The 81073-nt window shown below is 54.6% G+C and carries 68 protein-coding genes, 4 tRNA genes and 1 pseudogene (1 of these 73 only partly in view); 47 read left to right on the forward strand and 26 right to left on the reverse strand.

Annotated elements, in window-relative coordinates; translation table 11 throughout:
• Positions 1–122, forward strand: the 3' portion of a protein-coding gene (locus PKC29_04465) for a hypothetical protein (GenBank protein ID HML94667.1). Its footprint begins 103 nt before the window's first position; only the last 122 of its 225 coding nucleotides appear in the window; its start codon lies off the left edge, out of view; its stop codon occupies positions 120–122.
• A 33-nt stretch (positions 123–155) separates the two neighbouring features.
• On the opposite strand, the gene PKC29_04470 is transcribed toward PKC29_04465, so the two are convergent.
• Positions 156–1028: a glutaminyl-peptide cyclotransferase gene (locus PKC29_04470; GenBank protein HML94668.1), complete on the reverse strand. Its 873-nt coding sequence runs from the start codon at positions 1026–1028 to the stop codon at positions 156–158.
• Positions 1029–1198: 170 nt separating this feature from the next.
• Here PKC29_04470 and PKC29_04475 point away from each other — a divergent pair, with 170 nt between their 5' ends.
• The 6 genes from PKC29_04475 (at position 1199) to PKC29_04500 (ending at position 6818) form a co-directional block, all read left to right on the forward strand.
• Positions 1199–2044, forward strand: coding sequence for a hypothetical protein (locus tag PKC29_04475; GenBank protein ID HML94669.1), 846 nt, complete (start codon positions 1199–1201; stop codon positions 2042–2044).
• Between the two features lie 81 nt (positions 2045–2125).
• A complete protein-coding gene (locus tag PKC29_04480) occupies positions 2126–2803 on the forward strand; it encodes a metal-dependent transcriptional regulator (protein ID HML94670.1) in 678 nt (225 codons plus the stop codon).
• A 1-nt stretch (position 2804) separates the two neighbouring features.
• Positions 2805–3764, forward strand: coding sequence for a zinc ABC transporter substrate-binding protein (locus tag PKC29_04485; GenBank protein HML94671.1), 960 nt, complete (start codon positions 2805–2807; stop codon positions 3762–3764).
• A 23-nt stretch (positions 3765–3787) separates the two neighbouring features.
• Positions 3788–4564, forward strand: a complete 777-nt coding sequence (locus PKC29_04490) for a metal ABC transporter ATP-binding protein (GenBank protein HML94672.1) — start codon at positions 3788–3790, stop codon at positions 4562–4564.
• Positions 4565–5710: a metal ABC transporter permease gene (locus PKC29_04495; protein HML94673.1), complete on the forward strand. Its 1146-nt coding sequence runs from the start codon at positions 4565–4567 to the stop codon at positions 5708–5710.
• On the forward strand, positions 5700–6818 hold the full coding sequence (locus tag PKC29_04500) for a metal ABC transporter permease (protein HML94674.1): 1119 nt from the start codon (positions 5700–5702) through the stop codon (positions 6816–6818). The genes PKC29_04495 and PKC29_04500 overlap by 11 nt, the downstream gene beginning before the upstream one ends.
• Before the next feature lie 7 nt (positions 6819–6825).
• Here PKC29_04500 and PKC29_04505 read toward each other — a convergent pair whose 3' ends face one another.
• Positions 6826–7683, reverse strand: coding sequence for a tetratricopeptide repeat protein (locus PKC29_04505; protein HML94675.1), 858 nt, complete (start codon positions 7681–7683; stop codon positions 6826–6828).
• Positions 7684–7979: 296 nt separating this feature from the next.
• Here PKC29_04505 and priA point away from each other — a divergent pair, with 296 nt between their 5' ends.
• Complete coding sequence (gene priA / locus PKC29_04510) at positions 7980–10397, forward strand: primosomal protein N' (GenBank protein ID HML94676.1); 2418 nt, start codon at positions 7980–7982, stop codon at positions 10395–10397.
• Here the strand turns inward: priA and PKC29_04515 are convergent.
• Positions 10394–13888, reverse strand: a complete 3495-nt coding sequence (locus PKC29_04515; GenBank protein HML94677.1) for a P-loop NTPase fold protein — start codon at positions 13886–13888, stop codon at positions 10394–10396. The two genes, priA and PKC29_04515, sit on opposite strands and share 4 nt — an antisense overlap.
• 179 nt (positions 13889–14067) lie before the next feature.
• On the opposite strand from PKC29_04515, the gene PKC29_04520 reads away from it, so the two are divergent.
• Genes PKC29_04520 through PKC29_04530 form a run of 3 tightly spaced genes read left to right on the forward strand, consistent with a single transcriptional unit; the run spans position 14068 to position 18624 of the window.
• The gene (locus tag PKC29_04520) at positions 14068–14391 is read left to right on the forward strand and encodes a hypothetical protein (protein HML94678.1); all 324 of its coding nucleotides are present in this window, start codon (positions 14068–14070) and stop codon (positions 14389–14391) included.
• On the forward strand, positions 14384–17209 hold the full coding sequence (gene glnE / locus PKC29_04525) for a bifunctional [glutamate--ammonia ligase]-adenylyl-L-tyrosine phosphorylase/[glutamate--ammonia-ligase] adenylyltransferase (GenBank protein HML94679.1): 2826 nt from the start codon (positions 14384–14386) through the stop codon (positions 17207–17209). Before PKC29_04520 ends, glnE begins: the two co-directional genes overlap by 8 nt.
• Complete coding sequence (locus tag PKC29_04530; protein ID HML94680.1) at positions 17206–18624, forward strand: alkaline phosphatase family protein; 1419 nt, start codon at positions 17206–17208, stop codon at positions 18622–18624. Before glnE ends, PKC29_04530 begins: the two co-directional genes overlap by 4 nt.
• Before the next feature lie 1711 nt (positions 18625–20335).
• Here PKC29_04530 and PKC29_04535 read toward each other — a convergent pair.
• The 3 genes from PKC29_04535 to PKC29_04545 are packed head-to-tail and all read right to left on the reverse strand — an operon-like array spanning position 20336 to position 23742.
• Complete coding sequence (locus PKC29_04535; protein ID HML94681.1) at positions 20336–22288, reverse strand: BatA domain-containing protein; 1953 nt, start codon at positions 22286–22288, stop codon at positions 20336–20338.
• A 15-nt stretch (positions 22289–22303) separates the two neighbouring features.
• Positions 22304–23188 (reverse strand): DUF58 domain-containing protein, encoded by an 885-nt coding sequence (locus PKC29_04540; GenBank protein ID HML94682.1) that lies wholly within the window; start codon positions 23186–23188, stop codon positions 22304–22306.
• Between the two features lie 59 nt (positions 23189–23247).
• Positions 23248–23742, reverse strand: a complete 495-nt coding sequence (locus tag PKC29_04545; GenBank protein ID HML94683.1) for a CarD family transcriptional regulator — start codon at positions 23740–23742, stop codon at positions 23248–23250.
• Positions 23743–23969: 227 nt separating this feature from the next.
• Here PKC29_04545 and pckA point away from each other — a divergent pair, with 227 nt between their 5' ends.
• A complete protein-coding gene (gene pckA / locus PKC29_04550) occupies positions 23970–25538 on the forward strand; it encodes a phosphoenolpyruvate carboxykinase (ATP) (protein ID HML94684.1) in 1569 nt (522 codons plus the stop codon).
• Positions 25539–25631: 93 nt separating this feature from the next.
• Here pckA and PKC29_04555 read toward each other — a convergent pair whose 3' ends face one another.
• Both PKC29_04555 and PKC29_04560 read right to left on the reverse strand, forming a co-directional pair.
• Positions 25632–25799 (reverse strand): hypothetical protein, encoded by a 168-nt coding sequence (locus PKC29_04555; protein HML94685.1) that lies wholly within the window; start codon positions 25797–25799, stop codon positions 25632–25634.
• 59 nt (positions 25800–25858) lie between these two features.
• Positions 25859–26275 carry a hypothetical protein gene (locus PKC29_04560; protein ID HML94686.1) on the reverse strand — a complete coding sequence of 139 codons (417 nt, stop codon included), beginning with the start codon at positions 26273–26275 and terminating at the stop codon, positions 25859–25861.
• A gap of 280 nt (positions 26276–26555) precedes the next feature.
• On the opposite strand from PKC29_04560, the gene PKC29_04565 reads away from it, so the two are divergent.
• Positions 26556–27110: an isochorismatase family protein gene (locus PKC29_04565; GenBank protein ID HML94687.1), complete on the forward strand. Its 555-nt coding sequence runs from the start codon at positions 26556–26558 to the stop codon at positions 27108–27110.
• 614 nt (positions 27111–27724) lie between these two features.
• Here the strand turns inward: PKC29_04565 and PKC29_04570 are convergent.
• From PKC29_04570 to PKC29_04585, 4 genes are all read right to left on the reverse strand, one after another.
• Positions 27725–27799: transfer RNA gene (locus PKC29_04570), tRNA-Glu, on the reverse strand.
• Between the two features lie 13 nt (positions 27800–27812).
• Positions 27813–27885 (reverse strand) — tRNA-Lys (locus PKC29_04575).
• Between the two features lie 107 nt (positions 27886–27992).
• Positions 27993–29234: a glycosyltransferase gene (locus PKC29_04580; protein ID HML94688.1), complete on the reverse strand. Its 1242-nt coding sequence runs from the start codon at positions 29232–29234 to the stop codon at positions 27993–27995.
• Positions 29235–29458: 224 nt separating this feature from the next.
• Positions 29459–30268 (reverse strand): sulfotransferase, encoded by an 810-nt coding sequence (locus PKC29_04585; protein HML94689.1) that lies wholly within the window; start codon positions 30266–30268, stop codon positions 29459–29461.
• Between the two features lie 187 nt (positions 30269–30455).
• On the opposite strand from PKC29_04585, the gene PKC29_04590 reads away from it, so the two are divergent.
• The 4 genes from PKC29_04590 to rsmG all read left to right on the forward strand — a co-directional run bounded on the left by PKC29_04590 (position 30456) and on the right by rsmG (position 34013).
• A complete protein-coding gene (locus tag PKC29_04590; GenBank protein ID HML94690.1) occupies positions 30456–31613 on the forward strand; it encodes an MFS transporter in 1158 nt (385 codons plus the stop codon).
• Positions 31614–31647: 34 nt separating this feature from the next.
• Entirely contained in the window at positions 31648–32490 is an 843-nt protein-coding gene (locus PKC29_04595; protein HML94691.1) for a tRNA (adenine-N1)-methyltransferase, read from the forward strand.
• Positions 32491–32553: 63 nt separating this feature from the next.
• Positions 32554–33363, forward strand: coding sequence for a thermonuclease family protein (locus PKC29_04600; GenBank protein ID HML94692.1), 810 nt, complete (start codon positions 32554–32556; stop codon positions 33361–33363).
• Entirely contained in the window at positions 33360–34013 is a 654-nt protein-coding gene (rsmG, locus tag PKC29_04605; protein HML94693.1) for a 16S rRNA (guanine(527)-N(7))-methyltransferase RsmG, read from the forward strand. The genes PKC29_04600 and rsmG overlap by 4 nt, the downstream gene beginning before the upstream one ends.
• 48 nt (positions 34014–34061) lie before the next feature.
• Here the strand turns inward: rsmG and chrA are convergent, their stop codons facing one another.
• Positions 34062–35459, reverse strand: a complete 1398-nt coding sequence (gene chrA / locus PKC29_04610; GenBank protein HML94694.1) for a chromate efflux transporter — start codon at positions 35457–35459, stop codon at positions 34062–34064.
• 137 nt (positions 35460–35596) lie between these two features.
• Here chrA and PKC29_04615 point away from each other — a divergent pair, with 137 nt between their 5' ends.
• The 4 genes from PKC29_04615 (at position 35597) to PKC29_04630 (ending at position 39266) form a co-directional block, all read left to right on the forward strand.
• Positions 35597–36559, forward strand: coding sequence for an ornithine cyclodeaminase family protein (locus PKC29_04615; protein HML94695.1), 963 nt, complete (start codon positions 35597–35599; stop codon positions 36557–36559).
• A gap of 71 nt (positions 36560–36630) precedes the next feature.
• Positions 36631–37488, forward strand: a complete 858-nt coding sequence (mtnP, locus tag PKC29_04620; protein ID HML94696.1) for an S-methyl-5'-thioadenosine phosphorylase — start codon at positions 36631–36633, stop codon at positions 37486–37488.
• Positions 37485–38387, forward strand: coding sequence for a PfkB family carbohydrate kinase (locus PKC29_04625; protein ID HML94697.1), 903 nt, complete (start codon positions 37485–37487; stop codon positions 38385–38387). Before mtnP ends, PKC29_04625 begins: the two co-directional genes overlap by 4 nt.
• Before the next feature lie 108 nt (positions 38388–38495).
• Positions 38496–39266 carry a tetratricopeptide repeat protein gene (locus PKC29_04630; protein ID HML94698.1) on the forward strand — a complete coding sequence of 257 codons (771 nt, stop codon included), beginning with the start codon at positions 38496–38498 and terminating at the stop codon, positions 39264–39266.
• 1036 nt (positions 39267–40302) lie between these two features.
• On the opposite strand, the gene rfaE2 is transcribed toward PKC29_04630, so the two are convergent.
• Entirely contained in the window at positions 40303–41778 is a 1476-nt protein-coding gene (rfaE2, locus tag PKC29_04635; GenBank protein ID HML94699.1) for a D-glycero-beta-D-manno-heptose 1-phosphate adenylyltransferase, read from the reverse strand.
• A 124-nt stretch (positions 41779–41902) separates the two neighbouring features.
• Here rfaE2 and PKC29_04640 point away from each other — a divergent pair, with 124 nt between their 5' ends.
• Positions 41903–42646: a hypothetical protein gene (locus PKC29_04640; GenBank protein ID HML94700.1), complete on the forward strand. Its 744-nt coding sequence runs from the start codon at positions 41903–41905 to the stop codon at positions 42644–42646.
• A 7-nt stretch (positions 42647–42653) separates the two neighbouring features.
• Here the strand turns inward: PKC29_04640 and PKC29_04645 are convergent, their stop codons facing one another.
• The 6 genes from PKC29_04645 to PKC29_04670 all read right to left on the reverse strand — a co-directional run bounded on the left by PKC29_04645 (position 42654) and on the right by PKC29_04670 (position 46783).
• Positions 42654–42944, reverse strand: coding sequence for a DUF1844 domain-containing protein (locus PKC29_04645; GenBank protein HML94701.1), 291 nt, complete (start codon positions 42942–42944; stop codon positions 42654–42656).
• A 59-nt stretch (positions 42945–43003) separates the two neighbouring features.
• On the reverse strand, positions 43004–44002 hold the full coding sequence (locus tag PKC29_04650) for a DnaJ C-terminal domain-containing protein (GenBank protein ID HML94702.1): 999 nt from the start codon (positions 44000–44002) through the stop codon (positions 43004–43006).
• Positions 44003–44064: 62 nt separating this feature from the next.
• Positions 44065–44514 carry an Hsp20/alpha crystallin family protein gene (locus PKC29_04655; GenBank protein ID HML94703.1) on the reverse strand — a complete coding sequence of 150 codons (450 nt, stop codon included), beginning with the start codon at positions 44512–44514 and terminating at the stop codon, positions 44065–44067.
• Positions 44515–44613: 99 nt separating this feature from the next.
• Positions 44614–45675: an Mrp/NBP35 family ATP-binding protein gene (locus PKC29_04660; protein HML94704.1), complete on the reverse strand. Its 1062-nt coding sequence runs from the start codon at positions 45673–45675 to the stop codon at positions 44614–44616.
• 41 nt (positions 45676–45716) lie between these two features.
• Positions 45717–46109, reverse strand: coding sequence for a metal-sulfur cluster assembly factor (locus tag PKC29_04665; protein ID HML94705.1), 393 nt, complete (start codon positions 46107–46109; stop codon positions 45717–45719).
• Between the two features lie 200 nt (positions 46110–46309).
• Complete coding sequence (locus PKC29_04670; protein ID HML94706.1) at positions 46310–46783, reverse strand: DNA starvation/stationary phase protection protein; 474 nt, start codon at positions 46781–46783, stop codon at positions 46310–46312.
• A gap of 166 nt (positions 46784–46949) precedes the next feature.
• On the opposite strand from PKC29_04670, the gene PKC29_04675 reads away from it, so the two are divergent.
• From PKC29_04675 to PKC29_04690, 4 genes are all read left to right on the forward strand, one after another.
• Positions 46950–47378 carry a Fur family transcriptional regulator gene (locus tag PKC29_04675; protein HML94707.1) on the forward strand — a complete coding sequence of 143 codons (429 nt, stop codon included), beginning with the start codon at positions 46950–46952 and terminating at the stop codon, positions 47376–47378.
• A 69-nt stretch (positions 47379–47447) separates the two neighbouring features.
• Positions 47448–49166: an Eco57I restriction-modification methylase domain-containing protein gene (locus PKC29_04680; protein HML94708.1), complete on the forward strand. Its 1719-nt coding sequence runs from the start codon at positions 47448–47450 to the stop codon at positions 49164–49166.
• Between the two features lie 16 nt (positions 49167–49182).
• Positions 49183–49926 (forward strand): PaeR7I family type II restriction endonuclease, encoded by a 744-nt coding sequence (locus PKC29_04685; protein ID HML94709.1) that lies wholly within the window; start codon positions 49183–49185, stop codon positions 49924–49926.
• A gap of 333 nt (positions 49927–50259) precedes the next feature.
• On the forward strand, positions 50260–50850 hold the full coding sequence (locus PKC29_04690; GenBank protein ID HML94710.1) for a GNAT family N-acetyltransferase: 591 nt from the start codon (positions 50260–50262) through the stop codon (positions 50848–50850).
• A 168-nt stretch (positions 50851–51018) separates the two neighbouring features.
• Here the strand turns inward: PKC29_04690 and PKC29_04695 are convergent, their stop codons facing one another.
• The gene (locus PKC29_04695; protein ID HML94711.1) at positions 51019–51558 is read right to left on the reverse strand and encodes an alpha/beta hydrolase; all 540 of its coding nucleotides are present in this window, start codon (positions 51556–51558) and stop codon (positions 51019–51021) included.
• A gap of 569 nt (positions 51559–52127) precedes the next feature.
• Between PKC29_04695 and PKC29_04700 the strand changes: the two genes are divergently transcribed.
• On the forward strand, positions 52128–53705 hold the full coding sequence (locus tag PKC29_04700; GenBank protein ID HML94712.1) for an NADH-quinone oxidoreductase subunit M: 1578 nt from the start codon (positions 52128–52130) through the stop codon (positions 53703–53705).
• On the opposite strand, the gene PKC29_04705 is transcribed toward PKC29_04700, so the two are convergent.
• The 3 genes from PKC29_04705 to PKC29_04715 are packed head-to-tail and all read right to left on the reverse strand — an operon-like array spanning position 53647 to position 59284.
• Positions 53647–54672 carry a MoxR family ATPase gene (locus PKC29_04705; protein HML94713.1) on the reverse strand — a complete coding sequence of 342 codons (1026 nt, stop codon included), beginning with the start codon at positions 54670–54672 and terminating at the stop codon, positions 53647–53649. The genes PKC29_04700 and PKC29_04705 overlap by 59 nt on opposite strands.
• Positions 54669–56282 carry a tetratricopeptide repeat protein gene (locus PKC29_04710; protein HML94714.1) on the reverse strand — a complete coding sequence of 538 codons (1614 nt, stop codon included), beginning with the start codon at positions 56280–56282 and terminating at the stop codon, positions 54669–54671. The genes PKC29_04705 and PKC29_04710 overlap by 4 nt, the downstream gene beginning before the upstream one ends.
• Positions 56279–59284: a DUF4175 family protein gene (locus tag PKC29_04715; GenBank protein ID HML94715.1), complete on the reverse strand. Its 3006-nt coding sequence runs from the start codon at positions 59282–59284 to the stop codon at positions 56279–56281. The genes PKC29_04710 and PKC29_04715 overlap by 4 nt, the downstream gene beginning before the upstream one ends.
• A gap of 101 nt (positions 59285–59385) precedes the next feature.
• Here PKC29_04715 and PKC29_04720 point away from each other — a divergent pair, with 101 nt between their 5' ends.
• The 6 genes from PKC29_04720 (at position 59386) to PKC29_04745 (ending at position 64010) form a co-directional block, all read left to right on the forward strand.
• Complete coding sequence (locus tag PKC29_04720; GenBank protein ID HML94716.1) at positions 59386–59814, forward strand: 6-carboxytetrahydropterin synthase; 429 nt, start codon at positions 59386–59388, stop codon at positions 59812–59814.
• Between the two features lie 8 nt (positions 59815–59822).
• Positions 59823–60242 (forward strand): 6-carboxytetrahydropterin synthase, encoded by a 420-nt coding sequence (locus tag PKC29_04725; protein HML94717.1) that lies wholly within the window; start codon positions 59823–59825, stop codon positions 60240–60242.
• The gene (folE, locus tag PKC29_04730) at positions 60232–60786 is read left to right on the forward strand and encodes a GTP cyclohydrolase I FolE (protein HML94718.1); all 555 of its coding nucleotides are present in this window, start codon (positions 60232–60234) and stop codon (positions 60784–60786) included. Before PKC29_04725 ends, folE begins: the two co-directional genes overlap by 11 nt.
• Before the next feature lie 74 nt (positions 60787–60860).
• Complete coding sequence (gene hemA / locus PKC29_04735; protein ID HML94719.1) at positions 60861–62186, forward strand: glutamyl-tRNA reductase; 1326 nt, start codon at positions 60861–60863, stop codon at positions 62184–62186.
• Entirely contained in the window at positions 62155–63084 is a 930-nt protein-coding gene (gene hemC, locus PKC29_04740) for a hydroxymethylbilane synthase (protein HML94720.1), read from the forward strand. Before hemA ends, hemC begins: the two co-directional genes overlap by 32 nt.
• 86 nt (positions 63085–63170) lie before the next feature.
• Entirely contained in the window at positions 63171–64010 is an 840-nt protein-coding gene (locus PKC29_04745; GenBank protein ID HML94721.1) for an exonuclease domain-containing protein, read from the forward strand.
• Between the two features lie 6 nt (positions 64011–64016).
• On the opposite strand, the gene PKC29_04750 is transcribed toward PKC29_04745, so the two are convergent.
• A complete protein-coding gene (locus PKC29_04750) occupies positions 64017–64445 on the reverse strand; it encodes a hypothetical protein (GenBank protein HML94722.1) in 429 nt (142 codons plus the stop codon).
• 154 nt (positions 64446–64599) lie between these two features.
• Here PKC29_04750 and PKC29_04755 point away from each other — a divergent pair.
• A tRNA-Met gene (locus PKC29_04755) sits at positions 64600–64676 on the forward strand.
• On the opposite strand, the gene PKC29_04760 is transcribed toward PKC29_04755, so the two are convergent.
• Positions 64671–65825 (reverse strand): site-specific integrase, encoded by a 1155-nt coding sequence (locus tag PKC29_04760; GenBank protein ID HML94723.1) that lies wholly within the window; start codon positions 65823–65825, stop codon positions 64671–64673. The genes PKC29_04755 and PKC29_04760 overlap by 6 nt on opposite strands.
• A gap of 482 nt (positions 65826–66307) precedes the next feature.
• Here PKC29_04760 and PKC29_04765 point away from each other — a divergent pair, with 482 nt between their 5' ends.
• The 13 genes and pseudogenes from PKC29_04765 to PKC29_04825 all read left to right on the forward strand — a co-directional run bounded on the left by PKC29_04765 (position 66308) and on the right by PKC29_04825 (position 80468).
• On the forward strand, positions 66308–67093 hold the full coding sequence (locus PKC29_04765; GenBank protein HML94724.1) for a DUF3800 domain-containing protein: 786 nt from the start codon (positions 66308–66310) through the stop codon (positions 67091–67093).
• A 175-nt stretch (positions 67094–67268) separates the two neighbouring features.
• Entirely contained in the window at positions 67269–67535 is a 267-nt protein-coding gene (locus PKC29_04770) for a hypothetical protein (protein HML94725.1), read from the forward strand.
• A gap of 165 nt (positions 67536–67700) precedes the next feature.
• Positions 67701–68213 carry a hypothetical protein gene (locus tag PKC29_04775; GenBank protein HML94726.1) on the forward strand — a complete coding sequence of 171 codons (513 nt, stop codon included), beginning with the start codon at positions 67701–67703 and terminating at the stop codon, positions 68211–68213.
• A 143-nt stretch (positions 68214–68356) separates the two neighbouring features.
• Positions 68357–68430: transfer RNA gene (locus tag PKC29_04780), tRNA-Ser, on the forward strand.
• 120 nt (positions 68431–68550) lie between these two features.
• Positions 68551–69457 (forward strand): annotated as a pseudogene (locus PKC29_04785) (IS1 family transposase).
• Positions 69444–70022 (forward strand): DUF559 domain-containing protein, encoded by a 579-nt coding sequence (locus PKC29_04790; GenBank protein HML94727.1) that lies wholly within the window; start codon positions 69444–69446, stop codon positions 70020–70022. Before PKC29_04785 ends, PKC29_04790 begins: the two are co-directional and overlap by 14 nt.
• 374 nt (positions 70023–70396) lie before the next feature.
• Positions 70397–71302, forward strand: a complete 906-nt coding sequence (locus PKC29_04795; protein HML94728.1) for an IS1595 family transposase — start codon at positions 70397–70399, stop codon at positions 71300–71302.
• The gene (locus tag PKC29_04800; protein ID HML94729.1) at positions 71287–72030 is read left to right on the forward strand and encodes a hypothetical protein; all 744 of its coding nucleotides are present in this window, start codon (positions 71287–71289) and stop codon (positions 72028–72030) included. The genes PKC29_04795 and PKC29_04800 overlap by 16 nt, the downstream gene beginning before the upstream one ends.
• A gap of 2 nt (positions 72031–72032) precedes the next feature.
• The gene (locus PKC29_04805; GenBank protein HML94730.1) at positions 72033–72545 is read left to right on the forward strand and encodes a type II toxin-antitoxin system VapC family toxin; all 513 of its coding nucleotides are present in this window, start codon (positions 72033–72035) and stop codon (positions 72543–72545) included.
• 89 nt (positions 72546–72634) lie between these two features.
• Complete coding sequence (locus PKC29_04810; protein ID HML94731.1) at positions 72635–74101, forward strand: DNA methyltransferase; 1467 nt, start codon at positions 72635–72637, stop codon at positions 74099–74101.
• 158 nt (positions 74102–74259) lie between these two features.
• A complete protein-coding gene (locus tag PKC29_04815; GenBank protein HML94732.1) occupies positions 74260–75801 on the forward strand; it encodes a class I SAM-dependent DNA methyltransferase in 1542 nt (513 codons plus the stop codon).
• Positions 75798–76940, forward strand: a complete 1143-nt coding sequence (locus tag PKC29_04820; protein ID HML94733.1) for a restriction endonuclease subunit S — start codon at positions 75798–75800, stop codon at positions 76938–76940. Before PKC29_04815 ends, PKC29_04820 begins: the two co-directional genes overlap by 4 nt.
• 138 nt (positions 76941–77078) lie before the next feature.
• Positions 77079–80468: a DEAD/DEAH box helicase family protein gene (locus PKC29_04825; protein HML94734.1), complete on the forward strand. Its 3390-nt coding sequence runs from the start codon at positions 77079–77081 to the stop codon at positions 80466–80468.
• Positions 80469–81073: the final 605 nt, after the last annotated feature.

Consider the following 81073-nt stretch of genomic DNA (forward strand, 5'->3'; position numbering starts at 1 on the left):
AGGACAGGGTCGAGCCGAAATCGATGGATAAAGAGTACAATCCAGAGGTCGAGGAAGAGATCGAGTCGGACATATCGCCCCTCGAAACGGAGATGCAGGAAGACCAGCCGCTGTTTAAATAGCGCGGGCGGTTCTGTAAGCGGTTTGCCGCGCGGCTATTCCGATTTGCCGGTTCCGGCCGGGACGATGCGTATCTCGTAGAGCTTCGGCCACAGCTTGCCTGTGACGAAGAGCCTTTTCCTGCCGGGGTCGTATGCTATGCCGTTGAGTACGTCCTCGCCTCCCTTTCTGTCCTTTTCGGGAAGTATGCCCGAGAGGTCTATCCACCCCTTCACGCGGCCGGTCCCGGGATCGACCCTCGCGATCCTGTCGCTCCCCCAGATGTTGGCGAATATCTCGCCTTCGACGAATTCGAGCTCGTTGAGGCTCTTCACCGGGCCGTTCTCGCCGTAGACCTCGAGCTTGCCGGTCTCCTTGAGCGTGGCCGGGTCGAGATACCTGAGCACGTCCGTGCCGTCGCTCATTATGAGGCTCCTCCCGTCGTACGTGAGCCCCCAGCCCTCGCCGGGGTAGGTGAAGGTTTCGAGGAGCTCGAACGTGTGCTTGTCGTAGACGAAGCCCTTCTGCGAGCGCCAGGTGAGCTGGATTATCTTGTCGCCCGCCATGGCCGCGCCTTCGCCGAAGTAAACGCCCGGGAGGTTTCGAATTCTGAGGACTTCGCCGGTTTCGAGGTCTACCTTTCTCAGCGAAGACTGCCCGCGCCGGCCCGTGCTTTCGTAGAGGACGCCGTCTTCGAGAAGGAGGCCCTGTGTGAAGGCCGAAGGGTCGTGGGGATAGGAGGCTACGACCTCGTAGCCGTAGGCGGGGACCCCCGGGGCCTCGCCCTTTGCCGGCGCGCCGGGCGCGGGGTGTCCCGCGAGAAGGACGAGGAGGGCAAGGAGGTGTACGGGTATGAGGATTTTCCCGGCCGGGCGCCGGTGAGCGCGGCGTGTATCTCTTTCGGAATATGCGGGACTCGTATATTGCACAGGCTAATATACTAGCCGGTTTTGCCGCGGATTTCCCGTGATTTCATTTTCTCCCTCTTGACATAATGCTCGCCTTATTATAATTTTAGACGAGTCTAAAAATAAAGTTGCTGTGTGAAGATAATATTTTGAGCTAGTTCTCGTTAGAAGCACGGCGGGGGAGAGAAAAAATGAATTGTAGTAAAAATAACAAGGGGGGCGGCAGGCCATGGCGCGTGCCGGGAGCGGGCGGCTCCCGGTGCGTTTCAGCCGGAAGGGCGCTTGCCGTTCCGGCGCTGCTGTTGATGCAGCTCCTGGGTTTTGCGCCCGAGGCGGAGGCCCTGGGCGGGGTATCTAATTCGAAGGTTACCGTCCTCAGCGCGGATACGGTTCCGAGGGGGGTCGTCGAGCTCGAGCCCTACTTCTCGGCGGAATTCGCGGACGACAGGGATAACACGAGAAAGTACGGCGGGGGGCTCAGGATAACCCCGGGCATTACGGATTTTCTGGAAGCGGGGGTCAGCATAAATTTTTTCAACGTGGAGGATTCGGACCTCATTCGGGCCGAGAACGATTTCGGGCACATAGATTCGGGTCTCAAGCTGAGGCTCATCGACGAGGGCGCGGGGAGCCCGTTTTCGCTCGCCTACGTCGCGGGCGTTACGTTCCCGGTGGATAAGGGGGCGGAATGGGTCGTCGAGCCCGCGGGGCTCGTCCTGACGAAGAACTTCACGGACAGATTTTCTCTCGACGCGGATCTCGTTGTCGGCCTCATCGAGGGGGGGTCGTGGAGCCTCGCCGCGAATACGGGGCTCGGCTATTACGTGACTCCCTGGCTCCAGGCGGTCGTTGAAGGGGCGTACGCCTTCGAGGGCGCGGACGGCGGGGGCGACGTTTCGATAATAAACGTTACGGGCGGTTTTACGGCCAACGCGGCCGAGTGGCTGACCGTGATCGTCGGCGTGACGCCGGATATTTACGTGAAGAACGACGACAGGCTGGTCGTCCTCACGGCGGCGTTTACGTTCGCCTTCTGACGGGTTTCGGGCTTGACAGTATGGGCTCGCGGCAATAAAATATTTTTAGATATACCTAAAAACTACTTTAGGAGCCGGTAAATGTATACGGAATCGATTGAAGATTACCTTAAGGCTATATACGAGATACAGAAGGAAAGGGGGAAGGTCTCGACGAATGCCCTGTCCGAGAAGCTCGGGGTCGCACCGGCGTCGGTGACGAGCATGATAAAGAAACTTTCCGAGAAAAAGCTGATTACGCACAAGCGTTACCAGGGTGTGATGCTCACGAGCGCGGGGCAGAAGATAGCACTCGAAGTGATAAGGCACCACAGGCTGGTGGAGCTCTACCTCGCCGAGGCGCTCGGGGTGCCGTGGGACAAGGTGCACGACGAGGCCGAAAAGTGGGAGCATATACTGTCGGAGGACCTGGAGGACAGGATGGACGCCGTGCTCGGATACCCGACGAGGGACCCGCACGGCTCGCCGATACCGAGCAGGGACGGGACTCTCGTCGAGCTCGATTCCATACCGCTCGCCGACCTCGGCCCGGGGCAGTCGGGCGTGGTGGCCGAGGTGAGCGACCACGATCCGAGCCTCCTGAGATACGTTGGCGGCATGGGGCTTTATCCTCACACGAGCGTCAAGGTCGTTTCGGTCGAGCCTTTCAGGGGGCCGATAACCGTGAAGGTCGGGGACGAGAAGCACGTACTCGGGGCGGAGGCGGCGCAGTATGTTTTCATCACGGACATAAAAGGAAAAAAGCAGGGGGATTCGTAAAATGGAATTCAGGTCGTTATTGACGATTTTCGCATTGACGCTGGGATTTGTTGCAACAGGACTTGCCGGATGCTCGTCGGATAAGGCGGGGAAAGAAAAGCGGACAGGGGTGATGGACGTAGTCGCTACGACGGGGATGATCGCCGACACCGCGAGGGTGGTCGGCGGGGATCACGTGAAGGTGACGGGGCTCATGGGCCCGGGGGTGGACCCGCACCTCTACAAGGCGAGCGCCGGGGACGTGGAGACTCTCTCCCGCGCGGACATCATCCTCTATAACGGGCTTCACCTGGAAGGGAAGATGTCGGAGGTGTTCGAGCAGATGGAAAAGCGCGGCATAAGGACCGTCGCCGTTACGGACAGTATAAACAGGGGAGCTCTCATCTCTCCGCCCGAATTCGGGGGGAATTACGACCCGCACGTATGGTTCGACGTTTCGCTCTGGATGAAGGCCGTCGAGGTCGTGAGGGACAGCCTCTCCGAGGCCGATCCCGAGAATGCGGACGCCTACGGGGCCAATGCCGCGGCCTATCTCGCAGAGCTCGGGGAGCTCGACGAATATGTGAAGACGAAGGCCGCACAGGTGCCCGAGAGCAAGAGGGTGCTGATCACGGCCCACGACGCGTTCAACTATTTCGGGCGGGCGTACGGGTTCGAGGTGAGGGGGCTTCAGGGCATAAGCACCGCGTCGGAGGCCGGGACGGCGGACGTGCAGGCCCTGGCCACGTTCATCGTCGAGAGGAAGATACCGGTGATATTCGTCGAGAGCTCCGTTCCTCCGAAGTACATAGAGGCCGTGCAGGCGGCCGCCGGGGCAAGGGGGTTTAACGTGAAGGTCGGCGGCTCCCTCTATTCGGACGCCCTCGGGAACCCGGGGTCGACCGCGGGCACGTACGCAGGCATGGTTCGCGAGAACATAGACACGATTACGGGCGCCCTTATGGACGGGGGGCAGTCCTGAGCGGGGGAAGGACGGACGAGACTATGCCTAACGCGATAGAAGTCGAGGACCTTACCGTTGCATACGGCGAGAAGCCGGTCCTGTGGGACGTCGATCTCACGGTGCCGAGGGGGGTTTTGATGGCCGTCGTCGGCCCGAACGGCGCGGGGAAGACGACGCTTATAAAGTCTATTCTGAACCTCGTCGGGAAGGCCGCCGGGCAGGTGCTGATTTACGGGAAACCGTATCCGGAGGTGCGGCGCCTCGTGGCGTACGTCCCGCAGAGGGGGAGCGTCGACTGGGACTTTCCCACGAGCGTCGAGGACGTCGTGATGATGGGGCGTTACGGCGCGCTCGGGTGGTTCAGGAGGCCGGGCGCGAGGGAGCGCGGGCTCGCCGCCGCGGCCCTCGAAAAGGTGGGCATGACCCGGTTCGCCGGGCGGCAGATAAGCCAGCTTTCGGGCGGGCAGCAGCAGAGGGTGTTCCTCGCGCGCGCTCTCGTACAGGACGCGGACGTCTATCTCATGGACGAGCCGTTTCAGGGGGTAGACGCGACGACCGAGAGGGCTATAGTGGCGCTTCTCCAGGATCTGCGCGCAGCGGGGAAGACGGTCGTCGTCGTGCATCACGACCTGCAGACGGTACCCGAGTATTTCGACTGGGCGACGCTGCTTAACGTCCGGCTCATAGCGAGCGGCCCGGTCGAGCGGGCCTTTACCGACGAGAACCTCCGGCTTACCTACGGCGGGCACGTATCTTTCATTCGCCGCCCGGCGGACGCCAACGGAGACACCGGAAAGACGGGGGAAAGGGGGCTTTAGGTGGATTTCCCCGGCATATTCTCGGACCTCCTTTTCGATTATACGCTGAGGACGGTCGCGCTCGGCTCCGCCGTGCTGGGCGTAGTCAGCGGCGCGCTCGGGACTTACGCCGTACTCAGAAAGCAGAGCCTTTTAGGGGACGCCATGTCCCACGCCGCGCTTCCGGGCATAGCGTTCGCGTTTCTCCTTACGGGGAGCAAGATACCGCTGGTCCTTATAGTCGGCGCGGCGCTCGCGGGATGGGCCGCCACCCTGTTTATAATGAGCATAGTCTCTACGACGCGGGTGAAGTATGACTCGGCCCTCGGCATGGTGCTGTCCGTATTCTTCGGCGCGGGCCTGGTGCTCCTTACCTTGATACAAAAGCGCCCGGACGCGACGCAGGCGGGGCTCGACAAATTCCTCTTCGGGCAGGCCGCCGCGCTCCTCGGGCGGGACGTCGTGACGATGGCGATACTGGGCGGGCTCTCGCTTCTGGCTGTCGGCGCATTCTGGAAGGAGTTCAAGCTCCTGTCTTTCGACCCGGAGTTCGCCTCCACACTAGGCTTTCCGATAAGGGCGCTGGACATACTGCTCACCACGCTGATAGTTTTAGCCATCGTCATTGGGCTTCAGACGGTGGGCGTCGTCCTCATGAGCGCGATGATCGTAGCACCGGGCGCGTCCGCGAGGCAGTGGACGGACAGGCTCGGCGTGATGATAGCGCTCTCGGCGCTCTTCGGAGCTATGGCCGGCGTTACGGGGGCCGTCATCAGCGCGAGCGTGCCGAGGCTGCCGACGGGGCCGACCATAGTCGTGTCCGTGAGCGTGATAGTGATAGTCTCCATTCTTTTCGCTCCCCGGCGCGGGATACTCTGGAGCAAGCTCAGTGACAGGCGGCGGAGGGGGCGGCTCAGGCTGGAAGCGATCCTGGAAGACCTTTACATACTCGCGAGGGAGCACGACGACCGGGGGCACGCGCATTCGGTGTCGGTGCTGAGGCTCATGAGCGCGGGGAAGGGCGGGGTCGAGAACAGCCTTCGAATACTCCGCGAGCGCGGGCTCGTCCGCCCCGCCGGAAAGGGCGAATGGGCGCTTACCCCGGCGGGCGTGACGGAGGCCCAGAGGATAGCGGAGACGAGGAGGGGGCATACGGATGAGCGCTGAGCAGATGGATATCCAGATAATCGCCGCGCTGACCGCGGCGGCGTGCGCGATACCCGGGGTCTTCCTGGTCCTAAGGCGCATGGCCATGATGAGCGACGCCATAAGCCACTCGATACTGCTCGGTATCGTGCTCGCGTTCTTCGCCGCGGGGAGCGTATCCTCGCCGCTTCTCATAGTCGGCGCGGCGCTCAGCGGGGTGCTGACGGTGAGCCTGGTCGAGGTCCTTGCAAAGACCGGGCTCGTCAAGGAGGACGCCGCCATAGGGCTCGTATTCCCGCTCCTTTTCAGCGTCGGCGTCATACTCATAGCGCGTTACACGTGGAGCATTCACCTGGACGTGGATGCGGTCCTGCTCGGCGAGCTGGCGTTCGCCCCTTTCAACAGGCTCATCGTCGGCGGGGTGGATATCGGGCCGAGGTCGATGTACGTCATGGGGACGATTCTCGCCCTGAACCTCGCGTTCATACTGCTGATGTATAAGGAGCTGAAGCTCGCGACGTTCGACGCGGGGCTTGCAGCGGCGCTGGGCTTCGCCCCGGGGCTGATACATTATCTACTCATGGGGCTCGTTTCCGTGACGGCCGTGGGGGCGTTCGACGCCGTGGGCTCCATACTCGTCGTGGCGCTCATGATAGCGCCCCCGGCCGCTGCGTATCTCCTTACCGACAGGCTATCGCGGATGCTCGGGCTGAGCGTCCTGATAGGCGTCGTTTCGGCGATTGCCGGATTCTGGTTCGCCATGCTGATCGACGCCAGCATAGCCGGGTCGATGGCGTCGGCCGCGGGGGCCCTTTTCCTGCTCGTTTTCCTCTTCGCCCCGGAGAGGGGGCTGATCGCGGTTTACTCGCGGAAGTCGTACCAGAAGCGGGACTTTGCGGGAAGGATGCTCGTCATACACCTCCTCAACCACGAAGGGACGCCCGAGGAGGAGCGCGAATCGGAAATCTCGCACCTCGAAGAGAGCCTCGGCTGGAAAGGGGATTTCGCCCGGAGCGCCGTCGTCTATTCGGTGAAAAAAGGACTCGTCACGGACAGCGGCGGAAGGCTTTCGCTTACCGAGAAGGGCAGGGAATTCGCGGGCAGGTCGCTTACGGAGTTTACAGCCTGAGACGGGGTTATTCGGAGAGCTCTTTTTTCTTCATGAGCTGGAGTATGAGGCTCATGAGGATTACGCCCTTGGCGCCGTCGTCGTCTTCCTTCAAGGACTGGATGTAGTCCATGTTGTCCTTTACGGATTCGTCGTCGGGCGAGATGCTGAGGGCCGCGCGGAGGACGTCGAGGGCCTCGTCGTACCACCCCTTTTCGGCGAGGGACAGCGCGAGGGCGTTGTAGGCGGGGATGAATTCGGGGGATATGGATATGACCTCCCTGAATTTGGCCGCCGACTCGTCTATCCATCCGAAATCGAAGTAGCAGTTGCCTATGGAAAGGTGCGCCCAGGTGTCTGACGGGCAGAACTCGACGTGTTTCCTGAATTCGGAAAGGGCCTCTTTCGTCCACCCCATGTCGAAGAAGCAGAGCCCCGTCTGGTAGTGGATTTCGTCGTTGATGTAGTCGACCTCGGTGCATGAGGCGGCGCATTCCTGGAAATACCTGAGCGCGTCCTCGTAGAGGCCGACGGAGCGGTACGTGAGCGCCATGTGCCACTTGGCTATGACGTAGTCCGGGTCGAGCTCGAGCGCCTCGTGGTACGACCTTATCGACTCGTCGTGCATGCCCATGCGGGCGAGCGTGATGCCGAGCTGGGTCCAGATATAAGGGTCTTCGGGGTTGAGCTCAAGGGCCTTCCTGAAATAGTAGACGGAAGCGTGGAACTCCTCCATCGCGTCGTATGTGAGCGCGAAGGAGAGATAAACATCGGGATCCTCGGGCGCGATCTTGATGGCTTTGGTGAGCTCTTTAAGCGCGTCCTCGAATCGTCCGGCTTCCTTGTAATCGTCGGCTTTATTTAAAAGCCTGTCCAACCTTCCCATTCAATGCACCGTTAGGTTCGCCTGAACCTTGATGGTAAAGCATATTAGCTACGGGGGGTGTTGTCAACCTCCGGGGCGGTTTATCGTTCAGATTCTATCGAAATGGGCCGGTGGCGCGGGGAAACCGGTATAAGATGTAATTAATAATAGAAATATGCTGTGTCCGCGGGGCGCTGTTCCGGCGATTCCGGGGGCCCGGACGGCGGCGGGCGGGAGGGGGGTGCAAGAGGTGAAAGCGCCCGGGGCCCGGGCTTATTGCGCCCGTCCGGGAAAACCATTAGACTCACGGGAATACGATGAAAGAAACTGTACAGGTCGCCGTCCCGATACCGAGGGACGAATATTACAGCTACAGCCTGCCGGCGGCCCTCGCGGAGGGGGCGGAGGTCGGAAAGCGCGTGCTCGTCCCGTTCCACAACCGGAGGACTATAGGGTTTATAGTCGGGTTCGGGGAGCCGCCGCCGGACATCAAGCTGAAGGACGTGATCGACATAATAGACGACGAGCCGCTTTTCGACGAGAGGAGGCTCGGGTTTCTCAGGTGGGCGGCGGATTATTACCTGGTCCCGCTCGGGATGATGCTGAAGGCGGCGCACCCGGGGGGGCTGGGCGTGCGCCTGAAAAGCACGCTGAGGCTGACACCGGCGGGCGAAAGGGCGGCGTCGGGCGAGGGGCGGCTCACGGCCCACGAGCTTACGGTCGTCAGGGCGATAATGGGCGCGGGGGAGATAACGTCGCGGAGGCTCCTGTCCGTCGTGGACAACACATCGGCAGAGCTGCTCAACTCGCTAAAACGCAGGGGGCTCGTCGAGTTCGGGTACGAGCTGGAATCGGACCCGAAGATAAAGACGGAGAAGGTGATATCGGCCGCGGAAGGGGTGAGCGCGGACGACCCGGCGCTCGCCCGGAAGCGCGCGAAGGCGGAGATACTCTCCTTTATCACCGCGCACGGGAGGGTGCCGCTAGACGAGCTGAAGGAGGTGTTCGGAAACCCGTCCGCGCACGTTTCGTGGCTCGCGGAGGAGGGGTACGTTACGGTCGATCACGAGGAGGTTTCGAGGGACCCGTTCGCGGGGCTCGAAATCAAGCGGGACGTCCCTCCCGAATTGACGGTCGACCAGGAGATCGCCTGCCGGAAGATATCGGAGGCCGTCGCCAAGGGGAAGTTCGCGCCGTTCCTCCTTCACGGGGTGACGGGGAGCGGAAAGACGGAGGTTTATCTCCGCGCGATCGCCGGGGTCCTCGAAAAGGGGAAGGGGGTTATCGTCCTCGTGCCGGAGATATCGCTTACGCCGCTGCTCGTGAAGAGGTTCAGGGCCAGGTTCGGGGACGCCGTTGCCGTCATACACAGCGCGCTTTCGGACGGGGAGAGGTTCGACGCGTGGCGGAGGGCGGCGAGGGGGGACGTCGGCATCGTCATAGGCGCGCGGTCGGCGATCTTCGCGCCGTTTCCGGACCTCGGGATGATAATCGTGGACGAGGAGCACGAGACGTCGTACAAGCAGGACGAGGCCCCGGCGTATAATGCGCGGGACCTCGCGCTCGTCCTCGGGCGGATGACCGACTCCGTGGTAGTGCTCGGCTCGGCGACGCCGTCGGTGGAGTCGTACTACAACGCGAAGAGGCACAGGTTTACGTACCTGCAACTGCCGCTGCGTGTGAGCGACCGCTCTCTCCCTGCCGTGACTATCGTGGACATGAAGGAGGAGGGCGGCGCGATACTTTCACGGAAGCTGCGGGAAGCCGTCGTCGATAATTTCTGGAAGGACAGGGAGACGATACTATTCCTGAACAGGCGCGGGTATTCGTCGATCCTGATATGCAAGGTGTGCGGGGAAATCTTGAAGTGTCCGAACTGCAGCGTGTCGCTCACGTACCACGCGCGGGGGGATGTGATAATGTGTCACCTGTGCGGGCTCGTCGAGGAGCCGCACGAGGCGTGCGCGGTATGCGGGGAGCCGATGAGGGGGCTCGGGATAGGGACGCAGAGGGTGGAGGACGAGCTTAGGGAGCTTATCCCGGAAGCGAAGATAGCGAGGATGGACAGGGACGCCGTCGCCGGGAAGACGCGGCTATTGGACCTTTACCGGAGGCTCGAACGGGGGGAGATAGACGTCCTCGTCGGGACGCAGATGGTCGCCAAGGGGCATGATCTTCCGGGGGTGACGCTCGTGGGGGTTATCTCGGCGGACATATCACTAGGCATACCGGACTTTCGCTCCGGTGAAAGGACCTTTCAGCTCGTGACGCAGGTGGCCGGCCGGGCCGGGAGGGGGGACGGCGAGGGGCGGGCCATAGTGCAGACGTATAACCCGGACCATCCGAGCATAACGTTCGCCGCGCGGCAGGACTCGAAGGGTTTCCTCGAACAGGAGCTGAAACTGCGTGAAGAGCTCGGATACCCGCCGTTCGCGAGGCTCGTGAACGTGAGGTTCACGGGGATGCGCGAGGACGAGGTTACAGACGTCGCGAGGAAGGCGGGCGAGGCGGCGAGGAGGCTGGCCGGGAAGCTCGCGCCGGGGGCCGTCGAGATACTGGGGCCGTCGCCGTGCCCACTGAGCCGCATAAAGAACCGTTATCGCCGGCAGATGCTGCTTAAGTCCGGGGACGTGAAGGCTCTCCGGGGGCTCGTGAAGCGGCTCGTGGCGGGGATGGGGAAGATCGCGGGGCAGGTGAGGGTGTCGGCGGACGTGGACCCGTATAATTTTAGCTAAGTATCCGATTCGTTTTCGGAATCCACTTCCTCGTTTTCTTCTTCTTCTTCTTCTTCTTCTTCTTCTTCTGATCCCTTCTCTTCGTCTGTTGAGTGTTGTATTTGAGCTATATCTACCCCAATATTTTCTGCAATTTGAATTAATTCCTCTCTGATACTATCTTCCACTGCAGAATCTTTTAATAAATCTTTTGTATTTTCCTTAAATCTAGTTTTAGATGCACTCTGTGCGTCTTCAAATAGTTTTTTATTAGTTGTCAGTGCTTTGTTAGCCCACTTGATCTCATTGATATCGTTACTTGATAAGCATCTGGTTAACAGGTGCCTACAAACATCATCAGCTTTTTCTCCGAGAAATCCTTTGGTAATCAATTCATCTCCCCAAAAACTTATATATGGTGCAATACTACTATCGGTCGTTGCCAGATGTAGTATTTTGTCTCTTAAATTACGCATAAAAGTTTCTTGCGATGCACTATCTAATGTCTCTAGTAGTTGGGAACTGCTTAATTTAAATTCATCACCACATAATATGTCTACGTTGTTAAGAAGAGCATTATAAAATCTATCGTTTAAATGTAGAGAAATGCCATCCTCTATTAGTGCTTGTAGTAAATCCCATCGATAGCTTGGATCTGATAATTCAGAATTCCAAGTTTGTGTGTCTATTGATCGAAGACCTGCAATTAAGAAATCCAGATATGTTCCTCGATTTTGCTCTTTTGTCTCTTGGTAAGAAACCAAATAGAGACCAGCTAGGTCTTTATCAAAATCTTCATCGGTTAATTTGGCAAGCAGATTTACTTTTGTAGTGGATACTTTTATCAGATTGGATAAGGCATCTTCGCTTAATCGTGTGTCTAATGTGTCAAAATTATCAATAATCATATCTGGAGTAATGTGCTGGTCCACATCCTCTGATAATGCAATTTTTTCCAGAATACTCCTTACTAGTGGTTTAATAGGAGATTCGGTGTCCCCTAGATTTATTAGATCTTGCGTTCGATTTAAAGAACGAACTAAACTATATAATTTGTCGATTATTTGGTGGTTGCCGTCGGGATCATTGCATATACCTTGAAATTTGTTAATACCATCTGTGGAATGACCTACTTCGATACTAACGGAAGCCCCTGGGTTGAATTCCATTATTGGTAATATGCAAGCAGCTGCAGCGGCATAATCTTTTTTAGAGATTACATGGTTTAAAATATGGAAAAGTTGACCATTCTCGGAAAGCTGTTTTAGTACCTCTTTAGCCTCAGCAAGGTCTTTTTTGTAGGCAAGGATAGAAAGGGATTGGACACAAGCCCGGATTTCGATTGGATTCAGATTACCGGCATTTTCTAGGTTAATTTTCAAAGCTTTGATAAGATTGGTCCACGCCCAGTCAAAGTCGATTCTAGTCATTGTATCTACACAATTGGCATGAAGTTCTGAGAAGCCAGGGTCTTCAGAAATAGCTGCTAGCCTATCGATAACATCTTGAGGATCTGATTTAGGTTTGAAGTAATCTGTGAAATCGAGTGGGGCCGGATTCTTTGAGAGCTCAGATAGTATCTCAACATAAAATTGAGCTCCTCCAGGAACCCTAAATTTGTCAATCTCTTCATCAAGATTGGCTGATCTGTAATACGTGAGAAGAGTGAGAGCTCCACTAATCCAATCTTTCACTACTTTACTGTCGATATCTCTTTCTTCATCCTCACTGTTTTCAGATGGTTCTATTGGGTCGGTATTAGAAATAGTTTCAATTACGTGAAGAGGTAGATTCTTATATTTATCTTCCTGACAATGATTTAAGATTGCAACCAAACCTTTGCCTAAGGATTCGTCTGTGCCATTCCATGAGTTCACTCTATTAACGGCTCGACCTAATCGATTCCAGATTCTTGCGAAATCCTTCTCAGTTTCAGAGTCTAATACCTCAAATACATTCGCAGAATTTGCAATCGTATTCGGATCTGATTCTAACCAATCTTCTAACCTATCTTCAATTATGTTATCGCATACATCTACGAATCCAGAAACGGCATTATATTCTTTAAGAGATTCTACATCGTTATTTTTTAAGGCATTTACTACATCTTCTTCCATTAGTGTTTGGAGCGCTTTTTGAGGCTCAATATTGTAGTGCAAGGCTGCCAAATGTCGGGGGAAATCGGAACTTACAGTACGGTTAATGAGTTGAATATTTTTGTCGTCAGGATTAATAAGAGCCTTTTTAGAAGTGTGTAATTCTTTTTTATATATAACATAGAGCGCTTGGTATTTGAGAGGTATTGTATCACTCCACTGTCTATGAAAAGCTCCTATCTGATTTATAAAAAGGATTATTTCCCTTGGTGTTGGAGCTGCGTCTTTTTTCTTTAAGCTCCTGTACAAATGATATATTTCTAAGTAGTCATCATAAGTATGATCTGGTAATGCACAACTTATCTTTTTGATAAAGTAATTCTTCCAATCAGACATTATTGGGGGTGGGACTAGAAATTTTATTTGGAAGGTTTTGTCTATGAAAGATTCTGATAATTCTTGCTCTAGCTTCACTTCCGAGTCCTTATATTCAGATATTCCTACTTTCCATAATCTTCTTAGTGCTTCTGAATCAAATGGTGCAAGAAGCCATAGATGTTTAATCCATCTTGGATTAATATTGTTATTTTCAAACTCAAAAAATGTTCTCATCGTTGACCATATAAGCAGCATTTCTTGAGTATCGGCTCTATCCAGATTGTCTATCACCACTATCAATTTACGTTCTTTGTCGTTAATCGACTCATCGAGGATCTTGTAAAAAATATTTTGGAACTCGATAGATGTTGGATCAGGAGTACGGATTGTAATAGATCTATTTCTCTGGACGCTCTTATTTATAAATAAACTTACTATGCTATGCTCATCATCACGAGGTGAAAAATAATACGCGAGAACGGCAATGATTAGTGGGAGTAAGAGAAGTGCTACGCCAATGCCACCGAAGGCTATATACAAGGTATTTAAATGCGATAGGTTATCTAGGAATAAATCAATAAATTTGTAACTCAAAGGAAGCAATAAAATCGATATAGAAATTGCTTTTCCCCATTTTGTTAGCTGAGGACTGGAGGTCGTAGTGGAGTCCTCTCTTCGTCGTGCAATCTTTTCTTTTTCTTCTTTCCAGTATTCATTATTTTGTAACCAATTTTCTTTTAGTAAATATTGGATCAAGTTCTCTAAGAATGATCTCCGTAGCGGATCACCTTGATGAGACCATGCATTGAAAACAAATAATATTTGATTGTCTTGTAGTTTAGATTTTAGCAGTTCAATTACAGTAGATTTTCCGCTTCCCAATGACCCTATCAATGCTATAGCTTTGCCGCCTTTTTCCGATGCTACTAGATGTTCTATTGCATCCGCTATGCGTTCATGAGGACCAAATGCATCGGAATCGGAGGGTCTGTCTTCTAAAATGATGGTTCTGCACTGTTTGCTTGGTTCTGTATTCATAAATGGACCTATGATTAATTATGATTTTGCTAGGATATCATAGTTTGGCTAATTCGTGAATTATAGTTGATGTTAACTGGATTGCCTGACAAGGGAAAATGGAATATATCACGGTATAATCTCCGCCCGGGGTTTTAAGAGGGCTCATCCCGATTTATAATAATAGGAAGGGGTTCGAAATGCCTGAAAGAAAGCGTACGAGAACGGGGAGAGCGGAGAAGAAGGCCGAGACGGGGCCCGACCTGAAGGACCTCGGGAAGGCGGGGGAGCATTTCCTCGCCGGGGCCACGGAGATAGTGGCCGGGACCGGGTTCGTCATAAAGGGCGTGAAGCATCTCCTCGAAAACGAGGAGGGGAGGAAGTTCCTCTGCGAGCTGCCTCTAAAGGCCGTTAACACCGGCATCGATCTCATGAAGAAGGCCGGGAAGGAGGCGAAAGAGCGGAGGAAGACCGGGACCGGACAGAAGAGAGGATCACGAAGCAGGAAAATCAACGTTGAATAAACCCTTGCCGGACCCAGGCTACGCCCGGACCGTTTTAGAGCACTATAAAGAGAGTCACAAGAAGATTTCCCCCGCACGGAAGAAGATACTGGAGCTCCTGGCGGGGTACAGCTATTTCCTCGGCCGCGCCGCGGTCAAGGATCCGGGAATACTCGAATACATAGAATCCAGCGGGGCGGCTTCAGACGGAAAGACCCCCGCAGCCTTTATGGAAGAGGCGGGCGGTATAGCCGCGTCGTCCGAAACTCCCTCGCAGCTCGAATCGGCCCTCAGGCGCTACAAGTACAGGGAGCTCGCCCGGATAGTTTACAGGGACATAACGGACGGGGCACCGTTCACCGAGACGATGGAGGAGCTATCGGACCTCGCCTCGGCCATCGTCGAGGCGGCGATAACGTTCTATCGTCCCGAGGCCGAAGGGGCGGGGGAGTTTACCGTCATAGGCATGGGGAAGCTCGGCGGGCGGGAGCTTAACCTGAGCTCGGACATAGACATAATCTACATGTACAGGGACGACGGCGACCCGGACCCGTTTTTCAGGCTGGCGGAGAAGGTGACGAAGTCCCTCAGCGCCGTGACGGAGGACGGTTTCCTGTACAGGGTGGACCTCGGACTCCGTCCGGGGGGCGGGAAGAGCACGATCGCCGTGTCCTTGGAGGGGGCGTTGGAGCATTACTTTTACTGGGGGGACACGTGGGAGAGGGCGGCGATGATAAAGGCGCGGCCCGTCGCGGGGGACATCTCACTCGGCGAGAAGTTCGTGAGCGACATCGAGCCGTTCGTCTATAAAAAGTTCCTGGATTACTCGTCCATCGAGGACCTCAAGGACATGAAGACCCGGCTCGACCAGCTCGAAAAGAAGCGCGACGTCAAGCTCGGGAAGGGTGGCATTCGTGAGATAGAGTTTTTCGTCCAGGCCCTCGCGCTCGTAAACGGCGGGGAGATAAAGTACATACGCGAAAACAACACCCTGAAAGCGCTCGGAAAGCTCGAAGCCGCGAACCTGATAACACCCGCGATACGGCGGACGCTGTCGGACTCCTACCTCTTTTTAAGGAAGGTGGAGCACAATATACAGCTCGCGGACGAGAGGCAGACGCACAGGCTGCCGTCGTCGCCGGACGACCTCGAAAAGCTCGCGTTAAGAACGGGCGTGCCGGACAGGGACGAGCTCGAAAGGATTTACAAGGAGAGGACCGCGGCGGTTTCGTCCGTTTACAAGGGGCTCTTTTACGAGCCTTCGCAGAAGACGGAGGAGGTGGGGAAGGAGTTCTGGAAGGCCGCCGGGTTTCTCATGGAAGGGAACCTGGACGAGGAGGAGGCGATCGAAAACCTGAGGGCGCTCGGGTTCAGGAATCCCGGCATGGCGGCCGATCTCCTGTCGAAGCTCCTCGACGTCAGGAAGGGCGGGCTTACGCAGGGCGGGAGGGCCGCGACGAGGAAGGTGATACCGGCGTTCCTGGCGAGCGTCCTGAAGTCGCCCGACCCCGACCTCGCGATCGTCAACCTCGAAAGGTTCGTTTCGGGCATAGGCTGGAGGACCTCGCTCTATTCCGTCCTCGCCGAAAACCCGGACATAATAGAGCTCCTCGTAAAGCTCTTTTCGACGAGCGGGTATCTCTCGAACTTCCTGATACGGCACCCGGAGTACATGGACGTGATCACACTCCGGGACGTGAGGACGGAGTATTCGTCAAAGGGGGAGATGCTGGCGCAGATTCGGCAGTCACTGGCCGAGGAGGACGACTACGGGGCGCAGCTCGACGTCCTCCGGCGGTTCAGGCACGTGGAGACTCTCAAGATATGCCTCAGGGACCTCAACGGAGAGGTGGGGCCCTTTTATGTCGGCAAGTATCTTTCGATGGCGGCCGAGGCCATACTCGAAGCGGGGCTCGAGATCGCGTGGGAAGTCGTCCGGGACAAGGAGGAGCGCCCGGAGAAGAACCACAGGATGGTCGTCATGGGCATGGGGAAGCTCGGCGGGAAGGAGCTTTCGTATAACTCGGACCTCGACGTGATCTTCATTTACGACGGGAAGGAAGAGGAGCACATGTTTTACTCGAAGCTCGGGCAGAAGGTGATTTCCGTCCTGTCCGTGCCGACGGGCGAGGGGTATGCGTACAAGATGGACATGGGGCTAAGGCCCTCGGGGCGATCCGGGGCGCTGGTGACGTCGTTCAACGCGTTCCGGAAATATCAGCAGGAGAGCGCACAGGTCTGGGAGAGGCAGGCACTCGTAAAAACCTCCCCGTCCGCAGGGAATATGAAGGTCGGAAACAAGGTCATGAAGCTCGTGACGGAGTTCGTCTACGAAAGGCCGCTCCCGGAAGGGTTCGAGGAGGAGATAAAGAGGCTCCGGAAGAGGATGGAGAAGGAGCTCGCCGCCGAGAGCCGGGAGAAGCTCAACATCAAGACGGGGCGCGGCGGCATAGTGGACATAGAGTTTTTGGTGCAGATGCTCCAGTTAAAGCACGGCGGCGGGCATCCGGAGGTCAGAAAGCAGAACACGTCGGATGCGCTCGCGTGGCTCCACGAAGCGGGGATAATCGGGGAAGACGACTATACGGAGCTGGCCGATGGGCTCATGTTCCTCCGGAAGATGGAGAATCTCCTCCGGCTCCTTCACGACAGGTCGATAAACGAGCTCTACGAGAGCGACTTCGAAAAGCTGGCCACTGAGCTGGAGCCCGGGGACGGCGCAAAGCTCAGGAGAAAGTACACCTCGACGACGGGCAAAATAAGGAAGATTTATAACAGGTACTTTTCGGGGCGGGCCGCGGAGCCGGAGCCCGCGGAAAAACGGAGAACCAGTAAATGAAGGATTTTAAGAGCTGTATATTCCTGATGGCGGACGGCGCGCGCGCCGACGTTTTCGAGGAGCTCATGAAAGCGGGCGATCTGCCCGCAATATCCCGCTACGTCGTCGAGCCGGGCTCGTACAGGGAGGCGGTTTCGGTGTTCCCATCGACGACGGGACCCGCGTACACGCCCTACGTCTTCGGGAAATACCCGGGAAGGTGCAACTTCCCCGGGATAAGGTGGCTCGACAGGAGGATCTACGCCGACAGGCGGAAGCTCTTCTCGTTCAGGCGTTTCAGGAGCTACATAGGCCTCGAGACTTACTTCATGAACAGCGACGCCTCGACCGACAATACGAGCATATTCGAGGTGTTCCCGCGGAGCGGAAATATACTCAACGAGCTCTCGCGCGGGGTGAAGCTCACCAACGACAAGACCCGTTTTTCGAAGCTGTATCACAAGGTGAAGAGCCACTTCACGGACAGGACGGACGAGGTGGACCTGCTTGCACGGAGACTTCTCGTAAAGGAGCTGGGGGCAATGCACGATTTCATCTTTACCGTCTTTCTGGGAATCGACACGTACTCGCACGTGAACCATCCCTTCCACAGGGACGTGATCGATTCCTACAGGCGTATAGACGAGACGGTGGATGTAGTCGCCTCGCGTCTCAAGGCGGAGGGGCGTCTCGACGAGACGCTGTTCGTCATCATAAGCGACCACGGACTTACGCAGACCCATTCGCATTTCGATTCCCTCGGGTTCCTGAACGCCAGGGGATACAAGGCCTTTTACTATCCCAACGTGTTCAGGCACTTCATGAACGCCGACGCGGGGAGCCTCATATCGGGGAACGCCATGGCGAACATATACGTCAGGAGCCCGGACGGGTGGGAGAGGCGCTCGACGTTCGCCGAGATGAAGCAGCTCGTCGAGGACTTCCTCGAAAGGCCCGAGGTGGACGTCGTCGCCGGGACGGACGAGGATGGAAAGGTGAAGATAAAGAGTGCGAGGGGCGAGTCCCAGGCGTGGATAGGCGAGGACGGGCGCGTCAATTACAGGAAGGTTTCGGGGGACCCGTTCGGGTATAACGGTATGCCCGAGAGCATGACTTCGAGGGAGGCTCTTGCGGCGAGCTTCGGTACGGAGTACCCGGACGCAGCGGTCCAGATAATGCAGCTCCTGGAATCTCCGCGCGCGGGCGACCTCGTGCTGAGCGCGCACCTCGGCTATGACCTCAGGGCGCACCACGAGAACCCCGAGCACCGATCTTCGCACGGCTCGCTCGTCAGGGACCACATGATAGTTCCGTTCGCGATAAGCGCGCCGCTCGCGGACGAGCTCGTCAGGACGGTGGACGTATACCCGACTATACTGAGCCTCCTCGGAAGGGAGCTTCCGGACGGGCTCGATGGTATAGATTTGTCGGTTTGAGGGGGAGGCGGAGATGGATAGGTGGCCCGCGGGATTGCCGCGGTCGCTGCGCTCCCTCGCAACGACGGAATTGTGGAGTCGCGGCTCACCGCCGCGACTGTGAATCGAGCCGGATTCCCGATCAGGCTTTGGTTCCACCTTCGCTGCGACAGGCCTTTTCCTAAGTGGGGGATAAAAGATTAAAGGCGAAAGGATTTCTACTTTTGGCTGACCACGCACGTACGTGTGTTTCTCGGGGTAGCAGATTCGGAGACTCGAAGCACCTTAAGCGCGGTTGGTGATAATAGCAATGCCTTGCTACTTCGAAAGCTGGTAGAGGCTGCGGGGTTGGCGGCCTTGCGGGGGACGTTCTGTAGTAGCTGGTAGATATGGAGAAAGGGTTCTCTACTTTTCCTTGATGAAAAGTAGCAAAAGTCACGGGCCGGGAAAAATTCTGCTAAAAATCATCGTTCCTTCGCTAAATCCTCCAAATACTTTACCCCCACCCTGACCCTCCCCCTGGGAGGGGGAGGGAAGAGTAAGGTAGGTCGGATTTTTAACGCTCATCCACTCGATGTCTTCGGCGGGGCAAGTCAGGTGATTAAACAATATGGACGACCGGGCGGTGCTATGAATTTCCAAGTCAGCTACGTCGAATTCCTGCACGCGTGGCGTGCGCGAATTTTGACGGCCCGGAGGGGTATTGCTTCGCCGCGTCCGGCTACGCATGGCTTCGCCGCGACAAGCGGCGGCTTGCAATATGGTGGATTGGGATGAGGGATATAGGGGTGCTCTTCAATCAAATTCGAGTTCACTACCTATAAGAACCCTTTGACAGAAAAGGCAAAAGCTCGAAAGCTGAATTGTATTGCTGCGCCACATCCGGCTTCGCATGGCTTCGCCGTGACAAGCGCGGCTTGCAATATTATGATTTATCCACCGACTTTGCATTTTCCGTCATTCTGCCTGTCCGGCGTAGCTTTCAGCGAAGACGGAAACTAGTTTCAGAATCTCGTTTTAAGGCGTTAACAGGAAAGGCATAATCCCTCCACCCCCTTTTCCTAAGGGGGTTGAAAAGACAAAAGCTGGATTCCCGATATAGATAGGCAGGTCCCGAGCGGTACCGGATAAACGCTTGTGCAGTGAGGTGGTGGCGTCCAATTCCTCGCTCGCTCGGAATCGTTGCAGGAATGACAAGAATATAGGTGATTCCTCGCTCGCTCGGAATCGTTGGGAATGGCAGAAAAGAGAAAATCCCATCTATCCCCATTTTCAAAGTGGGGATAAAAAGAAAACGAAAATATAAATATTCACGAACCCTTTTTGATTTGAAAGATTCTTGATGGATTGCTGGTGGAAGTGGATTCCCGATTAGCAGGTCTAGAGCGGTACTGGATAAGCGTTTGTGCGTGAATTAACGGCATCCAATTCCTCACTCACTCGGAATTGTTGGGAATGACAGAAGGGTGGTGATTCCTCGCACGCTCGGAATCGTTGTACGAGATGAAAGATTAGAAAAGAGAGATTTCTCCCTTCGGTCGAAATGACAGGATTAAAGGCGAGATCCTGAAATAAATTCAGGATGACGACAAAAAAAGGAAGGATAAGAGCTGGATTCCCGATATCGGACTCCGCCAAGGCTTCCACCTTCGCTGAAGCTACAGTGGACAAGTCGACCGATAAAAAGGCTACGTCGGACAAATCGGCGGACAGGATGCCGGGCCGGCGGGCGTCAGGAAAAGAGCGCCCTTACGGCCGCCTCGGAAATGAAGAGTGCTATCGCACCCCAGAGGAAGTACCGCCAGAGCTCGCTGAATACCTTTACGAAGCCGGGCCGTCCGGCTTCCGCCGGGGCCGGGCTTTCTATCGTTATCCTGGAAAGGTCTGACTCGGCCGGATCGATGTTCACGGAAAAGCTGTAGTGGGGTTTTCCGCCCTGCGTGACCGTGTATATGCCGGGGGTATCCGTCGCGGAGAAGACCGGCTCCGCGCCGGAAAGGGGTGTCTTCACGCCGCCTGGGGCCGAGACCTCCGCCCCTTCGGCGCCGGGCGGGACGTCGATGGCGGCGATCTCCCCGGCGAGGTAGCTTCTCTTTCTGACGCCGGAATTATCGCTCGTATCCATGAGCTCCTTTACGACCGGGAGGAAGACGGGGGATATGGGAAGGTCGTTCCAGCCGGTGTCGGCAGTGGATGCGAAGAGGTAGACGCTCCCGCCGCCGAGGCCCTTCCGCAAAAGGAAAGGGTCGCCCGAGGCGGTGGAGAGTATCGTTTCCGACCCCTCTTCGGGATAGATGGAGAAGTGGCGGCCGACACGGACGCTGCCGAGCCTTTCGCGGACGTCGCCGGAAAAGGCGCCGCCGCCCCCGGGGCTTACGAACGTACCCGCTTCCTGTATCGTAAGGAGCTGCCCGGGAAGAAGGCCCTTCAGAAGTGCGTTGTAGGAAGACGGCCTTATCCTTTCCCCGGGGAATATGACGAGGGTCCCGCCGTTAGTCACGAATTCCCTTAGCGCTTCGGCGTTGGACGGGAGAATGTCGCCGGCGTTGGCGAGGAAGACGACCCCGTAGGGCGAGAGGTCCTCCGACAGGAACGCCTCGTTGTCCTTGACGGATACCTGCGCGCCGGAGATTTCGGATATGGTTTCGCCGGCGCGGGCCAGATAGTAAGCCTCGCTGAGCCTCGCTTCCTCGCGGGGGTCGCCGTCTACTATGAGTATTCCGGAGCCTTCGCCGCCCGCGAGGACGAAGTAGCGGGTGTCGTCTATCGGGAGGCTGTCCTTTTCTATAGACGCCGTGCCGAGGCCGGGCGCGGCTGCATCACCGTCCGGGGGAAGGGTGAACTCCCTTACGGCCCTTTCACCGGGCCCGACGTCGAGGTGCGCGTTCACCTCGCGCCCGTCCAGGCCGACGCTCGCGAGGAGATCGCTGACCTCTTCGGGGGAGAAGTTGGATACGGCGATTTCAAATGCCGTCACGTCCTTGCCGCGGCCCGCGGAGGCCGAGGTTACCGCCCTGTTGGGGGAGCTTTCGCCGCCGGTGATATCGACGACGCGGAGCCAGTCGCGCGGGGCCGGGGATTCGCGCCAGCCGTTCTTCTGCATATCCGTGAGGAATATCACCTCTTTCTTTTCCGGCGGAGAGTCGGAGAGGGCGGCGTATACCTCGGATAGTCTCTTTTCGTTGTCGGCGTAGGTCGCGGTGAGCTTTATATCGCCCGCGGCCTGCCTGAGACCGGCCATGTCGCTCGACGGGGAGAGCCTTTCGCCCGGCTTTGCGACCAGGGGCGCTACGATGGCGAAGCTCCCGTCGGGGAGGGAGGAGATCGTATCCCTCGCCGTTTTCACCGCTTTGTCGAAGCGGCCGCCATAGCCCATGCTGAAGGAGTTGTCAACGACGACTGCGATGGAGCGGGGGCCTTCCACGCCAGCCGGGGCGAACGAAAACAGGGCCGGCCGCGCGAATACAAGGACCAGGAGGGCTATGACGAGGGCCCGGAGCAGCAGCAGTAGAAAGTCCTTTAGCCTGGACCTTACTGCGCTGTCCCCGCGCGAGGCGAGGAGGAACGTTATGGCAGGGAACTTCTTTACCGCCCCGCTCTTGCGGGAAATGAGATGCGCTATCACCGGAAGCGCCAGGGCGGCGAGTCCTATAAGGAAATACGGGCTAAGGAAGGAAAAATTCAAGAAACCTCACTCTCGTTATTTGTCTGCTATGAGGATGAGCGGCTCTTCGACGGGCCTTGAAGCAGGAGCGAATACGTAGCGCGACTCGTACTCGTGACACGTCCGTCTGAGGGAGTCCATGAACTGCCTCATCCTCTGGATATAATTATTTCTGACCTCTCCCGCGTCGACAATGACCTTCCGGCCGCTTTCCATGTCCTCGAACTCGAAGGAGCCCCGGAAGGAGAACTCCGTTTCGTCCTCGTGGAGGACGTGGAAGAAGACGGCGTCCCTGCCTGCGGCGTTAAGCATCTGGAGGCATTTGCGGAAGTCGGCTTCGTCCGTCAGGAGGTCGGAGACTATGACGAAGGCCGAGTCCCTCCTGTAGACTTCGAGCGCCCTGGCGACGGGGCCGGAGAGCGCCGTCCCGCCGGCGGGGGAAGCCGAGCCCAGCATGTCGAGTATGGGGGCTATGGAGGGGTTGCCCGCGCGGGGCGGGACGACGTCTACGCCCTCGCCCGAGAAAACCCCCGCGCCGACCGCGTCGCCCTGCCTGAGGAGAAGGTATGAAAGGGTGGCGGCGAGCCTCCGGGCGTAGTCGAGCTTGGTCGCGCCCTGGGCACCGTAGCCCATGGACGCGCTCGTGTCGACGAGCACGCACCAGTCGAGGTTGACCTCGTCCTCGAACTTCCTGACGTAGAGCCTGTCGTGGCGCCCGTAGAGCCGCCAGTCGACCTGGCGGAGCTCGTCGCCCCGGTTGTACTCTTTATATTCCATGAAATCGGGGCTTATGCCCCTGTAGTAGCTCTTGTGTATGCCCGCCTTTCTCCCCCTTACGCGGGAGGGCGCGCGGAAGAAAAAGCGCCTCAGCCGCGAGGCGGTTTCGAGGTCGAGTAGGGAATTAAAATCCGTGCCCGGCATCTGAAAAGTATAACCGGGAGGAGCCGGGGATTCATTAAGTTCGGGGATTTCAGGGATTGTCAGGCGAGGAGGTTTTCGATTTCTTTCGTTACGGAGTCTTCTTCGAGGTTTTTGGCTATCGAGATTTCCTTTATGAGAAGGGAGCGCGCGGTGTCCATTATGCGCTTTTCGCCGAAGGAGAGGTCCTTGCCTTTCTGGAGGAGGCTTATGTCGCGGAGGACGAGCGCGACTTCGAAGATGTCGCCGCTTTTGAGCTTGTCCGAATATTCGCGGTAGCGCTTGTTCCAGCTTTGGCCGCCGTTCTGGTGGTTGCCGTTCTTTTCCTTGCTTTTGAGTATGTCGTATATCCTGATGATCTGTTTGCGGGTGATTACGGGCCGGAGGCCCACAGTGGCCGCGTTGTCCGTGGGGACCATCAGGGTGACGTCGCTGTCAACGACCTGGAGAATATAGAAATCCCTTATGGTACCGCAAATTTCCTTGGATTCGACCGCCCTTATCTGAACAACCCCATGAGCAGGATAAACGGCTTTGTTGCCTACTTTAAATGCCATGATTCAGGAAACTCCTATGTGTGTGAAAAAGTGGCGCCCCACGAAAGAATCTATCACATTTCTGACCCCCGGTCAAATCACGGAGCGCGGCCCCGAGGGGGCGGGCGGGGCGGATGGAGGACGCCGTACACGCGCGGGCCCGGAGTAATTTTCGCTTGAAATCAAAAGCGCCATGGGATAGAGTCTCTTTTTCTGCTATATCACGAAAGTTATCGGAGGGACGCTCTGTGGGCCGTATAATCGAAAAAGAGCTTTTCGAGCTTCACGGTATAAAAAATCCCGGAAAGGTGTACTACAACCTTCCCGTCCCCGAGCTGTACGAGGAGATAGTAAGGCGGGGGGAGGGGATGATAGCCGAGGGCGGAACGCTCGTCGCCTATACGGGCGCGCATACCGGCCGCTCGCCTCAGGACAGGTTCATCGTGAAGGAGCCCGGGAGCGAGGAGGATATTCTCTGGGGGGCCGTCAACAGGCCGATAAGCCGCGAGCACTTCGATTCACTCTACGGCAAGATAACCGCTTACTTCGAGGGCAGGGACGTATTCGTGAGGGACCTTTACGCGTGCGCCGACGCTGACTATAGATTGCCGGTGAGGGTTATAAACGAGTACGCCTGGCACAACGTCTTCGTGAACAATCTTTTCATAAGGCCCGGGCCGGGCGATCTCCCCCACGGGCACGTCGGGTTCACCGTCATTTCCGCGCCGGGCGTCACCGCCGACCCGGAGACGGACGGGACCAGGACTGGGACGTTTATCGTGCTCAACTTCGAAAAGCGGGTTGCCATAATAGGCGGGACGCAGTACGCGGGGGAGATGAAGAAATCCGTCTTCACGGCGCTCAATTTTCTTCTGCCGATGGAGGGGGTGTTCCCCATGCACTGCTCGGCGAACGTCGGCAAGGACGGGGAGGTCGCCATTTTCTTCGGGCTCTCGGGCACCGGGAAGACGACTCTGTCCGCCGACTCCGGAAGGGCGCTCATCGGGGACGACGAGCACGGCTGGCACGAGAGCGGTGTATTTAACTTCGAGGGGGGGTGCTACGCCAAGGCGATAAGGCTGAGCCCGGAGACGGAGCCCGAGATTTACGATGCGTCGCTTCATTTCGGGACGGTTCTCGAAAACGTCGAGATAGATCCCGACACGAGAAAGATAGATTTCGACAGCGACAGGTACACGGAGAATACGAGAAGCGCTTATCAGATCGATTTCTTAAAAAATATAGCTCCTTCGGGAACCGGCGGGGTGCCGAAGACGATATTCATGCTTACCTACGATGCGTTCGGCGTTTTGCCCCCTATATCGAAGCTTACGACCGAGCAGGCCATGTTCTTCTTCACGCTGGGATATACGGCGAAGGTGGCCGGCACCGAGAGAGGGGTGGAAGAGCCGCAGACGACGTTCAGCTCGTGCTTCGGGGCGCCGTTCCTGCCGCGCCCGCCGCTCTTTTACGCGGGGATGCTGAAGGAGAGGCTGGAGGAGAGCGGGGCGGAGGTGTGGCTCTTGAATACCGGAATAACCGGCGGGCCCTACGGCGTCGGAAAACGTATGCCGCTCAAGGATACGAGGGCGCTCGTTACGGCGGCCGTCAGCGGGGAGCTCGGAAAGGGAGAGTTCCGGACGGAGCCGGTTTTCGGCCTGAGCGCGCCCGTTTCGTGCCCGGGGATTGACAGCGGGCTTCTCGACCCGAGGAAGACGTGGCCCGACCCGGCCGAATATGACGTCAGGGCGAAGGAGCTCGCCGATAGATTCCAGGCCGAGTTCGCAAAGCACGAGGCGGAGTTACGCCGCTTCTAGGCAATTTTATATTTAGATTTGTTGTAAAGAGCAGAGAAAGATAGGTTATCGCTGAAATCACCGTTAGTGTAGAAATCTCAAGCTAATATAAAACTATTTTTTGTTTTGCGTTTTATCTGTTTGTGAAGTTTGCCTAGTTGTTCCTTGTCCTGTAATAGTTACATTAGGTCGAGGAGTGCTTGGTTTCGCATTCACACCACCCTTTGAAACCTTACCTTCAGTAATCTTCACATACTTTCTATCAGATTTATTGTTATGCATTTTGTTGAGTCTCCTTTGCCTCGTCACTGAGTGCAGGAAATTCTATTGTCAATTCATTCCTATCTCGTGCAATATATAGAGCTGGAACTTTGTAAAGCTCCTCCCCTGTTATACACTATAACGTCATTTAGCAGTAACTCATTTTCTCTATGTGTATCTGAATAAGCCCTTACCCAACTATAGTAAGCTAATCCATATTTAATGTCTCGAACTATAACCCATTCGGTAGGTTCAGTTGCGTTAAAACTAAAACTCCATACATCCGAATCTCCAAATTGATTGGTTATTTTCATCCAATTTGCAAATCCATGTGCATATTTTCTGTTAATTACAAACGAAATAAGTAACCCAATTGGGACGGATAACAAGCTAACTATTGATATTCCAATAACATTTATTGAAGCATTAGGATCTATCAATTGCCTGGTTAAGAAATTGTCAAATAAATCTGAACCTGTAATAAATTCTAAGATCATGAATATTAAATCAGTTGTTAGATAACATAAGAATCCTAAAATGATGGATTGTATGACGAAGTAAAATGGCCCTTTCTTCTCGAAATATGTGAATATTTGGATTGTTAGCTTGCAAATTAATCCTGGCAGGAAAAGCAAAATCAATCTAATGTAAATTCAGGTAATTCCATCTTTTAATGATATTTAAGTTAGATTATTGATTCAATACCCCGCTTTATAAAATTTTTTTCCGTAGTAAGATTGGGAAGGATACAAATAACCCCGCCGAAGGAGAGAATTCATGGATTTTTTGAAGAAAGAAGACACGGTTCTGGTCGTCATAGACATGCAGGAGAGGCTCATGTCGGCGATGCCGGACATTCACTCGCGAGTTGCGGTGAGGAACGCGAGGGTGCTTATAGAGTCCGCGAAGGTGCTCGGGATTCCCGTGCTGGTGACGGAGCAGTATCCGAAGGGGCTCGGCGCGACCGTAGAGGGCGTGGCGGATTCGCTCGGCGAGGGCGTAAAGCCGATCGAGAAGGTGGTGTTCAGCTGTGCGAGGGCGGAGGAGTTCGCGGACGCCGTGAAGGGGCTGGGAAGGAGCTCTTATATACTGGCTGGTACGGAGACGCATGTCTGCGTCCTTCAGACGGCGGTAGACCTCGTGAACGAGGGCTATAACGTGTACGTGCCCGCCGACGCGGTGGTGTCGAGGAACGACCTCGACTGGCAGAAGGGGCTCGAGCTCATGGGGAAGGCGGGGGCCACCGTGGGCACTACGGAGGCTTTTCTGTTCATGCTCCTGGAGAGGGCGGGGACGGACGAGTTCAAGGCGGTTTCGAAGCTGGTGAAGTAGGAAGGGCTGGAAGGAAAAAGTAAAACAAAGATTTAAATCCTCCCTCGTTTTGCTTTGATTCCGGTCAAGATCTGTACTGGATGAACGCCTAGAAGTTAAGTGGGGGTGTCCAATTCCTCGCTCGTTCGGAATTGTTACCTCCAGCTTCGCTCGCAGGTTTCGCCGCGGCAGGTAAAGGCTGGATACTAAAGAGAGCGGGTTCTGAGCTGTACCGGAGAAACGTTTGCGCTTCAAGGTTGGGGCGTCCGGTTCTTACGTTTGCTCAGAACCGCTGGGAATGACAGAAATGAATGGATTCCTGAATGACAAAAATGTGGTAGATTCCTCGCTCAGTCGGAATTGTTGGGAAAGACAATTCGAGAAAGAATAAATCCCCCCTGCCCCCCTTTTTCTAAGTGGGGATAAAAGGCAAAGGCTGGATTCCCGATACAAGCCTTGATACTGAAGAAGGCGGTGCCAGAGCAGTACCGGATAAGCGCTACCGCTTCAGGGCGGCGGCGTCCGGTCCTTGCGCACGCTCGGAACCGTTGGGAATGACGGAAATGTGGTACTTCCTCGCACGCTCGGAATCGTGTTTGTTGTAGAGGGTTTTACACTCTGCGGCGTGTGTTGTGCGTCCCCGAGGGGATTCGAACCCCTGTTACCGGCGTGAAAGGCCGATGTCCTGGGCCAGGCTAGACGACGGGGACGTGCAGTTGATCGTGAGCCGTACAGGATTCGAACCTGTGACCCACTGCTTAAAAGGCAGTTGCTCTACCAACTGAGCTAACGGCTCAATTTTGAAGGGCTAAAATATATCACGTCAAACTTGCTTGTCAAAGAAAATATACACGAAAAAGGGCGGCATGCGAAAAGGCCGCGCGGGAGCGGAACCTGCCGGCTTCACGGCCCCTTTTCCGCGAGGAGCGAGCGGTAGAGCCCGACCAGTTTTTCGTTGAGCTTCCGTATGTCGTATTTCTCCTCGACGGACTTTCTCCCGGCGATGCCCATCCTTCTCCGGGCCCCGGGGTCACTGACCAGAAGGCCGAGCTTCTCCGCTATTGCTTCGGGGTCTCCGGGCTGGACGAGATAGCCCGATTCGCCGTCACTGACGATCTCGGATACGCCGCCGACCTTTGTCGCCACGGCCGGGAGCCCGGAGGCGAGGGCCTCCATGAGCGCGACGCTCAGCGCTTCCTCGACGCTCGAAAGAAGGAATATGTCGGATTCGGCGAGCCTGCCGGAGATGTAGTCCTGGTCCCTTCCGCCGGAGAAGGTTACGGCGTGTGAAATCCCCTCTTCGGCCGCGTACGACTTGAGCTTTTCGAGGAGTTTGCCTTCTCCGATTATCTCGTATTTTATCGTGAGCCCGGGGCTGCTCGCCGCGAGAATGCCGACTGCCTTTATCGCGTGTTCGAGACCCTTCTCCCTGACGAGACGGGCTATGGTTACGATCCTTATTTCGCCGCCGGGGCGCGGGGCCGGGGAGGCGGGATAGTTGAAACGCTCGATGTCTATTCCCACCGGATGATCGACGATTCGGGACGGCTCGAAGCCCATATGCTCGATCTGTCTCCGGTTGTATTTCGATATGGCGAGGAAGAGGTCGCCCTTTTCCCTGAGGGGGGCGTATATGTCGCCGCCCCGGCTCAGGCCGAGCCGTATGTCGTAGCCGTGGAAGGTTGTGACGAGTTTTGCGGTCGTGATGCCGAGCTCCTTCATTTCGGCGCCGATGTTGCCGTTCGGGCCGAACTGGCAGTGTATGATGTCGTAGTAATTTTGCCTGAAGAAAGGGACGGCGTGGAAGAGGAACGGGAGGCCGGGGATCCCCTTTTTTATCGCCCTGTAAATCTTTAGCAGCGAGGAGGGCCTTTTGAGGAGGCCGGGCGAGTGAAGAACGAGCGATTTCAGGCTGCCGAGGGGCTCTCCGGGGTTTCTCTCGGGGTAGTGAGTCCGCGAGAGGAGGCCGTATTTCGTTATGTCTCCGTGGAGCTTTTCGGTAAATCCCCTTTCGAGCGCGAATATGTCGACGTCGTGGCCGAGATCGATGAGGCCCGTTATCTGGTTCAGGATGAAGGTTTCCGAAAGTGCAGGGAATATACCCGCCAAGAAAGCGATCTTGAGCCTGTCGGGTGCGCCGAGCATTGTCTCTCTCCTCCGTGTGTGCGTGTCCAGGGGCGATGCGATGTCCCCGACCAGGCCGTCGTAGATTCCGGCCCTTTTCTCCCACGTGTGACTATCGATTATATACCTGATTCCGCGCCCCGGTCACAATCCGTCAAGCTGAAGCGCGCATCGCCCGTGAATCGGGACGCGCTGCGCGCAGGCACGGAGACGGAGAGCTCCGGGCGAGGCCCGGCTAACTCTTCTTACAGGCGATATCCGAGGGATTCCATTTTCGGCCCCGTGATTTCAGTGACCGCCGAGAGCTCTTCTTCCGTGAGGCCGGACCTGTATTTCCCTATCCCGGCGTCGGTTATCTCCGAGACCGCGCTTTCGGGAAAGAGCCCCGGGTCGACGCCCAGCCAGAGGCCCAGTCTTTCGAGCTCGGGCGCGGGCCGGGTTACGAGGTCCTCGTAACGGATTATATGAATTTTTTCCCTGTTCCGCTCCATGATCTCGATACTTTCCATCCATTTTAGAGCGACCTTTTCAGCTGTATCGAAATCCGCCGTCCAGCCCTGGCTCCGCCACCTGGTGCGCACCCTTTGAAGCGTCGAGCTCGTGACGTCCCTGGCGTCGCGGAAAATGACGAGACAGGAAAAGCCTTCCGCGCTTGCGAACCTGTCGAGCGAGAATATGTATTCGGGGGTTTTGTCTCCGACGACGCGGGCCCCGGGGAATGCGCCCGAGAGGGATTTCCCGATTGCGGGCGCGCTTATAACCGGCCCGCGTTTATATCGCAGCAGGTTGAGCAGGTAGCGGCAGGCGAATTTGTAGTTGGCTATCTGTATGCTGTAACTGTCGCCCGTCATGGCTTTCCCCCAGAGCCTTCCGAGAAGGACACGGCAGTGGGAGGTGAACGGATTGCCGAGGCCTTTGAAATACTTGAGCTCGTTCGTGACGGATATATGCGGATGGCTGTCGCAGATGTTTCTGAGGAGCGTCGTGCCGGAGCGCACGTGACCTGCGATGACGAGAACCTTTGCCTGTCTCTTCGTGTTATGCTCCGGGTTCATTCCTCTTCCGCTCCTAGACTATTCTAAGCCGGGTTCCCCCTTACTTCAATTGTCCGTTCGGCGCGCCCGGCTCTGGCGGTATAAGGCGGTGATGATAAGATATTTACCCCATGGCTTCGAGCGTGGCGGGAAGGATTATTTCGAACGGGCTTTTGCGGGACGAACTCTCCGGCGGGGGACGGCGCTGATGCTTAAGGGATTTTCCCCGAAGGCCTTTAAGAACTTCGCCCTCGTAACGCTCGCGAATTTCCTTTTTTTCTGCAATTTTTCCTCCTTTTTTCTCCTCCCGCTCTACATAAAGGAGCTCGGCGGGACCGAGGCGGACATAGGGTTTATCATGGGGACGTTCGGCGTTACCTCGCTCGGGGCGATCCCGTTCGTGGCGTTTCTCGTGGACAGGTACGGGCGGCGGCGTTTTCTCGTCATCGGCTACGCCCTCATGTTCGTGACCTCGCTCTCGTATCTCTTCGTCACGGACATATCGCCTCTGGTCTACGCGCTGAGGCTCGTGCAGGGGATATCGTTCGCGTTTTCGTTCACGGCGGCGGGGACGTTCGTCGCAGACTACATACCTCCCCGGAGGAGGGCCGAGGGGCTCGGCATATTCAGCGCGTTCACGATAGCGTCGTACGCCATAGGGCCGTCGCTCGGCGAGTTCCTCATAGACCTCGAAGGATTCAGGCTCTTTTTCCTTTCGGTCTCGTTCTTCAGCCTGGTGTCGCTCGCGCTGAGCCTGCTCGCGAGGGACGGGCGGTTCACGCGCTCGGGGGACCGGTTCGGCCTCGGATTTTTCAGGCTCGTCCTCTCGCGGGAGTATATGACCGTACTCTCGGCGAACGTCATACTGGCCGGGGGGCTCGGCGCGGTGCTGAACTTCGTCGCGGCGTATTTTACGTCGAAGGGCCTTAACGCCTATTACTTTTTTCTCACCTATACGATTACGGTCGTCGCGGTGAGGGTGATAGGCGGGCGGGTGTCGGACAGACTCGGGAGGATGACTATAGCCCTGCCGTCGATGATCGTGATGTCGTTCGCCCTGGCCGCGATGGCGTTCGTCCATTCGCCGCTTACGGCCGTCGCTATTTCGTTCCTCTTCAGCTTCGGGTACGGGTTCCTGTATCCGACGCTGAGCGCCCTCGTCATAGACAACGCGCGGGCCGACGAGAGGGGGAAGGCCATGGGGGCGTTTAACGCGAGCTACAGCATGGGCATAAACTTTCTTGCGTTTCCGCTCGGCGTGGCGGCGAGGGATTTCGGGTACGAGGGGATGTACGTTTCGGCGGCGGCTCTCGTTTTCGCGGGCTTTCTGCTGCTCGTTTTCACGCGGCCCGGGAGGGATTCTTGAAATAGGCCCCTTTTTTAATTAGTCTAGCGCTGGAATGAATATAAAAAACGGAGATACGGTACTTATTTACACCCCCGACAAGAAGACTTACCTGGTCACTGTCGAAGAGGGGAAGCGGATGAGCACTCACCTTGGGGAGCTCACCCTGGGGGACGCCATAGGGCTCGAATACGGGAGCGCGATATATTCGAACCTGAAGCATCCTTTCCTGGTCCTGGAGCCGACGCTAGAAGACCGCATGATGAAGGTGAAGCGGTTCACGCAGATAATCTACCCCAAGGACGCGGCGATAATCATAATGAAGACGGGCATAAAGCCGGGGATGCGCGTGATCGAGTGCGGCGCGGGGTCGGGCTCGCTCACGATCGCCCTCGCCAATGCCGTAGCGCCCGGGGGGAAGGTTTATACGTACGACAGGAGCGAGAGGTTCCTCGAAAACGCGAAGCGAAACGTCGAGGCCGCGGGGTACGGGGATATTGTAGAGTTCAAGCTGAGAGAAGCGGGCGACGGGTTCGACGAGACGGGCGTTGACGTGGTCGCGCTCGACCTTCCGTCGCCGTGGGACGGCATACCGGCCGCCGCGCGGGCGCTTCGCGGCGGGGGCCGGATAGCGAGCCTTTCGCCGACGTATAACCAGGTGGAAAAGGCGGCGGGTATCCTCGATTCGCACGGGTTCGTTTTCCTCCAGACCGTGGAGGTTTTAGTGAGGCACATTCGGGTCGCATACGGGAAGACGAGGCCCGAGGAGAGGATGGTCAGCCATACGGGATTCCTCACGTTCGGCAGGAAGGCGCTTGCGAAAATCGGGGACGCGGCGGAGGAATCGGGGGATACGGAGGAAGCCGGAGAGGAATCAGGGGACGAGCCCGGGGAGTAAGACGCCCGGCCTAAGGCTTTACTCTGTACGCATGGAGCGGAAAAGGTCAGGAGCGCGCCGGTTTTGAAACCCGAAAGAAAGATAGTTTTCATTCTCGTTTTTGTAGTTCTCGCCGCCGTTTTTCATTTCTACAACGAGCGGCAGGCGACTGGGCCCGACACCGGGACGGTGCGGGTTCTGGACGTCGTCGACGGCGACACGATAGTCGTGGACGACGGCATGAAGAGCAGGGTGAGGTACCTCGGGATAGACACGCCGGAGCTCGCGTGGCCGGATTCGCCCGGGGACCCGCTGGGGGCGGAGGCGAAGGAATTCAACAGGAAGCTCGTCGCGGGTAAGGATGTGAGGCTCGAATTCGACGAGGAGAAGTACGACGTTTACGGGAGGCTCCTCGCCTACGTTTACGCAGACGGCGTTTTCGTGAGCGGCGAGATGCTGAGGGCGGGGCTCGCGTCGCCGCTCGTCATAGAGCCCAACAGGAGGCACGAGGATTTACTTATGGAAGCGGCCGCCGAAGCAAGGCAGAAGCGAAAGGGCATATGGGGGGACCTCGATACGCTCGCGCCGCCCCCGGGGAACGGGGATTTCGTCGTCGATCCCGGCAAGGCGGAGCGGTACGAGGGAAAGCGCGTGGTCGTGCGCGGGAAGGTTACCGGCGCGAGGAAGTCTAGGAACGTCCTCGTCCTCGACGTCGAGGACGAGCTCGAGGTCGTCATATTCCCGGACGACTTCGGCAATTTCGAGTTTTTCGGCATCGATCCGGCAAAAGATTACGAGGGGAAGGAGATAGAGGTTACGGGCAGGGTGAGGGTGCGAAAGGGTAAGCCCAGCATCGTCGTCGCTCACCCGATGCTCGTAAGGAGCCCCGGATGAGCGTGGAAAGGATGCTCGAAGAGGGAGCCGCAGGGTTCGGCGTGAGCCTTTCGAGGGAGGACACGGGGAAGTTCGTCCGCTACCTCGAAATCCTGAAGGCGTGGAATCGGTGTATAAATCTCACCGCCCTTAAGGACGACGGAGAGATCGCGGTGAGCCATTTCCTGGATTCGCTCTCGGCGGCGAAGTTCGTACGCGGTGCGGGGAGCCTCCTCGACATAGGGTCGGGCGCGGGGTTCCCGGGGATACCTCTCAAGATCGCTATGCCGGAGCTCGACGTCACGCTCGTGGAATCCGTCCACAAGAAGACGGCGTTCATGAACGAGGTGATAAGGGAGCTCGGCCTTACCGGGATAAGGGCCGTGTGGGGGAGGGCGGAGGACGAATCGAACGGCGTTCCGCGCGGGGCGTTCCCGCGCGTGATCTCGCGGGCGGTGAGCGGTGTGAAGGAAGTCCTCGCCCTGAGCGAGCCATACCTCGGCCCGGGCGGGAGCATTATCCTCATGCGCGGGAGGAGGGGAGAGGAGGAGTGGGAGCAGGCCGGCGAGGGAGTGCACGCGCGGTACAGGCTCGTGGAGAAGATGCGCTTCACTTTACCCTACGGCGGGCAGACGCGGGTTATATTTGTCGTGGAGCCGGGGCCGCAGTAGCTGAAAAACCCTGAAAACCGTTTATTCCCCGCCGGACAAAACCGGATACTAGACAACCAGATAGCGCCATGCGAGCCCTGCCGCGGCGGAGAGGGCGAGGGTCGGTATCATGCCGAGCCGGAATAAGAATATGAGCACGAATGCCCCGGCGGCTATGGCGACTGACGCGGGATCGACCGTCTCCCACACGGGGACGTGGAGCGTCATGCCGAATGTGCGCATCTCGTTCACCTCGCCGAACATAGTGTGGATCGAGAACCAGACGGCGAGGTTGAGTATAACGCCCACGACGGCGGCCGTGATGGCCGATAGTGCGCTCCCGAGGGATTTATTGCCGCGGAGGTTTTCGATATAGGGCGCGCCGAGGAATATCCAGAGGAAGCAGGGGACGAACGTCACCCACGTCGTCACGACGGAGCCGATTATGCCGGCCGTCAGGGGGTCGAAGGGCCCCGGGTTCCTGTACGCCCCCATGAAACCGACGAACTGGACGACCTGTATCAGCGGGCCGGGCGTCGTCTCGGCCATGCCGAGGCCGTCGAGCATCTCGCCCGGATTGAGCCAGCCGTAGGTGCCGACGGCCTGCTGTGTGATGTAGGCGAGGACGGCGTAGGCCCCGCCGAAGGTGACGACGGCGACCTTGCTGAAGAATAGCCCTTCCTCGGCGAATATGCTGCCTCTACCCAGTACCGCGGCGATTATCGCTATCGGGCCGAGCCAGAGGAGGGACATTACGGCTATAAGCCTGACGGCGCGGCCGACGGTGGGGCGCGTGTGATTGGCGGCTGCGGCCGTGATGACGAACCCGTTCCCGTTCGCGTCTTCGGGCTCCTCCTCGTGTGCGGTGTTAAAGATTCCGTGCATGCCCATGCGTCCCCCTGCGAAGCCCATCGCGGCCGCGAAGAGGATTATGAGGGGGAAGGGGACGCCGAAGAGGAATATCGCGACGAATGCCGCCGCCGCGAGGAGGATCATGACGTTGTTTTTGAGCGTGCGCCCGCCTATGCGTATCACGGCCTCGACGACGACGGCCATGACCGCCGGTTTTATGCCGAAGAATATCGCCTCGACGATTGTCGATTGCCTGTACGAGGCGTAGAGCATGCTGAGGACGAGTATCGAGACGAAGCCGGGGAGGATGAACAGCACGCCCGCCGTGAGACCGCCCCTGGTTTTGTGGAGGAGCCAGCCGACGTAGGTCGCGAGCTGCTGGGCCTCGGGGCCGGGGAGGAGCATGCAGTAGTTGAGCGCGTGGAGGAAGCGGCTTTCGCTGAGCCAGCGTTTTTCCTCGACGAGGATCCGGTGCATGACGGCTATCTGCCCTGCCGGGCCGCCGAAGCTGAGGAGCGCTACCCTTACCCATACCCTGAGAGCTTCGCCGAACGGCACGGAGTGGAGTGCGTTTCCAGGCTCTTTATTTTTCCGCTCGCTCTCTTCGGGGCTCATATGGGTGTTCCCGGAGCTTATATGTTACTCCCGCCCCTCTCGAAATCAACGGCGGGGCCGGTTGGGAAAGGGCCGGTTCCTTAAAAACGTTAACGGTGTTAGAATTAGGCTTTGACACCTTTTCAGGAGGGTGCTCCATGGTGCTTTTCCTCGGCGAAGACGACGTGAAGCAGGTCCTGACCATGCCGGACGCCGTCCGCGTGCTGGAAGAGATGTTCAGGCAGGACGGTCTAGGGGGGACCATCAACAACCCGAGGCAGAGGGTGAGGACTCACTCGGCCATGCTGCACTTGCTCGCGGGGGCGCTGCCTTACCTGGGCGTCATGGGATACAAGGCGTATACCTCGTCGAGCGAAGGGGCAAAGTTCCGCGTTTTTCTCCACGACATCGAGACGGGAAGGCTGCTGGCGGTTATCGACGCCAACTACCTCGGCATGATGAGGACGGGGGCAACGACGGGCGTCGCGACGAAGTATATGGCGCGGGGGGATTCCTCGACGGTGGGCATATTCGGCCCGGGGTACCAGGCGAGGGGGCAGCTCATGGGCGTCGCCGCCGTGAGGGACGTGAAGCGCGTGTTCGTTTACGGGAGGAACGCCGAGCGGCGGAAGAGTTTTTCGCGGGAGATGGAGGAGACGCTCGGAGTGCCCGTTTCGCCGGTCGAAAATCCGCGCGAGGCCGTTTCGGGGGCGGACTGCATCGTAACCTCGACGACGGCGTTCGAGCCCGTGCTCCACGGGGCGTGGCTCGAAAAGGGCGTGCACGTGAACGCCATAGGGGGGAATTTCCTCTTCAAGCGCGAGATAGACGAGCGGGCCGCCATGAGCGCGCGCATAATCGCCGTCGAGTCGCGGGAGCAGTCGAGGATGGAAGCGGGCGAGCTTCTGCCGCTCGTCGAGAAGGGGAAGCTTCAGTGGCGAAATCTCGTCGAGCTCGGGGAGATAGTAGCCGGGAAGGCGGCCGGGAGGATATCGGGGGAGGACATAACGCTCTTCAAATCGGTCGGCGTCGCCGTCGAGGACCTGGCCGTCGCCGAGCACGCTTACAGGGCCGCGCTTTCTGCCGGGCTCGGGCGGAGTCTCGACATGCCGGCGAGGTAGTCTTCTTAATCGGACCGGGTTCAGTTATATTATCTCGCTTTTGAAAGCACTTACCGGAGATAGCGATAGATATGAAGACCATAGGGATCATAGGCGGGAGCGGCCTCTACGCGATAGAAGGGCTCTCGAACGTGGAGAGGGTGAGCGTCGATACGCCGTGGGGGAAGCCGTCTGACGAATTCACCGTCGGCGAGCTTTCGGGCGTGCGTCTCGCGTTCCTCCCCCGGCACGGGAAGGGGCATACGCTCTCACCCTCGGATATAAACTACAGGGCGAACATATACGCCATGAAGAAGCTGGGCGCGGAGTGGATCGTATCCGTGAGCGCCGTCGGGAGCATGAGGGAGGAGATAGAGCCGGGGCACATCGTCGTCCCTTCGCAGTTCTACGATCACACGAAATCGCGGCCGTCGACATTTTTCGAGGGCGGTATAGCGGCGCACGTATCCATGGCCGACCCTGTCTGCCCCGAGCTTTCGCGTATCCTTGCGGAAACGGCGAAAGGGGAGGGGGCCACGGTTCACACGGGGGCGACCTATATCTGCATGGAGGGGCCGCAGTTCTCGTCGCGCGCGGAGAGCGAGACGTACAGAAAATGGGGTGTGGACGTCATAGGAATGACGAACATGCCCGAGGCCAGGCTTGCGAGGGAGGCGGAGATTTGTTATGCTACGCTCGCCCTTTCGACGGACTACGACTGCTGGCACGAAGGGCACGGCGACGTCACGGTGGACGACATCATCGCGACCGTGAACCGGAACGTCGAGCTCGCGCGGAGGGTGGTCGCGAGCGTCGTGACGGCGATATCCGAAACAAGGGATTGTATCTGCTCGCGCTCGCTCGAGAACGCGATAATAACCTCCCCGGACGCAATTTCGCCCGAAGTCAGGGAGAGACTCGGAATAATCATAAAGAGGTACGTAAAATGAAGCTGCTCGTTGTAGGCTCGATGGCGCTCGACACCGTGGAGACGCCTTTCGGAAAAGAAGATAACGTTCTCGGAGGCTCGGCGTCGTATTTCTCGCTCGCGGCGAGCATGTTCACGGACGTCTGCATAGTGGCCGTCGTGGGGCAGGATTTCCCCGAGGAGCACCTGGAGCTCTTCAGGGCGAAGGGAATCAATCTCAAGGGTGTGACGAGGGAGAGCGGCGAGACGTTCAGGTGGGAGGGGAAGTACGGCTACGACCTCGGCGACCCGGAGACGCTCGGGACTTATCTGAACGTGTTCCAGGATTTCAATCCCGTCATCCCGGAAGAGTACAGCGAGACGGAGTTCGTTTTTCTCGCCAACATCGACCCCGAGCTTCAGCTGAGGGTTTTAAAGCAGGTGAAGAAACCGAGGCTCGTCGCATGCGACACGATGAACTACTGGATTGAGAACAAGCCCGGGGAGCTCCGCGAGGTCATAAAGCACGTCGATATTCTGATGCTGAACGATTCGGAGTCGAGGATACTCGCGAAGAAGGCCAGCATAACGCAGGCGGCGAGATACATTCTCGACCTCGGCCCGAAGGTGCTCATCGTGAAGCGGGGCGAGTACGGCGCGCTCATGTTCTCCAGGGACGGGATATTCTGGGCCCCGAGCTATCCGCTCGACGAGGTTATAGACCCGACGGGCGCGGGGGATTCGTTCGCCGGGGGGTTCATGGGCTACATCGCCGCCAATGAGGCCATCGACAACGCCGGGCTCAAGACGGCGGTCGTCTACGGGAGCGTGATCGCCTCATTCGCCGTCGAGGATTTCAGCGTAAAGAGGACCGCGCAGCTTAAAAAGGCGGAGATAGACAAGAGGTTCACGGCGTTCCTCCAGCTTTCGAGGCTCGACTGAGGCTCACGCGGCGGCCGGGCGCTGCGTGCGGCGCCAAGGGTTGAAAGTCGCAGACCCCTCTTGAATTCCCGTGCCTGTTCAGGCTATGGTATATAACCTGCGGCGCTTATGAAAAAACTTTTTCTCCTCTTAACTATATTCACCGTGATTGCGGCTTCGTCCTGCGGGGGCGGGAACAAGAAGACCGAGACACCGGAGGACAACCAGGTGAATTTCGAGAGCCAGAAGGCGCTCGCCATAGCCTCCTTCAGGCGGGGGAACTTCAAACAGGCGCTCGACGAGATAGAGGCCGCCCGGAAGCTCAACGATCAGGACGCCGAGGTTTATCTCATAAAGGGCGCGATATATTTCAAGCTGAAGGATTATCCCCAGGCCGCGGACGGTTACAGAAAGGCGCTCGAAATAAATCCCTCCTATACCGCCGCGCGCTTTAACCTCTGCGGGCTTTACCTGGCCGAGAAAAAGTATCAGCAGGTGATTTCGGAATGCGAAGCCGTCGTGGCCGACCCGGCTTACGACGCCAGGGCCAACGCATACACGAACATCGGGATCGCGTATTTCAGCCTGGGCGACATGGTGAAGGCCAAGGACTATTACGACAAGGCGCTCCAGATAAATCCCTCGTTCGTGTACGCCAGGAACGAGACGGGGAAGCTTTACATGGCGACGGGAAGGTACGCGCAGGCCGCGACCGAGTTCGAGCTCGCCATAGCCGGTTATGACGCATACGAGGAGGCGCACTATAACCTCGCGCTCGCTTATCTGAAAATGAATAATACACCGGGGGCGTGCACGGAGTTCGCGAAGGTGGTCGAATTGTCGCCGTCGTCCGAGTTCGGGATAAATTCCACCCGGTATTTGAATACTGCCTGCAACTGAGGCGGGAGGACTAGACACCGAGCCGGGGCGTAATGGCTGTGTAAATAAAATCCCCCCTCGCTCCCCCCTTTTCCTAAGGGGGGATGAAAGCAAAGGCAAAGACTGGATTCCCAATCCGGCTTCGCCCATAGGCTTCGCCGCGGCAAGTAAAGGCGTTTGGGGATGACAAATATGTGGAGATTCCTCGCTCGGAATCGTTGTTCGAGGTAACAAAACTCTTGATGGATCGCTGGCGGAAGTGGATTCCCGATATCGGACTCCGCCTCGGACTTCGCCAAGGCTTCGACCGACAAGCAAGCATTCGGGAATGACAGAAATGTGGTGATTCCTCGCGCGCTCGGAATCGTGACGGATTAAAAGAAGATTGCCGCGGTCGCGCGGGGCGCTCCCTGGCAAAGACGGAAAAAGGAAGGATTTCTCACATTCGTTCGAAATGACAAAAGGGTGGAGATTCTTCGCAGGCTCGAAATCGTGGGGAATGACACACACGTATGCGTGTTTCTCGACGTAGCAGGTTAGGAAACTATAGGCACTGGTAGTGCGACAGGTGATATTGGCAAGAAGCTACCACTTCGATTGTTTACTGCCGGGGGGCTCCAGTGGCTGAAAGGGAAGTTCGGTGCTTAACTGGTAAATATGATGCAAGGGTTTTCTACTTTTGACTGACCAAAAGTAGCAAAAGTCACGGGCCGGGAAAAATTCTGCTAAAAATCATCGTTCCTTCGCTAAATCCTCCACCGGCCCACAGCCCCACATCGGATTCTTAACGCTCATCCACTCGATGTCTTCGGCGGGGCAAGTCAGGTGATTAAATAGAACGGACGACCGAGCGTTGCTATGAATTTCAAATTCTGCTACGGCGAATTCCAGCACGCGTGGCGTGCGCGAATTTTGACGGCCCGGGAATGTATTGCTGCGCCGTTTACACGGCTTGCAATATTAAGGGATTTTCAGCGTAGCGCAGGAGTTGCTAAAACCATCTGAAGCGCGGCGGGTGGCGGCAGTGGTACGCTGCTGCTTCGAGCTCCAGCGGGCGTCATTTTCCTTTTTTATCGAGCCCGGTTTTTATCTTCCGGGCTATCGAAGAAGTGGAGAGGCCTGGGGTGAGGGGGATTATTTTCACCTCGCCGCCCGCCTCTTCGACTATTTCCTTTCCGACGACCTCGCCGGGTTTGTAATCTCCGCCCTTCACCAGCACGTCGGGGCAGAGCTCTTTTATGAGCCGAAGAGGCGTGTCCTCGCCGAAGACGGTGACGTAATCGACGCAGCCGAGCGAGGAGAGGAGCGCGGCGCGGCCGCTCTCGGATACGTATGGACGCCCCTCGCCCTTCAGCCTCGCGACCGAGTCGTCGCTGTTTATGGCGACGACGAGGACGTCGCCGAGCCTGCGGGCGTCGTTCAGCAGGCGGAGGTGCCCCGCGTGGAAGAGGTCGAAGCAGCCGTTTGTGAAAACGATCTTCCTGCCGCGCGCCCGCAGGCCGGAGAGTATCTTCGCGAGCTCTTTACGGCCTTTCAGGCGTGACGAGTCTTCCTCGCCTGCCGCGCCGAAGTGGGAGCGGAGCTCGCCGGGGGTGACGTATGCGGCCCCGCTCTTGCCGACGGTGATTCCCGCTGCGGCGTTCGCCGCCGTGACGGACGCGTGGAGGTCGCCCGTGGAGACGTAGGCGAGGGTGAATACGCTCACCGCCGTGTCGCCGGCCCCGGTTACGTCGAACACCTCCCTCGCGAGCGACGGCACGGAGCCGTGCTCGCCGTCGGAGGAGAAGTAGCTCATTCCCTTCCCGCCCATCGTTATGACGGCGACGTGCGCCCCCGTAATATCGAGGAGCCTCCCGGCTGCCTTCTTCAATGAGGCTTCGTCACCGATCTTTATTCCCGTCGCCGATTCGGCCTCGGAGAGGTTGGGGGTTATGGCGTCTACGCCGAGGTATTTCGAGAAGTCGAGGCCCTTCGGGTCGGCGGAGACGAATATCCCGGCCTTGTCCGCGAGTTTCAGTATCCCTTTGACGAGGCCCTCCGTCACCGTTCCCTTGTCGTAGTCGGAGATTATTACGGCGTGGGGCTTCCATTTCGAGATGGTTTTCTTTATTGAAGCGGCGAGCTGCTTTTCTATCTTCTTCGGAAGGGGCGAGGATGTCTCCCTGTCCATCCGGGCTATCTGGGATGTGCCGGAGATGAGCCTCGTTTTCGTCGTCGTCGGTCTGTCAGTGATTGTGATTATCGAGGCTGTACCTGCGCCGTTCGCCCCTAACTCGCGGACGAGCTCTGCGCCTTCGGGGTCTTTGCCCACGGCGCCGGCGATCTCGACGCGCGCACCGAGGACGAGGAGGTTGAGGGCGACGTTTCCGGCCCCGCCGGGGGAGGACGTCTCCTCCCTTACCTTCAAAACGGGAACCGGCGCTTCGGGGGATATCCTTTCGGCCGTTCCCCTGACGTAGCGGTCGAGCATGAGGTCCCCCGCTACGAGAATGCGTTTCCCCGCGATCTTCTCAAGAATCTCGTTTATCGGCATCGGATTAGGGCCGCCTCGTCCGCGCGTCGCCTTGCCGCACGGACGCTCTAATTATAATGGCGGCGGAAGTGCCTGTAAATTAAGAATAGTTTACGGCAGGTAACTGTCAGATATAATTGTTAGAATGATAGACATACACTGCCACTTCCTTCCGAACATAGACGACGGCTCGAAAAGCTGGGAGGAAACCATGGAGATGGCGAGGATGGCCGTTTCGGACGGCGTCGAGGGCGCCGTCATGACCCCTCACTGGATACAGGGTACGACGTGGCAGCCCGCCCCGGGGACCGTAGTCTCTCTCGTCGCCGAGATGAACGAGAGGCTCCGCGCCGAGGGGATAGATTTCACGGCCTATCCGGGCATGGAGATAGGGATAATCCCCGACCTCCCGCGCGTAATATCGGACGGACAGGTACTCCCTCTCGCCGAGGGGGATTTCGTTTTGATAGAGATACCGTTTTACTCGCTGCCGATGGGGCTGGAAGATGTTATATTCGGCATCGAGACGCGGGGGAAGAAGGCCGTGCTGGCGCACCCCGAAAGAAACAGGGAGTTTCAGGGCTCGCCGAAGAGGATACTCGATTTCGTGAACTCGGGGGCCCTGGTCCAGATAACAGCGGGGAGCCTTACGGGCGGCTTCGGAGATTCGGCGAAGAAGTGCTCCATCGAGCTTGCGAAGCTGGGCGCCGTGCATTTCGTCGCTTCGGACGCCCATTCGACGCGGCACAGGAATCCCGTCGTCTCTGACGGACTATCGGTCCTTAGAAAGGTGGTCGGAGAGGAGGGCGTCGATACCGTGATCGCAAATACCTACGAGATTCTGAGGGGTTGTCCCGGGTACAAGGAGGCTGTGACCGGAAAGTCGTAGGGGGCCGTTATTTCCTGCCCTGTGAGTGCTGGACGTATTTCAGCCTGAGGTTGTAGAGTATGTCGTCGAGGAGCTTGTCCTCGCCCTCGTCGAGGTTCCCAACCGTTTTTTCCTTTAGAAGCTCCAGGATGTCTATGGTGTGCTTCGCGGCGGATATATCGACGTGCCTTTCCCTGAGATGTGGATCGGGGATTTCGCCCATGTGAATGAGCGAAGAGGCGTTAAGCGACAGTATGAACGCCGAGAAGTCCATGGTGAACTCTCCGGGGGACTGCTTTTTATTATCTTCGTTAGCCATTTCTCCGTCAGCTCCTTTTATGGTGTTTTCAGGCCGGGGCACATGTGCGCCGCGCCCGTTTATCTCATATATCTCTCGAATCCCGTCCGCGGGTTATAGGGCCGGGCCTTTTCGAGCTCTTCGAATTTCGCTTTTTCTTCTTCGGTTATCTTGTCGGGCATGACGAGCTTTATCTCGATGTACTGGTCGCCCCTGGCCTTTGTCTTGAGGTTGGTGACGCCCTTGCCCTTGAGCCTGAGTCTGGCGCCGTTCTGCACCCCGGCCGGGAGCGTGAGCTCGGCCGTGCCGTCGATCGTCGGGACCTCGATCTTCTTCCCGAGGGCGGCTTCGTATATGGAGACGGGGACTTCGAGGTGGATGTCGTCGCCCTTGCGTCTGAAGATTGGATGCGGCCTTACCTTGATCCTGAGGTAGAGGTCGCCCTTGGCGCCGCCCGATGCCTCGCCCTTGCCCTTTACGCGTATACGCGAGCCGTTATCGACGCCGGCGGGTATCTTGACGGTGATCTGCTCCATATCGGCGCCGCGGCTGATGGAAAGGTCCCTGATGCCGCCTTTTATCGCGGTGTCGAAATCCACCTCGAGCTGGTGCTCGATGTCCCTTGCGTGGGCGGTTCTTTCACGGGCGCTGTTGAAGAGGTCGCGGAAGCCCTCGGTCCTCGATCTTCCCTGCCTCGCCTCGCCGCCCGAGAATCCGAAAATGTCCTTGAATATCTCTTCGAAGCCGGGGAAGTCGTCGCCGCTGTAGGTGTACTCGTACTGACGGCCGCCGCCCGGGGCTCCCCCGCCGGCGTCGCCCGCGCGCCGCCAGGTAGTCCGTCCGCCGGGCCTGAACTCGGCGCTGCCGAACATGTCGTACGCCTTACGCTTCTCCTCGTTGGACAGGACTTCGTTGGCTTCCTGGACTTCCTTGAACTTTTCTTCGTATTCCTTGTTCCCGGGGTTGAGGTCCGGATGGTACTTCCTTGCAAGCGCCCTGTAGGCCTTCTTTATCTCTTCCTTCGTGGCGTTTTTGGATACGCCGAGGATGCTGTAGTAGTCTTTGGTAGTCGTCGCCATATTCTTTCAGAGGCTATCCTGTCCCTGCCCCGGCGAAGGTCAGGGACAGAATAGCCATAAACTCAGTTAACGTCAATTTTGATCTGCCTGGGCCTGGCCTCTTCTTTCTTCGGTATATGAAGCTCGAGTGACCCGTCCTTGTAAGACGCCTTGATCTCGTCGGGTTCGGCGTTATTCGGAAGGACGAAGCTCCTGACGAACTTGCCGTAGGACCTCTCGATGCGGATGTAGTTTTCCTTGGGGGTCTTTTCCTCGAACTTCTTCTCGCCCTTGATGGTGAGCGTGCCGTCCTTGAGGTCTACTTCTATGTCCTCTTTCTTCACTCCGGGGAGGTCGGCCGTAACCGTGTAGCCGTCCCCGGTTTCGTGGATGTCCACTGCCGGCGCCCACGCCCCTTTAGCCATTTCCTCCCCTTCGGATACCCTGCCGAGCGTATCGTCGAAAAGCCTGTTGATGCGCTCCTGAAGGGAACCGAAATCTCTCAAGGGATCGAAAGTCCTTAGATATCTCATGATAATTCCCTCCTTGTGGATGATTTTATACTCATAAAATAATCATCCGAAGGGCTTCGTCAAGCCGGTCCGGGGGGCGCCCGGCGGGGAGCGCCGCCGCTATTTCCCGGAGCTTTCGACCGCTTCGAGGACTATGTCGGCCAGGGCGTCGAACGCCTTTCCGGCCGCCGTGCCGGGATCGGATTCGACTATCGGAACGCCGGAGTCGCCGCCCTTTCGTATACGCGGGTCGAGGGGTATTTCGCCGAGGAAAGGCACCTCGAATTTCTCGGCCATGCGCCTGCCGCCGCCGCGCCCGAATATGTCCACGGGCTCTGTGCCGGGGACGTCGAGGTAGCTCATGTTCTCGACTATGCCGATTATCGGGACGTTCAGCTTCCGGAACATGTTGACCCCGCGCTTTACGTCGACGAGAGCGACGTCCTGGGGCGTCGTGACGATGAGGCCGCCGGTGAGGGGGGCCGTCTGGACTATGGAGAGCTGGGCGTCGCCCGTCCCCGGGGGGAGGTCGATGACCAGGTATTCGGTGTCGCCCCATTCGACGTCTTCGATGAACTGCTTTATCGCGCCGTGCACCATGGGGCCGCGCCAGATGACGGTTTCGTCGTCGCTTATGAGAAACCCTATGGACATGAGCTTGAGGCCGTGTTTTTCGAGCGGGATGATTTTGTTTTCTTCGGTGGCGTGCGGCCTGTCGGTGATTCCGAGCATTATCGGGAGGCTGGGGCCCCATATGTCGGCGTCCATGAGGCCGACGTTCTTCCGCTTCTTCGCGATGGCAACGGCGAGGTTAACGGCGACCGTCGATTTGCCGACGCCGCCCTTGCCGCTGGCGACGGCGATGTAGTATTTCACCTTGGGAAGCTTCGACTGGGCTTCGGCCCGGGCAGGCCCCTGGCCGGGGGCGGGCCTGGGCTCGCGGGCAGCGATGCGTATGCTGACGTCGCCCACGCCCGGGGTTTCGAGAATCCTGTTCCTGACGGATTCCGTTATCTCCGATTCGAGCTTGCTGTCGGGTTTGGGGAGGACGAGGGATATTTCGACGCTGCTGCCCTCCACCTTGATGTTCTTTACGATGCCGAAGGATACGATGTCTCTTGTGAATCCGGGGTACTTGACTGTCTTGAGCACACTCCGGATTCCGTCGGGGCTAAGCTCCATTAAACTGTTCCACACTCCTTATATGAGATTTGTGCGATCTGTCAGGCGATTCCGAGCTTCTGTTTCGCTTCGTCGGACATCATGTCGGGGTTCCAGGGCGGATCCCAGACGACTTCGACGAGGACGTTGTTGGCTCCGAGGTCTTTTACGGCCTGCTCGGCCTGGCTCGCTATCATTGCCCCCATGCCGCAGCCGGGCGTCGTGAGGGACATCTTGATGTTGACGTTGTTGCCGGAGGAAATCTGGACGTCGTAAATGAGCCCGAGGTCTACTATGCTGACGGGTATCTCGGGGTCGTAGACGTTCATGAGGGACTGGTAGACCTCTTCTTCGGTGATTTCCGACTTGACCGGCCTGTCCTTTTCTATCTTCTTGAAGCTGACGCCCTGATCGGGCTCGTCCTTTTTAATGCCGATGATCTTTTTCATTCCCATGGTGTTTCTCCTTGCCCGGGCCGGCGGTCCATTGCCGGAAGGGCGGGCGGACGGTGTCCACGCCTGTTTATTATACCAAATGGAGGATGGACGCGGTAACCCGGGCTTTTGCCGAGCCATTCAGGCCGGCGCGGGGCTCGCGATCCCGTGGAAACCGCCCCGGCAGGCGTTTGCCTTACCAGGGAGCGGCCGTGAAAAGCTTAATCTTCGAGATTGGACCTCAGCATCCACGCCATCTTTTCGTGCTTTTCCATGAGCCCCGTGAGGAAGTCGCTCGTGCCCATGTCCTTGTGCTTCTCGGCGGCCTTTTCGAGATCGACGCGGAGCTTCCGGATGATGGCCTCGTGGTCGGAGAGGAGGGACCTTAGCATGTGCTTGGAGTCCGCACCCTTGGTGGTGTCCTCTTCGAGGGACTTCTCGTCGAGCATCTCCTGGAGGGAGCCGAGGGCGTGAACGCCTATGGACCTGCCCCTTTCGGCGACGTCGTCGATGATGTCCTGGAGCTCTTCGTACTGGCCTTCGAAAAACTTGTGAAGGTCGTTGAACTGGGGGCCTACTACGTTCCAGTGGTAGCCCCTCGTTTTCGTGTAGAGCACGTATTCGTCAGCTAGGACCCTGTTTAAAATCTTCCCGACCTGGTCTCTGTTCTTGTCGTCAATTCCGATGTTCGTCATGATCGATTTAACCTCCTTATTGAGTGATTTTCATTAATTATATAGCAAGAATAATGGTAGCTGATTGTGAGCTATTATCAAGTGGTAATTATTCTCATCTAAGTAATTTTCGCATTTACATTTAAAAATCGCGCTGGTAAACTATTTATTCATGAGAAGGACACACATGGGAAGAGCCAAAAGGCTCGAAATGTTGATGGATATGTCGAAGGAAAGGGGGCTAAAGCTGACGCCCCAGAGGATGGCCATATTCAACATACTGGCCGCCGCGGATCAGCACCTGACCGTGGACGACATATATAAGCAGGCTAGCGCGGAGCATCCGATGCTGTCGCCGGCGACAGTCTACAGGAACATGGAGCAGCTTGTGGAGGCGGGGCTCCTTACGCATTTAGACCTCGGCGGGCCGTCGATGAGGTACGACACGAATCTAGAGGAGCACCACCACTTCGTCTGCGACAAGTGCGGGAAGGTGACGGACATATACCTTAAGGGGTTCGATTACGAGGTCGACCCGGAGAAGTCGAGCCTGGATAATGTTCGCGTGGACTCGGGGAGGCTGTATTTGCATGGGGTTTGCGGGGAGTGCGGGTGAGGGGGGAGCAATTAATATTTCTTTCCTATCGCATTATCCGTCCTTTGTATTGTAAAATGATTAACTGAAATGGAGTATTCTTCTACACTTCCATTATTTCAGGCTCAAAACCAAAACACTGATTCGCTCAATGAAGCTATACAATTGATGTCCGAGTCGGGTGTCGAAGATCGCGGAGCCATCTATACGCGGAAAGAAGTGGTTGATTTTCTCCTTGACCTAATTGAGTACGTACAGAATAAACCTCTCTATAAATTTGGCTTGCTGGAACCCTCTTTTGGAGAGGGCGATTTCTTAATTCCCGCAATAGAGAGGTTGATTAAGTCGTACAAAATGCATCATGAGGCCGGGAAATATACTCTCTTGAAGGATGCTGTAAGGGGTGTCGAATTAAACAAAGTTTCTTTTGAAAGAGCCAAGAAAAAAATTTTAAATTTGCTTCGGAATGATTTTGATGAGGAACAAAGCAGGGATATAGTAGATTCATGGCTAATTTGCGGAGATTATCTGCTACAATCGTTCAATCTCAAATTCGATTTTGTAGTAGGAAACCCACCCTATATACGTCAAGAAACGATACCGGAAGTATTGTTGAAGGAATATAAAAAACGTTATACCACAATTTATGACCGTGCTGATATTTATATTCCTTTTATAGAAAAATCGTTGTTGCATCTTTCCCGTAAAGGCACTCTTGGATTTATTTGCTCTGATAGATGGATGAAAAATCGATATGGGAGCTCCTTAAGAAAGATGATAGCTGATCGTTTTCATCTAAAAATATATGTTGACATGGTGAATACACCTGCTTTCCATACTGAAGTAGATGCCTACCCTGCAATAACTGTAATAGTTAATGGAAAAGGAAGCAAAACTAAAATTTATCATAGGCCTGAAATTGACAGCTCAAAATTGAAGCTATTAGCTAAAACTCTTCTTTCAGATGAAGAAGAGGGTGGTGATGACGTAATAAGATCTATGGCCAATGTTGCATCAGGTTCCCAACCATGGCTGGTCCAATCCGCCGAGTATTTATCCTTGATACGACGTTTGGAGGAAGGGTTCCCGGATTTGGAAAAGTCTGGTTGCCGGGTCGGTATCGGGGTTGCTACAGGGCTTGATAAAGTATTTATAAATTCATACGATGAGATGGATGTTGAGGCCGACAGGAAACTGGCTTTGGTAACAACCAAGGATATCCGTAATGAGGCTATAGAATGGCACGGATTGGGTGTTATTAATACCTTTGCTGATAACGGTGGTCTGGTTGACTTGGAAAACTATCCCAAGCTGAAAAAATACCTGGAGAGCAGAAAAGAGCTGATTCTGAAAAGGCACATTGCCAGGAGATCGCCGGAAAAATGGTACCGGACCATAGATCGGATTTATCCCCATTTAGCCGGGATTCCTAAACTTTTGATTCCTGATATAAAGGGAACTCTTCATATCATTTATGAATCTGGCAAATTCTACCCGCACCATAATTTGTATTACATTTTATCTCATGAATGGAATTTAAAGGTACTTCGCACAGTATTACTATCCGGGATTGCTCAAATGTTTGTTTCGGCATACTCAACTCGTATGCGAGGTGACTATCTACGCTATCAAGCCCAGCATCTCCGTCGTATTCGATTACCTAAATGGTCTGAAATTTCCTCAGATTCCAGAAATAGGCTTATAGTAGCTGCTGAAAACGGTAATATTGACCGATGTGAGGATTTGATTTTTGGTCTTTATGGTTTGTCGGATAGTGAGATATCCTTTGTGAAGAAATTTAAGTCCTAAAGATTATAGAAGCCTTATGAGCATCGATCTTGCAGATTATGAGAAAAATGCGTCTGAAGCTGTTCAGGCTTTTTGGGGGAATAGGGAAAAAGCGAAACAGAAACAGATAGAGTCTGGGAAATCGGATCAAGGTGAACGCGCCAGTGTGACAGCCGGCAACAATATGAATGGATTCATTGTTTTAATGTTGCACTTAGTTAAGGCGAATGGGCTCGTAAATGCAGAAGTATATTATAAGCGGGGTGTTGTGACTTTGCCCGGGTTTTTTCGCCCGACGAAATTATGGGATATGGTGGTTATACACAAAGGCCAGCTTGTAGCTGCTCTTGAATTTAAAAGCCAAGTTGGTTCATTTGGCAAAAATTTCAACAATCGTGCTGAAGAAGCCATTGGTTCGGCCCATGATTTCTGGACTGCATACAGGGAGGGAGCCTTTGGTCGCGAAGCTCCGAGGCCATTTCTCGGGTGGTTAATTATGCTCGAAGATTCAATAGAATCGCGAGTCCCTGTTGGTGGAAATGTCTCTCTACGCTTTCCGATGTTCCCGGAATTCAAAGGAGCATCAATAGCTGATCGCTATGATATTCTTTGCCGCAAGCTAATCCAGGAACAGCTATATACCGCAACTGCCTTCATTCGTTCTCCGAAAACTGCAATGGATACCGGTTATTACGAAGAATTAAGCGATCTGACAAGCTTAAGGGCTTTTGTTACAAGCTTTGCCGGTCACATTGCGGCGACCGCTGCACGAACTTTATGAAAAAGATATGTTTTGGAAATGTGACAAATGAGGTTAGTGAATGGCAGTTGGAGCATATCCGTAAAGGGGTAGAGGCGGCTCGCGGTGGTGAGTTTGCGACGGACGCCGAGGTTGAAGAGTTTTTTCGAAGGTATGGCAACACATTTTCGGATGGGGCTGATTCTTAGTACAGACGGCTCCTGACAGTTTATGAATTCCTCTCTTTGAAGTCCGAAACGCTGGATTTCTTCCTGCATCGAAACTTCTATAAATTCTGTTCTTGATATTTCCTGTATGCGATTACAACATAGTGTAATTCGGTAAATCTATAATTATGGGGGGGGGAGGGTTATGGTGGAAGGAGGGGTTAATGTAGCCGGTACGGGGGATGAGGGGGCGGTGGCGGCGGCTTTGACGATTGCGTTCGCGGGGGACCCGATGACGAGGTGGTCGTGGGAGACGCCGGAGGCGTACCTGAGCGCGTTTCCGCGTTTCGCGCGGGCGTTCGGGGGGCGGGCTCTCGGCCTCGGAACTACCCACTACACTGACGGCTTCTCTGGCGCGGCTGTCTGGTACGCACCCGGCGAGGGGCCGGACGAGGACGCGCTCATGGGCGTGATAGAGGAAACGATTTCCGAAGCGCGGCGTCCTTCCGTTTTCGCCATACTGGAGCAGATGGGGAATTTCCATCCCGAGGAGCCGCACTGGTATCTCCCGCTTATAGGCGTCGATCCGAGATTCCAGGGCAGGGGCGTGGGCTCGATATTGATGAAACACGTCCTCGAAATATGCGACCGGGGCGGCGTGGCGGCGTATCTCGAATCGTCCAACCCGAGGAATATTCCTTTCTACGAGCGGCACGGGTTCGCTATACTTGGAAAGATACAGCACGACGATTCGCCCGTTGTGGCGCCGATGCTGAGGAAGCCGCGAAAGGGAGGTTAGCGTAATCGGCGTCGGATTCGGTACGCAATCCGCCGGATGCAGTGAATCAGCGCCGCCGTTACCGTCTACACGGCTTCAGGCCGAATAGACGTGCTCCTCCGGACTGGCGTCTTACGCCGCTCTGCCGGGGGAACCGCGAATAGCCCGGGCTATCGTGCGTTCCTCGGCCTAACCCGAATGACGCGTGAGGAAATCGAGCGTCTTTCTGTTGAACTCGTCCGTGCTCTCGTAGAGGGCGGCGTGGGCGCAGTTCTCGAAAACGAGGAGCTCCGAATTCCTGATTCCGCTCGTCATCCTGTCGGCGAAGCGCGTGGACGTGACCATGTCGTACTCGCCGAAGGTTATCAGCGTCGGGGCGGTTATATTCCCGAGGACGGACTCGCAGTCGTGTGCGAGCACCGCGTCGGACTGTCTTAAGAACGCCTCGACGGGCTGAGCGGGCCTGCCCCTGACGAAATCCGAAAGCGCCTGTACGTAATCGGGCTTTGTAGCGTAGAGTCCCGGTGTGAAGCACCACGGGAATATCCCTAAAATGACAGCCTCGGCGACGTTTCCGAGCGCCTGCGCCGTGACGCGCCAGCCCTCGACCACGACTTTCAGGAACGGGTCGGACTTAGTCCATCCGCTGTGGGACGAGAGCGACTTCACCTTGCGCGGGTATTTGGCCGCGAGACAGAGCGCCGTCGCCGCTCCGAGGGATACGCCCATAAGGTAACCCCCACCTTAATCCTCCCCCTTTGTAAAGGGGGAGGGAAAGATTGTTGATGGATTGCTTGCGGAAGTGGATTCCCGATGTATAGGCAAGTTTCGAACGGTACCAGATTAACATAGGTGCTATGAATCAGTGGCGTCCGATTCCTCGCTCGCTCGAAATCGTTGGGAATGACAGGATAATTAATTGAATCCCCTCACCCCTGCCCCTGCTTTGGTTTATGTTTGTTTCGAGCAGTACCGGATGAACTCTGGTGCAGTTGGCCGAGGGCGTCCGAATGCTCGCTTGCTCGCATTCGTTCCCCGGAGGAAAGAGGGTATAACGGACGCGCGGGAGATTGTAAAAAGTCTCGCCCCGTGCTACGTCGGGTGCCAGCGGACGCCGTCCTCTATCCTATGAAACTGTACGGCAGTCTACGGAGATGGACGCTCTATGGCTGATTACAAGGTCATGGTCACGGCCACCGGTCGCCAACACTCACAACGTGCTTGAAACATCCATACCCTCAAGTATATTTAAACCCCGTATTCGACTTCTGGGCCTTCAGCTAAGGTATCAACCATAAATGGAATCAATATTTAGCGGGAACCTGTCACTCATATTGTTCTTCCCCCTGGTAGGCATCCCCCTGGTTTTGCTGCTTTCGTACGCCGGCAAGGACCAGGAGAAGATGAAGATCGGGGCGCTCGTCGTCGCGGTAATCGAGTTCCTCATTTCGATCCCGCTTTTCACCAATTTCGAGCTCGGGTTCGCCGGGATGCAGTTCGAGACGAAGATTCCGTGGCTTACGGGGCTCGGGGTGAGCTATCACGTAGGCATAGACGGCATAAGCATACTCCTGGTCATGCTGACGACGTTCCTGATGCCTATAACGCTGCTCAGCACCTGGAATTCGATACACAAGGGCATGAGGGAGTTCCTCGTGCTTATGCTTTTTCTCGAAACTGCCCTTTTGGGGACGTTCGTCGCCCTCGATATGATCCTTTTCTTCGTGTTCTGGGAGGCGGTCCTCATACCGATGTATTTTATCATCGGCATATGGGGGACGGACAGGCGCATTTACGCCGCGCTCAAGTTCTTCCTTTACACGGCGTTCGGAAGCGCGCTGATGCTCATTGCTATCTTTTACCTCTATTACCTTCACATACAGCAGTTCGGCTTCCCGTCGATGGACGCGCTCGACTTTTACAAGCTCAAAATACCGTTCAGCGGCATACTCAGCCCGCAGGGGCTGGCGTTCTTCGCCTTCTGCCTCGCCTTCGCGATAAAGGTGCCGATGTTCCCCGTGCATACGTGGCTGCCCGACGCGCACGTCGAGGCCCCGACCGCGGGCAGCGTGATCCTGGCCGGTATCCTGCTGAAGATGGGTACGTACGGCTTCGTACGTTTCCTGATGCCGTTCTTCCCGGACGCCGTCGAAGCGTATCTGCCGGTGCTGATAGTGCTCGCGCTTATAGGGATCATCTACGGCGCGATGGTAGCCTTCGCGCAGAAGGACTTGAAGAAATTAGTCGCCTATTCGAGCGTGAGCCACCTCGGCGTCGTGATGCTCGGTGTGTTCGTCCTTAACATGCAGGGCATGCAGGGCGGCATATACCAGATGGTGAACCACGGTATTTCGACGGGAGCGCTCTTTATCCTGGTCGGGATGCTGTACGACAGGCGGCACACGAAGAAGATCGCCGAGTTCGGCGGCCTGGCGAAGGTGATGCCGCTCTTCGCGGCGTTCTTCCTGATTGCGACGCTGTCGTCTATAGGGCTCCCGCTCCTGAACGGTTTTGTCGGGGAGTTTCTCGTTCTCCTGGGCGCGTTCGAGTATAACTACAAGTACGCGGCCATAGGCACGACCGGCATAATCCTGGGCGCGGTTTACATGCTGTGGGCGTATCAGAAGGTGCTGCTCGGCCCGCTCGAAAACCCGGAGAACAAGAACCTCAAGGACGCGAGCGCGAGGGAGATAATCGTTCTTATCCCGTTAGCCGTCATGATGTTCGTGATGGGTATTTATCCCAAGCCCTTCCTCGAAAGGATGGAGCCTTCTGTCGAGGCGCTGCTGAGGGCGAAGTATCCGAATAGCGCCGTCGTCATACACCAAGACGAGCGCCCGCCCTCGGATCTACCTTATCAAGTATCTCACGAATAATATCTTCGGGCTTTATTCCCTCGGCCTCGGCCCTGAAGTTGAGGACTATCCTGTGTTTAAGGACCGGACCGGCTATGGCGTCCACGTCTTCGGTGGAGGGTGTGAACCTCCCGTCGAGGACGGCGCGGGTTTTGCTGCCGAGTATGAGGTATTGGGAGGCCCTGGGCCCGACGCCCCACGAAACCCCCTGCCTTACGGCTTCGGGGGTGTTCGGGTCTTCGGGGCGGGTAGCCCTCGCGACCCGTACGGCGTAGGCCGCGACGTGGTCCGGGACGGGGACCCTGTGTATGAGCTCCTGGTATTCGAGGATCTTGTTCGAGTCGAGTATCTTCGAGAGAACGGGATTATACGTGCCCGTGGTCGTCTGGACTATCTTCACCTCTTCTTCGTAGGACGGATAGGTGACGTCTATCTGGAACATGAACCTGTCGAGCTCTGCCTCGGGCAGCGGATAGGTGCCTTCCTGCTCTATCGGGTTCTGCGTCGCGAAGACGAGGAACGGCGAGGCTATGGGATACGTCTCACCGCCGACCGTAACGCGTTTTTCCTGCATCGCCTGAAGGAGCGCGGCCTGCGTTTTCGGGGACGCCCTGTTTATCTCGTCGGCGAGGAGGATGTTGCAGAATATCGGGCCGTGGATAAACCTGAAAAACCGTTTGTCGGATATCTGGTCCCTTTCGAGGACTTCCGAGCCGGTGATGTCGGAGGGCATGAGGTCGGGCGTGAACTGAACGCGGTTGAACTTCAGGCTGAGGACGTCGGAGAGGGTGCTCACGAGCAGGGTTTTCGCGAGTCCGGGGACGCCGACGAAGAGGGAGTGCCCGGAGGACATGAGCGAGATCAAGAGGAGGTCTACCACCTTTTCCTGCCCGACTATGACCTTGCCTATCTCGTTTACTATCTCGCCGCGTACGCGGGCTATCTCATTTACAGTTCCGGCGTCGTTTGTGTGTAATTCTTCGTTCATTTCTTCTGCTCCTGGTATCCGAGTATTGTAAGCATCCTGCCGTATTTTCCGGCCTCTTCCTTCCGTCCCTCGGCTTCGTATATGGTCTTGAGCGCCGAGTGAACGTGCGGGTCGAACGGGTTCACGTAGAGGGCCGCCGTGAACGATTCCTCGGCGCGGGCCGTGTTGCCCTTGGCGAGGAATATGCGGCCTAGGACGAGGTTTACGTCTATCTCGTCGGGGTAGAGCTCGGAAAGGGGCTCCATCGCGGCGAGGGCCTTGTCCTGCTCGCCCCGGCGGCTCAGGGCCGTGGCCATGCGCGTCGATATGACGAGCGAGCCGGGGTCGAACGTGAGGGCCTTGTCATATTCGTACACTGCCGCTTTCAGCCTCCCTCTTTCGCCGAGAAGGTCGCCGAGGCGGGTGTGGTTGCGCGCCTTCCTGTCGTCGATGTCGACGAGGTCTTCGCTGCCGTCGGGCTCTTCCTCGCCGTCCTTCATTATTCTGACGCCTTTTACCTGGAGGCCGGGGAGCTTCTCGCGGAGGTTCTTCTTTTCGAGGTCGGCCCGCCACGAGGTCATGAAGTCGCCGAACGGAAGCCCGGTGACTTCTTCTATCGCGGACTCGTAGTCGTCGCGTCTTCTCATCGAGTCGAGGAGGGCGACGAGGCCGTCGTTGCCCCATTTGTCGACGAGGAAGCCGACGCTCGTCCCGGCCTGGGCGAAGGCGAGCTGGGCCTCGCGGGCGCTGCTCAGCATGGCGAGCGACGGGTGCATCTTTTCTATCGGGACGAGGCTGTCGCGCTCGAGCGCGTCGGCGAGTATGGTCTCGTAAAAGGGCGTCAGCACGTTACGCTTTTCTTTTCTCCAGCGGGTTTCCTCGAACTTGGCGATACCCTCGTGGAGCCAGACCGGGACCGTGTTCTCGCTCTTTAAGAATACGAGGTAGTGCGTATATTCGTGGGCGAGCGTGTCGGCCCAGGTGTATCCCTTGGGCAAGAGCCTCGGGGACAGGATCATTATACGGTTGAATTTGCATATGCCGACGACGCCCGTCGTCTCGACATTTTCGGGCGGGAGGGTCGAGGCGAGGGTGAAGCTTTCGAGGTCGGGATATATTTCGATTATGACAGGCACCTCGGGGTAGGTTTCGAGGTCGAGGCCGATCTCGTAGCGCGCCTTTTCGAGCACGTCCCTGCCGAGCTCGGCGACGACGAGGTCTTTAGGGTGCGCGTACCTGATGATGAAGTTGTCGGAGGAGACTTCCTTCCAGCCGGGCCTGTTCCCGGACGCGTGGGCGATGAAGCCCATGAATCCCTGTCCCTTATCTTCGTTTTTCGAATTTTCGAGCACCATGCCGGCGTACTCGCCCGCCTTTTCGTAATCGCCCCTGTAGAACTCCACGATGGCATTCAAATACCAGGCTTCGAGCTTCTTGTCCTCGGTGTCGGCGGCGCGGAGGAGGTCGTCGGCCTTTTGCGAGGCCTCGTCTATCTTCCATTTCTTGATGTCGTCCTCCGCGGATTGCAGGAGGGACGGCTGTTCGGGAGCGGGCTCCGCCAGCGCGGCCGTGTGAGCCGCGGCGGAAAGGAGGAGCGCGAGCGCCGTTACGAGTATTGAGCGGGGCTTCATTTTATTATCCTGTCGTAGTATTTCCTGTTGAGCTCCCCGTATCCCTCGGGAGAGCCGCTTTTCATCGCCTCGATGATCCTTTCCTTAAACGCCTTTCCGACCTCGGAATCGTCCGCCGCCGGTATCTCGACATAGCGCGTGTCCATGCCCTGCGAGCCCGCAGCCTGCCGCTGGCCGAGCACCATGGGCACGGGCTGGCCGTTGCCGCGCGCGCTGGCCTGCATTTTCTGGAGGAGCCCCTCGGCCTCCTCGCGGGCGCTCTTGAGCGACTTTACGGCCTCGTCCTGGTTGGAAATGGCCTTGGATATTTCGTTTGCGTCCAGGCTGTCCGAAGCCTTGCCCATGAAGTTCTCGGCGTCGCTTACCTTGCCGCCGATCCCGGGGCTGAGAGGGAGGTCCCTGGACATTTCGCTTATCTCGCTTCCGAGCGCGCCGGCGTCCTTTCTTATCTCGTCCTGTCTTTCGGCCATGCCGGCGGACTCGGGCCTCTGCTGGTTCGATTTAAGGAATTCTTCGAGATCTTTAACTATTTCGCCCGAGAGCCGGTTCGAGTTGGAAAGCTCCCGGCGGCCGGCCCTCAAATTACCGACGCCGGCGTCTCCGAGGTCGAGGAGGTTGTCGGACGTCTGCCTGAGCGCCCGGGCGTTCTTGAGCGATTCGTTTATGTCCATGGATTCGAGCCAGTTCCTGAGCTCCTCGGCCTTCTGGATGCCGGTGTCGAGGAGGTAGCCGCCGTCGGGGGAAGTCTCGGCGCGCGCGCCGCCCGTGATCCTGGCCTTCGCTTCCATGAGGTTCTTTTTTATCTCTGCTACTTTCTCTTTCTGCTTGTCTATGAAGTCCCGGAGGCTCCTGCTTTGGGACCCCTGGTCTTCGAGAAGGGATTTCTTCATCTCTTCGGTGGATTGTTTGACCGCTTCCTGCTCGCGCTCGAGGCCGCCGATTTTGGATATGATTTCGTTCAGTCTCGTCATGTCCTGTGACATCTGCGACGAGCCGAAGGACTGGAGCCCGCTTTCGAGCGAGGCAACCATGTTCTGGAGGGTTTGTTCGAGCTGGGCAAGCGCCGAGAGTGCCCCGTCGATGTCGCTGCTCTCCATCATCTTCCTGAGCTCGTCGAGCTTTTGTTTCATGTCCATGGACTTGAACGCGTCTTCGTTTAAAAAGCCCTCGCGGACGTCGCCGTTCATCCCGGCCATCTTCCGGGCGAGCTCGGACATCTTGCCTTCGAGCTCGCGGAGCTTGTTTTCTATCTCGGCGCGGAGCGCCTCGTCGCCCGTCTCGCCGAGCTTCGCGAGCATCTCGGACAGCTCGCCGTATTCGGACAGGAGCTCCCTGCCCGACAGGAGCGATTCGCGGAGCCTTTCGCTCTTGAGCATGGAGTCGAGGTAGAGTATGTCTTCCTCGAATTCGGTGATCTCCCTGTCCATCAGGCGGCCGAGACGGGCCGTGTCTATGACGTCGAAGGATTCGAGGAGCGAGCGGCGCTCGGAAAGGAGGTCGTCTATCCTGACGTCCATGTTGGCCAGGGCGAGGAACTGCGTGTAGTCGGAGTGGTTGTCCTCCTTCATGCCTTCGAGTATTCCCTTTAGCGTCGCGGACGCGCCTTCGACGCCGGAAGTGATCCGGGCCTGCGCTTTTAGCGCGTTTTCTGCCGGCTGCCCCCCGGAAGTGAGAGATTCTTTGTACGTATCGACGGCGTCGATCTCGTCGCCGAGGACGCCTATTAATTCTTCCATGAGCTTCCCGGTTTCGGCCACGACCTCGCGGTGCTTCTGTTTTTCGTCGGAGAGCTTTACGGTTACGGCGTTCGATACGCCGGGCTTGGGGCCCGAGACGGAGTCGTTGTCGTAGGCCTCGACCCTTAGCTTTATCGTGCCGCCGGGGCCGAAGTCGACGCTTCCGGTGTCGAAGACGTAGGCGTCGTTGTGGGATGTGCGGCCGCCGGGGGCCTTGCCGATGAGCCTGCCGGACTTGCCCTCGCCGCCTTCCCACGCGAGCCTGAATTCGGAGAGGCCGAAGTCGTCGTCGGCTTCGTAGAGTATCTCTATCCGCCCCGAGGAGCCGGCCTCGACAGTCTCGCCGCCGGGGGTGGTTATGGCGACCCGGGGCGGGGCGTCTTCCCCGGCCGTTATGGAGAAGGGCTCCGAGGCGTAGTCTCTCGAAGATTCGACTATCCTGTAGCTCCCGTCGCCGAGGACAGTGAAGGAGGCGCTTATCCTCCCGTCCTTTACGGATACGGGGAAGGACGAGCCGTTTTCGAGCGCGAGCCGTCCGCCGGAGAACCTCCCCAGGGGGCGCGCCGAGAATGTGACCTTCGTACCCTTGAGGGCCTTTACGTCGCCGCTCCCGCCCGAGAGTTTTTCCCGAGGGAGCTTCGTGTAAGCCGGGTAGTCGAGCGTGAGCTCTATATCGGCGAGGCCGAGCCTCCGGGAGCTTTCGCCGGGGTAGAGCTCGGAGCCGAGGAGGAACGACCTGAAACCCTCGGGCGCAATAAACAGGACGAGGGCCGCGACGAGCGCGGACGCCGCGAGGGGAGCGGCGTACCGCTTCAGCCTCTTTCCCGTATATATGGAAGAGATGTCCCCCGTTTCGAGCCTCTTCGCGGCGTAGTCTATGTGGGCCGAGGCGAGCTCGCGGGACCCGTATGCGGAGGCGCTGTCTCCGGTGCTCTTGCCGAGCTCGACCGCGCTGAGCGTGTCTTCGCCGAGGCCCGGGGAGAGGCTGTCGAGATTCGAAAGGACGTCGTCCCCGCGCTTATTGTAAAACGGGAGAAAAATAAGGAAGTAAGCCCCCGTGGCGGCGGCCGCCACGACGAGTATCTTGAGCGCCGAGTAGTAAACCGGGTTTTCGGAGACGAGCGACAGGAGCCCCGCCGCGGAGAGGGCCGCTAGCAGCACGACAGCCGTGCCGGCGAGCCCTTTCAGGAGAAGAAAGCTCTTTCTTTTCCTGCCGAGTATCTTTAGGAGCGAGCCTAGTTTTTCCCGAGAATCTTCACTCCGCATGGATTTAAAAGGTTACCCCACACATACCCCCAAAGAAAGTTGGTAGGTGGAATTTACTATGCTATCCTAATCGGTCGCCGAAAAAACGGATACAATTAATCATGGGATACAGGAAGCTTCTGACGAAGAGAATGGATTTTTCCGCGTCTCACCGGTATTGGAACCCGGAGTGGAGCGAGGAGAAGAATAGAGAGGTGTTCGGAAAATCCGCGAGCCCCCACGGACACGGGCACAATTACGCCCTGGAGCTTACGGTGGAGGGGGAGGCGGACCCGGAAACGGGGATGATCATCAACCTTTACGACCTCAAGAAGATAATGAAGGAAGTGCTCGAAGACTTCGACCACAAGCATTTAAACGAGGACAACCCGCATTTCATAACGCTCGTGCCGACGACGGAAAACATCGCCCGCGTCCTCTGGGACGGTTTTAAGGAGAAGATACCGGGGGACGAGAGGTGCCGGCTTTACAGGGTAAGGCTCTACGAGACCCGGGACATGTACGTCGATTACTGGAGGGACGAGGACTGATGGAGCATGTGACGGTAACGAAAACTTACCGTTTTTCCGCGGGGCACAGGCTGGCGATAAGGGGCCTTACGGACGAGGAGAATTTCAGGATTTTCGACACGTGCTCGAACCCCCGGGGACACGGGCACGATTATTACCTGGAGGTGAAGGCCGGCGGCGGGATCGACCCCGTGACCGGAGTCGCCGTCCCGGAAAGCACGCTCGACGAGGCCGTTCTGCCCGTGATAGAAGAGCTCGACTACAAGCGCCTCGACATCGAGGTCCCCTATTTTTCCGACAATCAGCCCACAGGCGAGAACATCGCGGAGTATATATGGAAGCGGCTCAGGGCCGGGCTCGGGAAGAGTCTCGTTCACATAAGGCTGAGCGAGACGGCGACGAGCTATTTCGAGCTTTACGAGGAGGAGACATATCCTTATGAGCGTTGAAACTGCAATAAGGGAGATATTGATCAAAATCGGGGAAGACCCGGACAGGGAAGGGCTCAGGGACACGCCGGACCGGATGGCGAGGATGTTCGGGGAGCTTACGGCAGGGTATGCGGCTTCGCCCGAGGAGATAATAAGGGAAGCGCTTTTTCACATTAAATACGACGAGATGGTTGTCGTGAAGGACATCGAGTTTTACAGCCTCTGCGAGCATCACATGCTGCCGTTCTTCGGGAACTGCAGCGTGGGGTATATCCCCAACGGGAAGATCGTCGGCCTCAGCAAGATACCGAGGATCGTGGAGGTGTTTTCGAGGAGGCTCCAGGTGCAGGAGAGGATGACGGCGCAGATAGCCGATTTCCTCATGGACGAGCTCCATCCGCTGGGCGTGGCCGTCGTGGCCGAGGCCAAGCACCTGTGCATGGCGATGAGGGGCATAATGAAGGCCGACGCGAGCATGCTGACGAGCTCGATGAGGGGGGCGTTCAAGAAGGACGAGAGGACGAGGGCCGAGTTCCTGAGCTTTATAGGCAAAAAGGCCTGACGGTATGGAATAGCAATAATTTCGAGTTCGTATATAATTAAGGGTCTAAACCCGGAGTGTGTGCAGGTAACGAGATGCAGCGAATAGTGGTCCTCGGACTCAGCCACAAAACCGCACCGGTCGAGCTTCGCGAGCGCTTCTCTTTCACGAAGGACGAGCTGGAGCAGAGCCTCCCGGCACTCGCAGGAATGCCGCACGTGAGCGAGTGCCTCGTGCTTTCGACGTGTAACCGCGTGGAGGTTTACGCGGTGTCGGAAGACGCCGACAGGTGTATCGAATCCATAAAGACGTTCCTTTCCGAAGTGCGCTCCATCCCGGTCCAGGAGTTCTCGCCCTATCTTTACGCATCCGTGGGGCACATGGCCGTCCGCCATATATATAATGTGGCGGCGGGGCTCGACTCGATGGTCGTGGGCGAGCCGCAGATACTCGGGCAGATAAAGGACGCGTACAGGACGGCGTACATAAAAGGCACCGCCGGCCTCATATTGAACAGGCTCTGCCATTCGGCGTTCTTCGTCGCCAAGCGTATCAGGACGGAGACGGGGGTGGGGTCGAGGGCTGTGTCCGTGAGCTACGTCGCCGTCGAGCTCGCCAAGAGGATATTCGACGATTTGACGAGAAGGTCCGTCATGCTGATAGGCGCGGGGGAGATGGCCGAGCTTGCGGCGAGGAACCTCATCGGCGCGGGCATCGGCGAGCTCGTGATATCGAGCAGGAGCTTTTCGAGCGCGGCGCGCCTCGCCGAGAGCCTTAACGGGAAGCCGATACGGTACGAAGAAATATTCTACAGCTTAAAGGACGTGGACATCGTAATAACGGCGACGGGATCGCCGGACTTCGTCATAAAGCCTCATCACATGCGCGAGGCCCTTAAGCTCAGGGGGAACGAGCCCATATTCATGATAGACATAGCCGTCCCGCGCGACATAGACCCGAGGGTCGGCGAGCTGCCGGACATTTATCTTTACGACATAGACGACTTAAAGGGCGTCCTCGACGAGAATATAAGGTCGCGGCGCGAAAGTGCGGCCCGCGCCGAGGAGATCGTGCTCGAAGTAGAAAAGGGATTCCAGACGTGGATAAACGGACTTAAGGTGGTGCCGGCGATAATAGACCTCAAGAAGAGGTTCGAGCAGATAAAGTCGATAGAGGTCGAAAGGGCGCTCGCCAAGCTGGAGAACTATTCCGATAAGGACAGGGAGGTCATCGACGGCATGGCGTCCCGCATAATCGGCAAGATCCTTCACGGGCCTCTCACGAATCTGAAGAAGGAGGCCTCGACATCGAGGGGCGCTCTTTACGTGGATTCGGTTAAAAAACTTTTTGAGCTTGAGAAAGAGATCCTCCTGCTCGTAGAAGAAGAGGATGATGAATCGACCGTTCAGGATTGGAACTAGGGGAAGCGCGCTTGCACTGTGGCAGGCGAATTTTATAAAAGGCCTTCTTCTCGAAAATTACCCAGATTTAATCACCGAGATAAAGATCATAAGGACCGAGGGGGACAGGGACCAGAAGTCCGAGCTGGCCGGGATCGGCGGCAAGGGCGTTTTCGTGAAGGAGATCGAAGACGCGCTCCTGACGAACAAGATCGACGCCGCGGTCCACAGCATGAAGGACATGCCGGCCGTTTTGCCGGACGGGCTCGCCATAGGCGGGGCGCCGGAGAGGCACGACCCGAGGGACGCGCTTTTGACGCGCGGCGGGTTTACGCTCGACCGCCTGCCCGAGGGGGCGAGGGTAGGGACAGGGAGCCTCCGGCGGGGGGCGCAGCTTTTGAGCCTTCGGCCGGACTTGAAGATTCTCCCCCTCAGGGGGAACGTCGATACGCGGATACGGAAGCTGAGGGAGGGCGGCGAGTACGACGCCATAATCCTCGCGGCCGCGGGGCTCGGGCGGATGGGGCTTACCGCCGAGGCTTCGGAGATTATCCCGCCCGACGTGATGGTGCCCGCACCGGGGCAGGGGATAATCGCTGTCGAAAGGCGGGAGGACGATCCGTGGGCCTTCGAGATCACGGCGTCTCTCACGCACGAGGAGACGTGGACGGCGGCAGCGTCGGAGAGGGCGTTCCTGAGGGGGCTCGGCGGGGACTGCAACGTTCCGGCGGGCGCCTATGCAGAGGTGGAAAGGGGGTTTATAAAGATGACCGGCGTCGTAGCCTCGCCCGACGGGCGGAGGATGGTGAGGGAGACGGTGACCGGCCCGGTGAGGGACCCGGAGAAGCTCGGCGAAGGGCTCGCCCGGAGCCTCATGGATAACGGCGGCAGCGATATACTCTCCGGGCTTTCCGGCTGAGCGGTCCGGGTTTTAGTCCGGCCTCTTTCTTGGTACCCGCACTTCGTGGTAATATTTAATCCCAAAAGGAGTCCAGCGTGCGTTATATGAGCCCTTCCGAAGTGCCTTTTGCCTTCCTCGACGTAGAAACCACCGGGCTCGACCCCGCCACGGGGGACAGGGTTTGCGAGATCGCCGTCCTCAAGACCGTGAACGGCGAGGAAGTCGGCAGGTTCGTAACACTCGTCAATCCCGGAAGATCGATACCTCTCGGCGCCGTTACCGTGCACGGCATTACGGATGCAATGGTGTGCAGGGCGCCCTTTTTCAGGGACATAGCGGGCGATCTCCTATCGTTCATAAGGGGCGCGGTCATCGTCGCCCACAACGCGCGGTTCGACCTCGGATTCCTAAGGATGGAGCTTTCGAACCTCGGCCTCACGCTCCCGGAGACGGACGTCATAGACACGCTCGGCATAGCGAGGAGGTACTATTCCTTCGCCAGTAACAGCCTGGGGCACATCGCCCGCGACATAGGGCTCCCGGCCGCCTCGGCGCACAGGGCGCTGGCGGACGTCCAGACTACAAGGAGCGTATTCGAGTATTTCCTCATGGACCTTAACAGGCGGGGAATACGCCTGAAGCGGCTGAAGGATGTTCTCAAGCTCCAGGGGGAGACGGTGACCGTCGAAGTGGAGGTTACGCAGCTCGTCGTGCCGTGGGAGATAGAAGAGACCTTGAGGATTCGGGGGAAGCTCCGTATCAAGTACCTTTCGGCGTACCGGAACGAGACCACGACCCGCGTTATAGAGCCGCTCGAAATCAGCGCCAGAAGGGGCGGGACGTACCTTTACGCCTACTGCCACATGCGGAAGGAGAGGTGCACCTTCCGCCTCGATAGAATACTGGACATGCAGATAATAACCGCCGTATCGGCGGCGAGGTAGCCCGGGCTACTTCTGCAGCGCGCCGGAATCCCCGGCGCCTCCGCTGCCGCCCTCGGGGGCGTCGGTCGTCTGGCCGGAGCCGGTGTTCGGCGTTTCGTCCTTGCCCGGGGAATCGGCCGAATCGCCGCCGGGTATCTCGCCGAGCTCGAGCTTGAGGTCGATTATCTCGGCCTCGAGCCTCTTGGACCGGGCTATGAGCTTCTGGTTCTCTATCCTGAGCGAGTTGAGCTCGTTTTTGAGGTCGTTTATGTAGGCGTCGAGCCTGTTGCTGTCTTTCTTTATCTCTTCGAGCTCGCTTTTTGTCTTTTCGAGCTCGACGTTGGGGGTCGGAGCGGGCGCCGGCTCCTCGACCGAGGCTTCTCTTTTGCAGGCTGAAAGAGCCGAAATCGAGATGACGAGCGCTGCGGCTATCAGAATCGAGTTTATCCTTTTCATGTTCAAATCCTCCTCCCTGTCAAGTCGTGTACCGTAACTTAATCTATATTTTTTGCGCCCGAATGTCAATAAAACCGGGTGATTCTACGGGGTTTTACCCCGCTTATCTTGACGGATGGCTAAACATCGAGTAGCTTATTAAATTCTACGCAGACGCGGGGTGGAGCAGCTTGGTAGCTCGTCGGGCTCATAACCCGAAGGTCGGAGGTTCAAATCCTCCCCCCGCTACCAATAAAACCAGGAAGTTACATTTCCCTCATACGAACGTAAATTGTATTGGTCACCGGATTGGTCACCAAGTGAAAAAGAAAAATGGGTCGAGAGTCCTTCTAAGGCCGATCTCAAAGACTCATTGGGGTGAGCATACCGCATAGTCATATCCAGAGACGAGTGTCCCAGGATTTCCTTAACTGCAACAATGGAGGAACCCAATTCAATCATTCGTGTTGCCGCAGTATGCCTTAAGTCGTGAAACCTTAGTCCACAGATTTTAGCTTTTTTCAACGCGAGCGTAAAAGCCCGATTTAGAGAATCCTGTCGCAAATAAGGGGTCCCTTTAGAGTTCAGGAATACGTTTTCACGACCAGAATTCCTCAATCTCAGCTCCAATAGTAACTTTCTGATTGTCGAGTTTATTGGAATACGCCTTGTCTTCTTGTTCTTTGAGTTGGTTTGATCAATAGTGATGATTCCGCTATCCAAATCTACGTTATTCCACTTAAGCGATATTATCTCTCCCTTCCTCATGCCCGTATACAGTGCAGTAATCACGATGTCTCTAAGATAACTATCACAGTTGGAAAGGAGCCTCTTTTCTTCCTCTAGAGTTAGGATTCGCTCCTTTTTATTGTTTAGGGGCAACAGTCTCGCTCTTGAGACCGGGGTCTTTCCGAAAAACCTATTCCATCTATCTGCGAGGTTAAAGAGGTGGCGTAATACCTCTAGCTCCCTGTTAACTGTAGCTGGCGAGACCTCATTTAATCTCGATGTCTTATAGTCATCAACGTCTTGAGCTTTTATATCGGAGAGGAGCCGCCCTTTGTAAAAGGATGTCAGATGTCTTAAACATAGCTCATCTCTACTCCATGAACGCTTTTTTACAGTATCCCGTACATACGTAAGATACACTTTGGCGAAGTCTTCAAAGGTGGGAATTTCTGCATCTAGCATGTCCTCTTGTCCAAGTTTTACCGTCTGTTCCCTCTTTTGTAAAATCTCCTTGGCAATGGTTTTTGTCATCGCCCCCCGCTTTCCTATTGACTCTTGTTTCATGCGCCCATTCCGATCCCTATACTTAAGTACCCATACACCGTGGGTGTTGTTGCGCTTACCCTCTCTGCATGTTTTGCAGCGGCATTTCCGTAAAAAGACGCTTCCCATGTCATTTGTCTCCTTTCTTTCTCCCTACTTTCTTTTTTTCTAATTCTTCTAAGGGATTGATATCTCGCTTCTCCTTTCCCACATAGATACAACGTGTTCTGCCCTGATACGTGAAGTATGCATACCAATAAAGCCCGTGGCCGGGACCACCCTCCTTACACTTCTGGCAACCACACTTCGCAGGCTTTTGCTGATACACGACAGCGGGACCAAGGAGGGAGCCAATGTGATTGTAAAGTTGTCGTAGTTCTTTCGGTTTTAGATTGTTTGTACTCTCTATCAACATATCTAACATTATTAGATATGTTATATCGATCTCAAAGTTTTATCAAGTTGGTATCAAAAATATGCTGCAGAAAGCAACCGGTTCCTACGTACTAATATATTGATGTCTTTTCGGTAGTGGGTCAGTTTGAATTGTTTTAGGGGAGGGAGGATTTTATCTCTTTATATAAATCATTAATCACACTATAATTGCAATCGTGAGAAGATATAGGTTATATATCGATGAATCTGGTGACCATACCTGCAATAACTTCGGCAATCCAGATAACAGGTACCTCTGTTTGTTGGGGATTTTTATCAGAGAACAGGTATATAGAGAAAATACACACCCAGCACTAGAACTTCTTAAACAGCAACACTTTCCGCATAACCCCGACGAACCAGTCGTGTTCCATAGAAGAGATATAATTGATAGAAAGGGGTCATTTTGGAGGTTAAGAGATTCAAATCGGGAAAAATCTTTTAATAAAGACCTATTGTCATTTTTGTCTAGTCAGGAGTATCACATCATTGGAGTTGTCATAGATAAAAAGCGTCATATAGAGCGCCATGGTACTGCAGCTTTTCACCCTTATCACTATTGTATTGCGGCTATGTTAGAACGGTATTGCGGTTTTCTTAACTTCTACAGCGGAAAAGGGGACGTATTAGTTGAGAGTCGAGGTGGCAAAGAAAACAAACAGCTTAAAGAAGCCTACAAAAGGATATACTATAGTGGCACATATTATCACCCTGATAGTTTTTTTCAAAACACACTTACGAGCAACGAAATAAAACTAAAACCTAAAAGTTCAAACATTGCCGGATTACAGTTGGCGGACTTATTGGCATATCCTGTGAAACAATCAATACTTATTGATAATAAAAAAATTGGCCAAACTAGAAATACGTTCTCAGATCATATATGTAGGCACATTGAGGGTAAATACAATAGGCAGATTTATCAAAATAGAATCTCCGGATATGGTAAAATATTCTTATAAAAAAAAGCCGGGTTTCCCCGACTTTTTTTTCGCTGACCCTACACGGGTCATCCACCTCCACATTGATGTGGATTAATATTATTATCCCCCCAAATCGCTCGCTCTGTCAATAGGGGCTCTTTACAAAATCAAGCTCTTATTAGACACTACGTTTTTCATATGGCATACTATAGGTATGCCTAACCGCTCAAGAAAGCAATCAGACGATGTGAACGTACTTGCCAAGTCCTTGGTAGAGAAAGCCACCAAAGAACCTTCCGAAAAAAACCCATCCGAGGAAAAGTCCGAGAAGAACCCTGCCGCCGTAGCTTTAGGCCGCTTAGGGGGCCTAAAGGGGGGCAAAGCGAGAGCCAAACGACTCTCCGCCGAAAGGCGCAAAGAGATAGCCAAGAAAGCAGCCGAAGCTCGATGGGCAAACCAAACCAAGCCAAAGAATAAATAATTACTCGCCAATCCGGCAAACTCATTTAAAACAAACATATATATGAGTGCCTGCAGAGAGTTAGAAGGTTCCTCTTATCCGCATTTGACTTGCCTCTTTGGCATTTGGTATAATTAATGATAATTTCCTTGGCTATTATGCCAAGACGTAAGAGGGGTAAGAGCTATGGATAGCAAGATAAGTGATGCAATTGAAGTTTTACAGGCCGAACTCGAAGAGCAGGAACGTAATATTATAAAAGTTAAGGAGACCATTAATTTTCTTTTGGCCAAGATTGGAAAAGAGCCTCGGTACGCTGGGTCAGAACTAAATGCTACTCAGATTAGTCTCCGTCCCGATATTTTTTACGGTAAGCCACTTGCGACTGCGATTCGGGAATACTTAGAGTGGAAAGGAGTAGCTTGCAAAGTCGAGGAAATACTACAGGGGCTAGAAGAAGGAGGTTTTGACTTTGAATGGAAAGAGAAGGATAGATTGAGAAACCTTGCAATTAATATATCCAAGAATACGGCGGTGTTTCACAAACTACCCAATAGTATGATTGGTTTACTGATCTGGTACCCCGAAGCAATGAAAAAGAAAAATGAGAGAGAAAGGGCATTAGAAAATGCCGGGGTAAAAGAGCCGGAAGTAGAAATTAATGAAAAAACTAATGAAAACAGCGAAATACCGGAATAAATTTGGAGGTGTAATTATGCTTCGGCGGAAGGGAAGCCCCTGAGTGGAGGGTTGTCGCACTCAGGGGCAGATACGCTAGTCTAAGAGAGGAAAAAGCTGGCCACTTCGATCTCTCTTAGGCAAGGCAACCCACTTATCTCTATCCCCCCGTACCTCAATTGGAAAGAGGAACGATCTGCTAAATCGTGCGTTCCCAGTTCGAGACTGGGCGGGGGGACGTTCTATTAAGACTAAATAGTATACCTGAACGATAGCACCACCTTAAAGCGGAAGTCAATGCTTTTAGTCCGATAATAAATCTATTGACTATGCTTGAGCGGTCAAGTATAATAATACTATGAACAGGCTAGATACCAAGAAACAGGCTCAGATAATAGCGGCTTTAGTCGAGGGCAATTCTATAAGGGCTACGTCCAGAATGACCGGAGCGGCCAAGAATACGGTTATTAAGCTCTTAGTCGATGTAGGTACGACATGCTCTGAGTATCAGGACAAGGTTTTTAAGAATCTCCCTTGTACCAAGATTCAATGTGATGAAATATGGGCTTTCTGCTATGCTAAGGCTAAGAACGTCCCTGAAGAAAAGAAAGACCAGTTTGGCTATGGTGACGTGTGGACGTTTACGGCCATCTGTGCCGACACAAAGCTTGTTCCCTCTTGGTATATAGGCAACCGCGATCTCGTAACCGCCACAACCTTCATGAAGGACTTAGCGGGCCGACTGGCAAACAGGGTACAGCTAACCACGGACGGGCATGCAATGTATCTCGACGCCGTTCCTAGTGCTTTCGGAAGGGATATAGATTACAGTCAGTTGATAAAGATATACGGCACAAGTACCGAATCTCAGGGCCGCTATAGCCCTCCGCATTGCACCGGAGTAAGGGCTAAAGAGGTTCTTGGCTATCCAGAAGGCAGGCACGTATCGACTTCATACGTAGAACGCCAGAACCTTACCATGAGAATGAATATGCGCAGGTTTACGAGGTTGACCAATGCTTTCTCTAAGAAGGTGGAGAATCTAGGCCATGCCGTAGCCCTTCACTTCATGTACTATAATTTCTGTAGGATTCATCAATCTCTAAGGTGTACACCCGCCATGAGAGCAAAGGTTACAGACCATCTTTGGGAGATCGAGGACATATTAGCCCTGCTAAAATGAAACTGACCCACTACCGTCTTTTCTTGGAATTGAGAGTTTTGAGTTATTAAATTATAATAAGCCCGGTTATGGAAACCAGTAAATATTCCAATACTTTAAGTGAAATTAGAAATATTTATCAGGAATATGCATTTAAAGAGATACAAGAAAAATATCCTGCTACAATAGACCCTTATTTTTTCGATTGGAATAAAATTTTAACTGATGTTGAGAAATTAATTTGGGAGGATATTCGTCGTTTATGCCTGCCATTCTATCCTAAAGTTCCTATAGGTAGATACTTCGTAGACTTTGCTGACCCTATAAAAAAAATAGGAATTGAAGTCGATGATAGGAAATCAAACCGAGATGTAATAATTGATGAAAAACGAGAAAGCGAATTGCATGAATCTGGTTGGATTTTAATAAGTATAGATCGAGATCTGTGTTTTAAATCCAAGGAAGACTTCATATTGAGGGGTGTGAAATATAAAAAGGAAGATTATACAATTAATTTCAGCAAATATTTGAACTACACTTCCGAAGGAATCTTGCTGAGTCTCAGGAATCGATATTATCCTAATCTATCTCCAAATTCTAAATATCTAGAGGACAGGGACTATGAAAATTGTTATCACGATCAAGTTCTTTGGAGATTCGACGAATGAATTCAATTAATTGTGTAGTTTTACTGCTAACAATTAAGGAGGTCGTCATAAAATAAAAAATCACTTTAAAGTGGAGACCTCAGTTCACCCCATAACTATTAACCAGTTAAGAGAACCATTATAAAAATCTCGACCCGTCGTTTTCGCTTAAGAGATGAGGTTGATAACATCGAAAGAAATACGCCGTAAAAATGCGGGTGAAGCCTTGATTAGGGTGGGAAAGGGTTACGTAAGTTTCAGCGAAGATATTACAAATGAGAGGTCGTTGCTGGACTAAAGGTAACGCGATTATATACTTGACAAACCCAACTATATGACCTATAATAAATATATACGATAGCCAATATGGAGGCAATGAGTTGGGTAAACAATCTATTAATGCTGAATATTTCAATAACGAAGATAAGGCAAGAGAATACCTTGAAAACCTGAGATGGAACGACAAGCCTGAATGTCCACATTGCGGGAATAACGAGAACAATTACAAACTCGAAGGGAAAAGTCACCGCAAGGGGCTTTACAAGTGCAAAGCATGTAGAAAGCAATTTTCTGTAACAGTCGGCACCTTATTCGAAAGAAGTAAAATCAAACTTCATATATGGCTTAAGGCTGTTTATTTTCTTTCGGCCTCGAAAAAGGGAATGTCCAGTCACCAGCTTCACAGAATGTTAGGAGTTACCTACAAGACCGCATGGTTCATGAGCCACAGAATCCGTGAAGCAATGAAAGACCCCATTTTTATCAAGAAGCTCGGCGGAAAGGGGAAAGTGGTCGAGGTGGATGAAACCTTTTGGGGAAACAAGGGAAAGCACGCGAAGGGGGCAAGGGGTTGGGGGCATAAGGAAAAAATATTCACGCTAATAGAAAGGGGAGGAGAAGCCAGATCGTATCACGTCGAAACTGTATCCGCTAAGACCTTGAAACCCATAATGAGAAGGCAGATTGATGCCGACACCCAAATAATGACGGATGAGTTTATGAGCTATAGGGGGCTTCGCAAGGAATTTGCAAAACATGATTTTGTAACCCATTCCAAAAAGGAATACTCCAGAGGGGCTATTCATGTTAATAGCTGTGAGAATTATTTTAGTATGTTAAAACGGGGACTCAACGGCGTTTATCATCATGTGAGTAGCCAACACCTCAAGCGATACATAGGAGAGTTTGACTTTCGACACAATAATAGAAAAATAAGTGATATAGAACGATGCGATATGGCGTTAAAGGGTATCGCCAATAAAAGGCTGTTATATAAGGATTCATCGTGTCTAACCATGTGAACAAAAAAGTTGTTTTAAGGTTAGGTGGCGACAAAATAACCGCCAACGAGTTCAGGAAAGGTCTAGTCTCTTTTCAGTCTGTATTGGAAGAAGTAGCCAAGGAATTTACCAGACAAGCGCATGCATTTACTTGGTTTGTTGGTGTTGAACGGGGGAGTATTAACGTTGAGTTTCAGCCCGAAGCAAGAGAAATGACCAAGGCACTCTTGGATAGCTATATTGATGTTTTTAATGCCGGGCTAGATGTCCTACAAAAGAAAGCCGAAAGACCTCCATTTTTTAACGACGCCGCCCTAGAAAACATTGAGATTCTTTCCAATTTACCTTCTCGGAAAGAGGATTCTGGGATTACAAAAATCAGCATTGTTGCAGACGAATCTTCGCATGAGATAACTCCGTATTATGGTGCCAACGTTAATCATATTCTGGAGATACAGGTTAGGTCTTTGGGCTCCATCGAGGGGGAATTATTAACCGTTTCCCAACGAGACGGCACAAGGATAGTTATTTATGAATCTCTTACCGATAGAGCCGTGCAATGTTATATACCAGATGAAATGTTAGAACAGGCGATTAATGCTTTTGGTGGACGAGTATATGTCTTTGGTTTAATTAGTTATGGTAGAGATGGCAGACCAAAGAATATTAGAGTTGAGGAATTGAGGGTATTTCCCGAAGATGAAGATTTACCAAGCGCTTATGATGTTTGTGGCATATTGGGAGATTAAATTTGTCGAAACAGAGGCGATATTGGGACTCTGATATATTCCTAACTTTGTTTAACAAAGAAAGGGGGAAATATGAGGACTGTCTCGGCGTGCTGCAACATGCTGAGACCAATAAAGTGGAGATTGTTACATCGGCCCTCACAATAGCGGAGGTTCTGTATATAAAGGGACACCCTAAAATAACAAGGGAAAAATCTGAAAAAATTTGCAGTTTCTTTGAACAAAGTTATATCATAATCGTAAACGTGGATAGATTTATTGCTGAGTCAGCAAGGGAATTGATATGGGATCATTCGATAAAACCAAAGGACGCAATACACGTTGCTAGTGCGCTGAAGGGAAAAGTCCCTGTTTTTGATACATTCGATGCGGGGCTACTGGCGTTAGACAATAAACTGGGCAATCCGCCATTAAGAATAATTAAACCCAATCTGCCTTATCAGGCTGAATTTCAAGGTGAGCAATTTGAAACACAAGTCGTCGAAGAAACAAAAAAAAGACGAACCCAAAAATGATTCATCTTTTGATGACATCATGAAAGCCCTATTGGCGGTTCCCCCCGCAGAGAATGCTCAGGTCAAGAAAAAGGCATTAAAGGAACGGGGTGCTAAAAAGAAAAGTGCCAAATAACAAGCTCTACTACGGTGACAATTTAACAATCTTAAAGAGTTATATAAAAGATGAGTCTGTGGATTTAATCTATCTTGACCCGCCCTTTAACTCCAAAGCAAATTACAACATTCTTTATAAAGAGCCGACCGGGGAACAATCTCAAGCCCAGATAACGGCATTTGAAGATACGTGGCATTGGACAGAGGAAACCGAGTATACCTACGGAGAAATAATCAAAGATGCTCCAGCAACCCTAGTAGAAATGATGATAGCTTTTCGTAAATTTGTTGGTGTCAATGATGTTATGGCATATCTAACGATGATGGCTATTAGACTAATCGAATTGCGAAGGGTGTTAAAACCAACCGGTTCAATTTATCTGCATTGCGATCCAACCGCGAGCCATTATCTCAAGATACTGATGGATACAATCTTCGGGAAAAAAAATTTTAGAAATGAAATAGCTTGGTGTTATAGGGGGGCCGGATACCCTAAAAAAGATTTCGGAAGAAGACATGATATTATTCTACGTTATTCAAAAACTGATGATTATTATATGGATGTAGATGCAGTCAGGGAAGAGTATGCCGAAGCCACGAAGGAACGCTTTAAGCATTATATTGGCAATGTCAGGAAGGGAACCGACTTCGGGTTGCAGGAATTGCATCCATTGGGTAAGCATCCAGATGACTGGTGGCAAATTCAACCTATTGCCCCTTCCGCAAGAGCAAGATTAGGTTATCCGACACAGAAGCCGGAACCACTTTTAGAAAGAATAATAAACGCCTCTTCTAAAAAGGGGGATATTGTCCTTGACCCCTTCTGTGGTTGCGGGACAACTATTGCGGTCGCACAACGTCTAAGCAGAAAGTGGGTTGGAATAGATGTTACGCACTTAGCTATTAATCTAATAAAATTGCGTTTACAAGATTCTTTCGGATTACAGCCCAAAATAGATTATGAGGTTATAGGAGAACCGGAAGATTTAACGGGAGCAAAAGAGTTGGCATCACAAAACCGTTATCAATTCCAATGGTGGGCTGGTTCGCTTATTGGCGCAAAACCATATGGAGACAAAAAGAAGGGGAGCGATACGGGCATTGATGCATTCATTTATTTTGAGGATGAAAAGCACAGCCCCAAAAAAGCAGTAGTGCAAGTTAAAAGCGGCCATGTCTCCGTTAAAGACATAAGAGATTTGGGCCACGTAATGGATAGAGAGAAGGCCGAAATCGGCATTTTTATTACCCTTGAAGAACCTACAAAGCCAATGATGACGGAGGCGGCACAAAAGGGGTTTTATAAGTCAGTCACGGGCATGCAATATCCCAAGATTCAGATAAAAACGATTGAGGATTTATTGAAAGATAATCGCCTGAATATGCCGCCTCGGCACCTGTCCCACAAAGTAGCTGAGCCGCCTAGTCGAAAAGCATCGCAAATCAAAATGGACTTCTAATTTGGGTTTGTTATCTATACAATCGCGAAAGGTAAAACCAGAATGGTTTTTGGGAGCTACATCTACATTTAGATTAATGGGTTAGTATATTTTTGCCTTAGAATTATTTAGTAGTGCTATAAATACGTATCATTCACGCAAAGGGGCTTCGAAACTAGATGCTTACTGGTGAAATCCGAAATCAGGTCGATCAAATTTGGAACGCATTCTGGTCAGGTGGTGTTTCCAACCCGCTCTCGGTAATTGAGCAGATCACCTACCTGCTATTTATCAAGCGGCTCGATGAGCTACATACACTCGAAGAGAACAAGGCCGCAACGCTCGGCATTCCAATTGAGCGCCGCGTCTTCCCGGAAGGAGCTGATGACAAAGGGCGCTCCTACGCTGACATGCGCTGGTCGAGATTCAAGAATTTTGAGCCGCGCGAAATGATGACAGTTGTAGATGAGCATGTGTTTCCCTTCCTGCGCACCTTGGGTGAGGAAGGATCAAGCTACGGAAGGCACATGCGCGATGCCAGGCTTGGCTTCAGTAACCCGGCCTTGCTCGCCAAGGTCGTCGAGATGCTCGACAAAATCCAGATGGATGATCGCGACACGAAGGGTGACGTATATGAATATATGCTCAGCAAGATCGCAAGCGCCGGTCAGAATGGACAGTTTCGAACGCCGCGCCATATCATCAAGCTTATGGTCGAGCTGACCCAGCCAACCCCGGACGATGTCATCTGCGATCCCGCAGCTGGCACATGCGGCTTTCTGGTCGCCGCCGGCGAGTATCTTCGCCGGCATCATGCCGCGCTGTTCCGCGATGAGAAGAAGCTCAAGCACTTCCACGAGCGCATGTTCCACGGCTTCGACTTTGATCCGACTATGCTGCGCATCGGGGCGATGAACATGACGCTGCACGGTGTCGAGAACCCGGATATCAGCTATCGTGACAGCCTTGCCGAGGAGCATGCCGAAGACGCCGGTCGCTACTCTCTTGTTCTCGCCAATCCGCCCTTCGCTGGCTCGCTTGATTACGAAGCTACGGCGAAAAATCTTCAGCAAATCGTAAAAACCAAAAAGACCGAACTACTCTTTCTCGCCCTGTTTCTCCGGTTGCTTAAGACTGGCGGCCGCGCGGCTGTAATCGTGCCAGATGGGGTACTATTCGGCTCCTCCAAGGCCCACAAGGCGTTGCGCCGGATGCTGGTTGAGGAGCACAAACTCGACGCCGTCATTAAACTCCCGTCCGGTGTATTCCGCCCCTATGCTGGTGTCTCGACCGCAATACTTGTCTTTACTAAAACAGGGGTTGGCGGCACTGACCATGTCTGGTTTTATGATCTACAGGCTGACGGATACTCGCTTGACGACAAGCGTACGCCACTGTTACCCATAGAAAAGCTCGGTGCTTCCCCATGCGAAACGCTTAGTGACGAAGAGCACGCCAAAAACAATCTGCCCGATGTGCTGACAAGGTGGCAGGAACACAACGGTAGTGAACGGGGAAATCCCCGCACGGCTCAAAGCTTCTGCGTGCCCAAAACCGATATAGCAGCGACTGGCAGCTATGATCTCTCACTCAATCGATACAAGGAAGTCGAACACGAGGAGCAGCACCACGACGCACCGGCAGATATTATTCGAGAGTTGAGGGGGCTGGAGGAAGAGATTTCTGACGGCCTCACGAGGCTGGAGGATATGCTGGGATGAAATTAGTGCAGCTTGGACAAGTTGCTGAAATTGAAATGGGGCAAGCCCCCAGTGGGGACACTTACAATGAGAACGGTGATGGTTTGCCTCTTATTGCTGGGGCGAGCGATTTTGGAGAGTTGACTCCGCATCCTTCCCGCTTCACGTCTCACCCTACTAAGAAGTCAAAAAATGGTGACATCCTTATCTGCATCCGGGCAACTATAGGAAATTTAAATTGGTCTGATTCCGAGTACTGCCTCGGACGCGGTGTAGCAGGATTGCGGGCAAAAGAAGGAATAATTGCCCCACAATATCTTTGGCGAGTCATGGAGGCAGGTGCAGATCGACTTGCGGCGAAGGGACGAGGTGCGACTTTTAGACAAGTAACTCGCACCGATATCGCAGAGCTTGAAATCCCCCTCCCACCACTCAACGAGCAAATGCGCATCGCAGCGATCCTCGACCAGGCTGATAAACTGCGCCGCCTGCGCCAGAGTTCTATTGATCGTCTCAACGAACTCGGTCAGGCGATTTTCTACGAGATGTTTGGTGACCCGGCCACCAATCCTATGGGCTGGCCAATGGGAACTATTGGCGATCTAACTGAAAGTACTCAATACGGCACAAGTTCGAAGGCTGGGAACGAAGGTTCAATTCCAATTCTGCGAATGGGGAATATTACTACAACTGGCGAGTTTGAATTTCAAGATATGAAATTTATCGACCTCCTCGAAAATGAAATAGACAAATATACCGTCAAGGATGGGGATATTCTTTTCAATCGGACAAATAGCCCTGATCTTGTTGGAAAGACCGGGGTCTATCGCGGAGAGAAAACATATGCTTACGCGGGTTATCTCATCCGGCTACGTACAAATAAAGAGGCTGTCCCAGAATACATAGGCACGTATTTGAACAGCAAAGTAGGAAAAAAAATTCTACGCGGTATGTGCAAAACCATTATCGGAATGGCGAATATCAATGCTAAAGAGCTAAGGACCATTCCAATCCCGCTCGCACCAATAGAACTTCAAAAGAAATTTCAGAGGAAATTTGTCGCATACCGGTCTGCTATCCCGGCTTTTCAAAAACACCGGGAGCATCTCGATACCCTCTTCTCATCCCTCCAACACCGCGAATTCCACGGGGAGATGTGATATGAAAGCAACTGAAACCAGACTCCTTTCTTTTTTGAAAAAATCATCTCAGATCGAGATCCTCATTTATCAACAAACCCATGTAATTGGCCTGGTCCGTCAGTCCCTCGAAGGACAGCGAGACAGCGAGGATAACGGATGAGTCAGTTTGCCTTCCTACAATCTGAATTTTCCCCAGTCTATGACCATGCACAAAAGGCGGAAGCTGCAGCGTTGAATGATCCCCGTGCATCGTGCTTTTATGCTCGGCTCGCACTAGAGACTGCGATAAAGTGGATGTATACACATGACAGAACACTGCGCAATCCTTACGACAATACTTTGTCTGCATTGATACATGAAGGCACCTTTCGCGCTCTGGTAGGCAACGCTCTGGTTACCAAAGCCCGGATTATCAAGGACCTTGGCAATCGGGCGGTGCATGAGACACGGGCGATACCACCCCAGGCGGCTATTACGTCGCTAAGGGAGCTATTTCATTTTTCATACTGGCTTGTCCGCACCTATGCCAAGGGCGCAAAGCCAGAACCGGGACGGCAGTTTGTGTACGAGGCATTGCCGAAGACCGCACAGGTCGAGGCGAGTACGCTGGCACGCTTACAGGCGCTGGCCAAGGACTATGACGAGAAAACCAGGGCTCATGAGGAGGCAGAAGCAGCCCGCATACAAACCGAGCAACAGCAGGCCGCACTGGAGGCAGAGATTACACGCCTTCAAAATGAGATCGAGGCCGTCAAGAAGGCGAATCAAACGGCTCCAGACACTCATGACTATGATGAGGCGCAGACCCGCGACGCTTTCATTGATTTGCTTTTACAAGAAGCTGGTTGGGCGCTCGACCAGCAGCGTGATCGTGAGTTCCCAGTCACCGGCATGCCCAACAATACCGGCGAAGGGTTTGTTGATTACGTGCTTTGGGCAGATGATGGTAAGCCGCTGGCTCTGGTTGAAGCCAAGCGAACCAAGCGTGATGCGCGTGTCGGCCAGCAGCAAGCGAAGCTCTATGCGGATTGTCTTGAGAAAAAGTTTGGCCTCCGGCCGGTAATTTTCTATACAAATGGTTATGAGCATTGGCTATGGGATGACGTGAGCTACCCGCCGCGATCTGTACAGGGCTTTCTCAAAAAAGACGAACTGCTGCTTCTGCATCAACGCCGCACTACTAGGAGATCTCTAAACACTATTGAAATCGACCCCAGAATCGTCGAGCGCTTCTACCAGACCCGAGCAATCCGCCGCATCGACGACGCCTTCGAGAAGGGCCATCAGCGCAAGGCGCTACTGGTAATGGCGACGGGATCAGGGAAGACGCGCACAATCATTGCTCTGATCGATCAGCTTATGCGCGCGAATTTAGTAAAGCGCGCTCTTTTTCTTGCTGATCGTGTTGCTCTCGTGAGACAGGCGGTAGCGGCATTCAAAACACATCTTCCCCACGCCGCACCCGTTAATCTCATAACCGATAAGGAAAGCGAAGGCCGCATATATGTCTCGACCTATCCAACCATGGTCGGGTTGATCGATGAGGTGCAAAATGGGGTGCGCCGCTTCGGTACTGGCCACTTCGACCTGGTCGTCATTGATGAGGCACACCGATCCGTTTATCGAAAATACCGTGCGATCTTCGATTATTTTGATAGCTTGCTCGTGGGACTGACCGCCACTCCACGCGATGAGATAGACCGCGACACCTATGCGCTCTTCGAGCTTGAGCGCGGTGTACCGACAGATTCCTACGATCTGGATGAAGCTGTTGCAGACGGGTTCCTGGTTCCGCCGAAGGCCGTTACCGTACCTCTGAAATTCCAGCGTGAGGGCATCAAGTACGACGACCTGTCCGATGAGGAAAAGGAGGAATGGGATGCGCTTGATTGGACAGAGGATGGAGAGGTCCCAGATCGAGTCGATGCTTCTGCTATCAACAAGTGGCTCTTCAACGCCGATACTGTAGACAAGGTACTGGAGCACGTCATGACTCATGGACTTAAGGTCGAAGACGGAGACCGGCTTGGCAAGACCATAATTTTCGCCAAAAACCACCACCATGCTGTGTTCATTGCGGAACGGTTTGATGCAAACTATCCGCATCTGAAGGGTCATTTTGCCCGTGTCATCGATTTTAAGACTGAATATGCACAGTCTTTAATCGATGATTTCTCCAATGCCGATCGGGAACCCCATATAGCGATTTCAGTAGATATGCTCGACACCGGTATCGATGTTCCTGAGGTAGTAAATCTCGTCTTCTTCAAGATTGTCCGCTCAAAAACCAAGTTCTGGCAGATGATCGGGCGAGGCACGCGTCTTCGACCAGACCTGTTCGGGCCGGGTCAACACAAGGACCACTTCTTGGTTTTCGATTTCTGCCAGAATTTTGAGTTCTTTAACCAGAATCCGACAATATCGGATGGGGCGCTTGGCGCCTCTCTCAGCGAGAAACTGTTTGTCGCCCGTGTCGAGCTGATCGGTGAGATCGACAAGCTCGATCTCGAAACTGACAACGATCTGTTGAGTACCCTCCGTAGCAATATAGTTGAGCTGCTATACAAAGAGGTTGCCAGTATGAAGCTAGACAACTTCATTGTCCGGCCCAAACGACGCTATGTCGAAAAGTATCAGGTCAAGGAAGCCTGGGAAGTTCTAACAGACGATGTACGCGCCGAGCTTACCGAGCACATTGCCGCCCTACCGAGCGCGATTGTTGATAATGATTTGGCCGCCAAACAGTTCGATTACTTGATCTTGGTAACACAGCTCGCGCTCCTTCATACAGATCCCGGTTTCATAAATCTGCAATCTCGAATCATGGGCATAGCCTCACAGCTCGAAGAGCTGAGCAATGTTCCAATGGTCTCTGCCCAGATGGCTTTGATTCTAGAAGTGCAAACGGACGAATATTGGCAGGGGATCAATCTTCCGATACTTGAGAACCTGCGCCGTCGGCTCCGCAGCCTGGTTAAGCTAATTGAGCCTCACGCCCGCAAAATCGTTTATACGGACTTTGAGGATGAGATCGGCTCGGGAACTGAAGTTGAATTACCAATCACTGGTTCCGGCACCGACAAGGCACGTTTCCTGATGAAGGTGCGTCACTTTCTCTCCCAGCACCAGGATCATATAACCATACAGAAACTGAAACGGAACGAACAGCTCACGCCTCAGGACCTTGCTGAGTTGGAACGTATATTTCTCGATGAAGGGGTAGGAAGCGACGACGAACTTGAGCGCATCCGTGCAGAAGGGGGGCTTGGTCTTTTTATCCGCTCGCTCGTGGGCCTTGACCGCGAAGCAGCCAAGCGTGCCTTAACGGAGTTTATGGACGGACGGATCCTCACAGCCAACCAGACCGAGTTTATCGCTCTGATTATCGATCATTTGACCGAACGCGGTGTCCTCGATCCACGTAGGCTTTACGAAAGTCCGTTCACCGATCTGGATGTTCAAGGTGTCAGTGGTCTATTCCCCGCAACCGATGTGGAAACCATTGTAAAGCTATTAGACACTATCAAAAGTAGAGCTGCCGCTTGAGTTATCGAAACTTGATGGCGTCTTCTATCTGACTTAATATCATGTTAAAACTGTTCAACCGGTTGAAATAGTCGCCTTTCGATTTTAAAATTCATGCATGAGCTTCAGAGAAGGTTTTAAAACCCTGCTGGAAGAGTTGGTACTCTCGGAAGTAAGAACGCTCAAGTCACAGGTTCGCGAAATTCGCACTGAGATGAGCTCTACTAGGGCTTCCATACTAGGGGATATTGGTTCTCTTAGAGATGATATTAAAACATTACACCGCTCCCAAGAGGAGAAGATGGACTCCATAATCAAATCGATTCGAGAATTGTCTGAGAAGGTCAGTGAGATTACTAGATCTATTCAAGGGTAGGTTGCATCAACTTTATACACTAATAAAGCAGATTGCTCTTTTAGCATAAATTTGCTGTTTACTTGTGTGATAGACAAATTAATTTTCAGTGGACTATGTTCCATTCTTAATTTCCGAAACTGATACACTTTCATTTTGATTGAGCATAGATTCAACTACCTGTTTCAAAGCTTCTAAGCGGTTCTTGTGAGCGACTGACCTTCCCCCTAAAAACTAGTCCATTGTAAAAGAGAGTTCTCCTTGGTAAGAA

It is taken from the genome of Thermodesulfobacteriota bacterium, from assembly GCA_035325995.1.
Taxonomy (GTDB): Bacteria; Desulfobacterota_D; UBA1144; order Nemesobacterales; family UBA2774; genus JADLGH01.

Excerpts from the sequence above, each read along its gene's own strand:
- PKC29_04590 (HML94690.1), top strand. The coding sequence starts at position 30,456 with ATGCTTAAGGGATTTTCCCCGAAGGCCTTTAAGAACTTCGCCCTCGTA.
- PKC29_04640 (HML94700.1), top strand. The coding sequence starts at position 41,903 with ATGATAGACATACACTGCCACTTCCTTCCGAACATAGACGACGGCTCG.
- mtnP (HML94696.1), top strand. The coding sequence starts at position 36,631 with ATGAAGACCATAGGGATCATAGGCGGGAGCGGCCTCTACGCGATAGAA.
- PKC29_04540 (HML94682.1), bottom strand. The coding sequence starts at position 23,188 with ATGCCGGGCACGGATTTTAATTCCCTACTCGACCTCGAAACCGCCTCG.
- PKC29_04655 (HML94703.1), bottom strand. The coding sequence starts at position 44,514 with ATGAGATATCTAAGGACTTTCGATCCCTTGAGAGATTTCGGTTCCCTT.
- PKC29_04825 (HML94734.1), top strand. The coding sequence starts at position 77,079 with ATGAGTCAGTTTGCCTTCCTACAATCTGAATTTTCCCCAGTCTATGAC.
- PKC29_04770 (HML94725.1), top strand. The coding sequence starts at position 67,269 with ATGCCTAACCGCTCAAGAAAGCAATCAGACGATGTGAACGTACTTGCC.
- PKC29_04630 (HML94698.1), top strand. The coding sequence starts at position 38,496 with ATGAAAAAACTTTTTCTCCTCTTAACTATATTCACCGTGATTGCGGCT.
- priA (HML94676.1), top strand. The coding sequence starts at position 7,980 with ATGAAAGAAACTGTACAGGTCGCCGTCCCGATACCGAGGGACGAATAT.
- PKC29_04720 (HML94716.1), top strand. The coding sequence starts at position 59,386 with ATGGGATACAGGAAGCTTCTGACGAAGAGAATGGATTTTTCCGCGTCT.
- PKC29_04490 (HML94672.1), top strand. The coding sequence starts at position 3,788 with ATGCCTAACGCGATAGAAGTCGAGGACCTTACCGTTGCATACGGCGAG.
- PKC29_04705 (HML94713.1), bottom strand. The coding sequence starts at position 54,672 with ATGAACGAAGAATTACACACAAACGACGCCGGAACTGTAAATGAGATA.
- PKC29_04485 (HML94671.1), top strand. The coding sequence starts at position 2,805 with ATGGAATTCAGGTCGTTATTGACGATTTTCGCATTGACGCTGGGATTT.
- PKC29_04820 (HML94733.1), top strand. The coding sequence starts at position 75,798 with ATGAAATTAGTGCAGCTTGGACAAGTTGCTGAAATTGAAATGGGGCAA.
- PKC29_04500 (HML94674.1), top strand. The coding sequence starts at position 5,700 with ATGAGCGCTGAGCAGATGGATATCCAGATAATCGCCGCGCTGACCGCG.
- PKC29_04775 (HML94726.1), top strand. The coding sequence starts at position 67,701 with ATGGATAGCAAGATAAGTGATGCAATTGAAGTTTTACAGGCCGAACTC.
- PKC29_04515 (HML94677.1), bottom strand. The coding sequence starts at position 13,888 with ATGAATACAGAACCAAGCAAACAGTGCAGAACCATCATTTTAGAAGAC.
- PKC29_04790 (HML94727.1), top strand. The coding sequence starts at position 69,444 with ATGGAAACCAGTAAATATTCCAATACTTTAAGTGAAATTAGAAATATT.
- PKC29_04530 (HML94680.1), top strand. The coding sequence starts at position 17,206 with ATGAAGGATTTTAAGAGCTGTATATTCCTGATGGCGGACGGCGCGCGC.
- PKC29_04815 (HML94732.1), top strand. The coding sequence starts at position 74,260 with ATGCTTACTGGTGAAATCCGAAATCAGGTCGATCAAATTTGGAACGCA.
- PKC29_04660 (HML94704.1), bottom strand. The coding sequence starts at position 45,675 with ATGGAGCTTAGCCCCGACGGAATCCGGAGTGTGCTCAAGACAGTCAAG.
- PKC29_04520 (HML94678.1), top strand. The coding sequence starts at position 14,068 with ATGCCTGAAAGAAAGCGTACGAGAACGGGGAGAGCGGAGAAGAAGGCC.
- rfaE2 (HML94699.1), bottom strand. The coding sequence starts at position 41,778 with ATGCCGATAAACGAGATTCTTGAGAAGATCGCGGGGAAACGCATTCTC.
- PKC29_04505 (HML94675.1), bottom strand. The coding sequence starts at position 7,683 with ATGGGAAGGTTGGACAGGCTTTTAAATAAAGCCGACGATTACAAGGAA.
- PKC29_04665 (HML94705.1), bottom strand. The coding sequence starts at position 46,109 with ATGGGAATGAAAAAGATCATCGGCATTAAAAAGGACGAGCCCGATCAG.
- hemC (HML94720.1), top strand. The coding sequence starts at position 62,155 with ATGATGAATCGACCGTTCAGGATTGGAACTAGGGGAAGCGCGCTTGCA.
- PKC29_04710 (HML94714.1), bottom strand. The coding sequence starts at position 56,282 with ATGAAGCCCCGCTCAATACTCGTAACGGCGCTCGCGCTCCTCCTTTCC.
- PKC29_04695 (HML94711.1), bottom strand. The coding sequence starts at position 51,558 with ATGGGCGTATCCCTCGGAGCGGCGACGGCGCTCTGTCTCGCGGCCAAA.
- PKC29_04560 (HML94686.1), bottom strand. The coding sequence starts at position 26,275 with ATGATCTTAGAATTTATTACAGGTTCAGATTTATTTGACAATTTCTTA.
- PKC29_04680 (HML94708.1), top strand. The coding sequence starts at position 47,448 with ATGGAGTATTCTTCTACACTTCCATTATTTCAGGCTCAAAACCAAAAC.
- PKC29_04675 (HML94707.1), top strand. The coding sequence starts at position 46,950 with ATGGGAAGAGCCAAAAGGCTCGAAATGTTGATGGATATGTCGAAGGAA.
- PKC29_04555 (HML94685.1), bottom strand. The coding sequence starts at position 25,799 with ATGCATAACAATAAATCTGATAGAAAGTATGTGAAGATTACTGAAGGT.
- PKC29_04745 (HML94721.1), top strand. The coding sequence starts at position 63,171 with ATGAGCCCTTCCGAAGTGCCTTTTGCCTTCCTCGACGTAGAAACCACC.
- PKC29_04670 (HML94706.1), bottom strand. The coding sequence starts at position 46,783 with ATGACGAACATCGGAATTGACGACAAGAACAGAGACCAGGTCGGGAAG.
- chrA (HML94694.1), bottom strand. The coding sequence starts at position 35,459 with ATGAGCCCCGAAGAGAGCGAGCGGAAAAATAAAGAGCCTGGAAACGCA.
- hemA (HML94719.1), top strand. The coding sequence starts at position 60,861 with ATGCAGCGAATAGTGGTCCTCGGACTCAGCCACAAAACCGCACCGGTC.
- PKC29_04700 (HML94712.1), top strand. The coding sequence starts at position 52,128 with ATGGAATCAATATTTAGCGGGAACCTGTCACTCATATTGTTCTTCCCC.
- PKC29_04685 (HML94709.1), top strand. The coding sequence starts at position 49,183 with ATGAGCATCGATCTTGCAGATTATGAGAAAAATGCGTCTGAAGCTGTT.
- PKC29_04480 (HML94670.1), top strand. The coding sequence starts at position 2,126 with ATGTATACGGAATCGATTGAAGATTACCTTAAGGCTATATACGAGATA.
- PKC29_04475 (HML94669.1), top strand. The coding sequence starts at position 1,199 with ATGAATTGTAGTAAAAATAACAAGGGGGGCGGCAGGCCATGGCGCGTG.
- PKC29_04760 (HML94723.1), bottom strand. The coding sequence starts at position 65,825 with ATGGGAAGCGTCTTTTTACGGAAATGCCGCTGCAAAACATGCAGAGAG.
- PKC29_04580 (HML94688.1), bottom strand. The coding sequence starts at position 29,234 with ATGCTCGGCGCACCCGACAGGCTCAAGATCGCTTTCTTGGCGGGTATA.
- PKC29_04545 (HML94683.1), bottom strand. The coding sequence starts at position 23,742 with ATGGCATTTAAAGTAGGCAACAAAGCCGTTTATCCTGCTCATGGGGTT.
- PKC29_04650 (HML94702.1), bottom strand. The coding sequence starts at position 44,002 with ATGGCGACGACTACCAAAGACTACTACAGCATCCTCGGCGTATCCAAA.
- PKC29_04715 (HML94715.1), bottom strand. The coding sequence starts at position 59,284 with ATGCGGAGTGAAGATTCTCGGGAAAAACTAGGCTCGCTCCTAAAGATA.
- PKC29_04645 (HML94701.1), bottom strand. The coding sequence starts at position 42,944 with ATGGCTAACGAAGATAATAAAAAGCAGTCCCCCGGAGAGTTCACCATG.
- rsmG (HML94693.1), top strand. The coding sequence starts at position 33,360 with ATGAGCGTGGAAAGGATGCTCGAAGAGGGAGCCGCAGGGTTCGGCGTG.
- PKC29_04565 (HML94687.1), top strand. The coding sequence starts at position 26,556 with ATGGATTTTTTGAAGAAAGAAGACACGGTTCTGGTCGTCATAGACATG.
- PKC29_04615 (HML94695.1), top strand. The coding sequence starts at position 35,597 with ATGGTGCTTTTCCTCGGCGAAGACGACGTGAAGCAGGTCCTGACCATG.
- PKC29_04585 (HML94689.1), bottom strand. The coding sequence starts at position 30,268 with ATGAACCCGGAGCATAACACGAAGAGACAGGCAAAGGTTCTCGTCATC.
- PKC29_04750 (HML94722.1), bottom strand. The coding sequence starts at position 64,445 with ATGAAAAGGATAAACTCGATTCTGATAGCCGCAGCGCTCGTCATCTCG.
- PKC29_04625 (HML94697.1), top strand. The coding sequence starts at position 37,485 with ATGAAGCTGCTCGTTGTAGGCTCGATGGCGCTCGACACCGTGGAGACG.
- folE (HML94718.1), top strand. The coding sequence starts at position 60,232 with ATGAGCGTTGAAACTGCAATAAGGGAGATATTGATCAAAATCGGGGAA.
- PKC29_04595 (HML94691.1), top strand. The coding sequence starts at position 31,648 with ATGAATATAAAAAACGGAGATACGGTACTTATTTACACCCCCGACAAG.